The 115,343-nt window shown below is 34.0% G+C and carries 104 protein-coding genes and 1 pseudogene (1 of these 105 running past the window's edge); 55 read left to right on the forward strand and 50 right to left on the reverse strand.

What is annotated here, in order from left to right; translation table 11 throughout:
- Positions 1 to 128 precede the first annotated feature (128 nt).
- From L0669_RS23695 to L0669_RS04250, 6 genes are all read right to left on the reverse strand, one after another.
- Entirely contained in the window at positions 129 to 815 is a 687-nt protein-coding gene (locus L0669_RS23695; RefSeq protein WP_425250475.1) for a CPBP family intramembrane glutamic endopeptidase, read from the reverse strand.
- 32 nt (positions 816 to 847) lie between these two features.
- Positions 848 to 7,585, reverse strand: coding sequence for an RHS repeat-associated core domain-containing protein (locus L0669_RS04230; protein WP_263761556.1), 6,738 nt, complete (start codon positions 7,583 to 7,585; stop codon positions 848 to 850).
- An 8-nt stretch (positions 7,586 to 7,593) separates the two neighbouring features.
- Positions 7,594 to 8,058 carry a T9SS type A sorting domain-containing protein gene (locus L0669_RS04235; protein ID WP_263761558.1) on the reverse strand — a complete coding sequence of 155 codons (465 nt, stop codon included), beginning with the start codon at positions 8,056 to 8,058 and terminating at the stop codon, positions 7,594 to 7,596.
- A 136-nt stretch (positions 8,059 to 8,194) separates the two neighbouring features.
- A complete protein-coding gene (gene glmS, locus L0669_RS04240; protein WP_263761560.1) occupies positions 8,195 to 10,045 on the reverse strand; it encodes a glutamine--fructose-6-phosphate transaminase (isomerizing) in 1,851 nt (616 codons plus the stop codon).
- A 9-nt stretch (positions 10,046 to 10,054) separates the two neighbouring features.
- Positions 10,055 to 11,767, reverse strand: coding sequence for a BamH family beta-barrel-assembly machinery protein (gene bamH / locus L0669_RS04245; RefSeq protein WP_263761562.1), 1,713 nt, complete (start codon positions 11,765 to 11,767; stop codon positions 10,055 to 10,057).
- Positions 11,768 to 11,788: 21 nt separating this feature from the next.
- The gene (locus tag L0669_RS04250) at positions 11,789 to 12,595 is read right to left on the reverse strand and encodes a glycogen/starch synthase (protein ID WP_056248169.1); all 807 of its coding nucleotides are present in this window, start codon (positions 12,593 to 12,595) and stop codon (positions 11,789 to 11,791) included.
- Between the two features lie 78 nt (positions 12,596 to 12,673).
- On the opposite strand from L0669_RS04250, the gene panC reads away from it, so the two are divergent.
- The 4 genes and pseudogenes from panC to radA all read left to right on the forward strand — a co-directional run bounded on the left by panC (position 12,674) and on the right by radA (position 16,635).
- Positions 12,674 to 13,552: a pantoate--beta-alanine ligase gene (gene panC, locus L0669_RS04255; RefSeq protein WP_263761564.1), complete on the forward strand. Its 879-nt coding sequence runs from the start codon at positions 12,674 to 12,676 to the stop codon at positions 13,550 to 13,552.
- 14 nt (positions 13,553 to 13,566) lie between these two features.
- Positions 13,567 to 13,917: an aspartate 1-decarboxylase gene (gene panD, locus L0669_RS04260; protein ID WP_026727479.1), complete on the forward strand. Its 351-nt coding sequence runs from the start codon at positions 13,567 to 13,569 to the stop codon at positions 13,915 to 13,917.
- 202 nt (positions 13,918 to 14,119) lie between these two features.
- A pseudogene (locus tag L0669_RS23700) lies at positions 14,120 to 14,566 on the forward strand (alpha/beta hydrolase); the annotation flags it as partial.
- A 707-nt stretch (positions 14,567 to 15,273) separates the two neighbouring features.
- Positions 15,274 to 16,635, forward strand: coding sequence for a DNA repair protein RadA (radA, locus tag L0669_RS04270; protein WP_263761567.1), 1,362 nt, complete (start codon positions 15,274 to 15,276; stop codon positions 16,633 to 16,635).
- 89 nt (positions 16,636 to 16,724) lie between these two features.
- Here the strand turns inward: radA and L0669_RS04275 are convergent, their stop codons facing one another.
- Positions 16,725 to 17,201: a DUF6252 domain-containing protein gene (locus tag L0669_RS04275; protein WP_263761570.1), complete on the reverse strand. Its 477-nt coding sequence runs from the start codon at positions 17,199 to 17,201 to the stop codon at positions 16,725 to 16,727.
- Between the two features lie 256 nt (positions 17,202 to 17,457).
- On the opposite strand from L0669_RS04275, the gene L0669_RS04280 reads away from it, so the two are divergent.
- Positions 17,458 to 19,422: a transglycosylase domain-containing protein gene (locus L0669_RS04280; RefSeq protein WP_263761572.1), complete on the forward strand. Its 1,965-nt coding sequence runs from the start codon at positions 17,458 to 17,460 to the stop codon at positions 19,420 to 19,422.
- Between the two features lie 360 nt (positions 19,423 to 19,782).
- Here L0669_RS04280 and L0669_RS04285 read toward each other — a convergent pair whose 3' ends face one another.
- Together L0669_RS04285 and L0669_RS04290 are read right to left on the reverse strand one after the other, a co-directional pair.
- Positions 19,783 to 20,532: a LytR/AlgR family response regulator transcription factor gene (locus tag L0669_RS04285; protein ID WP_263761574.1), complete on the reverse strand. Its 750-nt coding sequence runs from the start codon at positions 20,530 to 20,532 to the stop codon at positions 19,783 to 19,785.
- Positions 20,529 to 22,349, reverse strand: coding sequence for a tetratricopeptide repeat-containing sensor histidine kinase (locus tag L0669_RS04290; protein WP_263761575.1), 1,821 nt, complete (start codon positions 22,347 to 22,349; stop codon positions 20,529 to 20,531). Before L0669_RS04290 ends, L0669_RS04285 begins: the two co-directional genes overlap by 4 nt.
- Before the next feature lie 202 nt (positions 22,350 to 22,551).
- On the opposite strand from L0669_RS04290, the gene L0669_RS04295 reads away from it, so the two are divergent.
- The 3 genes from L0669_RS04295 to L0669_RS04305 all read left to right on the forward strand — a co-directional run bounded on the left by L0669_RS04295 (position 22,552) and on the right by L0669_RS04305 (position 26,059).
- Positions 22,552 to 23,712, forward strand: coding sequence for a vWA domain-containing protein (locus tag L0669_RS04295; protein WP_263761577.1), 1,161 nt, complete (start codon positions 22,552 to 22,554; stop codon positions 23,710 to 23,712).
- A gap of 15 nt (positions 23,713 to 23,727) precedes the next feature.
- The gene (locus L0669_RS04300) at positions 23,728 to 24,351 is read left to right on the forward strand and encodes a murein L,D-transpeptidase catalytic domain family protein (protein ID WP_263761579.1); all 624 of its coding nucleotides are present in this window, start codon (positions 23,728 to 23,730) and stop codon (positions 24,349 to 24,351) included.
- A 67-nt stretch (positions 24,352 to 24,418) separates the two neighbouring features.
- Positions 24,419 to 26,059, forward strand: coding sequence for a DUF4139 domain-containing protein (locus L0669_RS04305; protein WP_263761582.1), 1,641 nt, complete (start codon positions 24,419 to 24,421; stop codon positions 26,057 to 26,059).
- Between the two features lie 136 nt (positions 26,060 to 26,195).
- Here L0669_RS04305 and L0669_RS04310 read toward each other — a convergent pair whose 3' ends face one another.
- The 3 genes from L0669_RS04310 to L0669_RS04320 all read right to left on the reverse strand — a co-directional run bounded on the left by L0669_RS04310 (position 26,196) and on the right by L0669_RS04320 (position 29,710).
- Positions 26,196 to 27,233, reverse strand: coding sequence for an NADP(H)-dependent aldo-keto reductase (locus L0669_RS04310; RefSeq protein ID WP_263761584.1), 1,038 nt, complete (start codon positions 27,231 to 27,233; stop codon positions 26,196 to 26,198).
- Positions 27,234 to 27,748: 515 nt separating this feature from the next.
- Complete coding sequence (locus tag L0669_RS04315) at positions 27,749 to 28,693, reverse strand: OmpA family protein (RefSeq protein WP_263761586.1); 945 nt, start codon at positions 28,691 to 28,693, stop codon at positions 27,749 to 27,751.
- Between the two features lie 255 nt (positions 28,694 to 28,948).
- A complete protein-coding gene (locus L0669_RS04320) occupies positions 28,949 to 29,710 on the reverse strand; it encodes an exodeoxyribonuclease III (protein WP_263761587.1) in 762 nt (253 codons plus the stop codon).
- Between the two features lie 118 nt (positions 29,711 to 29,828).
- On the opposite strand from L0669_RS04320, the gene L0669_RS04325 reads away from it, so the two are divergent.
- The gene (locus L0669_RS04325; protein WP_173969395.1) at positions 29,829 to 31,631 is read left to right on the forward strand and encodes a GNAT family N-acyltransferase; all 1,803 of its coding nucleotides are present in this window, start codon (positions 29,829 to 29,831) and stop codon (positions 31,629 to 31,631) included.
- Between the two features lie 62 nt (positions 31,632 to 31,693).
- Here L0669_RS04325 and L0669_RS04330 read toward each other — a convergent pair whose 3' ends face one another.
- From L0669_RS04330 to L0669_RS04345, 4 genes are all read right to left on the reverse strand, one after another.
- Positions 31,694 to 32,158, reverse strand: coding sequence for a DUF2752 domain-containing protein (locus L0669_RS04330; protein ID WP_263761589.1), 465 nt, complete (start codon positions 32,156 to 32,158; stop codon positions 31,694 to 31,696).
- Positions 32,133 to 32,516: a DUF4234 domain-containing protein gene (locus L0669_RS04335; protein WP_263761591.1), complete on the reverse strand. Its 384-nt coding sequence runs from the start codon at positions 32,514 to 32,516 to the stop codon at positions 32,133 to 32,135. The genes L0669_RS04330 and L0669_RS04335 overlap by 26 nt, the downstream gene beginning before the upstream one ends.
- A 182-nt stretch (positions 32,517 to 32,698) precedes the next feature.
- Positions 32,699 to 33,646, reverse strand: coding sequence for a 2-hydroxyacid dehydrogenase (locus L0669_RS04340; RefSeq protein ID WP_263761594.1), 948 nt, complete (start codon positions 33,644 to 33,646; stop codon positions 32,699 to 32,701).
- 109 nt (positions 33,647 to 33,755) lie between these two features.
- Positions 33,756 to 35,039 carry a hypothetical protein gene (locus tag L0669_RS04345; protein WP_263761596.1) on the reverse strand — a complete coding sequence of 428 codons (1,284 nt, stop codon included), beginning with the start codon at positions 35,037 to 35,039 and terminating at the stop codon, positions 33,756 to 33,758.
- Between the two features lie 473 nt (positions 35,040 to 35,512).
- Here L0669_RS04345 and nhaA point away from each other — a divergent pair, with 473 nt between their 5' ends.
- The 3 genes from nhaA to L0669_RS04360 are packed head-to-tail and all read left to right on the forward strand — an operon-like array spanning position 35,513 to position 37,651.
- Complete coding sequence (gene nhaA, locus L0669_RS04350) at positions 35,513 to 36,661, forward strand: Na+/H+ antiporter NhaA (protein WP_263761598.1); 1,149 nt, start codon at positions 35,513 to 35,515, stop codon at positions 36,659 to 36,661.
- Positions 36,658 to 37,200: a hypothetical protein gene (locus L0669_RS04355; protein WP_263761600.1), complete on the forward strand. Its 543-nt coding sequence runs from the start codon at positions 36,658 to 36,660 to the stop codon at positions 37,198 to 37,200. The genes nhaA and L0669_RS04355 overlap by 4 nt, the downstream gene beginning before the upstream one ends.
- Positions 37,201 to 37,246: 46 nt before the next feature.
- Positions 37,247 to 37,651: a c-type cytochrome gene (locus L0669_RS04360; protein WP_263761601.1), complete on the forward strand. Its 405-nt coding sequence runs from the start codon at positions 37,247 to 37,249 to the stop codon at positions 37,649 to 37,651.
- A gap of 180 nt (positions 37,652 to 37,831) precedes the next feature.
- Here the strand turns inward: L0669_RS04360 and proC are convergent, their stop codons facing one another.
- The 9 genes from proC to serS all read right to left on the reverse strand — a co-directional run bounded on the left by proC (position 37,832) and on the right by serS (position 46,211).
- Positions 37,832 to 38,608, reverse strand: a complete 777-nt coding sequence (gene proC / locus L0669_RS04365) for a pyrroline-5-carboxylate reductase (RefSeq protein WP_263761603.1) — start codon at positions 38,606 to 38,608, stop codon at positions 37,832 to 37,834.
- A gap of 100 nt (positions 38,609 to 38,708) precedes the next feature.
- The gene (mgtE, locus tag L0669_RS04370; protein ID WP_055094223.1) at positions 38,709 to 40,058 is read right to left on the reverse strand and encodes a magnesium transporter; all 1,350 of its coding nucleotides are present in this window, start codon (positions 40,056 to 40,058) and stop codon (positions 38,709 to 38,711) included.
- Entirely contained in the window at positions 40,042 to 40,827 is a 786-nt protein-coding gene (gene rsmA, locus L0669_RS04375) for a 16S rRNA (adenine(1518)-N(6)/adenine(1519)-N(6))-dimethyltransferase RsmA (RefSeq protein WP_083692330.1), read from the reverse strand. The genes mgtE and rsmA overlap by 17 nt, the downstream gene beginning before the upstream one ends.
- 63 nt (positions 40,828 to 40,890) lie before the next feature.
- Complete coding sequence (locus tag L0669_RS04380) at positions 40,891 to 41,367, reverse strand: nucleotidyl transferase AbiEii/AbiGii toxin family protein (RefSeq protein ID WP_263761605.1); 477 nt, start codon at positions 41,365 to 41,367, stop codon at positions 40,891 to 40,893.
- Between the two features lies 1 nt (position 41,368).
- The gene (locus L0669_RS04385) at positions 41,369 to 41,554 is read right to left on the reverse strand and encodes a hypothetical protein (protein ID WP_263761607.1); all 186 of its coding nucleotides are present in this window, start codon (positions 41,552 to 41,554) and stop codon (positions 41,369 to 41,371) included.
- Positions 41,555 to 41,598: 44 nt separating this feature from the next.
- On the reverse strand, positions 41,599 to 41,910 hold the full coding sequence (locus L0669_RS04390) for a DUF4286 family protein (protein WP_173969406.1): 312 nt from the start codon (positions 41,908 to 41,910) through the stop codon (positions 41,599 to 41,601).
- A gap of 145 nt (positions 41,911 to 42,055) precedes the next feature.
- On the reverse strand, positions 42,056 to 43,837 hold the full coding sequence (locus tag L0669_RS04395; protein ID WP_263761609.1) for a tetratricopeptide repeat protein: 1,782 nt from the start codon (positions 43,835 to 43,837) through the stop codon (positions 42,056 to 42,058).
- Positions 43,838 to 44,025: 188 nt separating this feature from the next.
- Complete coding sequence (gene lgt / locus L0669_RS04400) at positions 44,026 to 44,841, reverse strand: prolipoprotein diacylglyceryl transferase (RefSeq protein ID WP_263761611.1); 816 nt, start codon at positions 44,839 to 44,841, stop codon at positions 44,026 to 44,028.
- Positions 44,842 to 44,939: 98 nt separating this feature from the next.
- Positions 44,940 to 46,211, reverse strand: coding sequence for a serine--tRNA ligase (serS, locus tag L0669_RS04405; protein ID WP_173969409.1), 1,272 nt, complete (start codon positions 46,209 to 46,211; stop codon positions 44,940 to 44,942).
- Positions 46,212 to 46,424: 213 nt separating this feature from the next.
- Here serS and L0669_RS04410 point away from each other — a divergent pair, with 213 nt between their 5' ends.
- Positions 46,425 to 47,033 carry a DapH/DapD/GlmU-related protein gene (locus L0669_RS04410; protein WP_263761613.1) on the forward strand — a complete coding sequence of 203 codons (609 nt, stop codon included), beginning with the start codon at positions 46,425 to 46,427 and terminating at the stop codon, positions 47,031 to 47,033.
- Positions 47,034 to 47,212: 179 nt separating this feature from the next.
- Here the strand turns inward: L0669_RS04410 and L0669_RS04415 are convergent, their stop codons facing one another.
- The 3 genes from L0669_RS04415 to L0669_RS04425 all read right to left on the reverse strand — a co-directional run bounded on the left by L0669_RS04415 (position 47,213) and on the right by L0669_RS04425 (position 51,172).
- Positions 47,213 to 48,628, reverse strand: coding sequence for a tetratricopeptide repeat protein (locus tag L0669_RS04415; RefSeq protein WP_263761615.1), 1,416 nt, complete (start codon positions 48,626 to 48,628; stop codon positions 47,213 to 47,215).
- Between the two features lie 40 nt (positions 48,629 to 48,668).
- Positions 48,669 to 50,213: a patatin-like phospholipase family protein gene (locus tag L0669_RS04420; protein ID WP_263761617.1), complete on the reverse strand. Its 1,545-nt coding sequence runs from the start codon at positions 50,211 to 50,213 to the stop codon at positions 48,669 to 48,671.
- 416 nt (positions 50,214 to 50,629) lie between these two features.
- Positions 50,630 to 51,172: a DMP19 family protein gene (locus L0669_RS04425; protein WP_263761619.1), complete on the reverse strand. Its 543-nt coding sequence runs from the start codon at positions 51,170 to 51,172 to the stop codon at positions 50,630 to 50,632.
- Between the two features lie 246 nt (positions 51,173 to 51,418).
- On the opposite strand from L0669_RS04425, the gene L0669_RS04430 reads away from it, so the two are divergent.
- Positions 51,419 to 52,075: a hypothetical protein gene (locus tag L0669_RS04430; RefSeq protein WP_263761621.1), complete on the forward strand. Its 657-nt coding sequence runs from the start codon at positions 51,419 to 51,421 to the stop codon at positions 52,073 to 52,075.
- A 75-nt stretch (positions 52,076 to 52,150) separates the two neighbouring features.
- Positions 52,151 to 52,957, forward strand: a complete 807-nt coding sequence (locus tag L0669_RS04435) for a hypothetical protein (RefSeq protein ID WP_263761623.1) — start codon at positions 52,151 to 52,153, stop codon at positions 52,955 to 52,957.
- Between the two features lie 52 nt (positions 52,958 to 53,009).
- On the opposite strand, the gene L0669_RS04440 is transcribed toward L0669_RS04435, so the two are convergent.
- On the reverse strand, positions 53,010 to 53,351 hold the full coding sequence (locus tag L0669_RS04440; protein WP_263761625.1) for a hypothetical protein: 342 nt from the start codon (positions 53,349 to 53,351) through the stop codon (positions 53,010 to 53,012).
- Between the two features lie 173 nt (positions 53,352 to 53,524).
- Here L0669_RS04440 and L0669_RS04445 point away from each other — a divergent pair, with 173 nt between their 5' ends.
- From L0669_RS04445 to L0669_RS04465, 5 genes are all read left to right on the forward strand, one after another.
- Complete coding sequence (locus tag L0669_RS04445; RefSeq protein WP_263761627.1) at positions 53,525 to 53,926, forward strand: helix-turn-helix domain-containing protein; 402 nt, start codon at positions 53,525 to 53,527, stop codon at positions 53,924 to 53,926.
- A 78-nt stretch (positions 53,927 to 54,004) separates the two neighbouring features.
- Positions 54,005 to 54,766 (forward strand): MBL fold metallo-hydrolase, encoded by a 762-nt coding sequence (locus tag L0669_RS04450; RefSeq protein WP_263761629.1) that lies wholly within the window; start codon positions 54,005 to 54,007, stop codon positions 54,764 to 54,766.
- Positions 54,767 to 54,918: 152 nt separating this feature from the next.
- On the forward strand, positions 54,919 to 55,200 hold the full coding sequence (locus L0669_RS04455) for a hypothetical protein (protein WP_173969417.1): 282 nt from the start codon (positions 54,919 to 54,921) through the stop codon (positions 55,198 to 55,200).
- A gap of 21 nt (positions 55,201 to 55,221) precedes the next feature.
- Positions 55,222 to 55,653 carry a hypothetical protein gene (locus L0669_RS04460; protein WP_263761631.1) on the forward strand — a complete coding sequence of 144 codons (432 nt, stop codon included), beginning with the start codon at positions 55,222 to 55,224 and terminating at the stop codon, positions 55,651 to 55,653.
- Between the two features lie 78 nt (positions 55,654 to 55,731).
- Entirely contained in the window at positions 55,732 to 56,148 is a 417-nt protein-coding gene (locus tag L0669_RS04465) for a hypothetical protein (RefSeq protein ID WP_263761632.1), read from the forward strand.
- Between the two features lie 10 nt (positions 56,149 to 56,158).
- Here the strand turns inward: L0669_RS04465 and L0669_RS04470 are convergent, their stop codons facing one another.
- Positions 56,159 to 56,329, reverse strand: a complete 171-nt coding sequence (locus tag L0669_RS04470; protein ID WP_263761634.1) for a hypothetical protein — start codon at positions 56,327 to 56,329, stop codon at positions 56,159 to 56,161.
- Positions 56,330 to 56,426: 97 nt separating this feature from the next.
- Here L0669_RS04470 and L0669_RS04475 point away from each other — a divergent pair, with 97 nt between their 5' ends.
- The 3 genes from L0669_RS04475 to L0669_RS04485 all read left to right on the forward strand — a co-directional run bounded on the left by L0669_RS04475 (position 56,427) and on the right by L0669_RS04485 (position 58,524).
- Positions 56,427 to 56,978 (forward strand): DUF6438 domain-containing protein, encoded by a 552-nt coding sequence (locus L0669_RS04475; protein WP_263761636.1) that lies wholly within the window; start codon positions 56,427 to 56,429, stop codon positions 56,976 to 56,978.
- On the forward strand, positions 56,979 to 57,536 hold the full coding sequence (locus tag L0669_RS04480; RefSeq protein WP_263761638.1) for a YdeI/OmpD-associated family protein: 558 nt from the start codon (positions 56,979 to 56,981) through the stop codon (positions 57,534 to 57,536).
- 85 nt (positions 57,537 to 57,621) lie between these two features.
- Positions 57,622 to 58,524, forward strand: a complete 903-nt coding sequence (locus L0669_RS04485) for a PhzF family phenazine biosynthesis protein (protein WP_263761641.1) — start codon at positions 57,622 to 57,624, stop codon at positions 58,522 to 58,524.
- Positions 58,525 to 58,779: 255 nt separating this feature from the next.
- On the opposite strand, the gene L0669_RS04490 is transcribed toward L0669_RS04485, so the two are convergent.
- Positions 58,780 to 59,007 (reverse strand): CDGSH iron-sulfur domain-containing protein, encoded by a 228-nt coding sequence (locus tag L0669_RS04490; protein ID WP_263761643.1) that lies wholly within the window; start codon positions 59,005 to 59,007, stop codon positions 58,780 to 58,782.
- A 567-nt stretch (positions 59,008 to 59,574) separates the two neighbouring features.
- Here L0669_RS04490 and metG point away from each other — a divergent pair.
- From metG to L0669_RS04555, 12 genes are all read left to right on the forward strand, one after another.
- A complete protein-coding gene (gene metG / locus L0669_RS04495) occupies positions 59,575 to 61,632 on the forward strand; it encodes a methionine--tRNA ligase (protein ID WP_263761645.1) in 2,058 nt (685 codons plus the stop codon).
- A 249-nt stretch (positions 61,633 to 61,881) separates the two neighbouring features.
- Positions 61,882 to 62,157 (forward strand): hypothetical protein, encoded by a 276-nt coding sequence (locus L0669_RS04500; RefSeq protein ID WP_173969425.1) that lies wholly within the window; start codon positions 61,882 to 61,884, stop codon positions 62,155 to 62,157.
- Positions 62,158 to 62,333: 176 nt separating this feature from the next.
- Entirely contained in the window at positions 62,334 to 63,773 is a 1,440-nt protein-coding gene (locus L0669_RS04505; RefSeq protein ID WP_263761647.1) for a hypothetical protein, read from the forward strand.
- Positions 63,774 to 64,005: 232 nt separating this feature from the next.
- Positions 64,006 to 64,575, forward strand: coding sequence for an NfeD family protein (locus L0669_RS04510; protein ID WP_263761649.1), 570 nt, complete (start codon positions 64,006 to 64,008; stop codon positions 64,573 to 64,575).
- 11 nt (positions 64,576 to 64,586) lie between these two features.
- On the forward strand, positions 64,587 to 66,104 hold the full coding sequence (locus tag L0669_RS04515) for a flotillin family protein (protein ID WP_263761651.1): 1,518 nt from the start codon (positions 64,587 to 64,589) through the stop codon (positions 66,102 to 66,104).
- Between the two features lie 120 nt (positions 66,105 to 66,224).
- Complete coding sequence (locus L0669_RS04520; protein WP_263761653.1) at positions 66,225 to 67,112, forward strand: DMT family transporter; 888 nt, start codon at positions 66,225 to 66,227, stop codon at positions 67,110 to 67,112.
- Positions 67,113 to 67,704: 592 nt separating this feature from the next.
- Positions 67,705 to 68,412, forward strand: coding sequence for an HAD family hydrolase (locus L0669_RS04525; RefSeq protein WP_173969430.1), 708 nt, complete (start codon positions 67,705 to 67,707; stop codon positions 68,410 to 68,412).
- Positions 68,412 to 69,047 carry a chloramphenicol acetyltransferase gene (locus tag L0669_RS04530; protein WP_173969431.1) on the forward strand — a complete coding sequence of 212 codons (636 nt, stop codon included), beginning with the start codon at positions 68,412 to 68,414 and terminating at the stop codon, positions 69,045 to 69,047. The genes L0669_RS04525 and L0669_RS04530 overlap by 1 nt, the downstream gene beginning before the upstream one ends.
- 96 nt (positions 69,048 to 69,143) lie before the next feature.
- Positions 69,144 to 70,271 (forward strand): OmpA family protein, encoded by a 1,128-nt coding sequence (locus tag L0669_RS04535; RefSeq protein WP_263761655.1) that lies wholly within the window; start codon positions 69,144 to 69,146, stop codon positions 70,269 to 70,271.
- 230 nt (positions 70,272 to 70,501) lie between these two features.
- Positions 70,502 to 71,944, forward strand: coding sequence for a hypothetical protein (locus L0669_RS04540; RefSeq protein WP_263761656.1), 1,443 nt, complete (start codon positions 70,502 to 70,504; stop codon positions 71,942 to 71,944).
- Between the two features lie 94 nt (positions 71,945 to 72,038).
- Positions 72,039 to 72,557 (forward strand): ferritin, encoded by a 519-nt coding sequence (locus L0669_RS04545; RefSeq protein ID WP_173969434.1) that lies wholly within the window; start codon positions 72,039 to 72,041, stop codon positions 72,555 to 72,557.
- Positions 72,558 to 72,914: 357 nt separating this feature from the next.
- Positions 72,915 to 73,607, forward strand: a complete 693-nt coding sequence (locus L0669_RS04555) for a DUF2461 domain-containing protein (RefSeq protein WP_263761658.1) — start codon at positions 72,915 to 72,917, stop codon at positions 73,605 to 73,607.
- 70 nt (positions 73,608 to 73,677) lie between these two features.
- On the opposite strand, the gene L0669_RS04560 is transcribed toward L0669_RS04555, so the two are convergent.
- Positions 73,678 to 74,007 (reverse strand): single-stranded DNA-binding protein, encoded by a 330-nt coding sequence (locus L0669_RS04560; RefSeq protein WP_263761660.1) that lies wholly within the window; start codon positions 74,005 to 74,007, stop codon positions 73,678 to 73,680.
- Positions 74,008 to 74,186: 179 nt separating this feature from the next.
- Between L0669_RS04560 and L0669_RS04565 the strand changes: the two genes are divergently transcribed.
- From L0669_RS04565 to L0669_RS04580, 4 genes are read left to right on the forward strand one after another with little or no spacing between them, the layout of a single operon-like run.
- On the forward strand, positions 74,187 to 75,716 hold the full coding sequence (locus tag L0669_RS04565) for a carbon-nitrogen hydrolase family protein (RefSeq protein ID WP_263761662.1): 1,530 nt from the start codon (positions 74,187 to 74,189) through the stop codon (positions 75,714 to 75,716).
- Complete coding sequence (locus L0669_RS04570) at positions 75,713 to 76,060, forward strand: hypothetical protein (protein ID WP_065451907.1); 348 nt, start codon at positions 75,713 to 75,715, stop codon at positions 76,058 to 76,060. The genes L0669_RS04565 and L0669_RS04570 overlap by 4 nt, the downstream gene beginning before the upstream one ends.
- 6 nt (positions 76,061 to 76,066) lie before the next feature.
- The gene (locus L0669_RS04575) at positions 76,067 to 78,460 is read left to right on the forward strand and encodes a M28 family peptidase (RefSeq protein ID WP_263761664.1); all 2,394 of its coding nucleotides are present in this window, start codon (positions 76,067 to 76,069) and stop codon (positions 78,458 to 78,460) included.
- Positions 78,461 to 78,484: 24 nt separating this feature from the next.
- On the forward strand, positions 78,485 to 79,351 hold the full coding sequence (locus L0669_RS04580) for a tetratricopeptide repeat protein (protein ID WP_263761666.1): 867 nt from the start codon (positions 78,485 to 78,487) through the stop codon (positions 79,349 to 79,351).
- Positions 79,352 to 79,408: 57 nt separating this feature from the next.
- Here L0669_RS04580 and L0669_RS04585 read toward each other — a convergent pair whose 3' ends face one another.
- A complete protein-coding gene (locus tag L0669_RS04585; RefSeq protein ID WP_263761668.1) occupies positions 79,409 to 79,804 on the reverse strand; it encodes a rhodanese-like domain-containing protein in 396 nt (131 codons plus the stop codon).
- A 146-nt stretch (positions 79,805 to 79,950) separates the two neighbouring features.
- Between L0669_RS04585 and L0669_RS04590 the strand changes: the two genes are divergently transcribed.
- From L0669_RS04590 to L0669_RS04635, 10 genes are all read left to right on the forward strand, one after another.
- Complete coding sequence (locus tag L0669_RS04590; protein ID WP_263761670.1) at positions 79,951 to 80,853, forward strand: LysR family transcriptional regulator; 903 nt, start codon at positions 79,951 to 79,953, stop codon at positions 80,851 to 80,853.
- Positions 80,838 to 81,287 (forward strand): GNAT family N-acetyltransferase, encoded by a 450-nt coding sequence (locus L0669_RS04595; RefSeq protein WP_263761672.1) that lies wholly within the window; start codon positions 80,838 to 80,840, stop codon positions 81,285 to 81,287. The genes L0669_RS04590 and L0669_RS04595 overlap by 16 nt, the downstream gene beginning before the upstream one ends.
- Positions 81,288 to 81,399: 112 nt before the next feature.
- The gene (locus tag L0669_RS04600) at positions 81,400 to 82,245 is read left to right on the forward strand and encodes an NAD-dependent epimerase/dehydratase family protein (protein ID WP_263761674.1); all 846 of its coding nucleotides are present in this window, start codon (positions 81,400 to 81,402) and stop codon (positions 82,243 to 82,245) included.
- Positions 82,246 to 82,414: 169 nt separating this feature from the next.
- Positions 82,415 to 82,891 carry a methylated-DNA--[protein]-cysteine S-methyltransferase gene (locus tag L0669_RS04605; RefSeq protein WP_263761676.1) on the forward strand — a complete coding sequence of 159 codons (477 nt, stop codon included), beginning with the start codon at positions 82,415 to 82,417 and terminating at the stop codon, positions 82,889 to 82,891.
- Between the two features lie 130 nt (positions 82,892 to 83,021).
- Positions 83,022 to 83,735, forward strand: coding sequence for a 3'-5' exonuclease (locus L0669_RS04610; RefSeq protein ID WP_263761678.1), 714 nt, complete (start codon positions 83,022 to 83,024; stop codon positions 83,733 to 83,735).
- Positions 83,736 to 83,825: 90 nt separating this feature from the next.
- A complete protein-coding gene (locus L0669_RS04615; protein ID WP_263761680.1) occupies positions 83,826 to 84,899 on the forward strand; it encodes a winged helix DNA-binding domain-containing protein in 1,074 nt (357 codons plus the stop codon).
- Positions 84,900 to 85,434: 535 nt separating this feature from the next.
- On the forward strand, positions 85,435 to 86,874 hold the full coding sequence (locus tag L0669_RS04620; protein WP_173969447.1) for a nucleoside recognition domain-containing protein: 1,440 nt from the start codon (positions 85,435 to 85,437) through the stop codon (positions 86,872 to 86,874).
- Positions 86,875 to 87,105: 231 nt separating this feature from the next.
- Complete coding sequence (tnpA, locus tag L0669_RS04625; RefSeq protein WP_263761684.1) at positions 87,106 to 87,567, forward strand: IS200/IS605 family transposase; 462 nt, start codon at positions 87,106 to 87,108, stop codon at positions 87,565 to 87,567.
- Positions 87,568 to 87,725: 158 nt separating this feature from the next.
- The gene (locus tag L0669_RS04630; protein WP_263761685.1) at positions 87,726 to 88,454 is read left to right on the forward strand and encodes a hypothetical protein; all 729 of its coding nucleotides are present in this window, start codon (positions 87,726 to 87,728) and stop codon (positions 88,452 to 88,454) included.
- A 71-nt stretch (positions 88,455 to 88,525) separates the two neighbouring features.
- Positions 88,526 to 90,130 (forward strand): fumarate hydratase, encoded by a 1,605-nt coding sequence (locus L0669_RS04635; RefSeq protein WP_263761687.1) that lies wholly within the window; start codon positions 88,526 to 88,528, stop codon positions 90,128 to 90,130.
- 149 nt (positions 90,131 to 90,279) lie between these two features.
- On the opposite strand, the gene L0669_RS04640 is transcribed toward L0669_RS04635, so the two are convergent.
- The 3 genes from L0669_RS04640 to L0669_RS04650 all read right to left on the reverse strand — a co-directional run bounded on the left by L0669_RS04640 (position 90,280) and on the right by L0669_RS04650 (position 93,170).
- A complete protein-coding gene (locus L0669_RS04640) occupies positions 90,280 to 90,774 on the reverse strand; it encodes a PAS domain-containing protein (protein WP_173969451.1) in 495 nt (164 codons plus the stop codon).
- 98 nt (positions 90,775 to 90,872) lie between these two features.
- Positions 90,873 to 91,955: a DNA polymerase IV gene (gene dinB / locus L0669_RS04645; protein ID WP_263761689.1), complete on the reverse strand. Its 1,083-nt coding sequence runs from the start codon at positions 91,953 to 91,955 to the stop codon at positions 90,873 to 90,875.
- A 102-nt stretch (positions 91,956 to 92,057) separates the two neighbouring features.
- Positions 92,058 to 93,170: a hypothetical protein gene (locus L0669_RS04650; RefSeq protein WP_263761691.1), complete on the reverse strand. Its 1,113-nt coding sequence runs from the start codon at positions 93,168 to 93,170 to the stop codon at positions 92,058 to 92,060.
- A 185-nt stretch (positions 93,171 to 93,355) separates the two neighbouring features.
- On the opposite strand from L0669_RS04650, the gene L0669_RS04655 reads away from it, so the two are divergent.
- Complete coding sequence (locus L0669_RS04655) at positions 93,356 to 94,090, forward strand: metallophosphoesterase family protein (RefSeq protein ID WP_263761693.1); 735 nt, start codon at positions 93,356 to 93,358, stop codon at positions 94,088 to 94,090.
- Positions 94,091 to 94,138: 48 nt separating this feature from the next.
- On the forward strand, positions 94,139 to 94,660 hold the full coding sequence (locus L0669_RS04660) for a DUF6646 family protein (RefSeq protein WP_173969454.1): 522 nt from the start codon (positions 94,139 to 94,141) through the stop codon (positions 94,658 to 94,660).
- Between the two features lie 259 nt (positions 94,661 to 94,919).
- Here L0669_RS04660 and L0669_RS04665 read toward each other — a convergent pair whose 3' ends face one another.
- Positions 94,920 to 95,807, reverse strand: a complete 888-nt coding sequence (locus L0669_RS04665; RefSeq protein ID WP_263761695.1) for an SAM hydrolase/SAM-dependent halogenase family protein — start codon at positions 95,805 to 95,807, stop codon at positions 94,920 to 94,922.
- Positions 95,808 to 96,019: 212 nt separating this feature from the next.
- On the opposite strand from L0669_RS04665, the gene L0669_RS04670 reads away from it, so the two are divergent.
- The gene (locus L0669_RS04670; RefSeq protein ID WP_263761697.1) at positions 96,020 to 98,674 is read left to right on the forward strand and encodes a TonB-dependent receptor; all 2,655 of its coding nucleotides are present in this window, start codon (positions 96,020 to 96,022) and stop codon (positions 98,672 to 98,674) included.
- Positions 98,675 to 98,892: 218 nt separating this feature from the next.
- On the opposite strand, the gene L0669_RS04675 is transcribed toward L0669_RS04670, so the two are convergent.
- From L0669_RS04675 to L0669_RS04700, 6 genes are all read right to left on the reverse strand, one after another.
- Entirely contained in the window at positions 98,893 to 99,546 is a 654-nt protein-coding gene (locus L0669_RS04675; protein ID WP_078006684.1) for a CoA transferase subunit B, read from the reverse strand.
- 91 nt (positions 99,547 to 99,637) lie between these two features.
- On the reverse strand, positions 99,638 to 100,540 hold the full coding sequence (bla, locus tag L0669_RS04680) for a class A beta-lactamase, subclass A2 (protein WP_263761699.1): 903 nt from the start codon (positions 100,538 to 100,540) through the stop codon (positions 99,638 to 99,640).
- A 174-nt stretch (positions 100,541 to 100,714) separates the two neighbouring features.
- Positions 100,715 to 101,416 (reverse strand): CoA transferase subunit A, encoded by a 702-nt coding sequence (locus L0669_RS04685; protein ID WP_263761701.1) that lies wholly within the window; start codon positions 101,414 to 101,416, stop codon positions 100,715 to 100,717.
- A gap of 316 nt (positions 101,417 to 101,732) precedes the next feature.
- Complete coding sequence (locus tag L0669_RS04690) at positions 101,733 to 104,036, reverse strand: penicillin-binding protein 1A (RefSeq protein ID WP_263761703.1); 2,304 nt, start codon at positions 104,034 to 104,036, stop codon at positions 101,733 to 101,735.
- A gap of 12 nt (positions 104,037 to 104,048) precedes the next feature.
- Positions 104,049 to 104,528, reverse strand: coding sequence for a gliding motility lipoprotein GldH (locus L0669_RS04695; RefSeq protein ID WP_173968844.1), 480 nt, complete (start codon positions 104,526 to 104,528; stop codon positions 104,049 to 104,051).
- On the reverse strand, positions 104,512 to 105,867 hold the full coding sequence (locus tag L0669_RS04700) for a PSP1 domain-containing protein (protein ID WP_263761705.1): 1,356 nt from the start codon (positions 105,865 to 105,867) through the stop codon (positions 104,512 to 104,514). Before L0669_RS04700 ends, L0669_RS04695 begins: the two co-directional genes overlap by 17 nt.
- Before the next feature lie 311 nt (positions 105,868 to 106,178).
- Here L0669_RS04700 and L0669_RS04705 point away from each other — a divergent pair, with 311 nt between their 5' ends.
- The 3 genes from L0669_RS04705 to L0669_RS04715 all read left to right on the forward strand — a co-directional run bounded on the left by L0669_RS04705 (position 106,179) and on the right by L0669_RS04715 (position 108,785).
- Positions 106,179 to 106,880 carry a hypothetical protein gene (locus L0669_RS04705; protein WP_263761707.1) on the forward strand — a complete coding sequence of 234 codons (702 nt, stop codon included), beginning with the start codon at positions 106,179 to 106,181 and terminating at the stop codon, positions 106,878 to 106,880.
- A gap of 40 nt (positions 106,881 to 106,920) precedes the next feature.
- Positions 106,921 to 107,967, forward strand: coding sequence for an XAC2610-related protein (locus L0669_RS04710; protein WP_263761709.1), 1,047 nt, complete (start codon positions 106,921 to 106,923; stop codon positions 107,965 to 107,967).
- A 143-nt stretch (positions 107,968 to 108,110) separates the two neighbouring features.
- The gene (locus L0669_RS04715; protein WP_263761711.1) at positions 108,111 to 108,785 is read left to right on the forward strand and encodes a hypothetical protein; all 675 of its coding nucleotides are present in this window, start codon (positions 108,111 to 108,113) and stop codon (positions 108,783 to 108,785) included.
- Between the two features lie 95 nt (positions 108,786 to 108,880).
- On the opposite strand, the gene L0669_RS04720 is transcribed toward L0669_RS04715, so the two are convergent.
- The 7 genes from L0669_RS04720 to L0669_RS04750 all read right to left on the reverse strand — a co-directional run.
- Complete coding sequence (locus tag L0669_RS04720; RefSeq protein WP_263761713.1) at positions 108,881 to 109,111, reverse strand: ferredoxin; 231 nt, start codon at positions 109,109 to 109,111, stop codon at positions 108,881 to 108,883.
- On the reverse strand, positions 109,111 to 110,352 hold the full coding sequence (locus tag L0669_RS04725; protein WP_263761715.1) for a peptidase U32 family protein: 1,242 nt from the start codon (positions 110,350 to 110,352) through the stop codon (positions 109,111 to 109,113). The genes L0669_RS04720 and L0669_RS04725 overlap by 1 nt, the downstream gene beginning before the upstream one ends.
- Positions 110,353 to 110,799: 447 nt before the next feature.
- Positions 110,800 to 111,234, reverse strand: a complete 435-nt coding sequence (gene tnpA, locus L0669_RS04730) for an IS200/IS605 family transposase (protein WP_263761717.1) — start codon at positions 111,232 to 111,234, stop codon at positions 110,800 to 110,802.
- 26 nt (positions 111,235 to 111,260) lie between these two features.
- Positions 111,261 to 112,619 (reverse strand): oxygen-dependent tRNA uridine(34) hydroxylase TrhO, encoded by a 1,359-nt coding sequence (trhO, locus tag L0669_RS04735; protein WP_263761719.1) that lies wholly within the window; start codon positions 112,617 to 112,619, stop codon positions 111,261 to 111,263.
- 617 nt (positions 112,620 to 113,236) lie between these two features.
- On the reverse strand, positions 113,237 to 113,647 hold the full coding sequence (locus L0669_RS04740) for a BrxA/BrxB family bacilliredoxin (RefSeq protein ID WP_026982321.1): 411 nt from the start codon (positions 113,645 to 113,647) through the stop codon (positions 113,237 to 113,239).
- 237 nt (positions 113,648 to 113,884) lie between these two features.
- Entirely contained in the window at positions 113,885 to 115,063 is a 1,179-nt protein-coding gene (locus tag L0669_RS04745; RefSeq protein ID WP_263761721.1) for a lycopene cyclase family protein, read from the reverse strand.
- 18 nt (positions 115,064 to 115,081) lie between these two features.
- A protein-coding gene (locus L0669_RS04750; protein WP_263761723.1) for a thioredoxin family protein crosses the window boundary here: on the reverse strand, positions 115,082 to 115,343 show its 3' portion. It continues 203 nt past the right edge of the window; only the last 262 of its 465 coding nucleotides appear in the window; its start codon lies off the right edge, out of view; it ends in the stop codon at positions 115,082 to 115,084.

The following is a 115,343-nucleotide window of genomic DNA, read 5'->3' on the forward strand; positions in this document are numbered from 1 at the left end:
AACTGTTCCAAAAGCAATCATACCTAAACCTCTATACCTGAAAGAAAAATCATTTCCACATTAAAAATAAATCAAGTAAATTTTCAATAATTATTTTAAGCCAATTTTTCTTTTTTTTCAATTGTTCCTTACTTTCTTTCATTACAATATTGATTTAATTTATCATCATTTATTTTAACTAGAGCAAATACAACCAGAATAATTAAAACTGATAGAATTATAAAAAGTGATATTGATTTAGATAAATAACTAATCAAATTTGTAATTGACAAAAAATTATTTAAAACATGTAAAATAATAGTTAGGCAAATATTTCTTGTTTTTAAATATACCCAAGAGAGAAATATACTTAATAAAAACACATAGAGAAGTGATGAATTAGTAATGAAGTGGATCAAGGTAAAACCTACAGATAAAGTAAGAATTGAATTAGTTTCTGGTTTTGTTTTGACTAAACTGATTAATAAATATTTCCTAAAAATTAGCTCTTCCAATATTGGATATAGTACTAAAACTTTGACAATCTCAAATTTATTTAAATACGAAAATGTCAAAAAGTTATCATTTACAATTATAAACGATGTACATAAAAAATAAAGACTATAAAAACAAACAACAAACAGTAGATAGTAAATCAAATTAAAATTAACTTTTAAATTAATTAAAGAAACCGGTTCAGACTTAATAATTGAATAATAAAGTACTAAAAATAAATCAAAACTAATTATCAAAAAACCATTTAAACTATAATGGAAATCTAAATATGAAATAAATGCAAGTACAATAACTACCAAAAAAAAATAGATTCTTTTCATTATTTATTTTTAAAATTATTTTCACTAAAAGTTTACCTTTTAGCTTTATAATACACATCAAACCTACTAACTCCAGAATAAGGACTAAAACCATTAATCATCATTGGTTTTTGCTGGGGGCCTTGCGGTCTAAAGATATAATCTATCAACGCATTTTTAGCATTAGCCTCATCTATTGAAATTAATCCATTATTCTTTGTAGGAGTTTTAGCTAAGCCTCCATCACTTAATAACTGCCCCCCTCCCTTTAATAATGATTTTATACCAAAAACTGCAAGTTTTTTTATTCCCCACTTAGCACCACCCTCATATGCTTTATTAATATAGTTGGCATTTCCATTACTTTTATTTGTATTAATACTTAGCCCTTCAATTCCTTCAAATGAAACTATTCCATCATTATTTGTAAAAGGATGTGCATCTAACCATTGTTCAATTTCATCAATATTACCATGTCTATACTTATTAACGATGCTTTTTGCCTTTTCTCTATTTGGATTTTCGCCTTGTATCTCATGTGCTGCATGATTCAATCCTGAAACCACTAATCCCGTCAATGCTCCTTGCCAGAAATTTCCACCTGTTAATTGCGCACCGGCACCACCGGAAACAGTACCAAAAGCAATCATGCCTAATACATTTTTAGCACCTAATACGCCACTTAAACCCTGATGATTAAATGTTTCCGTAAAACTAACTCCTCCAAAACTATGCGTTTCTGGAGCACTTGAACCACCGCTCCATGCACTTGCAGCCACACTACTCAAAGCACCAGCTGCAAAACCACTCCAGAATTTCCCCCCAGATATGGCCGTCATTCCTCCTTGAAATGTACCGTGTGCCGCAGCACTAAAGGCAGCCTGCGAATAAAAATTAGTAAACAAGTTTCCTGCAGCAGTACCAATACCAAAAGTTACCGCTGAACTGGCTGCTCCAATAAATGTGGCTTTAATCAAACCTCCTACACTAAAAGGAACATCTGCTAATAATGCGGTTAACGTATAAGTGGTTGCAGCTATAATAGCACCAATTGCAATTGCGGTACCAATAACAAATTCTTCACCGCTAGGGTCTGTATACTTTAACGGATTATTTAATACATAACCATAACGATTATAGTTTTGCGTATTTGATGGATCCTGAATAAAATTATCAGGTTGTAAGAAGCGATGCAATTTAGGATCGTACAAACGACCATTCATATTAATAATCCCTACACTTTGCAAATGCTCATGACCTGTATAACCACGATCTAAAATCGTCAATAATCCCAGATCGGTTCCTGTTCCATTCTGTACTTTTAAAACCGCTCCCCAGGCATCAAATAATCTTTTCTCTACAATAGCACCTGCATTATCAGTAATAGCTAATATAGTGCCTTGATAATCTCTGTGTAAATATAAATAATTTTGCGTTACCCCATCGCTTTTCAGTACCAATGGAGCAGTATAGCCATCTCCCCCTATATAGGTAACAAACTCAATTGCTCCGCTACCTATATTTTCTTTAATCTCCATCGTACCATCACCAGAATAATGTTTACGAAGTGGACGAAGTAACTTATCTTCTTGTACACCTCCGTAAAACATTGTGCTGCGATCATTGCCATCATTATAACTAAAACTTAAATAATCAGTATAATTTCCGTCACGTCCGGGTTCCTTAATAGTTACAGGACTTTTAAAGGTATTATAGGTAATTTCTAATCCTAATCTAGGAGCAGAATTTTCACCACTTCCTCTATTTTGGTAATAACTTAATGCCTGCGGAGTTAACGTGATCGAATTATTTTGATATGTTTTGCCTGTTACTGTATAATTATAAGTACCAACATTGTTTTGAGTAATCTTCCCTTTTGCATCATAACTCTGTGTTTCCTGTTGCGCTTGTGCATTATTATATGTTAATAATCGATCTAATTCATCATAAGTAAAGTTCTCATTCCAACTGAATAAATTATTTGTTCTCGTTGTTAAATTTCCTCTTTTGGGCTCAAATCCTGTCGATAATGTTATGACATTTCCTGGATTTGCAACGGTTCTGTCCCATTTAAACACAGAAGCATAACCATATTGATCATATAAATTTGTGATAGCGATACCATTCCCTAAACTTGCATTGGTCAACTGCCCCCTTTCGTTCAACGAATTAGTTTGCCATAATACCTGCTGGCTAGTGTTATCGATAATTTGCCATGCAAAGCCATTTTGGTAGGTGTGTTTTAGTTCTTTTGAACTTGACTTACCACCAATAGCTGCCGTTGAAGTTTCTTTATCTAGACGACCAAACGTATCATAAGTTAGTTCTTTTGTAAAAGTAGCATAAGGTGTATTCTCTATGGTTTTGCTAATTCTTTTATAATTGTCGTATTCGAATGAGTTAGTAATTGAATTGCCTTCTAAAGTATTAACAAAAGAAGTACTGCTTATTAAATTGGTACTTGTATTGTAGACATAAGTTGTTTTACTTTTATCTTTGGTACCAACGATTGTTTTTTCTATCGTTTTGCCGGCAGCATCATATACATAAGACCTTGTTCCGTTTGGTGTAGTTTCGGTTTTTATTTGTCCAAAAGCATCATACGCATAGGTATAGGTTCCCGCACTTGGATCTGTCATAGAAATTTTATTACCCCAGCCATCTATAGCAATTGAAACTTTGTTGCCCTGGTAGTCTGATTCTTTTAATTGTCCGTTTGCGTAATATATAAAATTAACCGCTCCACCCGGATCTGTTGCTTGCGTTTTATTACCTAGCGCATCTACAGTTGCCGTAGTAATTTTGCCATCATCATCACTTTTAGTGGTAAGTCCGTTATATTCTAATTTTTGAATTTTACCCGTATGTGCTGTTATTGTTTTAGGGCGCATTAAATAATCGTATTCATAAACAGTCCATTGGCTTGGAGAGGTAAAATAAGGCTCACTTTCTTTGGTTTTTCGTCCTAAACCATCATAAACCACTTGTTTTGACACCATAGAACCGACCGTAAAACCTTTTGTGGTGGTTACAGTTGCTCTTCCTAAAACATCGTATCGTGTTGTTGTTTTAGCATCGGTATTATTAGTTGTGGTAGTAGTATAACCTCCATCTGACAATTTAGTATAAACTATTGCTGTTACTAATGGAGTCGAAGATGTATTTTGGATTGTAGTGTTAATTAATTTGCCCCAAGTATCATAAACATAATCACTAACTACTCCTAAATAATCTGTAGATTTTGTAATCTGCCCTAAAGTATTATAAACAAAATTCGTAACAAAGCCCTGATGATCTGTTTTCTTCACTACAAATCGTTTTGTAACATCATACTCATCATTTATAGTTCTTGGTACAGGAGGGGTTGGTGCTGCAGGAGCACTTACTGTTTTAGCCAGCAAGTTTCCCAATGAATCATAGGTCATTTCCTCTACTATTGGATACGTATTATGTCCTTTTTTTTCTTTCTTTGTTAAATTTGATCCTGTATATGTATATTTTTCTTCAGAAGTACGATTATCTCCTGTATAAACGGTAGTGGAAGAATTAATTTTTTTAGGTCTTCCTATATAATAAGAGCTCCCTACCCCTGTTGGATTACTATCATATTCTGTATCGATTGTGGTAGTTCCTTGCCAAGTTGCATCACTATATTGCTTTGATACGCTTCTTACCTGTAAACCATAATAGTTAGTGCTTTCAACTGTTCCGTCATATGTATAATTTGTTTCGTCTTTAACACCTGTTAGATGATCAATAATAGTTTGTTTCATTAATAAAACATTGTAGACACTACTGTTTGAATTCGATGCACCTCCGTCTTGAGAATTTATTGTGGGAGAAGCTATAAACTTATTGTTATTATTTGCACTGGCATAAAAACCAGGTTTTAAAATTATTTGTGATGCTTGATAATTAACTGCTACATCATCATTTATCTTTGATGAGGCTGTTATAGATCCACTTGCTTTATAAGTTTGTCCTATGCTAACAGGATCCTGAATTATAATATTATCCTTAATCGCACGGGATGAAACAGCATCACCACCTCCTTCTGTATATACCGAAAATTCATTTGTTTTTGTACTTAATAAATCTGAAGGAACACTATTGAATACTGTTGTGCCTTCGGTACTGCTCCATGTAATTTTGTTAGCACCTCTAAGAGCAATATCATTGTGTTGCGTGGTCCAGATCTTAGCATCTGAACTATTCAAATACCAGCTGCTTCTTGTAGTTCTTGTAAAACCTACTGTTCCGTAATTAAAGTTTGATACAAATCCTCTATATCTAAAATCCTGATATTTAGAAATCCCATTTATAGTGGCAGTAACTTTTGAAACCAAATAACTAGTAGGATTTCTGATAATTTCAATATTAGGATAAGTAACATTTGTGCCAGATGAGTAAAAGTCAGATGATGGATTACCTATTCCTCCATCACTAGCCTCCATTGGTTTGTATTCAATAACCTGCTTGATATTACCGCTGGATTCTGATACTTCAATTAATCTATTTTCGGCATCAACATTCTTGTTGAACTGATAATATTCGATTCTGTCATTATGCCCCCTGACTAGTACTAAATCTGTATTGGCACCATTGTATCTGTAATTAGAAACAATAGGAATTGCAAGAACCGGTGAACCAGCTCTGTAAGCACCTGAATTGTATACTTCATCAAAACCAGATTTTTCCGTTTTTCCAATATTATTACTAAATCCAGAAACTGCCCACCTTGAATCATGGTTATTAATTTTTCCATCTACTTTAAAATGTTCTCTCCAAACCCGAACTAAATCTGATTTACCATCACCATTAATATCCATGGCATAATAATTACTAAAGTGCTGTTGTGTTTTATAGTAATTGCCAGAATTCGGCCAGTACTCAACAATGTTATGACTTTCTTTTGTAAAAAACTCAGCCCCGATAGAAGCAGCATTACTATAATAAATATGCCATTTAATTGCATTTGGTTCTCCCTCTGAATCCGGAATCATGATATCCGTTTTACCATCTCCATTGTAATCTCCAAAAAGTATCTCTTTTGTAGATGAATACGCATCTATTATTCCTGATCCGATAATTTCTAGTTCAATCCAAGGCGAGACTGATAATTGTTTAAAACCTAAAACCTTATATGTTTTATTTCTATTAATAAGCAAAATATCTGATTTACCATCACCATTGAAATCAGCAACATATCTTGTAATATCTTGAATACTTAATTCAGGATTCGCAGCAGCTGGATTTGTTCTATTAATTAAATCTTCCGATATCCCTGTATTTAAAATTTTAACATAACTGTTTACATTTAAAGTATTAAAATCAATTATTGAGTAAACAATACCTCCATTCGAAATAACAGTTGGCATGCACGCACCACCCATATAATTTGTTGACCCTCTTTTTTCATCTATTGTTGAAATCATTAAAACTTCAGAGATACCATCACCATTAAAATCGCCTTCATAATATAGATTACTTGCTTTATTATATTTAGCAGTACTACAACCAGTGGAAGTTCCTGTATTATCAATTAAAATACTTTTAGTATAAGTTTGCGATACAACATTATTAATTAAATTATAAATTTTAAATGTCACATCTGCCATACTTGACTTCACCTCAACGATAGATCTAAATTGATTTATTTTATTGTTCAACAATGTTGTTGCGGAAAAAATTCGTCCTTTATTAATTGTAAAGGGTAAGTTAATAGGATCATTACTTACAGTCCCATTAAACAAATTTGTGAAAACCTGATTATTTGCAATAAAATCTAATCTTCCATCTCCATCAAAATCTCCTGCTAATTGTGCATCTTCAAATTCAAGATTATTTCTATATTCTTTCTCTGTTCGAACCTGTTGAATTGAAGTTGGCGCATAAGTAAAAACAACGGGATTAGATTCTTCATTCTGAGCATTTACTTCCTGAATACTTCTTACTCTTTCGTAACCTAAATCTGTATCTGTCTCATGAATAAGCTTATATTTCCTAAAAACACTATTGTTTGCATAAACCTCTATTTTCTTTAGTATTTGGCTGGCATAAACTGGAGCTCCTTTTAGAAAATCTCTTTCTATTCGTTTAGAATTTTCATAAATAAAACCAATCTTATTTTGAGTTGCAATTCCAGCTGTTATATTTCCACTGAATGTAATTGTATCTATATACAACTGATTGCTATTATTATAGGTAACTGTTTTATAATTATAATCTATAAAATTACCGTTGACATCTTCGTAATGAACAATATACCAAGAATTTAAAGATACTGAATTCTGCAAACTCCCTGAACCTTTAGATCCATACCAACTTCTTGATCCGTCAGGACTAGTTACAATAAAATAAACAGTTGTACCTTCTGTTTTTAATTCAATTCTTGTATTACTTTTATATTCCGTTTCATACGTTGACCCACTTGCCCAATAAGTTCCTGTTTTTATTAAAAGGCGCTGCCCATCTAATGCCAACTTATCATTATCATCAAAATCAACCCCATCCACAAAACCATCTATATCGCGTCTGGTAGCAATACGACTTATAGTTGAAATACTATTGATACTCCAGCCCTGTCCGGCTATCCCGCCTTTAATTCCACTACTATAAGTTAAATTAATTATTGGTGCTACGCTTTTAATACTTGGAGGAGTAGCAATAGGTAATGTATAAACAGCCGAACCAGAAGCTGAAATTTGTAATTCTCCCTTAGTATCTGTAAAATTCTGAGAAAAAATAAATTGAGATATTAAAATAAATGCAAAAAGGTAAAATTGTTTCATATAAAAACTTATTGTTTAATGATTTTAATAGTTTTTGGATCTCCACTACTACAATAGAGTATTACAACATAAACTCCTGTAGAATAATCCTGAAAAGGAATATTGTGACTGTCATTCCTTGCCATCAGCGGATAGGTTTTTAACAATTGTCCCGTTATAGAAAAAACCTGAATTGAACTAACATAATCATTGTCTTTTACTTCCCACTTTATATATAACTCCTCTTTTACAGGGTTTGGGTAATAGGAAATAACATCTTCTTTAGAAAATTTAAGTAAATCTTCCTCAGCCAAAGCTTCAATTTCTTTAACCTCTGTATTTTCTTTAACTTGTTTCGCAGAAGAAGAACATCCTGACAAACATAATTCTCTAATAATTTGATTACCTGCCTGATCATAATTAAAAATTAATTTTTGCTGGGCATTTACTGAAAAAGAAAATAGCAACAAAATAATAAGTAAATTTTTCTTCATAATGTTTTTTTATCCATTTCGTGCAAACATAACATTATAATTTAAATCTTACAAAATAATATGTTAATAAAAAATAAAGCACAAAAAAAGCGAGATATAAATCTCGCTTTTTTAACATATAAATATTTTAATCGAATTACTCTACAGTAACTGATTTTGCTAAGTTACGTGGCTGATCTACATTACAACCTCTCATTACAGCAATATAGTATGAAAGCAACTGTAAAGGTATTGTTGTAATTAACGGAGATAGCGCATCTGAAGTCTCAGGAATCTCAATAACATAATCAGCTAACTCACGAACCTGAGTATCTCCTTTAGTTACTACAGCGATAATTTTACCGCTTCTTGATTTAATTTCCTGAATGTTACTCACAATTTTATCGTAGTGACCTTGTTTTGGTGCAATTACAATAACCGGCATATGCTCATCAATTAAAGCAATAGGACCATGTTTCATCTCTGCAGCAGGATAACCTTCTGCATGAATATAAGAGATCTCTTTAAGCTTAAGAGCTCCTTCTAATGCAACCGGGAAATTATATCCACGACCTAAGTATAAACAGTTTGGCGCATCTTTAAAAGCTGCAGCAATCTCTTTTGCTCTGTCGTTCGTTTCTAATGCCTCAGCTACTTTTTCAGGGATTATCTCTAATTCTTGTAAGTAAGTATGGAAATCAGTATTTGATAAAGTTCCTTTAGCTTTACCTAATCGCAATGCGATCATAGTTAAAACTGTGATTTGAGTTGTAAAAGCTTTTGTTGAAGCTACTCCAATTTCAGGACCTGCGTGTGTATAAGCACCAGCATGACTTTCTCTTGAAATAGAAGATCCAACTACATTACAAACTCCAAAAACAAAGGCACCATTTTCTTTTGCTAATTTAATAGCCGCCATTGTATCTGCAGTTTCTCCAGATTGAGAAATTGCAATAACAACGTCGTTTTTGTTTATAATAGGATTTCTGTATCTAAATTCAGAAGCATATTCTACTTCAACAGGAATACGCGTAAATTCCTCAAAGATATATTCAGCGACTAAACCTGCATGCCACGAAGTACCACAAGCAACAATAATTATTCTGTCGGCATTAAGAAATTTTTCCAAATTATCTTCAACACCAGCCATTTGAACAATTCCTACATTCGCATGAAGTCTTCCTCTGTAAGTATCTTTTATAACACTTGGCTGCTCGTAGATTTCTTTAAGCATGAAATGATCATAACCCCCTTTTTCGATCTGCTCCAAATTCATTTGAAGTTCCTGAATATAAGGATCTACTAAAGAGTCATCTTTAATTTTTCTAACTTTAAGAGGCTTATGCAATCTAATGTTTGCCATTTCACCATCTTCAAGATAAATTGCATTCGAAGTATATTCGATAAAAGGCGAAGCATCAGAAGCAATAAAATATTCTCCTTCACCAACACCAATTGCCAAAGGACTACCTAATCTTGCTGCAACAATTTCGTTTGGATTTTTTTTATCAAAAACAGCAATCGCATAAGCTCCTACCACTTGATTTAAAGCAATCTGAACTGCTTTACCCAACTTAATTCCTTCTTTTTTCTGAACTTCTTCAATTAAATTAACTAAAACTTCAGTATCTGTATCAGACTTAAATGTATACCCTCTTTTGATTAATTCTTCTTTAAGTGGCGCATAATTCTCAATGATTCCATTATGAATAATTACCAACTCTCCTGAATTAGAAAGGTGAGGATGTGAGTTTACATCATTTGGCACACCATGTGTAGCCCAACGTGTATGCCCAATTCCTATAGTTCCGTTTGTAGTAAAATCATCTTTTGCCTTAGCTTCAAGATCTAAAACTTTACCTTTTGTTTTACAAACTTTTATACCTGTTTCAGCATCATATAGCATGACACCCGCACTATCATATCCTCTGTACTCGAGCCGCTTTAATCCTTTTATAACAATAGGATAGGCATCTCTATGACCGATATATCCAACAATTCCACACATATATATTTATTAATTTGGTTTCGTGTAGTAAATTTGCAGCTGAAGTCTTTTTGCATAGTTAGCATCTGTTGATGGAATATTTCCCCCAAACAATACCGTTCCTAACGGACTCATAATCGAAGCTCTTGGAACTTCAGAGAAATAGTCATTTGGATTTTTCTCCGGATCAATTAAAATTCTATTTTTTAATTTACCTGAAGTTATTGTATTTATATCTCCTGTAACTACCAAACCTAATTTCACATTTTTTACAGCTGCATCTTTTATTAAATTACGAACATGGCTCGTTAATCTAATTTTGTACGTTGTACCTCTCTTTGTAGTAGCATCTAAATTAATTATACCACTATACACCGTTTTATTATAAGTACCATCGGTAGACCCATCTGTAGCATAATCTACAATTGGTATATTATTTACCAAATCATACAAATAGATTCTTTTTGGCTCCCAAATTCCCGCCATTTTATCAGAATCAATAGAGAAAACCAGATTAGCCTCATTAGCCAGCCAGTTTTTATATTTTACATTATACCTGATTTCATCTAACTGATCTGAAACACCATTAGGCTTATTCTGTAAATTGCCCTGATCATCATAACTTATTAAATCGGTCTTACTAAACAATTCAATTACAGCAAGCGAACCCTGACCTCCTCTTAAATAAAGTCTTTCATCTCCTACAGTTTTATTAGGATTAGTTACTGCGGCAATATAACCAGGATTTTTAACATCATTATACAAATTTGCAGCAGCACCGCTTAGATTAATAATCAAGGTTTTATCCTCCATTGTATCTTCAGGATCTGTAGTTATAGCTGTTTTTGCTTTATACCTGATCGTGATTTTAGCATTATCATTTGCTTTGAAGAAATTCAACAAAGCCAAATTAGTCGGAAGGCTTCCCGATTTTTCTACTTTAAAGTACAAACCTCTAAAATACTCCTGAAAAATAGTCGGAGAAGAAAGTTTTGACGCCGGAGCGTTAAGAATTTTATCCTGGAAAAACTGTTTATTTAATTTCAAACGCATTTCCGGAGCAGTGTACGTATAAGTATATGTTTTTACAGTAGCATTAGCATCTACTACAGTTGAATCTTTTTTCTGTTGAAGATTACTAAAAAAGAATGCCTCATTTTGCCTCTTATCAGGATCATCATTCAATAGCTTAGGTGCCGTTTTTGGAACAAGATTTGCAAAAAAATCAGCATCCTGATCTGTATAATACAATTGAGCAAATTGAGAACCGCTATCAAAATACGAAGAACGCATTTGAACACCAGACTCATAAACACTCAGCTTAAGTTTACCATTTGCCTTATCTCCATATATAGAGTCTAATGCATAAAAACTTCCCCCTTTCGGATCCGCTCCAGTTGCATGACTAAAATAAGGAACACTTAAAACCACACTTTGTATTACAGGAGACTCACCAATAGTTGGTGCATTTGATTCTAAAGCAACCTGGCTAACAAAATTTGCCGTAGTGCTTCCAAAAACTCCGTTATCATAAATACCCAAACCATTAAGTGGCAATCCGTTTGACTGAACTGGAGTTACTTCCTGATTATACGCTACAACGGGATATTCTGTATGTTCAAGACCAAAATGGTCATCACCAATTAACCCCTCACCAATCGCATTAAAATCTTTATCGCAAGAATATAAAAGGACAACAGTTGCTACTAATAGAATTTTCTTAATAAAAGAAGTATTATACATGTTTAATAATAATGTTAAAATTTAAAGACCCATTGTTTTATAGAAATTTGTATACGCTTCAGCGAATGCATCTTTCGTGGCGAAAGGTAAAAAAGGTTTTCCTGAAGATTCTATAAATTTTGTTAAACTTGGGGATACGTTTTCAGATGCTATAATTACAGCATCAGAGTGTAATATACTAGCTTTTAAGACATTTTCATAATTAGGCGTTTCTAAATCAGAGATTGCCTCATGCGGCACACCATCAAATTTCACCTTATTAATCATTTCTAAATCCAGATTTTCATCAAAAGACTGACCGTAAACAGAAGTGACAATTTTGGTTTCAGAAAATAAAGCTTCATTTTTATAATAGTGCTTCATATAAATAGGTAGCATTGCTGCCAACCAACCGTGCACGTGAATGATATCCGGAACCCAATTTAGCTTTTTCACCGTTTCAACAACTCCTTTAGCAAAAAATATTGCTCTTTCGTCGTTATCCGGATACAAAACACCTTCTTCGTCAGCAAAGGTTGCTTTACGTTTAAAATATTCATCGTTGTCAATAAAATAAACCTGAATTCTCTCTTTTGGAATCGAAGCCACCTTGATAATCAATGGCATATCTAAGTCATTCACTACCAAATTCATTCCTGAAAGTCTAATAACTTCATGTAACTGGTGTCTTCTTTCGTTGATATTTCCATATCTTGGCATGAAAATTCTTATTTGACCTCCTTGATCGTTGATCATTTTTGGAACGTCATAAGACATTAAAGAAACCTCATTTTCAGCCAAATAAGGCACGACTTCAGATGATACATATAATATCCTCTTATCTTTCATAATAGTATTTTACTTAATTTTTGGTAATAAAAACGTTGCAAAATTACAAAAATTTATGCAGTTTATAACTAATATATTATGTTTGCACTAAATTTTAATAATACTGCCATGCATATTTTCTACGGTAAAGTAGCTTTGATAGCCTATTTAAAAACTATCAAAACCGCAAATTCAACCATCGGATTTGTACCAACAATGGGCGCTTTACACCAAGGTCATCTGGCGTTAATGCAAAGATCAATAAAAGAAAACGACGACACCGTTGTAAGTATTTTCGTTAACCCAACGCAATTTAACAATCCTGAAGATCTTGAAAAATATCCAAGAACACTTGAAGAAGACGTAAAAAAAATGCGAAATTTAAGTGACAAAATGATTCTTTATGCTCCATCTGTAGATGATATTTACGAAGGACACACCATATCGCAATCTTTTGACTTTGACGGATTAGAAAATCAAATGGAAGGCAAGTTCAGACCAGGACATTTTAATGGTGTTGGAACGATAGTAAAACGTTTGTTCGAAATTGTAACTCCAACCAATGCTTATTTTGGAGAAAAAGACTTTCAGCAATTGCAGATCGTTAAAAAAATGGTCGAAAAAACACATTTACCTGTAAATGTTGTGGGTTGTCCTATTTTCAGAGAAGACAATCAATTGGCGATGAGCTCAAGAAACGAGCGATTAACTCCTGAAGAAAGAAAAGAAGCTTCTATAATTTATAAAGTTCTGACCGAAGCCAGAGAAATATTTCAAACCGGTACTCCGGAAGAAACCATTCAATTTGTCGAAAATTCTTTCAGATACAATGAACGTTTTGAATTAGAATATTTCGTAATTGCTGACGAATCTACATTATTACCTATCGATCATAAAAGTAAAGACAAAAACTACCGTGCATTTATAGCGGTATTTGTTAATTCTATAAGGTTGATTGACACCATTTCATTAAATTAATTTACCTTTGCAGCATGCAAATTCAAGTTATAAAATCAAAAATTCATCGAGTTAAAGTAACCGGTGCCGATTTAAATTATATTGGCAGTATTACTATTGATGAAACCTTACTCGAGGCTTCAAACATTATTGAAGGTGAGAAAGTATCTATTGTAAATATCAATAATGGCGAACGCTTTGAAACTTACGCTATAAAGGGAGAGAAAAATTCAGGCGAAATTACCCTGAACGGACCTGCTGCCAGAAAAGTTCAAAAAGATGACATCATTATCATTATATCCTATGCAACCCTGGAATTTGAAGAGGCAAAAACCTTCAAACCATGGATCATTTTCCCTAATGAAAACGATAATTCGCTAACTTAAGCTTTCCTCTTACACCTTAATAATACCACTGTTTGTCAAAATTATTTTTGAACAAACAAGATTTCTTTTGCTTAAATTAAAAAGATTTAAGCCCGTAAGTTCATTGCTTTATTTTAAATTCCTACAGTAACAAAAAAGCAAATAAAGTATTATATTGCTACACTATTTCAATACTTTTTAATTCACTGAAATGCCCCAAATCATGAAAAAAGTTTACTTACTGCTTACCTTAATTTCTTTTTCTGTCTTTTCGCAGAAAACATTCGACAACATCAAATCTGCAAAACTTGGTGCAGAAAGAAGAATTACTATTGGACTTCCTGAATCGTACGAAGCCAATCCCGACAAAAAATATCCTGTTTTATACTTATTAGATGGCGATTATTTGTTTGATCCTTTTTCAGGAGCTTTAAGTTATGGTTCTTATTGGGGAGATCTACCTGAAGTTATTATCATTGGTGTTCATCAAAATAAAAATGACGAACGCGAAGACGATACAACTGTCGATCAAAGCACCGGACTTCCGTTTGAAAAAGGAGCTGACTTTTTTGAATTTATCGGAGCTGAATTAGTACCCTACATCGAAAAAAAATACCGTACATCGCCTTTTAGAATTATCGCAGGACATGATGTAACGGCAAGTTTTATTAATTTCTATTTGTATAAAGAAAAACCTCTTTTTAATGCGTACATTTCTTTCAGCCCTGAATTGGCCAATAAAATGGAAGTTAGAATACCAGAGAAACTTGCTAAACTAACAGAACCTTTATTTTATTATTTATCTGCAGCAGACGGAGACAATAAAAAAATTAAAGAGCCTATAGAAAAATTAGACAGTAATATTAAAATCGCAAATAATCCGTTAGTAAATTATAAATACGATTTGTTTAAAGGCACAACACATTATACGCAGGTTTTACACGCGATACCTAGTGCTTTATATCAAATATTTGAAGTTTACAGACCTATCAATTCTGCTGAATACAATAATAAGATTGCAATTCTTGAAACCGGTTATGCTGATTATCTGGAAAACAAATACAATGTAATGTCTAAAGTTCTGGGAGTTCAGATTCCGGTAAGAATGAGCGACTTTAAAGTTATCGAAACTTTAATTTTGAAGAAGAATGCTTATGATGAATTAGGCAAAATGGCCGAAATCGGAAATGTAAATTATCCGAAAGCCATGTTAGGAGAATACGAATTAGGATTAATGTATGAAAAAATGGGCGATCCTAAAAGAGCTTCAAAAAAATATCAAAATGCTTCGCAAATGGAGCCAATTGGCGATTTAAACAAAGATTTGATGTACGAGAAAATCGACCAAATGAAAACACTTGAAAAAACAGGAAAATAATGTCTAAAGTTAAAACTTCATTTTTTTGCCAGAACTGCGGCACCCAATATGCCAAATGGCAAGGACAATGCAATGCCTGCAAAGAATGGAATACTATTGCAGAAGAAATTATTCAAAAGCAGGAAAAAGTGGCCTGGAAAAGTGAACCAACACCAACTGGTAAAGCGCCACGTCCTTTAAAAATTAATGAAATTGATTCGACTCAGGAAATCCGAATGGACACTACTGATGGCGAATTGAACCGTGTTCTAGGTGGCGGAATTGTTCCGGGATCTCTAACACTTTTGGGTGGTGAACCGGGAATTGGAAAAAGTACACTTTTACTTCAAATCTCATTAAAATTACCTTATAAAACTTTATATGTTTCCGGTGAAGAAAGCCAGAAACAAATAAAAATGCGTGCCGAAAGAATCACGCCAGCCAGCGAGAATTGTTATATCCTTACGGAAACAAAAACGCAGAATATCTTTAAACAAATTGAAGCGATTCAGCCTGAAATTGTCATTATCGACTCAATTCAGACTTTACATACAGATTATATCGAATCAACAGCCGGAAGTATTTCTCAAATTAGAGAAACCACTGCGGAGTTGATCAAGTTTGCGAAAGAAACTAATATTCCGGTTATTTTAATTGGACATATTACGAAAGACGGAAACATCGCCGGACCAAAAATCCTGGAACATATGGTTGATACCGTTTTGCAGTTTGAAGGCGATCGAAATCACGTGTACCGAATTTTACGTTCACTAAAAAACCGTTTTGGTTCTACCGCTGAATTGGGAATTTATGAAATGTTAGGCAGCGGATTAAGAGAAGTTTCTAATCCGTCAGAAATATTGATTTCGCACAAAGACGAAGAAATGTCAGGAACTGCAATTGCCACAACCATGGAAGGCATGCGTCCGTTAATGATCGAAATACAATCATTGGTAAGTACCGCAGTTTACGGAACTCCGCAACGAAGCACAACGGGTTACAATGCCAAAAGATTAAATATGATTTTGGCTGTTTTAGAAAAAAGAGCCGGATTTCGTTTAGGCGCAAAAGATGTCTTTTTGAACATAACCGGAGGAATTTCTGTTGATGATCCCGCAATTGACCTTGCCGTTGTTGCCGCCATTTTATCATCAAACGAAGATATTCCGGTAACAAAAGGTTTCTGTTTTGCCGGTGAAGTTGGACTTTCTGGAGAAATTCGTCCTGTAAATCGTGTAGATCAGAGAATTCAGGAAGCTGAAAAATTAGGGTTTACGACTATTTTTGTGTCTAAATACAATAAAATTGCCTTAAAAAACACTGGAATCAAGATTGAGCTTGTTGCCAAAATTGAAGATGTGGCAGGTATTCTTTTTGGATAAAACCACACTATTATATTAAAAAAATCTCGCTCACGAACATCAATTTAACGAATGTACATGAGCGAGATTTTTGTATAAAGTAACTTCTACTATCTTAAAACTCTAAAACTTCCTTCTGTAACAGTAAATGTCTGTTCTCCAGAAGTTCCCGTAAAAGTAAATGTACCTTCAATTATTTTATCATCAACAGCGGTAATATTTATTTTTCCAGATTTAGCATTAGCATTCTTTATTGCAGGCATAAAACTAAAAGACGCCTGATAAGTAGTCTCCATATTCGATAAATCATACACGATGTCATGACTTCCTTTAGTAACATTCAAAGGCGTCCATAATGAGATTTTTTTGTACGTGTTATCAATTCCCGTACTTCCCATAATATTCATGTTTAACGAAGACATAACGCCAGGTTCAAAATTGTATACTGTCCCATTGTAGGTGAATTTGATAAATTCTTCCTGACTTTCCGGAGTTTCTTCATCATTAGAATTATCACTACTGCATGACGCTAACACCATTGCACAAATAGCAAAAGACAAGAACATAATTTTTTTAAAAATTTTCATTGGTTTGATTTTAGTATTATTTAATGAAGCAAATATATATTGTGTAAATTGTAAAACTTTACGGCTTCTCTCAATTTTGACACGAAACCATAAATTTCTTCTATTATTTAAAAAAGCAAAAAACACAATAACAACAAAATCAAATCTTTAGAACATTATAAAAAATTTATAAGTAAAATTTTATAAGCTGATAAATTTAAATTTAAATTTACACTAGATTTGAAAAGCGAAAAATTTCGAATACCATTCTCCATTTATGAAATTCCCAAAACAAAAAATATACAAAGCACTCTTAATACTTTTCATAGTATTAGTAGTGCTTTTTTTAGGCTTTTACTTTTTTCGTGATTCCCTTTTAAAACAAGCTATCGCGAAGGTAAAAACGAAAATGAACACAGAATATAACAGTACATTTTCTGTAAAATCGGCTACATTTGATGGTTTGTCGGGTATTAAACTAACCGATGTTATTCTTGTTCCTAAAAATGCCGACACACTTTGCCATATTCAAAAAATAGAAACCAGCATCAGCTTATCCAATTTATTAATTGGCGATGTACAAATTGGAACTTTAAAAGTCAATAATGGTTATATTCAATTGGTAAAAAAAGGAAATGTCCGCAATTTTGATGCTTTTTTAAAGAAAGACAAAGCCGATACGGATAAAAACGAAAAACGAAAATATGCCACTTTTGCCTATCGCATTATTTCAAAATTACTGAATCTTGTTCCGACAGATATGAAATTAGAAAATCTAAATTTCAGGATTGATGATAATGGTAAAAAAACGTCTGTCGCGGTCAATAAACTGGTTTTAGACAACAAACAACTCGAAACCAATCTTCATGTTCAGAGCAAAGATTTTGATCAGCGCTGGAACATAAAAGGATTTGCTGACCCAAGAAATAAAAAAGCCGATATTCGTTTCTTTAATTTAGATACCGGAGCCATTCGGGTACCGTATTTAGACGAACGTTATAATCTAAAGGCAAGTTTTGATTCGATTCGATTAAACGTTCAAAACATCGAAAAAGACGGTAGCGAATTGCATATTGACGGCTATACTTCTATCGCTAACTTAAAAATCAACCATCCAAAAATTGCGAGTAAAGATGTTATCATTAAAAATGCACGTTTTGATTATCGCTTTTTGTTAGGAGATGATTTTATTTCGATCGACAGCACTTCGACCATGCAGCTGAACAAGATAAAAGTGAAACCTTATATCTCCTACAGCACCGAAAAAGATACGATTTATACTTTGAAAGTAGATATCCCAAAAATGAAAGCGCAAGACTTTATCGTTTCATTGCCTGACGGATTGTTTACGCATTTTCAGGGAATGGAAGCCACGGGAAATTTCGATTATAAATTAGATTTCAAATTCAATAAAAACAAACCAAATACGCTGGTTTTTGACAGTAAACTAAATAAGGAAGATTTAAAAATCACCAAATACGGAGAAGCTGATCTGAACAAATTAAACGGTGAATTTGTCTATCGCGCCATTATTCAGAATGTATTGCAACGCCCGGTTTTGGTAGGAAACGCGAATCCTAATTATACGCCGTTAGATCAGATTTCGCCTTATTTACGCAAATGTGTTTTAACGACCGAAGATCCTTCGTTTTTCTCGCATCGCGGATTTATCAATGAAGCTTTCAAACAATCTATTTTAAAGAATATCAGAACCAAGAAATTCTCTCGCGGTGCCAGTACTATTAGCATGCAATTGATTAAGAATGTTTTCTTAACCAGAGAAAAAACGCTTTCGCGTAAGCTTGAAGAAATTCTATTGGTTTATATTTTGGAGAACAATCGAGTGGTAAGCAAAGAAAGAATGTTGGAGGTTTATTTCAATATTATAGAATGGGGACCAAATGTTTACGGAATTGGCGAAGCGAGTCATTTCTATTTCCAAAAAAGTCCATCGGCTTTAAATGTAGATGAATGTTTGTATCTGGCGACTATTATTCCGAAACCACGAAAATTCATGTATCAGTTTAATGATCAGGGAAATCTGAAAGACTTTGCAGTACAAAATCAAAAGTTTTTAAAGAATTTAATGTTTCGTCGTGGTCTTTTAATTCCTGAAGATACAATAGGCCAACAGCCGGTTTATATTTCCGGTAATGCACGTTCTTTAATCAGAATAAAAGCTCCGGATTCGACTGCGGTTAAAAATGATTCCTTATCAATGGAAGAGGAATTTGATTTATAATTCTAACTGAACCGCAAAGTTTCTATAGCCAATATTGTCATCCTGACGGAGGAAGGATCACACAAGATGCTCCGCAACGAAAACACAATCTTTGTCGAGTTTCGTGTGTGATCCTTCCTGCGTCAGGATGACATAAAATGAGAAGAAAATCTTTGTGGCTTAAAGTGTTCGTGGTAAAAAAAATGGCACGCGGATTTAACGGATTCACTTCGTGAAAGCTCGGATTAGCACGGTTTTTTTTATTTCATGCAGATTAGAACAGATTTACTTTTAGATTTTTATTAAAATTAATCTGCGCATATCTGTTTAAATCATTTTAAATCTGCGTTAAAAATAATTCAGGAAATTCGCGGCAAAACCTTATTTAAAATTCCTTAGAAATTCTTCTTTATAAGTAGGCGAAACTTCGATTTCGGCTCCGTCGTTTAGTGTTACGATTCCGCCTTTATTATACGATTTCACACAATTCATATTAATGATATGCGATTTATGAACCCGCATAAAAGGCAAAGGCAAAATCTCCGAGAAGTGTTTTAAAAATCGGCAAACCATTTTCTTATTTCCGTTATTGAGATACAAATCGGTGAAATTTCCATTTCCGCGCAAGCGAACAATTTCTTCCATTTTTACCACTTCAAAACCTTCCAGCGTTGGTAATATTACCTGTTGTTTTTCCGGTTTTGATTCATGAAAATTCTCAACTATAATTTTATTTCGGTTAAAGATTTCATGATTCATAATTTGATGCTGCACTTTGTTTACCGCAATTATCAATTCTTCGATACTAATGGGTTTTAGTAAATAATAGGCCGCACTTTGATTTAAAGCTTTTAGCGAATATTCAGAAAAAGCGGTTACAAATATGGTTTCAAACTGCAAATCTTTACACGCTTCGAGAACATCAAAAGCGTTTCCAAAAGGCATTTCGACATCCAGAAAAACCAATTGAGGCTGAATTTCATGCAATAACGGAACGGCTTCTTTTATATTCTGCGCCTCACCTACTACTTCAACCTGCGGACAATATTTACTCAAGTAGTTCTTGAGCACTTCTCGCGCCGCCAATTCGTCCTCGACAATTACACTTTTTATCTTCTGAAATGTCATCATATTTTATCAATTAACGGGAAAACAATCTGAACAATTGTTCCGGATTCCGGCAATCCTTTTTCTTTAATTTCAAAAGTAATATTCTTTTTATACAACTCGTTCAGTAGGCCAATTCGTTCGTTGGTATTATTAAGTCCACGCGATTCATGCACTTTCTGGTTGATTGTTTTCAGTTCCTGGCTTTTGGTTAAGCCAATTCCGTTATCATCGATAATTACTACAATTTTGTCTGCAATAAGTTTAAACTGAAGCTTTAAAAAACCTTTTTTATCAAGATAACGCAAACCGTGCCAAATGGCATTTTCTAAGTGTGGCTGAATAATCATATTGGGCACCAAAACACTTTCGGCATCAAAATGATCATCTACCGTAATTTCAAAATCGAATTTATCCTGAAAACGCAAATGCTCGAGATCAAGGTATTTTTTTAATTGTTCTACTTCTTTATCCAGTGAAATAAAATCTTTATTGGAGTTTTCCATCATATCCCGCATCAGGGTCGAATAAGATGTCAGGTATTTATTGGCTTCGAGTTCTTTATTTTCAGAAATAAACTGATTCACGCTATTCAGACTATTAAAGATAAAATGCGGATTCATCTCGCGTCGCAACGATTGCAAAGCGATCTCTTTATTCTTGGTTTTAATAGCGTACAAGGCTTTTACAATAAAACCGAATAAAAGCAAAAGCAGTAAAATTGATCCTAACAGAAAATAATTGAAGGTGTTTTTCTTTGTAATTAATTCATCTTTTAATGATTTTTCTTTTTCAAGCTGACGAATTTTTCCTTCTGTAACGTGAAATGTTTTTGCATTAATTAAAGTGGTATCTGACTGAATTAACTCATCAAAATTTTGAAAGAATTGCTCGTAAAGCGCCATACTTTCTTTTTCATTTCCATTCGATTTGTAATATTTTGCTAATGCTGATAAAGTATTTTTGGCTTCCGCCGAATTTCCTTTTTTAGACGCTAAATTATAAGCTTCTTTTAATGAAACTAAAGCTTTATTAGGTTCTTCTTTTTTAAAATAAAGTGTCGCCAGCGATTGCAATTGTTTAATTTGGGTATTAAAATCATTTTTGGTTACGGCTTCTGCCAATAGTTTTTCGTTGATGCCAATTGCTTTTTCAAACTGATTGTCTGAGGCGTAAACATTCGCAATTTCATTCTTAATCTTAATTATAGATTCCGGTTTGTCTTTCGCGTAAGCGAGTGCATTTTTATAACTTTCTATTGCAACACTTTTATCTTTTTGCTTTAATGAATTTTCTGCTTTCTGTACATAAGCTTCGGCAACTTCTTCGGCTTTATTTTCTTTTTTAAGCAATTCAATATTCGAGTCAACATATACGGCCTGAGACACCGGAGCCGCTTGCGTTTTTAATCGGTTAGCATCGTTTAAATTGATTTTTTCTTCCCTTACATCTTTTGAAATTGCTCCCGCTGCTTCATAATTTTTAATTGCAGAATTAAAGTTTTTCTGGTTTTCCTGCACTTTTGCAATGCTTCTGGTAACTCGGGTTTTATCCTCAACTCGTTTTAGTTTAGTGTAACTCGTGAGCGCTTTTTTAAAATATTCCTCGGCTTTTGCATTATCGCCTTTATTCAGAAATTCATTGGCCAACTGTTCGTAATTCTCGGCAATTTTACCTTCATCATTTTTATCCAAAGACTTTTCAAGACTTATTACCGCTTTGCTCATTTTCGAAACTGGCATTGCTTTCTTTTTGGGAATAGAATCCTGCGCCATCATTCCCATAGGAAACAACAGCAATAGCATTACATACAAAACAAAACCTAATCGTAAACTTTTCATATTTAAAAATCTTTTAAGGTTTAGCAACTAAGATTTTCAGCACCATAGAACCTTCAAAAAACAATAATGTAAAGTAAAGTATTTTATATTCTGTTTACAACTTGTTTCACCAAGTGAAAGTGCCCTTTCACCATTTGTCTAAAAAACGTGCTTTTTTAGTTTATAAGTTTGATCTGTAATCAACAATTAAAAACTCGAAATCATGAAATCAAATCTATTTATCTCAGCACTTTTGGCCGCTACAATTTCTTTGATGAGCTGCAATTCTTCGAATGCAAATTCTAAAAAGAATACCGAAATCGAAAAACCAATAGCAGCCGAAAATACCAAAATACAAGTGGCACTTTTACTAGACACATCAAGCAGCATGGATGGTTTGATCGATCAGGCAAAATCAAGACTCTGGAATATTGTAAATACGCTGACCACTTTAAAGTATGACGGAAAAACGCCGGATATCGAAATTGCTTTGTATGAATACGGAAACGACGGATTATCGAAACAATCAAATTATATCAGACAAATTGCACCGCTTTCGACAGATTTAGATCTGATTTCAGAAAAGCTTTTTTCTCTAAGCACGAATGGAGGCAATGAATATTGCGGAGCCGTAATTCAGGATGCCACAAAAAAACTGAAATGGGCGAAAGACAATACTAATATGAAGCTCATTTATATTGCCGGAAACGAAGAATTCAATCAAGGCGGCATTAACTATAAAGAAGCGATTAGCGATGCTCTAAAAAATGGTATTTATGTGAATACTATTTATTGCGGAGATAAAACCCAGGGCATAAATGAACTATGGAAAAGTGGCGCCGAGCATGGAAAGGGAAAATATTTTAATATCGATTCTAATGAATCTGTGCGATATATCGCTACGCCATATGATGCGGAAATTACAAAATGTAATGAAAAAATCAACAAAACATATATTAGTTATGGAGCCAAAGGTTCAGCAAAAAAAATGAATCAGGAAACACAGGACAAAAATGCTCAAAGAGTTTCTGCTTCTAATTATGCTGAGCGTGCGGTAAGTAAATCAAAAGCGGTTTATAAAAACGAAAGCTGGGATTTGGTCGACAAGGTAAAAGATGATAAAACGGCTATTTCTAAAATTAAAAAAGAAGAATTACCGGCAGAACTACAGAATAAATCTGAGGCTGAAATCAAAACAATTGTAGAGCAAAAAACCAAGGAAAGAGAAACTATCCAGAAAGAAATTGGCGAATTGGGTAAAAAACGTCAGCAATTTATTGATGCCGAAACTAAAAAAAACAAGAAACAAGATGATTTGGGCAATGCCATCAATACATCGATCGTAGGTTTTGCAAAAGTAAAGGGCTACACCGTTGAGAAATAAAACCAGTTCGTAAACATGAAAAAGAAACTATTCTTTTTGCTTTCGCTAGGGATAATCTGCCTGAGTTTTGCCTGCAGAAATAAAGACGAAAAGCTGGAAATCATTAAAAAATCGAAACCGGTGTACTCCTACGAAGAGAAACTAAAAAGTGAGATAACAGAGATCAGGAGTTTTTTGGGGAAGACTTCTAAATACAATTCTGATGTTGTTTTCTTATTAGATATGAAGATTGAATCTGGAAAAAACCGGTTTTTTATTTATGATTTAAAACAGAAAAAAGTACTCGATAAAGGTTTGGTTGGACACGGGTCAGGTTCTGAAACCGGAATTTACGGAAAGCTAAAATTTAGCAATGTAAAAAATTCAAATTGTAGTTCTTTGGGCAAATATGCTATTGGCGGTTCATATTCGGGAAGATTTGGCAAAGCTTATAAGTTATACGGTTTAGACCAAACAAACAGCAATGCTTTCGACCGAAATATCGTACTTCATAAATATGCAGATGTTCCGTTTGAAGAGCAGCTAAACCCAATTTGTAACAGTTTAGGATGCCCAATGGTCAATGAAAAGTTTTTTAAAGTCATAGAAAAGCAGATTGATAATTCTAAAAAGAAAATCATTCTGGTAATTTATTATTAAGTCAAACCAACCTTTATGCAATTTTTGTTATCTATACTTTTATAATAACACTTTAAATTATACTCTGATGATTAAAAAACAAGTAACATCACTATTATTATTGTTAGGCATTTTTGCCTTTGCGCAAAAACCAATTTTTACAACTGCAAAAGTAAAAGCGGCAACAGTATATTTTAATGCTGCCGAAATTTCCCAAACAGCAACTGCAAATTTACCCGCAGGAACGAGCGAAATTATAGTAAAAAATGTCGCAGTAAATCTAAATGAAAATTCAATACAAATAGGATCTCCATCTACAGTTACAGTTCTTTCGGTTCAGTTTACCAATAATTATATTTCAGAATATGACGCTGATACAAAATCTCCTGAATTAAAACGAGTTAGAGATAGTATTGTAATCGTACAAAAAGAAATCCAGAAAGTAAATAATACTATCAACTCTGAAAATAAAACAATACAGCTTTTAGATAAAAACCAGCAAATTTCAGGCGTAAATTCAGGTTTGAATGTAACTGAATTAATAAAAATGGTGGACTATTACAAAAACAAGCAAATCGAGATTGCCAATAACATTAATACTCTTTCAGAAAAACAACAAAAGCTGAATGATTTACTTTATAAATTGCAAAGCAAGCTTGAAATCAATACTAATAGGGAAGAAAAAACGTCATCAGGCAAATTAATTATTCAGGTTATGAATGATGTTGCAGGGATAGTTCCGTTGGATATTTCTTATTTAACAAATAATGCTTCCTGGACTCCTTTTTATGATTTACGCGCCGAAAATGTTACGTCTCCAATCAACATGATGTACAAAGCACAAGTTGTTCAAAATACCGGAATTGACTGGAAAAAAGTAAAACTTACTTTGTCAAGTGGTACGCCGAACCAAAATAACCAGGCACCAATGTTAAGTTCATGGTTTTTGAGAGATAATGCTATTCAAAATGGCTACGGAATGCAAAGAAATAAAATGAATCAGTTGCAAGGACGAGTTGCGGGAGTTACTGTACAAAACGACGATTTGAAGGAAGTTGTTGTAAGTGCGGCACCTGTAATGAAGAAATCATCTGTTTCAGATTATACAACTGTCGAAGAAAACCAATTGAATGTTTCGTTTGATATTGACATACCATATGATATTTTATCAAATGGAAAAATACATAGTGTTTCATTAAAAGAAATTAAATTGCCGGCATCTTATAAATATTATGCTGCGCCAAGAGTAGAAAATGAAGCATTCCTTTTAGCCGAAATAGCCGATTATAGCAAATACAATTTACTGCGAGGTGAAGCCAACATTATTTTTGAAGGAATGTACGTAGGGAAAACTTTTATCGAACCTAATCAAACGAGTGATACTTTGAATCTGAGTATGGGACGCGATAAAAAGGTTTCGATAAAACGCGAAAAAGTGGCTGATAAATCAGGAACCAAATTTTTATCTACTAAAAAAGAACAGACTTTTACTTTTGATATTACGGTAAGAAACAATAAAAAGGAAACGGTTGAATTGTTATTGAAGGATCAGTATCCGTTAAGTACCAATAAAGAAATTGAGGTAGAATTACTGCAAAGTGACGGTGCAAAAGTGAATGCTGAAACTGGAATACTAACCTGGCAATTGCAACTGAAACCAAATGAAAACAAGAAATTCAGAATTAGTTACAGAGTAAAATATCCTAAAGATCAGAATTTGAATCTTTAAAACACAAAATCCCGATGCATATAAATTGCATCGGGATTTTTTTATCTAACAAGCCTTCGACTTCGCTCAGGATGACATCAGGAAACCATTTATCTTTAACGATTGTCAGGCCGAGCGGAGTCGAAGCCTTTTTTATTTACGGCGCAGGATCTGGAATAATCGCCTGAACAGCTGCAATTTCTGTTAAAATTTCTTTTGATAAGAATACATCTACTGTGTCGATATTTTCTTTTAGTTGTTCCATTGTGGTTGCACCAATAATAGCACTTGTTAAAAACGGTTGTTGCAAAACAAATCCCATGGCAAGTTCTGTTAATGTCAGGCCATGTTTTTTAGCAATTTCCTGATATAATCTTGTGGCTTGCGTACATTGATCGCTATTGTAACGTGTATATTGCGGGAAAAGATTGATTCTCGCATTGGGATGTGCTTCTCCGGTTAAAAATTTACCCGTTAAAACTCCAAAAGCTAAAGGCGAATAGGCTAATAAACCGACATTTTCATATTTAGAAATTTCGGCAGAACCTACTTCAAAAAGGCGATTTAATAAATTATACGGATTTTGAACGGTTTTGATTCTTGGCAGGTTATGATATTTGCTTTCTTCCAGAAAACGCATCATTCCCCAGGCATTTTCGTTAGAAACACCAATGTGTTTTATTTTCCCTTCTTTGATTAATCCGTCAAAAGTTTCAAGGGTTTCTCTAAAATTATCTTCCCATTCAGCATCATGATCTTTAAAACCGCGTTGTCCGAAATAATTAGTTGGTCGTTCCGGCCAATGCATTTGGTACAAATCGATATAATCTGTCTGAAGACGTTTTAAGCTATTTTCTAAAGCGTATTTTATACTTTCCGGAGAGAAATCGACTTTCTCACGCATGTAAGTAAAATTAGGGTTCGGACCTGCAATTTTAGAGGCCAAAACTACTTTTTCGCGATTTCCGGTTTTTTTAAACCAGGTTCCTATAATTTTCTCGGTACTTCCGTAAGTGGCTTCGTTTGCGGGAACAGAATACATCTCTGCAGTGTCGAAAAAGTTAACTCCTCTTTCAAGTGCATAATCCATTTGTTGATGTCCTTCGGCTTCGGTATTTTGCTGCCCGAAAGTCATTGTTCCGAGATTTATTTTACTAACTTTTATGTCGGTGTTGGGTAGTGTCGTGTATTTCATTTTTTTTGAGTTGCTAAGTTTCTAAGGAACTAAGATTCTAAGTTTACAGCTTTTGAATTATAAAACTCAAAGATACGACGGGATTTTTCAAATGAAAATTGTACAAAAGTTAAAAAAATAATAAGACTTTATACAACTCCACGAGTAATACATCTCCACAATATAGATGTCACCCCGCTGGGGCTTTTCTAAAAAAAATATTATTTTCTATAAATATGTCGTCCCGCTGGGACTTATATTGAATTCAATTTAGATTTTAAAATCGTAATTAAATACCTAATATAGCTCCAGAGGAGCGATATATCTATAGCAACCATTAAAACCCGGCAATAAAGCTCCAGCGGAGCGGTATATTTATCTAACATACATGTCACCCCGCTGGAGCTTCTCTGAAAAAAATGGTTTTTATATAAATATGTCGTCCCGATGGGACTTAAATTCAATTTGGGTTTTTACGAAAAAGGCTCAAAGTAAAACTTTGAGCCTTTTGATAAAAAACTTAGTACCTTAGCAACTTAGTTTATACTATTCAACATTTCAGCGATTTCATCTAATCTTGGCGTTAGGATGATTTCGATTCTACGGTTTTTAGCTTTTCCTTCCGGAGTTGCATTGCTTGCAAGTGGAGAAAATTCGCTACGGCCTGCTGCTGTTAGTTTTTGTTTGTTGATTTTAGCGTTTTCGCTTAAAATATTTACAATTGCTGTTGCTCGTTTGGTCGATAAATCCCAGTTGTTTGCAATTGGTCCTGAACCTGCATACGGATCATCATCTGTGTGACCTTCGATAAGAACTGAAAGATCCGGATTGTCTCCTAATACTTTTCCTAATTCTACAACGGCTTTTCTACCTTCGGTTCCAACGGCCCAGCTTCCTGAGTTAAAAAGTAATTTGTTCTCCATAGAAACATAGACTTTTCCGTTCTTTTGTTCTACTGTAAGACCTTTACCTTCGAAACCGTTTAAGGCTTTAGATAAAGTTTCTTTTAGTTTTTTCATTGCCTCTTCTTTGGCTGCAATCATGGCTTCAAGTTCGTTTAATCGGCTTGCTGTTTTATCCAGGCTTGCTTGCTCTTCGGCTAGTTTTTTTGATTTTGCTTCTAATTGTGCTAACAATTCACGGTTTTTAGCCATGTTTTTCTCTAATGCATCGTTGCTGTTTTTCTCTAATGCATTGTATGAATCCTGCAAAACTTTGAATTTGTTTTGTGCAGCTGCAAGATCTGCTTTTTGTTTGGCAAGATCATCTTTTGTAGCACTAAGATCTTTTGTTAATTTATCGCGTTCTAATTCCAGTTCGTTTTTTGCTTTTTGTAAATCGGCATTTTGATCTGCGATTGAACGGTTTTCTTTTTTAAGATCTGAATATTTTGTTTCAAGATCGTTGTAAATTTTCTTGGATACACATGAAGTCATAGACATTGCTACAACTAGTAATCCGATGGAGGCCTTTTTAATCATATTACTTTTTGGTTTTTATTTTTGGGGCGCATTAATAATTCAGAATTTCTTGTTTAACAGTGAGTCCTAACCCTGATGGGAGCGGCATCCTTTTGTGGCGGGGTTCGCCACAAAAGATATAGTGGACAGCAGGAAATAGCTCCTTAAAATTAAAATTTCAACCCCGAAGCCTCGGGATAAAATCCAAATTCCAAAATAACTACATAATACTTGTACTAAAACCCGCTATTCTCTCAACAAGAACAATACCAAAGTTTACTCGATTTCGACTAAAACCGGGCAATGATCTGAATGTACGGCATCCGGAAGTATTACGGCGCGTTTTAATCGATGCTGCAAAGAGTCGCTTACCAAATTGTAATCGATACGCCAGCCTTTGTTGTTTCCTCTGGCTCCAGCGCGGTAACTCCACCATGAATAATGATGCGGATCTTTATTGAAATGACGGAAACTGTCGACAAAACCGGATTTCATAAATGCGTCAAGCCAGGCGCGTTCTGCGGGTAAAAATCCTGAAACAGTTTTGTTACGAACGGGATCGTGAATATCGATCGCTTCGTGGCAAATATTATAATCGCCACAAATGATTAAATTAGGTATTGTTAGCTTTAGCTCGTTAATATAGGTTTGAAAGTCATCCATAAACATAAATTTATGGTCTAAACGTTCGATATTTGTTCCTGACGGAAGGTATAAACTCATTACTGAACAATCGTCGAAATCGGCACGAAGGTTACGTCCTTCAAAATCCATGTGCTGAATTCCGGTTCCGTACACCACATTATTGGGTTTTATTTTAGATAAAATAGCCACTCCGCTATACCCTTTTTTGGTAGCGGGATAATAATATTGATATGGGTAACCTGCAGCAGTAATATCATTTACAGGAATTTGCTCTTCGGTGGCTTTTATTTCCTGAAGACAAATAACATCCGGATTTGCGTGTTGCAACCATTCGATAAAGCCTTTAGTTATTGCGGCACGTATTCCGTTTACATTATAAGAAATAATTTTCATTAGTGTTTTTTTTTGGATTTCAAATGTAATAAAAAAGTGGAAAGTTTATGTTGGAAACAACGAAAAGTAGACTTTTTTGTTATCTTTGTTCGCTGCTCTAATAAATTAAAAATAGTACATGGGTTTAGTTACCGCGAAAGAAGTTGCAAAGGCAATAAATGTTGAGAAGTACGGAGTTCTTGGTACTTTTTCAGGCTGGATTCTCATGAAGGTCCTTAAAATTTCTACCCTTAATAAAATTTACGATCATAATAAACATTTAGAAGACGTTGCGTTTTTGAACGGAGTATTGGATGAATTGCAAATTAAATTCGAAATTCCGGAAGAAGATTTAAAACGTTTGCCTAAAGATGGTGCTTATATTACCATTTCAAATCATCCGCTTGGAGGAATTGATGGTATTTTGCTATTGAAATTAATGCTCGAAAGAGAACCAAATTTCAAGATCATCGCTAACTTTTTATTACACCGAATTGTTCCGCTAAAAAAATACATCATGCCGGTGAATCCTTTTGAGAATCATAAGGATGCTAAATCGAGCGTGGTTGGAATTAAAGAAACTTTGCGTCATTTAAGTGACGGAAAACCGTTAGGAATTTTCCCTGCCGGGGAAGTTTCGACTTACAGAGACGGAAAATTAGTAGTAGATAAACCGTGGGAAGAAGGTGCTCTAAAATTGATCAGAAAGGCTAAAGTTCCGGTTGTACCTATTTATTTTCATGCTAAAAACAGTAGATTATTTTATTGGTTGTCTAAAATTGATGATACTTTAAGAACTGCAAAATTACCATCAGAATTGCTTACGCAAAAAGATCGTGTAATTAAGGTACGTATTGGTAAACCAATTTCTGTAAACGAGCAAAACGAAATTGAATCGTTTGAAGAATACTCTGAGTTTTTAAGAAAGAAGACGTATATGCTGGCAAATCCTTTTGAAAAGGACCATAAATTACTGGACACAGCAAGTTTAAAAATACCAAAAGCGCCTAAAAAAATCGTAACACCGGCAAGTGAATCAAAAATGATTGACGAAGTTAATGCGTTAAGAAACAGCGACTGTCGTTTATTGCAGAGTAAAAACTATGAGGTATTTTTTGCAAGAGCGAAATCTATACCGAATATCTTGCATGAAATTGGCCGTTTGCGTGAAATTACTTTTCGTGAAGTGGGTGAAGGAACCAATGAATCTATCGACTTAGACCAGTTTGATCAGTATTATCACCATATGTTTTTATGGGATGAGGATACTAAGAAAATTGCCGGTGCTTATCGTATGGGATTGGGTTCTGAAATTTACCCTAAATACGGAATTGAAGGTTTTTATTTGAATGATTTATTTAGATTCGAGCCTGAATTGCATGATATGATGCACAAATCGATCGAAATGGGTCGTGCGTTTATCATCAAAGAATATCAGCAAAAACCAATGCCTTTGTTCTTGTTGTGGAAAGGTATTATTCATACTACTTTGCGTTACCCTGAGCATAAGTATTTGTTGGGTGGAGTAAGTATTAGTAATCAATTCTCTGATTTCTCTAAATCATTGATGATCGAGTTCATGAAGTCGAATTACTACGATCCGTATATCGCGCAATACATTCACCCAAAGAAGGCATACAAGGTAAAACTGAAAGATGCTGATAAAGATTTTATCTTTGATGAGGCTGAATCTGACTTAAACAAATTTGATAAAATCATTGACGAATTAGAACCAGGAAATTTACGTTTGCCTGTTTTAATTAAAAAATACATCAAGCAAAATGCACGCGTTGTCGCTTTTAACGTCGATCCTTTGTTTAACAATGCCGTAGATGGTTTAATGTACATTAGAATCGCAGATATTCCTGAAAGCACTATGAAACCTGTTATCGAAGAGTTTCAAATAGAACTGGAACGTAAATTATCTGAAAAGGAAGATTAGACGTAAATCTTATATAAGATAAAAAAACTCATAAGCCTTAACTTATGAGTTTTTTTTATGTTTTAAAACCAAATCGATTGGTGTAATATATCATCAAAAGAATTATTTCTAACAAATAGAACTAATCGTATCAAATGATAAAAGGCGAGGAAATAAGCCATATTATAAGCCAATTTTCTATTGTATAAAAGTCCTGTAAAATATTCTTTTTTGGTTATAATTTCTGTAGTCAATATAATAATGGTCAACCAGCAAAATAAAATAACAAAAGGTCCTAAAATATGATAACTAACACTTTTATAAATATCTCCCTGATAGAAATACACCAGTGATTTTGTTATACCACAACCGGGACAAGGAAATCCTGTAACCATTTTGAAGGGACAAAACGACTGATCTGTCTCTAAATGGTCGTTGTGATTGTTAAGCATTAGTAAAAACGGAATTATCAGTGTAATTGCTGCACCGATAATTCCGTAAACTTTACGCTTTACTCTGCTATTATTTGTATAATCTGTTGATATCACCTTGTACAATCATTGCTGCTGCCATAGGAAAGAAAAGTCCTAACACAATTAATAAAGTAGATTGATCTTTTTGAAGTTCACCTGTTTTTTCGTAAACTTTTGGCAATGCTTCTTTTCCTGCTAAGTAGTAAAAATAAATATTTACCGGCATACAACACCCTGCAAAAATTGCAATTGGCTGAGAAATAACTTCTTTTTTAGCTACAGCATTAAAAACCTCTGCAACTTTAATATTCCAATAAATTAAATATAAACCACAAGTTAAAAAGCCGAAAACCAATACCATTATTGGATCTACTTTAAATACCGGAATTTGTTCATTAAAATCATTAGACGTTTCTTTAAAATTATTTTCCATTTTTATTATTAAAAATTAATTGGTTAATTCCTACTCTTCGGATTTTCGGCTACTCCTTATTTAGAAACAATATTATTAAAAATTAATATTAAAAACTAATAATCGCCTGGAAATTGTACAGAAAAAACTCGTTATAAAACTCTAAAAATAATACAAGCCGCCTGGGTTCATTTTTACTGCACTTACTTAGAGTACACTGCCTTTATTTTATCGACAATTACCTGCGCCAAACGTTCGTGGCTCTCAAAAGTCCAACCCGCGATATGAGGCGTAAGCAAAACGTTTTTAGCTTCTAAAAGATACTGAAAAGCTTCGGGTGTGTTTTTATCCTGAAACAAGGTTTCAAAAGATAATTTCTCATACTCTAAAACGTCCAGACCTGCTCCCAAAATCTTTTTTGACTTCATGGCTTCTACTAAATCTGCTGTAACGATATTTTTACCGCGCGAAGTATTTACAATCCAGAATGGCTTTGCAAATGCATTTATAAAACTCGTGTCAACCATTTTGTCCGTTTCAGGAGTCCACGGAAGATGCAAACTCAAAACATCAGCTTTTTGTTGCAATTCCTTTAATGAAACTTGTCTGGCATTTTCGTCACCAATATTCTCTAAGATATCATGAAAGATCACATCTACTTCAAAACCACGAAGTTTTTTGGCGAAAGCCTTTCCCATGTTTCCGTAACCAATAATCCCTACTGTTTTTCCGTCAAGTTCGTGACCGCGATTGCTTTCACGGTTCCAGTGTCCGGCTTTTATCTCGGCATCAGCCTGATTTAAATTATTGAATAAAGATAAAATCACTCCCAATGAATGTTCTGCAACAGCGTTGCGATTACCTTCCGGAGCAGCAATTAAATGTATTCCTTTTGTTTCGGCATATTCACAATCGATACTTTCTAAACCCGCGCCAACTCTGGCAATAAACTGTAAATTGACAGCTTTATCTAAAAAAGTTTTATCGATTTTAAAACGGCTTCGAATTACGATTCCGTTATAATCCTGAATTTTATTTTCGATTTCTTCCTTAGAAGATTTAAAATCGGCGTGGTTTTCAAAACCAGCTTCTTCTAGTTGTTGCCAAAGAATCGGGTTATTACTGTCGATATGCAGAATTTTTATGCTCATTGTAGTTGTTTTTTATTGGAACAAAAATACGGCTAATTCTTTATATTTTTCTTCCATTACTCATGGAACAAAAATGTAAATCACCAAATCATATTGAAATCTTTTTTTATTAGTCTAAAAGATAAGTAAAGGAATAAAACGCATATGGTGAATCGTATTTTATCACTCCAGTCGTTAGCTGACCATTTGATTCTGCCATTCTAAACTCAGTAAGAGCAGGATAACCCGGTGTTTGAAACTGACGAATTAAACGTCCTTCTTTATTGATCACGAAAATTGCCACGCTTTGTTTTTCATCTCCATCAGATTTTTCCGTTAAGTACAACCAAAACACAAAATCTCCATTGACGCGCTTAAATCCTTCTGCACTATTGATGTACGGGACTTCGTAATTATCCGGAAATACAAATTGTATTTGCCATAAAGCTGTATTATCTGAATTCGTTTTTTCGAATATGATTTTATTCGAAAACATTCCTTTTTGCTTAAAGTTATACGTTTCCTTTTTTACTTCGTCTTTATAAAATGTAACGGTCGACCATGTTTCTTCTTTTGCAGGTTCAGCAACAGATTCCTGAGTTTCTTTTTCAGAAGTTTCAGTTTCACTTTCCTCTTCATCACTTTCCTCAGGTGCCGATGGTCCGCGATAAACAGATTCATAAGGTTCTTTATCTGACTTGTCTGTAGTTACTTTTAAATCTGAGTTTACTGTAAATCTTTTATTTGTTGCATAATAGTAACCATCGGCACTGGTATTTTCTGTTCCTTCGATATACAAACCACCATCACTATTCAATTTTATTTTATCGATTTTGGTATCTGCGTACTGCTCAAAAACATTCACCTTTATAAGCTTAAGATTAGTGTCGAGTACTGCAACAAAGGGCATTTGCTCTATTTCAGACTTTCCAACCTGACCGTAAACAAAGATTTTACCTTTTAGATATTCAACATAAAAATTACCTGTTGATATATATGAAATGCCTTTTTCCTGAAAAGATTTTAGCAATATTGATTCCATTGATTTACTAACCGTTTCATAACCTGAATAGGTATTATTAAATTTTAGTTTATCGATATGATATTCTTTCAGGTTATAGCGCATTCTTCCTTCTCCGCTTTGTTCTTCAACGGACTGAGTTAAAGTTCTATCTTCTTTTTTGATAAATAATGTAAAACCGCCTTGATTGTCTGTTTCAACCTGCGTGGTAAAAAGATCATATTTTGTTCTATGTTTTAATGCCAGTTTTTGCTTTTTTACTTCTTTCCCTTCTTTATCAAGTATTAATACAAAAGCAGTATTATTACTTCGATTTTCATCACTTTCTTCGATCACGAAAAGCATATTTCCGTTGGCTAACGCATGAACGCCTTCAAGATATCCGGTTTTCATATCCCATTTATATTGCCATAATTCGGGCGAATTGTACTTTTTCGAAAAATGAATAACTGATTTAACTTTCAGTTTTTCATTGCCGGTTATCGGCTCATCTTTTTGATAGTTTTTGTCGATACTTACAGGAATGGGCTTTTTTTCAGAGATTTCTCCATCATTTTGAGTGTTTTCTTTTTTACAGGAAATTTGAATCAGAATAAAAAAAGTATTAAAGCGCGGGAAAGACCTATTTTATAGTTCATTAAGTTGGTTTTGGTTATTAAGAAGCACGAAAATACTATTATTTTTTAAGTTTTTTCTTAAATCAACAACGATTAAAAAGCTTGTAAAAAGCATCAAAATTTATTGTAAAGATGTTGTAAAGTCAAATAGAAACGCGCTGAATTTTTTATTGGTGAGATTTTTTTTAACTTTGAATAAATACAAATAGAGAAAATTTCTCTTTTTTAAATCTTCAGAAACCCTCCACAATGAAACTAACCAAGACTTTTAAAGCCTTTTTTGAAAACGAAAAATCAGGAGGGTTACTCTTACTATTTGTTACGATTATATCACTATACCTTGCAAATTCTTCTTTTCAAGTACCTTATATTGCCTTTTGGGAAAAAGATTTAGGCGGACATTCGATCACGCACTGGATCAATGACGGACTAATGACCATTTTCTTTTTATTGATTGGTCTGGAATTAGAACGCGAAATATACCATGGCGAACTATCGAGCATAAAAAATGCTTCGTTGCCAATTATGGCTGCATTTGGCGGAATGTTGGTTCCTGCCGCTATTTTCCTGGCTTTGAATTTTGGAACTGCAACGCAAAACGGAGCAGGAATTCCTATGGCGACTGATATCGCGTTTGCCATTGGAATCTTATCTCTTTTAGGAAAAAAAGTTCCGGCATCTTTAAAAGTATTTTTAACAGCTTTAGCCGTTATTGATGATTTGGGCGCTATTATCGTTATTGCAATATTTTACACCACCTCGATAGCATTTGTAAATCTTGCCATTGCTTTAGGAATATGGGGCTTCTTGTTTATTTTGAATCGAATGAAAGTTCAAAACCTGATTCCTTATTTAATTGGAGGAGTTGTCATGTGGTATTTTATGCTTAATTCAGGGGTTCATGCTACCATTACGGGTGTTATTCTGGCATTTGTAATTCCGTTTGGAGATGGCGGAGAAAAATCATCTTCATATAAACTGCAGCACTTTTTACACAAACCTGTTGCTTTTGTAATTTTACCACTATTTGCTATTGCAAATACCTGTATAGCAATCGAGTCTGATTGGCATCAGGGATTAAATCATCCTAATACATACGGTATTATTTTAGGTTTAGTGATAGGAAAACCATTGGGGATTTTGCTTTTTTCTTCGATTGGAGTTACTGCCGGATTGTGTGCTTTGCCTAAAAGTTTAAAATGGGCGCATATTCTAGGCGCAGGAATGCTAGGCGGAATAGGTTTTACAATGTCTATCTTCATCACACTTTTAGCTTTTAAAGATCCTGAAGTTATTGTATTTTCTAAAATTGCCATTTTGATTGCGTCAGTACTTTCCGGAATCTTTGGTTTTGTTTATTTAAAATTTATTCTGACACAAAACAAAAGCTCAAAATGATGAATTATATCGCTAAACTTACGGTTATATTGGTCGCAATTTTGCTCATTTCATCTTGCAAAAAATCAGAAGCTGTTGTTGAGAAAAATAATTCTGAAACAAAAACTCTTAATAAAACCAGCGCGGATAGTGAATCTATTGAAGGACTATACGAAACACAAGCGGAACCGGACAACAGTAACGAGTGTGTGATGTCTATCGAAATTATCAAAGAAAAAAAAGGTTATTCTTATTTTCTTAAAACAAAACTTCGTCAACTAAAAGGCATCGCCAATATGACCACCAACGAATCCGGAGAAAAAATTCTTGTTTTAGAAGGTATTGAATGGGATGAATACGAAGGTGATATTAGTCGTGAAGAAGACAATGATTCTATCGCTGACTCTGAATCCAATTCTCAACAGCCAGATATTCCGGTAGGAATTGGTGCCAGTTATACTAAAGACACACTTACGATTCAGAATTATGGAAATGCTATGAATTCGTATACAAAGCTTTCAGAATGTGGGAGGAAATATATACAGCTTATTAAGAAATAAATTCCAATCTTTTGAAATTCCAAATTCCAACTGAATCCTTTGGCAAATGAAGAGAATCCGTCATATTTTATTTTTTTTTATATCATTAATTATTCTGCTTGTTGGAATCATATTTTATCAAATAAAAACATACGCATCACCCGCCTATTCAATTTGCGCAATTCCAGTGCCTGCATTTTGCGGAAATCCTGATTCAACAGAAAATGAAACAAAGGGAAAAGAGATTTTTAATTCAAATTGTGCAGCGTGTCATAAAAAAAACGCAAGATCTACCGGACCTGCATTGTATCAAGTTGATTCATTAGTAATGAAAAAATGGTTAACAAATAAAAGAAACAAGATTGACAGTACTAAAATTGAACAATTTGGAATTGATTATCATAGAATTAAATTTTCCAAAGTTTTAAATAAAAAAGATATAGGCGATTTAATTGAATATTGTCATAATTAATAAACTCCAATTATTCCACAACTAGATTTCTTTCAATTTTTGACGAGTTTCTGGTGTGACTTCTCCTCCGTCGAAGTGACAAACTAAATCAATAACACTTTTAAACAAAAAATCCCAAACCCCAACAAGTTGGAATTTGGAATTTTATCCCGAAGCTTCGGGATTGTATTTTATTAAATCTTATCCCTTGATTTGTTTCAAAGAAGTTTTGATTCCTTTTATTAAAGAAGAACTGAAGCCATTGTGTTCCATTTCGTTCAAACCAACGATTGTACAGCCCTGAGGCGTCGTTACACGATCGATTAATTGTTCCGGATGCACTTTCTCCTCTAATAACATTTTAGCCGCTCCTTTTACAGTTTGTGCCGCGATGGCTAATGCAGTTTGAGAATCAAAACCTATTTCGATTCCGGCTTGCATCGAAGCGCGAATATATCTTAAAGCATAAGCTGTTCCGCAAGCTCCAAGAACTGTTGCTGCATCCATTAACTTTTCGTCGATTACAGGTGCTGTTCCTAAATCCTGAAACAAGTCAACAATTGGCAATGCTTTTTCTCTGTCCTTTTCAGGGAAAGAAATACAGGTTGCCGATTCGCCAAACTGCGCTGCGATATTAGGCATAATACGCACTACCGGAAAAGTACCGTTTGTTTTTTCCTGAAGCACATCCAAAGATAAACCACTCACTGCCGAAGCAATAGTTTTTCCCGGAATTGCTGATAAAATTTCGGCTAAAACAGTATCAACCTGATAAGGCTTTATGGTTAAAATTACCACATCGGCCTCTTGAATATTATGTTTATTATCTGATGAAACCGTGATTCCGTACTCTGTCAAATATTGAATACTTGCGATATTTCTTCTGGTAACGGTAACCTGGTTATTTTTTGAGAATTTAGCAATTCCCAAGGCTATAGAAACCCCAAGATTTCCCCCTCCTATGATATGTACTTTCATTGCTTATTTATTGGCTGGTTAATAGCGAATTTTTCAGCCACAAATTACACAGATTTTACAGATCTTAAATCACTGCATTCTATTAATTTGTTGCAAAAACTTAGAAACCAAGAATCAATTTGGCTACTCCAAAGTAGAGCATAATTCCAAATACATCATTGGTTGTGGTAATAAACGGACCAGTTGCAATTGCGGGGTCAATTTTATTTTTATGTAAAAACAGCGGTACCAAAGTTCCTAATGTCGCAGCAAATAAGATTACTACAATCATCGAAATAGAAATCGCGATTCCCACTAAATATTGTTGGTACATTACAGAATGATACGCCAATAAAAGCAACGAAATAATGGTTCCTGAAATCATCGAAACGCTTATCTCTTTACTAAAATAACCTCTGCTAAATTCTTTTAATGTTCCGTTTGCCAAACCCTGCACCACAATTGCCGATGCCTGAACTCCAATATTTCCTGCAGTTGCAGAAAGTAACGGAACGAAAATAATTAAGGTTGAATATTTTTGAAAGGTTGCTTCGTTTCCTTTTAGAACAAATGATGCTACAATTTCGATTACCATTCCTATTAAAAGCCACGGCAAACGTGCTTTTGTAAGTTCAAGAACACTATCGTTTGATTCTACGTCTTGCGTAATACCCGCTGCTAATTGGTAATCCTTATCTGCTTCGTCCTTGATTACGTCTACTATATCATCGATGGTAATTCTTCCTACCAATCGTCCTAATTCATCTACCACCGGAATGGCCTCTAAATCGTATTTTTGCATGATACGTGCTACCTCAACATCTTCGGTATCTACGTTTACAAAGTTTAATTTTCGAATATAAATATCAGAGATCTGTGTTTTGGTTGATGTGGTTAGTAAATCTTTTAATGACAATCTTCCTTTAAGGCGATTTTCATCATCAACTACATAAATAGAATGTACTCTGGAAACGTTTTCTGCCTGAATACGCATTTCTTTCACACAAGTTAATACATTCCAGTTTTCGTTGACTTTCACCAACTCTTTCCCCATCAAACCACCGGCAGAATTTTCATCGTAACGCAACAAATCGACAATGTCTTTTGCGTGTTCAACGTCATTAAGTTCTGAGATTACCTCCGCTTTTATTTCTTGCGAAAGTTCACCAATAATATCCGCCGCGTCATTGGTTTCAAGCTCATCAAGCTCTTCTGCAATTTCTTTAGGCGAAAGTCGGCTTAAGATATTTTCACGTAAGTCATCCTCCAGTTCCAGAAGAATTTCTGCCGTTTTATCACTATCTAAAACCTTAAAAATATAAGTTGCCTCGTCGAAATCCAGCTCATCCAGGATTTCGGCGATATCAGCGTGGTGCAGGTCATTAAGTAAAACTTCAAGTTCTTTGTCGTTTTTGCTAACGATATGTTCCTCTAACTGGTGGATTAATTCTTTGCTAACTTTGAACTCCATCGGCTTCTATTTTTTGAGTCAGAACAATAAATTCGTCTACGCTAAGCTGCTCAGGACGTTTATCAAAGATAGTGTCTAATCGCAATTCATCAGATAAATTTAATGTTTTCAAACTGTTACGTAATGTTTTTCGTCTTTGCTGAAAAGCCGTTTTTACTACTGTAAAAAACAACCTTTCTCCGCACGGAAGGCTATAATCTTCCTTTCGGGTCATTTTCATCACACCCGACTTGACCTTGGGCGGAGGAATAAAGACGTTTTCATCTACGGTAAACAGATACTCTGTATCATAGAAAGCCTGAGCCAGTACGGATAAGATTCCGTATGCTTTTGAGCCTTTTTTCTCGCATATTCTTTCAGCAACTTCTTTTTGAAACATCCCCGAAAATTCCGGAATCTGATGTTTGAATTCTAAAGTCCTGAAAACAATTTGCGTCGAAATATTATAAGGGAAATTTCCAATAATAGCGAATTGTTTATTTTCGTAAACCTCGTTTATATTGTATTTCAGGAAATCCTGAGAGATAATTTTATCTTTTAGTTTTGGATAATTTTCACCCAAATACACCACAGATTCACCATCGATCTCGATCACGTGCGTGTTAATTGGTTTGTCAAGCAAATACTTAGTCAACACACCCATCCCCGGTCCTATCTCTAAAACCTCATCGTATCCTTTTAAACTTAAAGTATCTGCAATTGCTTTTGCGATGCTTTCGTCTTTCAGGAAATGTTGTCCTAAATGTTTTTTAGCTTTTACTTTTTCCATTTTTTTTAGATTCTTAGATCCTTAGACCTCTTAGATTGTTAGATTTTCAAAATATCGAATAATCTATTTCTTATTTATTTCTCGAAGCTGTTGAACATCCAATAAATCTTTTGCTCTATTTGCTTTAATTTTACTTGTAATCAAATCTTCTAAAGACAAAACATTCCACTTTAAAAATGTTTTATCATTAACTGTGGTTTCCTCACTATCTCTATAAGCTTCATCAAAACTTTTATTTACTGAAAACTTGGTAATTAATTCTAAATCCAAATCTACAGGAGAAAATTTGATTGATATATTTTGTTGTTCTTGCTTTACGTTTTCAGGAAAATCATCAATTTCATGCCCCATTTCATTAAAAACCATCACTAGCTTTTTAAAATTTCCCTCTGTTGTTTCTATCCAAAAATCAACATCAGCTGAATGTCTTTGATATCCATGAAAATTAACAGCTCCTCCGCCAACCATTAACATCCGAACTTTATATTTGTTCGCTAAAGCTATAAACTGATCAATATTCTGATCCCACAATTTTGACATCTTATTTTGTTTTTATTACAATTATAAAATTGTCTTTGTTTTTATCCACTTTATTCTTCACGGGAAACCTGCTCATTCTTTCGCTTAAGCGTAAAAAACTATAAAATCTTTCCGTTTTAGACAACTTCAAAAAATCTTCTTGTTGTTGCTTATTACTTTCTTCTTTAGTTTGAAATCGAATTTCCATAATTTCTTTTTTTAGATTCTTAGATTTCCAGACTAAAAGTCTCTTTAATGATCTGAAATTAATTCTAACTCTGTTCTGAAAGAAAGCAATTTATCAGCAAATAACGCCAAAGCTTCCTGATGAAATTTTGGTTCATCTTCGATATAATATCTTTCTAAAGTTTCTTTGCTATCCGTAACATACTGAACAGAATAAGTGATACCTCCCATTTCTTCTTCAATCATAACTCTTACGATTCTTGCCGAAGAAAATTTTTGCGTTGCCAGAATTTCCGGTATGTGTTTTTCCTGCATCCACTTTAGCCATTGGTCTTTAACGCTTTCGTGTATATTGGTAGTAACGTTGTAAATAATCATTTTTTTTCTAAGGTTCTGAGATGCTGAGATTCTAAGGTTCTGAGTTTTATTTACCAGACTCTTAAAAGCAAATCATCGTATTATTAATTCTTTGTTTATTTGTTAATTCGGTTAAACGGTTAAACAAATAACCAGTTAAACCAAACTACAAATTTTTATCTCCTCTTAACTCGCGGTATTTTTTTCTTGCATCAACAAAGTAAATACTATCCTGATGGTTAAAAATTACCTTTTCATATAAAGGTTTTGCCTTTTCTGTATCTTTCAATTCGTCGTTGTAAATTTCTGCCGAAAAAAACAGCGCTTCATCTACATAAATTCCGTCGCCATGATTGTCAATGATCTGTTGATATTGGCTTAAAGCCGAATTAAAATCTTTTTGACTTTCATATATTTTACCTAAACGCAACAATGTTACAGCTTCTATTTCCTGCCCTTTAAAGGTCTTTAGAATGCTTTGAAACTGGGCAATTGCTTCCGGTTTCTTATTCTGATAAATCAAAAAGTCTCCTTTTGCAAATTGCTTTAATGCCGTTTGTGTCGAATCAGCAACCGTATTATCGTTGATCAACAAAAAATATTCAAGAGCATCATTGGCGATCAATTGTGTGTTGGCCGCTTTCAACTCTTTAAACTGTTTTAAAGCCCATTCGAAATCGCCTTTGTAATAACTTGTTTTCGCTGCTTTTAAACTTGCTTCGTGCGCCATGACATCATTCTTTAAATCCAATTGAATTTGCGAATAATAAATCAACGCCTGATTGAACTTTTCTTCTAAAAGCAAGATGTCTGCCAACTCCATCTTTGCATCTGCTTTTTGATAATCGTTCAAATTTAATTCTAACGCTTTTTTTATAATTGTCTTAGCCTCTTCAGTCTTTTTAAGATTAAAAGCCAGGAAATGCGCCTGAATAATTTGCAAAGATAAGGTAAAAGGAGCTATTTCATAGGTTGTAAGCAATTGTTGTAACTCTGCACTAATAATTGGATAATCTTTTTCCTGTGCTCTATCGATTTTAATTTGCATTAAATACGAATTCGTCTGTACTAATAAATCTAAATCTTTGGTATTTAGCAATATAAAATTCAGGATTTCCTCAGCCGTTTCAGTATCATCTTCATTTAAGGCAAACTGACTTAAATTGACAATACTCGAAAGTGATTCCGGTTCGCGTTTGTAAATGGCTTTTTCCTGAATAAAGGCTTTCCCAAATTCTTTTTGCTGTACATAAAACCAACTTAGATAATGATTCCAGAAAACGTCCTGATCTTTTTGAGTTCTTAAGATCAAAGCTTTTCGCATAGCATCTTTAAAAGCCGTATTATCCGTTTCACCGTTCATGAAACGCGATAATTGCGTTTGAATTAAATTGGCATTTTGCGGATTTTTATACGATTCTGTCAGTAAAAGTTCGATCATCTGATCTGTTTTACCTAACTGCCCGTACAACATCCCGATCTGGAAATTGAAATTATAATTGGGCTGAATCTGCATTGCGGCCTGATAGGATTTTAATGCATATTCGAGCAATACTTTTTTCTCGAAAGAATTCGCAATTCCGTACACATCATTCGGACTTGTTTTGATTTTTTCGATGGCCTGCTCGTAGTAATCTTTGGCTTTAGCCTCGTTTTTCTGTAATTGAAAATTATATCCCAATTCTACTAGAAAAACACCTTGTTTGTATCGGTTATAACGTTCCTGAATGATTTTTTGTGCCAGATCAAATTGCTGCAATTGCTGATAACAATCTACCGTTCTTAAAAAATACTGAGTATTGGATGGTGAAGCTTTTAAAAGCTCTTCGTAACTAATTTTAGCTTTCTCGAAATCACCTTTATCGTAGTAATATTGCGCCAATTGCTCATTTTGTGCAAATGCAAAACCAGACCATAATAAAACGATATAAATAAAGATGTTTTTCATATTTCAGTCTTTTTTCAGTATTCAGTCTTTTTCAGTCGCAGTTTTCAGTCTCAGTTATTAGTTTTCAGTTCCGGTTTTCAGTATTCAGTCTCTCGCAATAGCTATCAGGATCAGCCTAAGTAATCATCGTAATTCACTGTAAACTGTCACTGCGACTGAATACTGCGACTAAAAACTGCGACTGTAAACTATACTTTCTTAGATTTCCAGATTATCAAAGCTACGCCAATTAATATAAACGGAATACTAAGTATTTGTCCCATATTAATGATCATATTATTCTCGAAGCTTTCCTGATTTTCTTTAAAAAATTCGATTATAAATCGGGCTACAAACATTAAAGTTAGGAAATATCCAAAAATTAATCCGTCTGATTTTCTAATATTCTTTGATTTATAAAGATAAAGAACAATTCCGAAAATCAATAAATAAGCAAATGCTTCATACAATTGCGTTGGATGCCTTGGGATCATATCGTCTCTTTCGAAAACAACACCCCAATTTCCGTTTGTTGGTTTTCCGTAGATTTCAGAATTCATAAAATTTCCAAACCTGATAAAAGCTCCTGTAACCGGAACTCCAATCGCCATTTTATCTAAAATCCATAAGAATTTAACCTTGTATTTTCGGCAGTATAAGATCATTGCGATCAAAACCCCAATTGATCCTCCGTGACTTGCTAAACCCTGATAACCTACAAATTTGTAAACTCCCGCTACTTTCTGAATGGGTAAAAGAATCTCTATTGGGTGTTGCAAAAAATAAGCTGGTTCATAAAAAAAACAATGTCCTAATCTTGCGCCTAAAATGGTCCCAACGATTACATATACCAGTAAACTATCGAGATTATCCAGCGAAAGATGTTCTTTTTTGTAAATATTTCTTACGATGTAATACCCCAGTAAAAGCCCGCAAGCAAAAAGAGCTCCATAATATTTTAAAGGAAAACTATCTGTTATCATGAAAATAACCGGATCTACATTCCAATTTAAAATTCCGTTCATCTTGCTTTATTTTTTTGTTCAAGTTCCTAGCTAAAATTAAGAAACCTAACAGATTTTAAAAACCTGTTAGGTTGACTATAAGAACTATAAAAGTTATTTTAATTTATAATATCAAATCCGCAGTAAGGACGTAAAACTTCCGGAATTACGATTCCTTCCGGAGTTTGGTAATTTTCTAATATTCCTGCCAAAACTCTTGGCAAAGCCAATGAACTTCCGTTAAGCGTGTGTGCCAATTGGTTTTTTCCGTCTTTGTCTTTGAAACGCAATTTCAAGCGATTTGCCTGAAAAGTCTCGAAGTTAGAAACTGAACTAATCTCTAACCAACGATCCTGCGCTGTAGAAAACACTTCAAAATCGTACGTCAAAGCCGATGTGAAACCCATATCGCCACCACATAAACGTAAAACACGGTAAGGCAATTTCAATTCTTTCAAAATATCTTTTACGTGTTCTACCATTCCGTCAAGTGCTTCATAAGACTTATCAGGATGTTCAACACGCACGATTTCTACTTTATCAAATTGGTGCAAACGGTTTAATCCGCGTACGTGTGCTCCGTAAGAACCTGCTTCACGACGGAAACATGGCGTATATGCCGTATATAAAACCGGTAATTCAGCTTCAGTTAAAAGAACATCGCGGAATAAATTCGTAACAGGAACCTCAGCCGTTGGAATCAAATATAAATCATCAATTGTTGAATGATACATTTGTCCTTCTTTGTCCGGTAATTGTCCTGTTCCGTAACCTGAAGCTTCATTTACCAAATGCGGCACCTGAACTTCGTTATATCCTGCAGCAGTATTTTTATCTAAAAAGTAATTGATCAAAGCACGTTGCAAACGAGCTCCTTTTCCTTTATAAACCGGAAATCCTGCACCGGCAATTTTCACACCCAATTCAAAATCGATGATATCATATTTTTTTACCAATTCCCAGTGAGGTTGTGCACCTTCGTGAAGAACCGGAATATCACCTTCTTCAAAAACATTCAAATTGTCATCCGGAGTTTTTCCTTCAGGAACAATATCAGCCGGAAGATTTGGTAATGTATATAATTTATCAGTCAATTCGGCTGCCAAAGCATCTGCTTTTTCACCTAGTTCTTTACTTTTTTCTTTTAATGAAACCGTTTTTTCTTTTAAGATTGCCGCTTTAGACTTCTCTCCCGCTTTCATTAATTCTCCAATATCTTTGGACAATTTATTAGATTCAGATAAAGTGTTGTCTAATTCTACTTGTGTAGCACGACGGTTTTCGTCTAATTGCACGACTTCTTCAACAACGCTTTTAGCATCGATATTTCGTTTTGCTAAAGCCTTGATTACTTTCTCTTGATTTTCTCTAATAAATGCGATTTGTAACATAGCTTGATTTTTATAACTATTGTATTTTTTTTATAATGGAAGCAAATTTAAGGAAATGTTTTATAAGATCACGACAAAGTTGATTCTAAAGTTATTTCGCGGGGTATTACGAAGAGATACACGAAGAATACTCAGAGATTTTAAATATTTCTTCATGAAACTTCACATCTTCGAAAATAAAAAATCAGTAAATTGCCATTAAAAATTATCTTTATGCTTATTGACCATTTTATCGAAGATTTCTCTAAGACTTTCAGCGATCTTTCTACTTCAGAACCATGGAATATTACGAATGACCTTAAAAACACAATCGAAAAAATGATCCTCAATCTGGGTGACGATTACATCATTCAGGACAATATCGCTATTCATAAATCGGCCACGATCGAAAATAATGTTACGATAAAAAAACCGGCCATTATTGGCGAGAACTGCTACATTGGGGCAAATGCTTATTTTAGAGAAGGTGTTTATTTAGATCAATCGGTAAAAATTGGTCCGGGTTGCGAAATAAAAAACAGCATTATTTGTTCAGGCACGGCGATTGCCCATTTTAATTATATCGGAAATAGTATCATTGGCAGAAACATCAATTTTGAAGCAGGTTCGATTGCTGCAAATCATTATAACGAAAGAGCGAATAAAAAAATATCTGTGCTTTATGATAACAAGATTATCGAAACAAACTCGGATAAATTTGGTTCTTTGGTTGGAGATAATTCCAGAGTTGGAGCCAATGCCGTATTGTCGCCGGGAACTATACTGGTTAAAAATTCTATTGTAAAAAGATTAGAATTAGTTGAACAAGTGGTTCCGGAATAGTGATATTCCACAGAGATCCAAGGAGATTTGGCAAAGATATTTCAGAATAGAATTAAACCCCAGCGGGGTGAAATTCTTGGCGTATTAATATATCGCTCCGATGGAGCTTGAAGAAAAAACCAATACAATTTTCTATAAATATTTCGCTCCTCTGGAGCTATATTAATTATTAATCCCCTCTATTCTTTTATCACTCTAAAAATTTCTGTTGAATTTCCTCCAACAACTTTTAGTAAATAAAAACCAGATGCTAATGTCGAAACATCGATTTTTCCATCGGTGCTTTTTCCTTTTAAAACCGAAACCGATTCGAAACTAAAAACCTCATAATCAAAATTAAGATCAAAGTTCTCAACCGAAGCAATTGTAGAAACAGGATTTGGGGAAATTACAGGCTTTTTAATATCTGGAATTTGAGGCTTAGTATTATTACAAGCACTTTCTATCAACGATGGCAAATCTGTTTCATCATAAACTAGAGAATATTTCAGTTCGTTAGCGCTACGGAACAACTCACATGCCTTTTTATATTTGTGCTGATCAAGATAAATGATTCCGAGATTTTTCATCGCATACGAATTATTTTTATCCACTTTCAATGCGTCTTTCAAATCTGTAATTCCTTTATCTGATTCGCCTAATTTATGATAAAGCAAACCTCTGGTCGTTTTTAGATTTCTGCCCACGTAAAATGCATTACGTTCTGTGATGCCTTTTTCATATTTAAAAGCAATCATAATATTATCCATTGCTTTTTGATATTCGCCGGTATCACTATACAATCGTGCAAGCGCCCATCTCGCATCGGCCATTTCCGGTTTTTGAGTTACAATTTTTTCTAAATAATAACTTGCCAAATCATACGCTTTTCGGTCTTGCAAAAGAGCCGCAAAATTGTATAAAATATGCAGATCGTCAGGCGCATTTTTTATGGCTTTAAAATAATAATTAAAAGCAAAACTATCCATATCGAGCGAGGCATAAATACTCGCCAGTCTGTCGTAAAGTTTGCCTCTGAATACATCTTTCTTTTCTGCCAAAGAATCTGAGAGCGCTTTGTTTTTAGGATCTTTATCTATCGAATATTCTACTTTTTTTAAATCTTCAAGTGCTAAAGTGGTATTTCCTAAACTAATACTCAAAACCCCACGATTGTACAAATCATTCACTTTGACCGGATTGTAATTAGTTCTTGTATTAATATCCGTCAATAACTGAAGTGCTTTTTTTACCGATTCTTCCCTGTCTTTACCAAACGGTAATTTATGATCGGTCCTGCTTACTAATTTTCCGTGCGAATAATTCAAGGTAACCAATTTTTCACGTTGCTTATTGTACTGATAAGAATCGCCATTTTTTAAACCTTTATCATAATAAAAAATCTCATTGAGTTTTCCGTTAGGATAAAAAGTTTTAGTACTGTCCGGTTTTTGATCTGGCCCGTACCAAATTTCTACAGAAACTGTATGATCATTATAAAAATAGCGGGAAACATCTTCCTTCTTTTCATCGTTTTTTTCCTGAGCGCATAACAAAACGGGCAAAAACAATAAAGCAAAAAATATCTTTTTATAACTAAAAATTGATTGAGTCAAAGTGGTAAGGATTAAATACGAATTCAAATTTCGTGTAAAATTAATTATGTTCTACCAATAATTCTTTCAATTCATTGGTTTTTAAATACGCCGCAAAACGTCCGGAAAGCAATAGAACTTCTCTTTCTTCGGGCGTAATTCTTAGTTTGGTTTCAACGTGCGAGGCATATTCGTATAACATTAAAACCTGTCGTGGCGACAAATCTTTGAACTTCTCTTTATTTAATGTTGCCACGATAACTTCGCCATCTTTATCTTTTGTAAACGAATCTTCGCCAAACTTCGAGATTAGATCTAGTTTAAAACTACCATACAACTTTACCCAACTACTCGATTCATCGTTCGTGTTTTTCAATTCGGTTACCAATTCTTCGTAATTCTCATCCTTGTTCATCTTGATCAAATAATCCCGAATAGTGGTAAAACCAATAATCTGATAATTCGAAACCGGTATTTTATAACGTTCAAACGTGTTTTCTATATCTTTATCAAAAGTCATATATCTTGTTTGAACCGTATATAAAGAAGCCGTTTCGAACAACGAAATCAGTCTTATTTTCGCATCGTTGATATAAGGCGTTTTCTTTCCTTGTCCCAGACAATCAATAAAAAGCGCTTTCTTGTTTTTATCATTCACCTTTGTGTCGTTATGAAGTAATTCGACCAAAGTTTTATAGCCCATATTGTCCGAAGCGCCGCCATCGACGATACACAATATTTTCTCCTGATTTTTTACGCCAAATTTCACTTTAGGTAAAACGCCCGGAAAAGCCGAACTCGCCGTTATAGCATACGTAAGTGGGAAATTATAACCATCGTTAACCTCATTTTCGTTTAAGGCAATCGAAGCTTTATTGGGGGCCAAAGACGAATTGAGATTTAGACCTCTAATAATATGTGGCATAAACGGAATGCGTTCGCCATTATTAAAGGCCGTTCCGTTGGCCACAAACATGGGCAAAGACGGAGTTGCGGTACTATTTTTTGGAACAAAAAAATCCGACAATAACATTTGAGTTCCAAACTTATTCGTGTTATCGGGATTTAGCGCGTCGTATTGCAAAATATCCGAATCTATTCGCTGCGTCATCGATATTTTATCGCCTTTTTCGTTTCGGCTATTGTTTAAAAGAGAAAGAATATTAGCCGATTTATCGACATAATCCTTATAAGCATCGGCTTTAGAAAAGTAGAATTCGTTGAAGGAGCAATTATCATAAAACAATTTATTTTTAAGAATCGTTAAATAATAGCCTGCCGAAAAGCAACCGCCGGAAACCGTTGAGAAATAGTCGATTTCGTTCAAAAAATTACGCTGCGAATTATCTTCCTGAATTTCTTCTAAACCCAAAAGCACGCCCATACTAAAAAATTGCGCTCTCGAACCTCCGCCCGAAATTCCAATTCCCAACGCAATATTAGGATTCTGAAACTTCGTATCCCGCTCCTGAACCGACTTATAATCGTCTAATGCAACCGCTGGAATCGAACTATAATTAATTTCCGAAAAAAGGTTTATTTTATTCTGAGAATATCCTATCTGAAGAAAAAGAAAAAGCAATATCTGGCAGTATTTATATCTCATTTTTGGGCTTTTATAATCGCTAAATCACTCAGGGCTAAATTAATAAAGTTATTTCACAAACAAATACCAACACTTCACAAAGATTCCCTAAGTTTTCTTTAAAAAAATTTGAAATTAATCGCGTAATCCCGACCGCCATCGGAAGCAGAGTTCTTCTTCAAATTGTCAGGTTGAGCAAAGTCGAAGCCACTTTTTTTTAGCCACAGATTAGAATGATTAAAATGATTTTTTAAAATCAGCTTAAATTTGGGTGAACAAAATAATCCACTAGAATTTATTGATCGCCCAAAGACGCAGAGTCGAAAAGAAAATAAAACTTCGCGTCTCTGCGTCTTTGCGCGAAAATTCGAGACATTCAATCAAAAACCTTAGCGCTCTTTGCGGTTAAAAAATCTCTGCAATTAAACACATAAAAATTAAGCCCTCTTTATCTCATGCCCCACATATTCCTCTAAAGCAGCAAACATATCATCTACCGAAAGCACTTCGAAATCAGGATGATTTTTCAGGAAATCAGCATTTAGCGTCACCAGATTTTCTTCCAATTCAAAAAAAGTATCATTGTTTAGCAAATCACGAGTTGGGTTTACGCCTTCCAGTTTTCCGCTTACAAATTTATTCAGCTTTACGCTGCTCATCAATTTCACCTTTTTACTTTGTTGCTGAAACAATTCAAGATGTTTTTCGGCACCAATCAAAGCCAAACCTTCTTCGATAAGTTCGTTCAGTTCCTTATTCCAACCCGATTTATACACAAATTGACCAAAATTACCTTCGGCATATTGCGAATAGTAATAATCAAGATAATAACTCATCAAAGCATCTTCATGAATAAATTCGTCATCGACACCTTCCTCACGCATTAAATTAATCACCGAAATATTAGAGTGAATCACATCCTGAAGATTTTCACTATTCATTGCCGTTTCAGAAACTATTATTCTACCAAATTCCTCCATTTTGTTTTTGTTTTGAGATTGTCCTGCAAATTTCGGCGAAATAATAATAGGATTCAGAATAAATTTTTGGGCGTTCCCTCCGGTCGGGCTATTCGCTGCAAGTCCTCGCACTTCCTTCGTCAGGCTGTGGGCTTTTCGCTGCTATCCCTAACGCAATCTGGTATTCAAAAGAAGATTTTATTTTACGAGATTATTTTGAAGGAAAAAAGACTATTTTAGCAAGGAAAAAATGAAATTATAACAAAAATGAAACTACTAAAAACTCAAAAAAATTCGCTATTTGATATAATTCAAGAAATTGATTTTTTCTCTCATAATCAATTTGAATTTATTGAAAATGAATCAGAGGGAACATACAATACACGCATACAATATAATCCCGATAAAAGTTTTTTTTTCTCCTTTACTGATAGTAAATCTATCAACGTTTTATATGTTAATTATTCACCAGGAGAAGAACAAATTATTGACAGTAGCTCCCAAATTACTTGGAATGAAGCTTTAAATCATTTTCTAAATTGGTTGGTTTTTCTAAATAGAGAAGTGACTGCTCCAAACTTATGGGAAAAATTTAAAACCGAAATTTCAGATATTAAATTTCTAAATAATTTTAATAATGAAAAATTTTCTTTCTCCGAGTTTACCGAAATATCGCAAAAAATAGAATCTTTAAAGAATAGCCTTTCCACAATTCCATTAATATTAAATCAACAAAATGAAATAATATTGAGATTAGACCATCTAAGCGAAACTGCAAAAGATTTAGGCAAATTTGATTGGATAAATCTCTTTGTAGGAACAATTATTAGCGTAGTAATTCAATTAAATGTTACTCCCGAAAATGCAAATGCACTTTGGGAATTAATAAAAAGAATTTTCAATAATTACTTTCTACCAAAATAATAAATTAACCAACTTTATTAATATAGAATAAATAAGTCCACTAATAAATAATAATCTTACTTACAACTTCAAAAAATGGCTAAAGAAAAAATTGATATATCAATGCAATTTGTAATTTTCACTACTACAATAGCTATATGGATTTATTTATATGACAAAATTGTAGAATTAACTACAAATCAGCCTACCAATGATTCATTATTAATTCTTAGTGTCTGTCATTATTTATCATTTATATGTATATTTTTAAGTTTTATAATTTTAACTAATAAAACATTTAACTTAAAAAAATCTAATTATTTTGATCATACTAAATTCAATGACTTCTCTATTCTTTCTCATAAAATTCTATTCTCATTATGGGCACCAATGTTTGTTTTTAGTTTGATATCAATTCTTTCAGTTAATTTTTCTGGAAATATTATTTTTAAATATCAATCACCTCTAGTCTTACTTTTCTCTTTAATTATTACCGGTTTATTTTTTAAGATTATACTTGGAATCCAATACATAAAAATAATCCAAAACATAAATATCAAATCACTCTGGATTTTCTTATCACTAGTTTCATTTTATTTTCTCTATGTTTCAACTCTTGTTCTTCATTCATCAAGTATAGATTTTAAAACTGACAAAGAATTTTATCAAGACAATGACATTGTAAAACTACAAATTAAGCCAAGAGGTTACATCTTTTTACCCCGAATTGAAAAAGTAGCATATAATATTAATTATGAAAATTTTAAAAAAGATTCCGATCATACTTATTCACTAAACTTAAAAAAACATCCAAATAATGGATGGTCAATAATTGAAATTGTTTATGAATCACAAATCTTTAATATTATAAAAAAGGATTATCATGATCTCAACAGAAACTAAAATATTTCATAACATTAGAGATATCACGAATTTAAAATCAATCACAAAAAATTCATTCATCAACACCCTGAAAATCTCCAACAAGTATTTCATTAATTTCACTTAACATTTCAAATTCATCCAAAGGAAACATCTTGAGTACGGTTTCTAAAATGAGACTTACATTAATAGATGAATTTTTGTCTGTTTCTGAGATTCTATACATATCGTTTTCCAGCGCCAAAATGCATAATTTTAGCATGTTGGTAATAACACAACCCAATTCATAATAATCTAATAACTCAATTTGAGCGGTGTAAAACTTTGTTTTATCTTTAGACGGGTTTAAAGTGGTACAATATCGGGCAGTTAATTTTCTAAGATTTTCAAGGCTTTTAATTTTATTTGGCTCCATGACAATTTGCTTTTTCGGCTTTAATTATGAGAAAAATAGTACTTTTACTTAATAAATAGCAAGAAAGAAATAGATTATATTGTTACGAACTATTACCGATGGTATTTTACAAATACTGTCTTGTATTTTACCAAAACAAGAAAAATTAAAAGAATTTTAAATATCTTTGAACTATGAGCACAGCGATAAAACCAAAACATATTGGCAGAAATATTAGCCGAATCAGAGAGCTTCGAGGCATGAAACAAGAAGCACTTGCTTTTGCAATTGGCATAAGCCAGCAAACTATTTCTAATATTGAAGGAAGCGAAAGTATTGATGAAGAAAAATTAAATGCAATTGCTGAAGTTTTAGGCGTTTCTGCCGAAGCAATTAAAAACTATAGTGACGAAACAGTACTTAATGTTATAAATAATACTTTTACCAATACTAGTCACGATAGTTCAACAATCAACTCAATTAGCATTCAACCTACTTTTAATCCACTTGATAAAGTAGTTGAACTTTTTGAAAGGTTAGTTCAATCCGAAAAGGAAAAAGTAGAATATTTAGAAAAATTACTAAAGGGCAAATAGCCTTTATATAAATTACAAAACATAAAAAGAGACTCGTGAGTCTCTTTTTAGTTTTAAATCAATCAAAAACAAATCATCATGCCTCAAATTCATCACCTCAACTGTGTAAAAATTGTTTCACCCGTAAACGACAATGTATGCGGACATTGTTTATTGATTCAGGAAAACGACAAACTTATTTTAATCGATACCGGAATTGGACTTTTAGACATTCAAAAACCGCAGGAAAGAATTGGTCAACAACTTATAGATATGGTGGGTTATCATTTCGATGAAAATCAAACCGCAATCAGACAAATAGAAAAACTAGGGCTAGATCCTAAAAACGTAACCGATTGTATTATTTCGCATCTTGATAATGATCATATTGGCGGTTTGGCAGATTTTCCAAACGCAACTGTTCATGTTGGACTTGAAGAATGTGACGCCTATATTTCAGGAAATCCAAGGTATTTAAAAACACCATTATTACACCAGCCAACAATAAAAACCTACGAAAAATTAGATTTAAACTGGTTTGGATTCGAAGCCAGAAAAGTTGATATAGATATCGAAACTGAAATTTTTCTAATTCCGCTTTTCGGACACACTTTAGGACATTGCGGCATTGCTTTAAAAACAGAAAAAGGATGGATATTCTATATCGCAGATGCCTATTATATGCGAATAGAACTTACTGACAGCGATCATCCTGTAAATCAACTGGCCAAGATGAGAGCCGAAGACAATGATTTAAGATTAGAAACCTTAGATAAAATTAGAACTTTAATCAACGATCATCCGGAAATCGAAGTTTTTGGATATCATGATATCGAAGAATTCAACTTTTACAAGAATTAAAAAAAGCAAAATTTCGTAAAAAAATTCAAGATTTTAACGCAACCATTTTCGAGAAGGTTCATCTGTTAACAAAGAGAATGCTTTATCCTATCGCAAAAACATTAAAATGCGAGAAAAAAGTAATTCTCTACTAACGTAAAAACCTTTAGTTTATGGATGACCTGCCAAAAAACCTTACCCTATTTTACGTCTCCGGCATATTTTCTCTTATAGTAGGAATAATTTATGCCATAATGCTCATCGACGGAAATTCTGCGCCAGACGGATTAATGGGAATTTATATTTTGTTTTGTTTGCTTCCGGTTATTATTCTCGTAATAATTGATCGCTTTTTGGTTTCAAAATTCGGCAATCAAAAAGTAAATATTGTAGAGTTCTCTTTTCTGGGATTTATTATACTTTTATGGATTGTAAAAATGATTCTGAATTTATAATTATAATCTAAACGTAGTAGTATGGAAATTTTAAATACGGCAATAAAATTCGCATTATTAATCGCTTTAATTATCTCTCCTGTACTACTATTTAATAAGCTACGTAAGCAAAAATTTAGATATTTCTTTGTGTACTATTTAATTTCGGCCGGGCTTATTACCTTCTTTCTCATTCTGATTCTTGCGTGGTGGTCACATTTTTCAACTGAACTTCTTCTTTCGCATTATGGATATTCTTCTGGTGATTTGAATGAAACAGATAGAATGAAAAATGTTGCCATTGAAAATTTAGATACGGTAAAAAAACTACGAATAAGCAAAATGGGAATTGGCTGGCCACTTAAGGCTTTTATGTTTTATCCGTTTTATTTTCCTTATCTTATTTTGGTGTATTTGGGTATGTATTTTTACAAGAAAAAATCAAATCAAAAAGTAAGCTTACAAAAAGTCTAAATTGAATTTTTAATCCGATTAATGAAAAAAAGCAGTGAATGTTCAGAATTTGAGACAACATTTTCATCTCTACAAAAAATGGGTGAAAGATTCCCAAACGCAAAAAACACTTTCGAATTATTAAAAGAATTAAATCAGGAAACTACAAATTTGCAATGTGATCTTTTAATTTCTGAAATCCATAAAATTCAATATCATTCGAATACAAATAGTTATTTTCTGTTCTATTTCCCGATAGTGAGTCATGCTTTATACCACAAACCTGAATACGAAAAAGACCTTTTAAAGTATTTGATACAACCCAACTTTGCCAACGGAATAACCGAAACGAATTTAATGATCGCGATGATTCACGGAGCAATGAAATTTAAACTTGACGAAGATGTGTTTTATTTAACTAAAGAAAGTCAGTTTTGGGTTGTAAATGAACTTCCTAAACTAGAAAAGGAAATTCAGCGAGAAATAGACATTTGCTGGAAAGAACTTGAAGATTAGAACATTCGATTTACACAGCGCCGGATTCGTCGCTATTTTTCTTTTCGTTCATTTTTGCCACTAAAGCTTTGAGACGTAATGCACGTTCTCGCTTTTCTTCCTGAAGTTTGGCCTTTTTCTTATTGAGCAATTTGGTATGCAAAGCCTTGTTTTTGGTATTTTTTTCAGGTCCTTTTGCCATGATTTATTTTTCTTTCATTACGTTTACAAAGATAAAGAACTAATTGTAAAGACAAACGATTAGAAATCCAGATTGATAAAACCAACAAAACTTGGCTATGAAAATAAAAATCTTACTTATTTCATTTGTTTTATTACTTTCCTTAAGCTGCAAAAAAGAAGAAGCAGAAGTAAAATTTAAATATTTTGATTTTTCTTATAGTAATACTTTCGAAACATGTTTTTCAGTAAAATTCACTCCAAACGACAGCGTTTATATTCGAGAACACTGGAACGCACATGATGTTTGGGACAGCACAAATATTCCAAAAGGAAAAACAAATTATATTGCTTTAATAAGTCAAAAAGATAAAAATAAGCTGATTGATTTAATATCTAAAACACAATTAAAAAAATATAATTCCGAATATGTTGAGAATTATTCTGATGGAAGTTATTACACTATTTACATAGACAAAGATTCAATCAAAAAATCAATTGCAATACATAGTTACAAAGATGATGTTCCAAAAGATTTAGATTCTTTAGCTAATTGGATTTATAACTGGAAAAAGAAAGTGAAATTAATTGAAAGCAATAAAAAGCTAACTTTTTTTAGTTCAAAATATATTCTTCCACCGCCTCCACCTCCATTAAAAACTGATAAATAAATGAATCCAACTTTCTTCCCAACCCAAGAAAAATTCAGAGCATGGTTAGAAAAGCATTACCAGAAAGAAACCGAACTTTTAGTAGGTTTCTATAAAGTGAATAGCAAAAAACCATCGATGTCCTGGTCAGAATCTGTCGATCAGGCGCTTTGTTTTGGTTGGATAGATGGCGTTCGAAGATCTATAGACGACGAAAGTTATTCGATACGATTTACTCCAAGAAAAAAATCCAGTATTTGGAGCGCGATCAACATTAAAAAAATCGAAGCGCTCACAAAGGCCGGATTGATGAAAGAAGCCGGAATAAAAGCTTTCGAATTCAGGTCTGAAGAAAGATCTAAAATTTACTCGCATGAAAATGAAGCGTATATTCTGGATCCTGAACTCGAAAAGCAATTTAAAGCTAATAAAATAGCCTGGGAATATTTCAATAATCAGGCACCATCGTACAAAAAGGTAATAATTCATGTAATTATGAGCGCAAAACAAGAAAAAACCAGAATTGCAAGATTAGAAAAAGCAATAAAGTTTAGTGCCGAAGGAAAACGAATGCTGTAAAAGAAAAACGAATCTTTGTAACTGAGATCAAAAGACAAATGGTAACTTTATTCTATCGAAAAATTTCATCTAATAAACTATAATAATGAAAGATAGAACCGCATTAGAATACTATGTTTTAGATGTATTCTCTAATAAAAGTTACAAAGGAAATCCGTTGTCTGTTGTTTTTACAGATGGAAATCTCGAATTAGAAACGTATCATAATATCGCAAAGGAATTTGGTTATTCTGAAACTTCATTTGTTTATTATTCTACGATACAAAAAGCGCTCAATGTTCGTTCTTTTACGCCAACTGGTTTTGAGGTTGATGGCGCAGGACACAATTTATTAGGAGCAGTTTGTGCGGCATTGTATCAAAAGATGCCCATATTCGATGAGCAAAACGAAACGAATCGTTTTGTAATCATGAAAGATAATCCAATACCACTAACCACAAGTTTTGATCCTGTTACTGAATATCCTGTGGTACAAATGCATCAAAAACCGGCTGTTGTTTTGCAGGAAGTTCCGGCTTCGACCATCGCAAAAGCACTTGGTTTGGCCATTGATGACTTAACGGTTGGAGAACTTTTGCCTACAATTGTCAAAACCGAAGTTGCGCATTTGATGGTTCCTATAAAAAACAGACGATTCTTGCACGATTGTATTCCTGACAACAAACGCTTAGTCGAAATCTCGAAAGAATACGGATTTGAAGGGTTTTATTGTTTTACCATTTTTAACGAAAAACACGAGAATATAGTCGAAGCCAGATTCTTTAATCCGTTAATTGGTATAGATGAAGATGCCGCTACCGGAACCGCCGCCGGACCTTTAATTGGCTTTTTGACAAAAAACAAATACACAAAACCCAATACCGAATATAAAATTCTGCAAGGCGTAAAACTAAGTCAGCCTTCGTTGATTGAAGTGATGAGCAGAGATAATGACATTTTGGTTGGCGGTTCTGCTGTTATTACTATGAGGGGCGAGCTTTATATATAATGCTAATCAAGAGCTAAAATGTGCCATTAGGCACTAAATGTTGGTAGAAAAACGGGAATAGGAATAAAGCGTGCCGTAGGTATGCAATAGTTATTGTTTTGTTGCGTACCTACGGCACGCCAACGTATCGCGAACTAATTTCCTACCCATATTTAGTGCCTAAGGGCACAAATTATAGATCTTTAATATTGGGTATTATATCTAACTAAAAAAAGCTGCATGATGCAGCTTTTATATTGTAACCAGAAAATTTTCTTAGTTGGTTTTGATTGGTGGTAAATCGAATGCGATAGAATCGTGTTCGAAGTTGTTACGGTGTCCTCCATCGCAAAAAGGTTTGTTTGCAGATAATCCGCAACGGCAAAGTCCTAATGCAGCTCTTCCTTGTAATCCGTAAACTGTTCCTTCCGGATCCATGATTTCGAAATCTCCTTCAATCTTGATAGATCCGTTTTTATTGATGATTAATTTTGTCTTGCTCATAACTTGTTTTTGTTTTTTTTCAGGGCAAAGATTGCAAAATATTTTTTGAAGATTTCAGGCGAAGGGCTAGTTTAAACTGGTTCTATTTTATGGATTGAAATAATCTCGCAAAGTCGCAGAGACGCAAAGTTTTTGTACTGTGATTATTATACACAAACTTGTCAGACTGAGCGAAGTCGAAGTCCCGCAAAGTGATTTAGCATATGTGGCTTCGACTTCGCTCAGCCTGACAATCGAAAAAACATTCTTATGAAAACGAATGCCCTAGCCCCGATAGAAGTGGAAATCCTTTTACTTTTTTCTTTAAAAAGTAAAAGATTGGAACGGATAGCGGGATTAGCTCCTGAAAAAACTACTAAGAGAAATCAAAGCTTTGTCGAGTTTCTAGTGTGGTTGCTTCGTTCCTCGCAATGACAAACAATGAGAAAAAACTTTGCGACTCTGCGCCTTTGCGAGATTAATTCACATTCTTTAAAACAAAAACTCGGCGCTTTTTCTCTGCGAAACTCCGCGAAATAACAAAATCTCAATTCTATTGCTTATTTTTGCACTCAATAAAATTGAGTTATGATACAGAATCCAAAGAGATATACTATTACGGCGGCATTGCCTTACACCAACGGACCTATACATATTGGGCATTTGGCGGGGGTTTACGTGCCTGCAGATATTTATTCGAGATATTTACGTTTGCAAGGAAAAGACGTTGCGTTTATTTGCGGAAGTGATGAACACGGGGTTGCAATTTCGATGAAAGCCAAAAAAGAAGGAATTACACCACAAGAAGTTATTGATAAATATGACGGAATTATTAGAAAATCATTTGCTGATTTCGGGATTTCGTTTGATAATTATTCTAGAACTTCGGCTAAAATTCATCATGACACTGCTCAGGAATTCTTTAGAACATTGTATGATAATGGCGATTTTATTGAAGAAGTAACGGAGCAATTATACGATGCAAAAGCAAATCAGTTTTTGGCTGATCGTTTTGTAGTGGGAACTTGCCCAAAATGTGGTAATGACGGAGCTTATGGCGATCAATGCGAAAATTGCGGATCGACTCTAAATGCTACGGATTTAATAAACCCAAAATCGACAATTACGGGAGAAACTCCGGTTTTGAAAGCAACAAAGCACTGGTTTTTACCGCTTGACCGATATACTGAATTCCTGACGGAATGGGTTCTTATTGGACATAAAAGCGACTGGAAACCTAATGTTTACGGACAAGTTAAATCTTGGGTTGATGGCGGACTTGAACCTCGTGCGGTAACGCGTGACCTTGATTGGGGAATTGATGTTCCGGTTGAAGGTGCTGAAGGAAAAAAATTATATGTTTGGTTTGATGCGCCTATTGGGTACATTTCATCAACAAAAGAATGGGCTTTACGCGAAGGAAAAGATTGGGAACCATACTGGAAAGATGAAGACACGAAGTTGGTTCACTTTATTGGGAAAGACAATATTGTTTTTCACTGTATTATTTTCCCGGCGATGCTTAAAGCCGAAGGAAGCTATATTTTGCCGGACAATGTTCCTGCAAATGAGTTTTTGAATTTGGAAGGAAACAAACTTTCGACTTCTAAAAACTGGGCGGTTTGGTTGCACGAATATTTAGAAGAATTTCCGGAGAAACAAGATGTTTTGCGTTATGCATTAACATCAAACGCTCCAGAAACTAAGGATAATGATTTTACCTGGAAAGATTTCCAAGCGAGAAATAACAACGAATTGGTTGCGATTTTCGGGAATTTTATTAATCGTGTTGTGGTTTTAACCAACAAATATTACGACGGATTTATCCCAACTCCGAATGAATTATCTGAAGTTGACGAAAATACTTTGGCAGAATTAAAAGCGTATCCGGCCGTGATTTCAAGTTCGGTTGAGCGTTACAGATTCCGTGAAGCTTTGGGCGAATTGATGAATGTTGCTCGTTTAGGAAATAAATATCTTGCCGATGAAGAGCCTTGGAAAGTGATGAAAGACAATCCGGAGCGTGTAAAAACTCAAATGTATGTGGCGTTGCAAATTGCTGCTGCATTGAGCATTTTGGCAGAACCGTTCTTGCCTTTTACTGCAGCTAAGTTATCAAGAATCCTGAAAAATGAAGGTAAACTGAATTGGAATGATGTTACTGAAAATTCAGAATTGATTCCATCAGGGCACCAAATTGGTGAAGCTGAATTATTATTCGCAAAAATCGAAGACGAAGAAATACAAAAACAAATAGATAAATTGGAAGCTACAAAAACTGCTAATCTTGCGGAAAGTAAACAACCAGAACCTCAAAAAGAATTGATTCAATATGAGGATTTCGCTAAAATGGATTTACGCGTAGGAACTATTATTGAAGCTGAAAAAATGCCAAAAGCAAACAAACTTCTGGTTCTTAAAATCGATACCGGAATTGACGTTCGCACGATTGTTTCTGGAATTGCCGAAAGCTTTTCGCCAGAAGAAATCATTGGAAAACGTGTTACGGTCTTGGCAAATTTAGCGCCAAGAGCTTTACGCGGAGTTGAAAGTCAAGGTATGATCTTAATGACAACAAATGCCGAAGGAAAATTGGTTTTTGTAAACCCGGATACTGATGCACCAAACGGTGAAACGATAAACTAACTTTTTTTGTAAAAGGTTAGATGCGAAATGTTAAAACATGAGAAATTTCTCATTTTTTTTCTTTTTACCTGAATTTATAGTTGTACGTTTGTCGCGACTAAATATTTCAAACTTTAAATAAAAACTTATTAAAAGTTAACATAAGCGAACCCTCGCCATGGTGATGGAACAGGAAACTGTCCTAAATCTATTCTTTGAATATTTAGTCACACCTAAAGCGAGGGTTTCGTGCGTTTAAAATTTTCGATTATGACTAAAGAAAATGAAAAAACATCAGAACAAGCTGTAATGACAGCAATGGCAAAATTCCTTTCAGAACTTTGGTATGAAGAGGACTTTAGAGATCAACCAGAACATTTGTCTGAAATTTTCGAGACCATTCTCTTAAACGAAATGGGTGACGATCAGGATCTTCGAATTAAAATGGTGACTTCTATCAGAACTAGTAAATTGTTGGCCAACGCTCTTGGTTCTTTTACAGACAAGGAAATTAACAATGCCTGCAAAAAAATCATGAATGCGTAATACCACACAAAAACAAGTTTAATCTAAATTTTATAATTATTGAAAAGCGTGAATTTGTTAATCACTTAATAGATTCTCGCTTTTCCTTTTAAAAGAAAATTCGGAAACATTTTATTTACTATTCTTTTACTTTCAAAAAAAAACAAGATATTCGTCAAAAAAAATCAGACTAAATAATGATCAAAAAATTATTCTTTGCCTCGCTATTTTTAAATAGTTTACTTTCTTTTTCGCAAGATATTGTAAGTTCTACTTCTGTTGAATTAAAAAAGAATCGTGACATTTTTCAGGTTGTAAATACTGAAAAAAAGGATGTTACTTTATTTGTTAGTGACAAAATAAAAGTAAAAGCCATTCATCTTAACGAAAACATGCAAATTGTTGATAGTATTTCTACCGAAAGACCAAATACTAAGACTTATGATAATATGATTGGTTATAATATCAGCAATAACAATACTAGATTATTCTGGTCGTCTGATAATTATCAGGACATTTATACGCAATTGTTTGATTTTAATACGCGCAAAGTAGAAACAAAACAATATTCTCTCGTATTAAAAGAAGAGAAAATTCTACAAAAATTCAGCGAAAATGAGAATTTCTATATTTTAACTTTTATCAGGAAAAGCAATAATTTGAAACTTCATATTTTTGACAAAGACGGAAACTATAATGCAAAAACAATTTCGCTGGAAGGATTTCACTTTGTAAAACGCACTTATGCAAAAACAGATTTAGATGGAGTATTAAGTGAAAATTTACTTCCTTTTGAACTTCCATATACATTAAAGTATATCACTCCTGAAAACCCAACTTCATTAACCGATGGAGCCAAAAAGAGAAAATGTTACTTTAATAAAAACCAAATTATAATAACTCTGGATACTAATGTTGACTTTACTCAGGTTTTTACTATTGATCTAAACACGTTTACTGCTACAGAAAAAATGATAAAACAACGTTTTATACCAGGAGATCGTATATCTTTAAATTCTAACTCTTTCTATTTTGAGAATAAACTGTATCAGATAAAAACTTCATCAGATCTTTTATATTTTACCATAAAAGATTTGGATGACAATATCTTAAAAGAACATTTTGCTAATATTACCAAACCAATCGAATTCAAGAATTCCGAAATATATCAGGAAGGTGGAGATTTCTTTGGAGGAAAAAGAACCTTAGAAACCTCAGCGCAGTTTATTAGAAAAGTAAACAATTTAAATACTGGTCTTTCTTGCTATCATATTGGCGAAAATACTCTAATTACTTTTGGAGGTGTTTCTTCAACTCAGCAATCAGGCGGACAAGCGGCTTTAGGACAATTTGGCTTCATTGGAGCTTTGATTTCAGCAGCAGTATACAATCCAACAATGGAAAACTTCAACTCCTATACTAATAGAAAAGTCGTGAAGATTGAAGGTTTATTTGACAAAGAGGGAAATAATATAAAAGGCGAATTACAACCTTTGGCATTTGATAAAATCAGAACGTTTTTTGACAAAAACACCGATGTTTCATCACAAACCTTATTTAAGATTAGTAATTTTTATTATTTGGGTTATTATGACAATAAAACCAAAGAATATATCATTAGAAAATTTGCTGATTAAAATTTTAAATTCCCGAGTTATCCCAATGGAAGCTCGGGATTTTTTTATCGAATATAAAGCAAAGATTACAATTCTCTACTCAACAACACAATTCCCCTTTTTATGATAGTCATAAACTGGCACGACTCTTTATTTATTTAGACACTACCAGAACATCAATTTTAATTCAAATTAGTTTTCTTTCATAAAAAGTAAGATATTAGCGCCTAAAGTTATTCGAAAAATCGAAATTATGGAGCTATTAGATAGTTTACCCACGTTACTTAAATCTTTTTGGTATATCGCTATTCCAACAAGTATCATTTTTATTATTCAAACCATTATTACCTTTTCAGGGCTTGATGTCGCTGATGGTTTCGACACTGATTTTCATGGTGATATGCACGACGGAGGTTCAGACTTTCAGCTTTTTTCATTACGAAATCTGATCAATTTTTTGTTAGGATTTAGCTGGACAGGAATTTCTTTCTATTCCACAATTGGCGATCAGCCCATATTGCTTATCGTTGCTTCCTTTATCGTTGGGGTTTTGTTTGTGGTTTTATTTTTTCTGGTCATCAAACAAGTACAAAAACTAGCCGAAGACAATTCTTTTAAAATCACCAATACTTTAAATAAAACTGCCGAAGTTTATTTGACCATTCCTGAAAACAAAAAGGGAAAAGGCAAAATTATGATTAGTGTAAACGGTGCATTTCACGAATTGGAAGCCATGACCGAAAATGAAAGAATCCCTTCAGGAGCAGTAGTTAAGGTAATAAAAATAGAAAATAATAATATTTTAATAGTAGAATCCATTTAACATAACCAAGCATGAATCCAATTATTTTAATTGCAGTTGCGGCAATCGTTTTATTCGTAACAATTTCGGCATTAATATCAAGGTACAAACGTTGTCCTTCTGATAAAATCTTAGTCATTTACGGGCGTACCGGTGGCACATCAGCAAAATGTGTGCACGGAGGTGGTGCTTTTATCTGGCCGGTAATTCAGGATTATGCTTTTTTAGATTTAAAACCGCTTTCGATCGAGGCTAACTTAACAAATGCATTAAGTAGACAAAACATTAGAGTCGATGTTCCGTGTCGATTTACAATCGCTATTTCTACAGAATCAGACAGCATGAATACGGCGGCTGAAAGACTTTTAGGTTTATCATCAGAACAAATTCAGGAACTTGCAAAAGATATTCTATTCGGACAATTGCGTTTGGTAATTGCTACGATGACTATCGAAGAAATCAATTCTGACCGTGATAAATTTTTGGATAATATTTCGAAAAATGTTGACAGCGAATTAAAGAAAATTGGTTTAAAACTAATCAACGTAAACGTTACCGATATTAAAGACGAGTCTGGATATATCGAAGCTTTAGGAAAAGAAGCTGCTGCGAAAGCAATCAACGAAGCAAAAATTAGCGTTGCTGAACAGGAAAAAATTGGGGAAACCGGTAAAGCTCTTGCCGATAGAGAAAAAGATACTCAAATTGCTGAAACGCACAGAGACCGAGACGTAAAAATCGCTATTACTCAAAAAGACAGAGAAATTAGTATTGCAACTGCCTCTAAAGATGAAACAATTGGAAAAGCAGAAGCTGCAAGAGATACAAGGGTAAAAACTTCTGAGGCAAATGCCATTGCTATTCAGGGAGAAAATGAGGCGAAGATTGCGATTGCAAATTCTGAAGCTTTACGTAGAGAAAAAGAAGCAGAATCGTTGCGTATAGCAATAACAGCAGAGAAAGTACAACAAGCAAAAGCATTAGAAGAATCGTATGTTGCTGAGCAAAAAGCCGAGTTAGCCCGTTCTGAAAGAGAACGTTCTACGCAAATTGCCAACATTGTAATTCCTGCCGAAATTGCGAAACAAAGAGCCATTATCGAAGCTCAGGCTGCTGCCGAAACCATAAGAGAAAATGCTAAAGGAGAAGCTGATGCGATTTTTGCAAAAATGGAAGCAGAAGCAAAAGGTCTTCTTGAAATATTAACAAAACAAGCCGAAGGTTACAAAGAAGTTGTGGCTGCGGCTGGTGGCGACCCAAGTAAAGCTTTCCAATTATTATTATTAGAAAAACTTCCTGAATTGGTTAAAACTCAGGTTGAAGCTGTTAAAAACATCAAAATTGATAAAATTACAGTTTGGGATTCTGGTAATGGTCAGGGCGATAACGGGAATTCATCAACAGCAAACTTTGTTTCAGGAATGATGAAAACAGTTCCCCCATTGAATGATTTATTCAATATGGCCGGTCTTAATTTACCGTCTTACTTAAAAGGAGAAGATGCTCCGGAAGTTCCTCCAACAATTGAAGTAGTAGAAAAAGAAGAATAACAATCTGCTTATTTTGTATATTATATAAATTGCGTGAACTTTGCTTCACGCAATTTTGCTTTAAAAAAGAATTAAAATACACTTACAAGATTTACCTCAGTAAGTTCGAAACGCATTAAAATGAAAATTACCAAACCAAGATTAGCCTTAATCTGCGGAATACTTTGTATTTCGATTTTCCCAATATTGGTTAAACTCAAACTGACGTCAGGATTGATCTCGGCTTTTTATCGCATGGCTATTGCTCTGGCTCTACTTTTGCCTTATGTGCTTATTACCGGAAACTTCAAACTTCCAAAGACTAAATACATCTTGTTAGCGGCTCTTTGTGGTCTTTTATTTGCTTCTGATGTAACGGTTTGGAATATTGCTATTCAGGATTCAAGCGCCACTCAGGCTTCTTTACTAACCAATCTTTCTCCGGTTTGGGTAGGGATTGGTTCTTTTTTCTTTTTGAAATCAAAACCAACCACTAATTTCTGGATTGGAACAGTAGTTTCCTTATTCGGGATGATCACTTTAGTTGGTTTTAGCTTTTTTCTGGAGTTGAATTTTAATCAGGCTTTTTTGTTTGCCGTTTTATCGGGAATTCTATATTCAATTTATCTTTTGGTGAGTAAAAATGTACTTTCTCATGTTGATGTTTTATCGTTTATGACTATCAATCTGATCGCCTCAAGTATTTATTTAGGAATTCTTTGCTACGCATTAGACGAACCCTTTACCGGATTCTCAGATACGGGTTGGTTTGTATTAGTTCTTCAGGCGGTAATGTGTCAGTTGTGTGCCTGGCTTTCGATTAGTTATGCCACACAACATATGCGCGCTACCAGAGTTTCGTTAAGTTTATTGAGTCAGGCAGTAATTACATCGATATTAGCTTGGTTGTTTTTAGAAGAACAAATAACTTTACAAATGGTTTTTGGCGGAATCATTTTGCTATTCGGAATCAGAATTACGTTTTATGATAAGACAATCTCTTTGAAGAAACTGTTTAGTAAGGGATAAGGTTGAGAAATGGCACGCGGATGATGCGGGTTTAAACGGATTAACGCAGATTTATTTTTAATTTGTTGCGGCAAAGTTCTCTCGCAGATTGAGCAGATTTTTTTTAAATCATTGTAATCTTTTAATCTGTCGCAAAAAAATTAGTGCTAATTCGTGAAATTCGTGGCGAAAAAGCTTCACGTAGATTAGGCAGATTGAGCAGATTATTTTTAAAATCATTGTAATCCTTTAATCTGTGGCAAAAAAAATTAGTGCCAATTCGTGAAATTCGTGGCGGAAAGCTCCACGTAGATTAGGCAGATTGAGCAGATTATTTTTAAATCATTGTAATCCTTTAATCTGTGGCAAAAAAAATTAGTGCTAATTCGTGAAATTCGTGATGGAAAGGTTCTCTCGCAGATTGGGCAGATTGAGCAGATTTTTTTAAAATCATTATAATCATTTAATCTGTGGTAAAAAAATTAGTGCCAATTCGTGAAATTCGTGGCGAAAAAAGCTCCACGCAGATTAAGAGGATTTTTTTAAATCACTGTAATCCTTTAATCTGTGGCAAAAAAACCTGAAACAAAACAAACTTGAAACAAAAAAACACATGTTACATAAAAACAAAATACCCAATTTAAAAGTAATCGCATTTGATGCCGATGATACTTTGTTTGTCAACGAACCTTACTTTGAAGAAACCGAACATAAATTTTGCGCTTTGATGGAAGATTATCTTTCGCATCAGGGAATTTCGCAGGAATTATTTAAAATCGAAATTGCCAATTTACCTTTATACGGTTACGGAATTAAAGGTTATATACTTTCTATGATTGAAGCTGCGATGAACATTTCGAACAATACAATTCCGATTGAGGCCATCGCAAAAATCATTCAGTACGGAAAAGAATTACTTGAAAAACCAATCGAACTTCTGGATGGAGTCGAAGAAACTTTACAAGCTTTACACGGAAAATACAAATTGGTTGTTGCTACAAAAGGCGATCTAAAAGACCAGCACAGCAAATTACATCGTTCTGGTTTAGGTCATTATTTTCATCATATAGAAGTAATGTCAGACAAACAAGAAATTGATTATGAAAAACTATTAGGCCGTTTAGACATTCAGGCGCACGAATTTCTAATGATCGGAAATTCATTAAAATCTGATGTTTTACCGGTTTTAGGTCTTGGAGGCTATGCCGTTCATATTCCGTTTCATACCACTTGGGAACACGAAAAAATTAGTCATAAAGTAGAACACGAACATTTTAGTTCGTTCGAAAAAATTACTGAAGTACTTCAGAACTTATCATAATGAAAACACTATTAGATTTAGAAAACTGGAACAGAAAGGAACATTTCCAGCATTTCAGACAAATGGAAGAGCCTTTTTTTGGCGCAACTGTAGAAATTGATTGTACCAAAGCCTATCAAACTGCCAAAAGCCTTAAAGCTTCTTTCTTCATTTATTATTTACACAAAACATTGGTTGCCGTAAACTCAATCGAGAATTTTAAATATCGAATTGCCGATGACCAGATTTACATTAACGATCGGGTTGATGCATCAGCAACAATTGGGCGTGAAGACGGTACTTTCGGTTTTTCATTAATCGAATATAATCCGGACTTTAAAATATTCGAACAAAATGCTTTAGCAGAAATCGAGCGCATTCAAAACACAACCGGATTATTTACAAGATCATTTGATGATGATAATCTGATACATTTCTCTGCAATTCCGTGGTTGAATTTTACTTCACTTTCGCATGCACGCAGTTACACGTTTCCAGATAGTTGTCCTAAAATTTCCTTTGGAAAAATGATCACTTCAGAAACCGGAAAAAGAACTATTGCCATGTCAGTTCACGTTCATCATGCTTTGATGGATGGTTTGCATATGGGCCAATTTGTTGACTGTTTTCAGGGGTTAATGAATAATGACAAGTAATATTTAACCTTATTCTGTTGTTATAAAAACTTATATTGGAAAGTAATTCTTACAATAAATTGTTTGTTTGGGGAAAATTTAAAATCTCAAATAATAATGAAAAAAATTGTAATTATTCTAGCGTTTTCGCTAGGTTTCACTAGCCTACACGCACAAACTGAAAATACCTCAAATGACTATAATAAATGGTCGATTGAATTAGCTGGTGGTTTCAACAAACCGCAACGTCCAATGTCTGACAATTATTACACTGCAAGAGTTAGCCCTTTTACTGCTGATTTAGGTGTAAGATATATGATGAACAACAAGTTTGGTTTGAAAGCTGATTTCGGATACAACAGTTTCACAGATCATGGTAATTCTAATACTTTTGACTCTAAATATTACAGAGTTGATTTACAAGGGGTAGCAAACTTAGGAAGAATCATGAATTTTGAAACATGGACTAACACTATCGGTTTATTAGGTCATGCCGGTATTGGTGTTGCTCAATTAGAAAACGATGATTTACATGTAAAAGACAGAATGGGTAACTTCATTGCAGGTTTTACAGGTCAAATTAGATTATCAAACCGTTTGGCTTTAACAGGTGATGTTACTACTATCGTTAATGCTTTTCAAGACAATACTTTTGACGGAGCTGGTCTTACAAACTCAAGAGGACTTTCTGGACTTGTGTTTAACGGAACTGTTGGTGTAACTGTTTATTTAGGTAAAAACACTAAACATGCTGACTGGACTGTACTTTCTGAAAATGTTGATCTTACAGCTTATGACAACAAACTTGCTGAACTTGAAGCTCAGATAAAAAACATTCCGTCAAAACAAGTTATCGTAGAAAAACCTGTTACCAACACCGTTGTTGAAAACAAAGATGTTATGAAAGAAATGATAAACGATAAATATTACAGCGTTTATTTTGATTTCAACAAATCAACTCCAATCGAAAACTCTACTGCTGCAATTGATGTTGTTTTAACTTATTTAAGAAAAAACCCATCAGCATCTTTAGATATCATTGGTTATGCTGATCAAGTAGGAAGATCTGAGTACAATGAAAAATTATCAAATACAAGAGCAACTAACGTTAAAACTATATTTGAAAAAGCTGGAATCGCATCTTCAAGATTAAATGTTGTTGCCGCTGGTGCTGACACATCAATCCAAAAAGATTCTGAAGAAGCAAGAAGATTGGCAAGAAGAGTTACTTTTAAAGTAAAATAATCTTTAACCACATAAAAAATCAAGTCCTAAAGAAAATATTCTTTAGGACTTTTTTTATACCTTTAAGCAAGATATCATGCAAATATTATTGGTAAAAATTGGCTTCTGTAAACAAATACAAATTGCGGCAAAATACTAAACCTTAAGCTGAACTATTTTTCATGAATTAAGCATTGTGATCTACAAAATAAAGAGATAAATTTGGAATGATTATTGTCGCTAAAAAACACATGAAAAAACTATTATTCTTCTTTCTGATACTCTACAAATCTTCACTATTAGGACAAACGGTATTGAACTCTTACCCATTAAACCTGAAAAAATATGATGAGAGCAATCAGATTTTAAATGTTGAAAATTCAATTACGCATGATGTTTTTGTTTTTGCAACAAATACAGAAAACATTACGATATTAAAATACAACACTGCTTTATTCTTAAAAGATGAATTCAGCATTCCGCGTACAGATCTTCAGGACAAATCAATAGTGGGATATAGCTTTAGTGAAGACGGAAATCCTACTTTGTATTGGGGAACAGAAGACCTGAAAACCATTTACGTAATCAAATATTACTTAGAAGGAAAAACGTATAAAGTTTTACGCTTTAATTTTCCTGTCTCCAGTCAAAGCATAATAACAACATTTCAGCAAAACAATTTATTTTATATTCTTTCTCAAGATGCTTCTCAACCTGCATTAGGAGTTTATGCTTTTAAAAACGGAATAGTTGAAGAAAAAATCTATGACTTTTCGCCGTTTACTTTCCAAAACAGAAAGACTCAATTCTTAACTTTCAATCAGGTTTTGCGAGAAAATCCAATTGAGAAAATAGAATCAGACGAATACAGTACTTTGTCTAAGGCTTCAAAAAAGACCAAAGCATATATGTTAGACAACCATATTATTCTAACATTAGATTATAATCCTAATAAAACACAGGTTTTTGATCTTAATCTTGAAAATCATGATCTAACCGAAAAGATTTTTCCTCAATCTGCAACGCAGGATCAAAGAAAATTAAGCAATTCCTTTTTTTACAAAGATAAAATCTATCAAATCAACACCACTCAGGATGAACTTTTGTTTGATGTAAAAGATTTTAATTCAGGTGAAACATTAAAAAGCTTTAAAGTGTCTAAAAATGATACGATCCGTTTTAAAAGTTCGCCATTGCTAATACAGAGAGACAATGAGAAACCGAAAGAAGTAAAAAAAACGAGTAAATTTCTACAACGTCTTTCTTACCTGGACGTAGGTTTATCTGTTTTTAAAAACAATCAAAACATTCTGGTTACTTTAGGAGGAAATCCGCGAATGGAACAAATGTATTATGCCATTAATGATCAGATGTACAGCTTTAATTACACACAAACTTTTCATTCAGAAAGTGTTTTCTTCGAAACTACTTTAAACAATCAATACGATTTTACACTAATACAGCAGCAACCGCTTGCCATGGATAATATTAACTATTTTCTGGATCAAAATAAAAAAGCAACCTTGCCTAATGTATTAAAATTTAAAGATTTCTATATTTTAGGCTATTACGACATTACAGCCAAACAATATATTATGCGTAGATTTACGGATGGATTTATTCCTAATGAACCCACAAATCCTATAATTGACAAGGCAACCTTTTCGAAATCTTTTCCGTTTGATAAACCTTAAATTATTGAAAATTAACGTAAATGTCATGTGTTTCAGGGTTTCAAAAAAACAGGAATCGATTATTTTTTTCTAACTTTACAAAAAAGTCATCATTATGTTATCGAAAAATATTGAAGCAGCTTTAAACAAGCAAATTCGCATAGAGGCAGAATCTTCGCAAACTTACCTTTCTATGGCTTGTTGGGCTGAAGTACACGGATTAGAGGGAATTGCACAGTTTATGTATACCCAATCAGATGAAGAGCGTACACATATGCTTAAATTAGTTAAGTATATCAACGAACGCGGAGGTCACGCTCAGATTACCGATCTTAAAGCGCCAAAAACATCATATTCTACTTTTAAAGAAATGTTTGAAGCTCTTTATGACCATGAAATTTTTGTTTCAGAATCTATCAATGAATTGGTACACATTACTTTTTCAGAAAAAGATTATGCAACACATAATTTCTTACAATGGTATGTAGCAGAACAAATCGAGGAAGAAGCAACAGCTAAATCTATCTTAGATAAAATCAACTTAATTGGAGATGACAAAGGCGGACTTTACTTGTTCGACCGTGATATTCAGCAATTAACGGTTACAAGTTCTATCGCTATTAATCCTAAATAAAAAAAGTTAAAGTTTATTTAGAACGCTTAAAAATAACTATTTTCTTTTATATTTGCTTCTGTTTTTAAATACGGAGGAAAATTGGGCAAGAAAGAAAAAGATAAGGACAAGAAAAAGGATAAGAAGAAAAAGAAAAACGCAGCTATCCTTGACAAGATTAAAAAGTTGGAAAACTGCAAATCCTCTTGTTGTGAGAAATACAAAAAAAGCGAAAAAAAGCGCTGCTCACGATGTCCTATGTTTGATTTATTCAAAAAAACTGCCTAACAAAATACATACAAAACCCACCCAATTTGGTGGGTTTTTAGTTTTAAAGTATCATTTGCTTTTGATTTTAATAATACTCCATATTCAATTATGAAACACGACATTATAATACCCAAATCAAGTCTTGATTTTTTGACCCAACTTAAAGAAAACAATAACAAGCCATGGTTTGAAGAAAATAAGCCCCAATACTTAAAAGAACTCAGTCATATCGAAAACTTTGCAGGCGCTTTGCTGGAGGAATTATCTAAAACGGATGTTTTAGAAACCTCTTCAGGCAAAAAAAGTGTCTACAGAATTTATCGCGATATTCGTTTTTCTAAAGACAAAACTCCTTTTAAAACTTTTTGGGGAGGCAGTTATACACGAGCCACAAGCGCAAGACGTGGTGGATATTATTTTCATCTTGAAAAAGGAAATAGTTTTTTTGCCGGTGGTTTTTGGGGACCAAATGCCGCAGACATGAAACGCATCAGAAGCGAATTTGCGCACGATGCTCAACCGATGAAGAAAATATTGCAATCGAAAACCTTTGCAAAAACTTTTGGCACTTTACAGGGTGAACAACTTAAAACAGCACCAAAAGGTTACGATATAAATCACGAAGCAATAGATTTGCTTCGCTACAAACAGTTTCTGATTATTAAACGTTTTACAGATGACGAAGTATTAAGTCCGCTTTTTCTAGAACAGGCTTTAGAAACCTGCAAAAACATGCGACCATTTTTTGACTATATGAGCGAAATACTTTCAACTGATATTAATGGTGCTTCGGTTTTATAATTACAATATAAAAATTTTAAACCCGACAGGTTTTAAAAACCTGTCGGGTTATATCAAATTTGGCTAAACGTTATCTGCTAAGCAACAAAATTTCGTTTACAATAACTTCGGTTACAAATCTTTTCTCACCGTTTTTGTCATAACTTCTATGGGTTAGTTTTCCCTGAATCGCGACTTCTTTACCTTTTACCACATACTTTTCGATAATTTCGGCCGTTTTACCCCAGGCTGTTACACGATGCCATTCTGTTTGTTCGACTTTTTCGCCTTTATCATTGGTGTATTTATCGTGTGTAGCAATCGTTAAATAGGCCAATTTTCTTCCATTGTCTAAAGTTCTAACTTCCGGATCACCTCCTGCGTTACCAATTAATTGTACTCTGTTTTTCATTGCATTCATGGCGTGTAATATTTAAAATGTTCGTATATAAAGAATTCGTTTATCAAATTCAACATGGCAAAGATGCGGCGACTTCAAAAAAATAATCGGTTATCAACTAATTACATTCGGTTGTAACTATTTGTAAACGTTTGTAAATGGAAATATTTTTCCGTATATTTAACACAAATCATACTACAATGCAAACAAAAATCAATAAAGTCGAATTACGAAATTTAGAATTCGACGACTATCAGCAGCTAAAAAATTCGATGGTAGAATCGTATCCAGAAATGGCGAATTCATACTGGCGATCTAACGATATCAAAAAATTACTCTCAATATTTCCTGAAGGCCAACTTGTTATACTTGTTGACGGTATAGTTGTAGGATCAGCATTATCCCTAATTGTCGATGAGAAATTGGTAGACAAAAGACACAATTACAAACAAATCATTGGCGACTATACGTTCTCCACTCATAATCCTGATGGAGAAATTTTGTACGGTATAGACGTTTTTATCCACCCTAATTATCGCGGTTTACGTTTAGGCCGCCGTTTATATGATGCGCGTAAAGAACTTTGCGAGCAATTAAACTTAAAAGCCATTGTTTTTGCAGGAAGAATTCCAAACTATTCTCAACATGCAAAAAAGATGACCCCAAAAGTGTACATCGATAAAGTAAAACATAAAGAATTACATGATCCGGTACTTTCGTTTCAGTTGAGTAATGATTTTCACGTTCTAAGAATTATCAAAAACTACTTGGAAGGCGACGAAGAATCTAAAGAATTTGCTGTTCTTTTAGAATGGAATAATGTTTATTACGATGAAAGTCCAAAACTAATCAATCTTGAAAAAAGCGTTATTCGTTTAGGATTGGTACAATGGCAAATGCGTCAGTTGAATAATCTGGAAGAGTTTTTCGAACAATCAGAATTTTTTATCGACGTAGTTTCTGGTTACGGAGCTGATTTTGCTTTGTTTCCGGAACTTTTTATTGCGCCTTTAATGGCCGATTACAATCATTTATCTGAAGCTGAAGCCATTCGAGAACTTGCCCGATATTCTGATCCCATCAGAAAACGCTTTCAGGAATTCGCCATTTCTTATAACATAAATATTATTACCGGAAGCATGCCGCTTTTAGATAATGGAAATTTATACAATGTGGGGTTTTTATGCAAAAGAGACGGTACATCAGAAATGTATACCAAAATTCACGTGACACCAAACGAAGTGCAGCATTGGGGAATGAAGGGCGGATCGCATTTTAAAACTTTTGATACAGATTGTGGTAAAATTGGAATCCTGATTTGTTACGATGTTGAGTTTCCGGAACTTTCGAGAATTCTGGCCAACGAAGGAATGAATATACTATTTGTTCCGTTTTTAACCGATACTCAAAATGCTTACACTCGTGTAAAACATTGTTCGCAGGCGCGTGCCATCGAAAATGAGTGTTATGTAGCCATAGCAGGTTGCGTTGGAAATTTACCAAAAGTCAACAATATGGACATTCAATATGCGCAGGCATCTGTGTTTACACCGTCGGATTTTGCTTTTCCTAGTAATGGTATAAAGGCCGAAGCGACTCCAAATACTGAGATGACACTGATGGTTGACGTCGATTTGAACCTACTTAAAGAGCTCCACGAACACGGAAGTGTAAGGATTTTAAAAGATCGCCGTACCGATTTATATGAAATTAAAAAGATTGAGTCATGAAAACATGTCTTGAATGTTCTGAAAAAATTGTAGGCCGCGAAGACAAAAAATTCTGTTCAGACAGCTGTAGAAATGCCTACAACAACAAAATAAACAAAGACAGTACTAATTTCATGCGTAATGTAAACAACAAATTACGAAAAAATTACCGTATTTTGTGTGAGTTAAATACTGATGGAAAATCTAAAGCAACGAGAGATAAAATGATCAATAAAGGTTTTGATTTCGAATTCTTTACCAATATCTTGCAGACCAAAACAGGAAATACCTACTATTTCCTGTATGACCAGGGATATCGATCTCTGGACAATGATTATTTTATGCTTGTTAAAAAAGAAATATAGTACGTAATGAAGAAAAACCCCACCTCAATTCTGGCCATCGTCTGCATTTTAGCAATTCTTGGCATCATATACGCCTCAATGATGCCGCAATGGATTTCGAAAGATGAAGAAGCTCTTGCTGACTTTTCTACCGAAAGAGCGCTAAACCAAGTCGAAATTATTGCGCAAAAACCACATTACGTTGGTTCGACCAATCATGAACTGGTTGCCAATTATCTTAAACTTGAACTCAATCGAATTGGACTAGAAACCTCAATTCAGGAAGGTTTTACACTAAACGACAAAGGATTATTAGTAAAATCTAAAAATATTCTGGCCCGAATAAAAGGAACTGATAACTCAAAAGCTCTTTTACTTTTATCACATTACGACAGCGCACCACATTCATTTTCTAAAGGTGCCAGCGATGATGCCTCTGGAGTAGCCACAATATTAGAAGGAATTCGCGCTTTTTTATACGCCAAACAGCCACATAAAAATGATATTATTATTCTTTTTTCTGATGCCGAAGAATTAGGTTTAAACGGAGCTGCTCTTTTTGTCAACAAACATCCATGGGCAAAAGATGTTGGTCTTGTTATCAATTTTGAAGCAAGAGGTTCTTCCGGACCAAGTTATATGTTGATGGAAACCAACAAAGGAAATCAGGCTCTTGTAAAAGAATTTGCAAATGCAAAAGCCCAATATCCGGTTTCAAATTCTTTGATGTACAGCATTTATAAAATGCTCCCTAACGATACTGATTTAACTGTTTTTAGAGAGCAGGGAAATATTCAGGGTTTCAATTTTGCCTTTATCGACGGACATTACAACTATCATACACAACAAGACGATGTTCAGCATTTAAGCAAAACCACGCTAAAACATCAGGGAACTTACTTAATGCCTTTATTAAAGTATTTTTCGAATGTTAATCTTAATGAAACCAATTCTGCAGAAGATGATGTTTATTTTAGTGTTCCGTTCTCTTTCATAAGTTATCCGTTTACATGGGTTTTCCCAATGACAATCATTGCTTTAGGATTACTTATTATTTTTATTTTTATAGGAAAAGCCAAGCGCGTTATTACTTTTAGAGAAATTTTCAGAGGATTTGTTCCGCTTTTAGGGGCTATCACTATCTCAGGTTTAGTTACTTTTTTAGGATGGAAAATTCTACTTCAAATTTATCCGCAATATTCAGATTTACTTAACGGATTTACTTATAATGGCCACGCATACATTGGCGCTTTTGTAACACTAAGTATCGCCATTTCTTTTGCTTTCTATCACCATTTTTCAGAAGCAAAAATCACAATGAATCATTTTGTAGCGCCTCTGTTACTTTGGATTATTATTAATGCCTTTTTAGCCAATAGCTTAACAGGCGCAGGTTTCCTTATTATTCCGGTTTATTTTGGAATTCTGCTATTCGGTATTTTTGTTATTACCCAACATTATAGTTTAGGAGTAAATTTATTATTCAGTATTCCTGCACTGGCCATTATTGCGCCTTTTATCGTCATGTTTCCTGTTGGTTTAGGTTTAAAGATTCTTTTTGGAAGCGCAATTTTAACTGTCTTACTTTTCGGATTGTTACTTCCTGTATTTGGAGATTTCTATAAAAAAGGCGCCTGGACCATGTTCTTTTTTGCCGTTTCGATCGGATTCTTCATTTATGCCGGTTACCATTCAGGTTACAAACAGGGTGAAGCCAAATCAAACAGTCTGTTATACGTTTATAATGCTAATACGAACTCGGCCGTATGGACTACTTACGATGTAAATTTAGACGAATGGACTAAGACATATTTGGGAGAAAAAAATCAAAAAGCCGTTGGTTTAAATTCTTTGCCACTAGCCAGCAAATACAATTCAGCTTTTACTTATAACGCCATTGCTCCTGTTGTTGATGTTCCAAAACCAACAATTGCATTTTTAAAAGATAGCGTTGTAGGCAATAATAGATATTTAAAAATCAAAATTACACCCAATAGAAAAGTCAATCGTTACGATATTTATGCTAATCCAAAAATGACCTTTTTTAATTTTAAAGCCAATGGTGTTGCAACTTCAGGCGAAAAGGGAAATCGTCTTGAAAGAGATGGCGGAAAAATATTATGCTATTATGTTGTAGGCAATGAACCGCTTGTCATGGATTTCTATATTAATAAATCATCGGTTTTTGATATGGATTTAATTGAAAGTTCTTTCGATTTGATGACTAATCCGTTGTTTCAGATAAAACCCCGAAGCGACTGGATGATGCCAACGCCTTTTGTTTTAAATGATGCTGTTTTAATTCAGCAAAAAATAAAAAAATATACAGCGCCCGTAGCTCCTCTTGCACCTGCCACAGCTGTAAAAGACAGCACTGTTATTGCAAAAGACAGTTTAAAACCAGTTGTAAAACCAGAATAAATTCATTTTTCGAACCTAACCATCATGAAGAAAACATTTCTGCTTTTTGTTATTTTAAGTTTTTTTAATGCTAATAGTCAAACTTTAGAAGAAAAAATAGCTGCAAAAGCTTGTTCGTGCCTTGAAAAAAGCAAAGAAATAAACGAAGAGATCTACAGAAATTGTTTGACCAATTCGATGGCAGAAGTAGTTTTGAAAGACAAAGATGCAAAAGTAAGAGAAGGAATTAATACTGTTGAAGGAATCAAAAGTTTGCTTCAAAAATCTGATGAGACGATTGCCAAAACCTGCTCTAAATTTTTACCAAAAGCAGCTGAAGACAAAGCGGATATTTATTATAGTGATTCTAAAAACAAAGATGCCCAAAACTCTTATACAGTCGCCAAAGATTTTATGCTGGCTAAAAATTATAAATTAGCGATCGAAGGTTTGCAATTGGCATTAAAACAAGATCCTAATTTTGTTCTGGCACTTGATGATATTGCCGTTTGCTACAGACAATTGGAGGATTACGATAATGCGATCAAATATTATAAAAAATCACTGGATATTTATCCGGAGGGCGAATATGCCTTAATGAATATTGGAGTGGTTTATTCGCTAAAATCAGATTATAAAACGGCTATAGAATACTACGAAAAGCTTATAAAATACCAACCCAACGATGCCGAAGGATATTTTGGAGCAGGAAAAAACTACTTGCAAATCAACAATGACGAAAAAGCATTGAATGATATTTTTATAGCACACAGAATTTACAGCGCAGATAAATCAGAATATACCAAAGATACCGAAATGCTTATGGGTGCCATTTATCAAAAAATGGTCAAAGAAAACAAAGAAGACATCTTCAAAAAAATCGCGGCAGAAAACAATATTGCCATCGAATAGTGCTGATATAAATTATAAAAAAGGGCAAACTTTACGTCTAAAGTTTGCCCTTTTTCTTTAACAGGCGCATTCAATTTTTAAACCTGCTTTTACGCCGTTTGTGCCTTCGGTGGCATATCCGTCAAACTTCCACCACTCAATTCCGCCAATTAATTCTTTTACTTTAAAACCTAATTTAGCCATATTCAAAGCGCCTCTTGTTGAGGCATTACAACCAATTCCGTCGCAATACGTCACATACAAAACCTCTTTGTCTAAATGTTTGGTACTTTCTAGCGTCATTTCGCGATGCGGGATATTAATCGCGGTTGGGATATGTTCAGCTTCAAAGCCAAATGCTTTTCTCGCATCAATTACAATTACCTTTTCTCCATTATTCAATGCATCAAATAAATCTGAAGGATCCATTTCGAAAGCGAGTTTATTTTCATAGTGTTTAATTTGTGCTTCCATTATTCTAGTTTTTAAGGTTTTGTTTTTTCAAAAGTAACTCAACATCATATCCTATAAAAACGAAAAGAATTCATCAACTTGATTACTTTTTTTCATAGAAAACGCATTCTAAAATTTTGTTCCTTTGTATTCTAATTCCCAAAAAAATGGAAATCCGTCATTTACGCTTAATAAAAGCAATTGTTGAAGAAGGAAGCATTACTAAAGCCATTGATAAATTGCATTTGACGCAATCGGCCCTGAGTCACCAACTTAAAGAAGCCGAATATCAATTGGGAACTCCTGTTTTTTTGAGAACCAATAAAAAACTGGTTTTAACCAAAGCCGGGGAGAAAATCTACGAATTGGCCAATGAAATTCTGGACAAACTTTCGCAAACCGAATCTCAAATTAAACAAATGGTATACGGAGAACATGGTGAAATCAGAATTAGTACCGAATGTTTTTCGAGTTATCACTGGTTGCCGCCGGTTCTAAAGCAATTTCATCTTTTATATCCTAATGTCGAATTGAAAATTGTAACCGAAGCAACTCATATTCCGTTACAAAAATTATTAGAAAACACCATTGATATCGCGATTATTAGCGATCAGATCAAAGACAATAACATCAAATATATCGAGCTTTTTCAGGACGAAATGGTGATGGTCATTTCTGAAAACCATGCCTGGGCGAATAAAAAATACGTTGACGCGGAGGATTTCATCGATGAACATTTGCTGATTCATTCCCTTCCGATGGAAACGGTTACCGTTCATCAATTTCTTTTGGCTCCAGCCAAAGTAGCTCCAAAAAAAATCACTCCTCTCCCATTGACAGAAGCGTCGTTAGAAATGGTTAAAGCCGATATGGGCGTCATGTCGATGGCAAAATGGGCCTTGTTACCACATTTAAAAAACAATCCAATTAGAGCGATTAAAATTGGTAAAAACGGTTTAAAAAGAAAACACTTTATTGCCATTCGCGAAAATGAGCAATATCCTGATTACTTTTATCATTTTATCACCTTTTTACAAAACGAAATCAACCTGCAATGGAATATTCAATAAGAAAATGCGAAGTATCAGACTTGCCAAAACTGGTCATTTTATGTCAAAAACATGCCGAATATGAAAAAGCCGATTATTCTCCGGAAGGAAAAGAAGAAGGATTGAAAAAAGTATTGTTTGGCGAGCATCCAAAATTAAACTGTTTTGTCGTTGCAACCGATAATGATATTGTGGGATATGTATCTTATACTTTTGATTTTTCGACCTGGAGCGCGGGTGATTTCCTGTATATGGATTGTCTTTATCTGGAAGAAAATGCAAGAAACTTTGGAATTGGCGAAGTCTTAATCAACAAACTAAAAGAAATTGCAAAAGAGAAAAACTGTGTTAACATGCAATGGCGAACGCCTCAGTTTAACGAAAGAGCAATAAAATTTTATCATAGAATTGGCGCAAAAGGAAAAGACAAAATCTGCTTCTTTTTAGATCTATAATACAAAGTGCGCAAAATTTAATCTCGTAAAGGCGCGAAGTCGCAAAGAAAAAGACATAGTTTTAAATCTTTGTAACTCTGAACCTCTACCTTTGAACCTTCAAAAACAAAAAATGACTCAAATAAGCATATTAGGTTGCGGATGGCTAGGTTTTCCTTTAGCGAAAAAGCTAATCGAAAAAGGACATTCGGTAAACGGATCAACGACTTCTGAAAATAAACTTCCCATTTTAGAAAATACTGGAATAAACCCTTTTATTGTCATCCTGAGCGAAGTCGAAGGAGCGCTTGAAAGCGAAAGTGTTTCAGAAAGTATCACTGATTTTTTAGCGAAATCTGAAATCTTAATTATTGACATTCCGCCTAAATTGAGAGGAAGCAATGCTGATTCTTCGGACTCTTCCAGAAAAATCTTTGTAGAAAAAATAGAAAATTTAATTCCGTTTATTGAAAAATCAGCGGTAAAGAATGTTCTTTTTGTGAGTTCAACAGCAGTTTATGGCAATGAAAACGGAGTTGTTAACGAAGAGACAAATGCAAATCCGGAAACTGAAAGTGGCAAACAATTACTTTTGGCGGAAGCTCTTTTACAAAAAAATCAAAACTTCGAAACTATAACTGTACGTTTTGGCGGATTAATTGGCGAAGATCGTCATCCGGTTAAGTTTTTAGCAGGAAAAGAAAACCTCGAAAATCCGGATGCACCAGTAAACTTAATTCATCAAAATGATTGTATTGGTATTATCGAAGAAATCATCAAACAATCAAAATGGAATGAGGTTTATAATGCTGTAGCACCTTTTCATCCAAGTAGGGAGGAATATTATACACAGCAAGCAAAGAATCATAATTTAGTTTTACCAATGTTTAGCACTGAAAAATCGAATATTAAAAAGGTGATTTCAAGTGAAAAAATCACAAATAGTTTGAGTTACCAATTTAGGTTAGAAAATTATTAAAATGTTTAAACCATATAAGTTATATAAGTTCATTTAAATAACGGCTTGATAAACTTTGCGATATCAAACTTAAATTTACTTCTATAACTTATATGGTTTAAAAAACTTTGCGAACTTTGCGAAACCTTTACTCCCAACAACTATGGGGATTGCCATTAAATCAAAATCTATGGAAACAGTCTATATCAATTCGCCTTTAGGAATCACCAAAATTGTTGGAGATGAAGATGGTGTTGCTGTAATTTCTGTTTCAGATGTTGGTACAAACGAAGTTTCTCAGGAAATTCCAGCCGTTTTACAAGAAGCCGTTTCGCAATTAGAAGAGTATTTCAACAAAAAAAGAATTGATTTTACTTTTAAACTAAACCCAAAAGGAACTGAATTTCAGCAAAAAGTTTGGAAATCCTTATTAGAAATTCCATACGGAAAAACGATAAGTTATATGGACCAAACCAAAAAGCTGGGAGATGTAAAAGCGATTCGCGCTGTGGCATCGGCAAATGGTAAAAATCCGCTTTGGATTGTCGTTCCCTGCCATCGTGTTATTGGTACCAATGGTTCTTTAACCGGATACGCTGGCGGTTTATCACGCAAAAAATGGCTAATCGAACACGAAAATCCAACTACACAACAAAGTTTATTCTAAAACACAAATTCCACAGATTTTCACTAATTAAAATTATAGCTTTATATTTACAAAAGAGTAAATTCCGGGTAATCATTTTCACTTCAATTAATTGATGACAATTAGTGTAATCCGCGTTAAAATATAAATCATGATTGAAAAAGTAAACCTCAATAACATTTTATTCCTGGATATAGAAACTGTTCCGGAAGAGGAGAATTTTAATTCCCTTGATGCCGAAATGCAATCGCTTTGGGATCATAAAACACAATATCAAAGAAAAGACGAATATACGCCGGAAGAATTTTATGATCGCGCCGGAATTTGGGCCGAGTTCGGGAAGATTGTCTGCATTTCTGTTGGTTATTTTACCATCAAAGGAGATATTCGAAATTTTAGAGTGACTTCGTTTTTTGGTGAAGAGAAAAAAATCCTAAAAGACTTTAATAATCTAATTAACAATCATTTTCATCAGCCGCAACATCTTTTGTGCGGACATAACGCCAAAGAATTTGATATTCCGTTTATTGCCCGACGTATGATTATCAACCAGATTGCGATTCCGGATAAACTGAATTTGTTTGGGAAAAAACCTTGGGAAATTCCACATTTAGATACTTTAGAATTATGGAAGTTTGGTGATTACAAACACTTTACTTCTTTAAAATTATTGACTAAAATCCTGGGAGTTCCTTCTCCAAAAGGCGATATCGACGGAAGTCAGGTTGGTCATGTATTTTATGTAGAGAAAGATATTGACCGAATTGTAACCTATTGTGAAAAAGATACGATTGCCGTGGCTCAGATTTTCCTGCGTTTACGTCGTGAAGATTTATTGATTGATGATGAGATTATTCATGTATAGCTTTTCTAGGCACTAAGCTACTCAGTTGCTAAGATACTAAGGTATTTTTCATGAACTTATATAACTTATAGGGTTTAAATATTTTAAAGAATGACTCATCAGGAAATATCACATTATCGTCTTGTTTCGCATAAACTCTATGAAACAAGTTCAAATTCTCCGGAAGAAATTGTACAACATCTTGGTGCCATGCAGGCTCAGGATTATGCAATGGCAAAATGGGCAATTGGTTCGCGTTGTGATGCTACTGAAGCAGCTATCGAAGAACTTATAAATTCGGCAAAAATTATCCGAACCCATATTTTGCGCCCGACCTGGCATTTTGTTTCGGCAGAAGATATTTACTGGATGTTGGAACTTTCTGCACCACAAGTGAAAAGATTTACTGCTTCGGCAGCTAAGAAATATGGTTATGATCCTAAAAAATTAGATCAAACCAATACTGAGATCGAAAAAATGTTAAGCGGAAATAATCATTTGACCCGCGATGAAATCATGCAGGAACTTAACATAAAGAAAACTTCGAGCGAAGATTTTTTGAGTGCTGCCATAATGATGAATGCAGAATTGGACGGTTTGGTTTGTAATGGTAAAATGAAAGGCAAACAAATCACCTATTCTTTACTCGAAGAAAGGGTTTCTAAACCACAAACTAAATTCTCAAAAGAAGAAGCTCTTACTAAATTAGCGCTGCGATATTTTGAAAGTCATGGCCCTGCAACACTTCTGGATTTTTCCTGGTGGTCTGGTTTTCCGCCAACTACCTGCAAATTGGCAATTAACGCAATTGAGTTGCAACTGGGTTCTGCAGAAATTGAGAGCCAAATTTACTGGTTTAAAAAAGATATTACTGATGAAATCAACTTCCGCGAAAGCGTACATTTTCTTCCCGCATTTGATGAGATTTTAATTTCGTATAAAACCAGAGAAGCTTCGATTTTATTAGAAAACCAACCTAAGACTTTCACCAATAATGGTATTTTTAAACCTATTATTCTCGAAAATTCAAAAGTTATTGGAACATGGAAAAGAACCATCAAAAAAGATCACGCTAAAATAGAAACGCATTTTTTTAATGATTTCGAAAGCTCAAAAAAAGAGATTCTGTTTGAAGGAATTAAAGCTTTTGAAAATTATCTAAAGACCAAAATTGTGATCGAATGAGATTTTTAATATTTTTAAAAAATCAAAAACCACTAAATGCATAAAAAAATTATTTCTTTTATTTTTTCATTACTCGGAATTGTTTCGTTATTCCTCCCATATAATAAAGCTGTTACTATTGGTTGTGGTGAAAACTTCAGCTCAACAGACTATTATTACAATAACTTTATAGAAATCATTCCTTATTTATTCCGTACATCATTTAGTTTTAACAATTTGATAGAAACTTTACTTGCTCTTTTAGTATGTTTTTCGCTCACTTTTTCTTCAATTCTATTTTTATTGAATAAAATTATTATCTCTATTTTTCTTATTATTCTAACATTGCTATTGATGTCTTTCGCTTTTTACAATTTATATGATATTTTAAGCTTTGGATATTATGTAATCTTTTTTCAACAAATAGCTCTTTTGTTTTATATCATGTATTCAAAAAACAAAATAAAACTAAATCAATTTTGTCTTAAATCATGAAATTGACTTTTGTAATTCTCATTGCAATTGATTTATTACATTTACAAAAAAAATTAGCATTATGGTATTAAGTAGATTTTGGTTAGTGATTTTTATTTCCTCAATTGTCTTTATTGTGGTCAGTTTATTTACTGCCAACACTTATACTATCGATTCTGTAATAAACGGAAAGAAAGACGATCCTATTCTGGTGTCTGAAAAATACATTCATGAGCTTCCGGCTTTCATTAAGGACAGTATTCAAAAAGCGCCGGATCAGACCATGATTATCAATCACGATACTCTGAATGCTGATACTACTTATGTTTTTAAAAATAAAACAGTAAAAATCTTCAGCGGTTTACAAAAATCTGACGGTTTATTGCCTACCTGCAAGAGTACTTTGGTCGATTTGATCTTGCCGCTTATTGCTTATCTGGCTTTTTTCTGCGGATTGATGGAACTTTTAATTATTTCCGGAGCTTCAGGAAAATTAGCAAAAGTTTTAAGCCCGGTATTCGTAAAGGTTTTCCCGAGTATTCCTAAAAATCACCCTTCTATATCGTACATGACGTTAAACTTTGCCGCGAATTTTCTGGGATTAGATTCGGCTGCAACTCCTTTTGGTCTTAAAGCCATGGAGAGTTTGCAGGAAATAAATCCGGACAAAGACAAAGCGAGCGATGCCCAAATTATGTTTATGTGTCTTCATGCTTCGGGTTTAACTTTGATTGCAACATCAATTATAGGATATCGTGCTGCGGCTAATGCCACTAATCCTGCTGATGTTATGTTGCCATGTATCATTACATCGTTCATTGGTACTATTGCAGCCTTTTTGATTGTAGGAGTTAAACAAAAAATCAATTTTAAAAGTGCTTCTCTTGTTATTGTATTAATGGGATTAATCGCCGCAATTGTTGGTTTACTGATGTATGTAAATCATTTAGATTTAATTGGAAAAAACTACTTTACCTCTAACCTTTCGGGATTAATATTAATTGCCATAATTGCCTTTACATTGATTTTTTCATTCAAACATGAAAAGAAATTTACAGAAGCTAATACTACTGTTTTTGAAACCTTTGTAGTGGGTGCAAATAATGGAGTTAAAACCGGAGTTACTATTTTTCCTTATGTATTAGGAATGTTAGTGGCTATTTCATTATTCAGAAACAGCGGTTTATTCGAAATTATTAGTGATGCGATTGCATTTGTTTTTTCGAATATGGGAGTAAGTAAAGAAATTACAAATGCCTTGCCAGTTGCCATGCTTCGCCCTTTTAGTTCTGCAGGATCTCGTGGTTTTTTAATTGATTCTATGAATACTTTTGGTGCCGATTCTTTGACAGCAAGATTAAGTAGCATTTTTCAGTGCAGCGCCGAAAGTACTTTTTATGTAATTGCAGTTTATTTTGGTTCTGTTAATATCAAAAATACCCGATATGCCCTGGGTACAATGCTTTTGGTAGATCTTATTTGTGTGATTACGGCAATTTTTGTGGCAACGTGGTTTTTTTAAATCTTTATATAATTTAAACCGGATTTTTTCTAAACTGGACTGAAGTCCAGCCCTACAATATAGGGCGAGCCGATGGCTCTTTTTAGAGTTCCTCAGGAATGGATTATTTTTGTAGGGCTGTCCTGAAACATCAGGATTAATCTGGTTTAAATATGAATGGACAAATTTAATTATTTGTAAGAATATTTTGTATTATTGTAGCGGATTTTAATCGTTGTAAATAAATATAAAATGTCAAATACATATCATCAAGTTTATATTCAGGCCGTTTTTGCAGTAAAATACAGAGAAGCAGTTATAACTAATGAATGCAAATCAAAAATATTAAGTGTAATTGGAAATTTAATAAATGAAACAGGTTGCAAAACCCTAATTGTAAATGGAACAGAAGATCATGTCCATTGTCTTTTAACACTTAAACCAACAATTTCAATTTCGGAATTAATGAAAGTTGTAAAAGGAAAATCATCAAAATTTATAAATGATCATCAATTAACAAAACATAAATTCGAATGGCAAGAAGGTTATGGTGTTTTCTCTTATAGTAAATCCCACATTGATGCTGTTTATAAATACATTGCCAATCAAGAAGAGCATCACAAAAAACAAAATTTCAAAGATGAATATATATCATTCTTAAATAAATTTAATGTCGAATTTGATGAAAAATATATTTTTGAAAATTTAATATAATTATATTTAAACCCGGATTTATTTAAACCGAATTAAAATCCGGCCCTACAATATGATTCGAGCCAATGGCTCTTTATTTAAAGTTCCGAAGGAACGATTTATATTGTAGGGCTGGACTTCAGTCCAGTTGAACAAAAAAACAATAATACCACACATTAATGAAACCACAATTCCTTTTCATCCTATGTCTTTTGATTGGTTGCCAAAAACCAAAACCTGCAAATCAAATAATAGATAAACTTCCTGAAACTAAAACGGAGGCAGTTGAGGCAAAAGATAATTTCCTGAAAACAGATACTATTTCTATTGCTAATTACGGAGAAACATCAAAAGACAATTATATTCTGGCGTATCTTTTAGAGCAAAAAGCAGATAAAGACAGTATCGTAACGGCAAAATACCAACTTGACTTTTATCAGAATAAAAATAAAACTACGACTTCAAAAATTACCATTAAAGGAGTTGACAAAGGATCTGAATGGTCTGCTATCTACGGATTAGGGACAGAAAGTGCTAAAAGTTCGCCTTTTATTCAAGTTAGTTTTGGATATCCGGCTTGCGGTTACAATCAAAGTCATTATTTGTATCATTTAAAAAACAACGATATACAACTGGTTTATGATTGGTACACCATGTCTGATAGTGGCTGGGGAAGTTGGGTCGAATTCGAAAATCCTTCGGCGAAAGCCAATCCTGAATCATTCTATTGCAAGACCGTTTCTTTTGAACCTGATGATAACGACGAAAACATGGGAATCGCTAAACATTCGGATTCGATTGTTTTTCGCTTAAGCGGAAATCAGTGGAAAAAGCAATTACTTTCGGCAAAAGACAAGGTTTATTTCGAGAAAAAAATGAGTTTTGATGACTTTCACAAACCACAATAAACACCTTAAAACATCCCTTATTCAAATTCTTTCTTAGGTAAATAATTTCTAACTTTGTAAAAAACAAAGCAATGATTGATTTTATATACCAAGACCCTTATCCTATTTTAAAGGATGATACACAGTACCGCAAAATTACGTCTGATTTTGTGAAAGTAGAACAATTTGGAGAACGTGAAGTTTTGACCGTTGACCCAAAAGGTTTAGAATTATTGGCTGAAGAAGCCTTAACAGATGTTTCGTTCATGCTTAGAACGACGCATTTACAAAAATTGCGTAAGATTCTTGACGACCCTGAAGCGACAGACAATGACCGTTTTGTGGCTTACAATTTACTACAAAATGCTTCGGTTGCTGCCGAAGGTCAGTTACCAAGCTGCCAGGATACCGGAACTGCGATTGTAATGGCCAAAAAAGGAGAAAGCATCTTTACTGGTGTTGATGATGCTGAATGGCTGAGCAGAGGAATTTTCAACACGTACCAAAAACGTAATTTACGTTATTCGCAAATTGTTCCGATTTCGATGTTTGAAGAAAAAAACTCAGGTTCGAATCTTCCGGCACAAATTGATATTTATGCTAAAAAAGGAGCTTCGTACGAGTTTTTATTTATGGCAAAAGGTGGAGGATCTGCTAACAAGACTTATTTATACCAACAAACAAAATCATTATTGAATGAAAAATCGATGGATGCTTTTGTTCGTGCAAAAATAAAAGATTTAGGAACTTCGGCTTGTCCGCCGTATCACCTGGCTTTAGTAATTGGAGGAACTTCTGCGGAAGCGAATTTAAGTGCTGTTAAAAAAGCATCAGCTGGATATTACGACAATCTTCCTACTTCAGGAAATATGGCTGGTCAGGCTTTCCGTGATATTGAATGGGAAGCTAAAGTGCAGCAAATTTGTCAGGAAAGCGAAATTGGCGCTCAGTTTGGCGGTAAATATTTCACGCACGATGTTCGTGTAATTCGCTTGCCTCGTCACGCGGCTTCTTGTCCGGTTGGATTAGGGGTTTCTTGTTCTGCTGACAGAAACATTAAAGGAAAAATTAATAAAGACGGAATTTTCGTTGAGCAATTAGAGGTTAATCCTAAACAATTTTTACCGGAAACAGCTCCTCATTTAGAAGCTCCTGTTGAAATTGACTTAGATCAGCCAATGGCAGATATTTTGGCTAAATTATCTCAATATCCTATCAAAACCCGTTTAAAACTAAACGGAACTGTGATTGTTGCCCGTGATATTGCTCACGCAAAAATCAAAGAATTACTGGAAGCGGGTAAACCAATGCCGGAATACTTTAAAAATCACCCAGTGTATTATGCAGGCCCTGCTAAAACTCCGGAAGGAATGGCTTCAGGAAGTTTTGGACCAACAACGGCAGGACGTATGGATGTTTATGTTGATGAATTCCAGAAACATGGCGGAAGTATGATCATGTTAGCAAAAGGAAACCGTACCAAACAAGTAACAGATGCGTGTAACAAATACGGCGGATTCTACTTAGGCTCTATTGGTGGTCCGGCTGCAATTTTAGCACAAGATAATATCTTAAAAGTTGAAGTGGTTGATTTTGAAGAATTAGGAATGGAAGCGGTTCGTAAAATCACAGTTAAAGATTTCCCTGCTTTTATTATTACTGATGATAAAGGAAATGATTTCTTTGAGAATTTATAAATTTTTAGTGGCTAAGGTACTAAGGTGTTGAGTTACTAAGATTTTTTCATACAAAAACCGCCTATTTTGGGCGGTTTTATTATTTATTAACTTTGCGAACATTGCGTAATTCTTTGCGAACTTTGCGGTTAAATTCTTTAAATTCCTTCTTAAGCTACTTCTTTCTCAAAGGCTATAAAATGCGTTAATTGCCCTTTTAGGTTAAAAACCGGCGCTCCGTTAATTTTACACTTATAGGTTCTGCCGTCTTTTCTATAGTTTTCGATTGTTTTTTCAAAAGGAACCTGCAGTTTAATTGCTTCCCTGATTTCTTTTAGAACAGTTTTAGAAGTTTCGGGTCCCTGAAACATTTTAGGCGTTTTTCCCAACACTTCTTCTTCTTTATATCCCGTCATTCGTTTGATTCCGTTTGAAGCGAAAACAATCTTTAAATCAAGATCTGTTACGACTACAACTTCGTCTTTTAGGCGTTGTTCTATTTGTAGATTTTCTTCATTCCAGGTAAATTGATTCGAAATTTTACTGACTTTTTTCAAATCAGAGAAAATAGCTTTCAGCTCATTCAAATATTCATAATGAAAATCCCATGCCAGGATAGGAACAGAATTACGATGCGAACCTTCATCAAAATTGTCTCTTTTCATTTTAAATAATTTATGGATAAAATCTTCTCACTCAAAGATAGAACGAAAATTCATCATAAAATAAATTTATTTTCTATTTAACGATTGTTTAATATCAGTCAGAACGTAAATTTTAATTGTACAACTACTGCTTTTTTTTCTTCGGTATTTAAATTATTCAGGGAAATTCCGAGCAATCGTACTGAATCTTTCATTTTTTCCTGATACAATAACTCTTCTACCGTTTCGAGAATCAGACTTTTATCTGAAATAAAATAGGGCAAAGTTTTACTCCGGGTTTGCTGGGTAAAATCGCTGTATTTTATTTTAAGGGTAACTGTTTTACCTGAAATGTTATATTTTTTTAATCGTCTTTCTAATGAAATCGCAATTTTATCCAGTTGCTCAAGCATAAAAATCTCAGAGGTTAGATTGACATCAAACGTGTTTTCTGCCGCAACGGATTTGGTGATGCGGTGCGATTTTACTTCGCTATTATGAATACCACGAACTACATTGTAATAAAAAGCACCTGACTTTCCGAAATGTTTTTCCAGAAATTCTACCGATTTGCTTTTCAGGTCCGTTCCGGTAAAAATTCCCAATTGGTACATTTTCTCCGTAGTCACTTTTCCAACGCCATAAAACTTTCTGATGGGCAATTCTTCCAGAAAAGCTTCGACTTCATCAGGATTTACCGTTTTTTGTCCGTTAGGTTTATTGACATCGCTGGCAATTTTAGCTACAAATTTATTGATCGAAATTCCTGCGGAAGCCGAAATCCCTACTTCATTAAAAATTCTCAATCTGATTTCCTGAGCCAATAAACTCGCACTTGGATTTCCTTTTTTATTCTGGGTTACATCCAGATACGCTTCATCGAGCGAAAGCGGCTCAACCAAATCTGTATAATCATGAAAAATGGCGTGAATTTTACTTGAAATCTCCTTGTATCGATCGAATCTTGGGCGTACAAAAATAATTTCGGGACAATATTTCTTGGCCAAAACACCACTTATGGCACTTCGCACACCAAATTTACGGGCTTCGTAACTGGCTGCCGAAACTACTCCTCTATTCTCTGATCCACCAACGGCAACAGGTTTTCCGCGCAAAGCAGGATTATCCATCTGCTCTACCGAAGCATAAAAAGCATCCATATCAATATGGATAATTTTTCGATATGTTGGCATCTCTGACATTATGCAAATTTAAACAGGAAAGCGTGAAAATGAGATGCAAAAAATCATAAAAAAAGCTGCAATTAAAAAATTGCAGCTTCTAAACTTATCAAATGATGTTAACTATTTAAAGTCTACACGAATTTTTATCGGTTCGCTTAAATATGCGCCTGTTCTGATTTGAACCGTACCTTCAAAAAACGTACGGGGATAATCATTGCCATAGTAGAAATCCTCTTCACTAGTCTTTCCATGAAACGGGAAATTAATTTCTGTGCCTTCAGCATTCATATATTTAAAAGTAGGATCTTTATCGTAAGTGCTTAATTCTATTTCTCCAGTTCCGTAATTATTGGTAAAAACCAAATAAGAACTTACTTGATACGTTTTAAATATTGAACCCGGAAGTAAATCTAAATCTACTTTATATCTAAAATTACTTCCTTTCAGCGTCATTATTTCTTTTCCTTTAAAAGTATTTTTATTAATAGAAGCAACTATTGGCAGTTTTTCCTCTTGCACTAATATATCCTTTTCGAAATAAGCACTAGTAAAGTTACTGTATCTAACCGACAAATAATAGTTTCCTTCAGGAACTCCTACAGGAACAGTAAATTCAATTTTTTTTGTTTCAGTGTTTACAGAATAGTCTATATTATACTCCTTAAAGGTGGTTACATTTTCTAATTTAATTCCTGAAATACCAGTTGTCACAAGATCACTTTGAATAGTGTTTTTTATCTTTTGAAAATAAATATAGTCCCATGTAGGTTCTTGTTCATTTGAACTCCAGCCTCCTATTATATTATAAGGCGAAGCAGATGGATATTGGATTTTATTAAAAGTTTTGCTTCTTACTATAAAATGATCCGTATAGAGTTGGTCCGTAGTTTTATTTTTAATCACTAACGTATAAACACCTTCATTTTTAGGAGCTGCTTTAAATACAATTCTTTGTATTTCATTATCTGCGTAACCATTTCCCGTCTTTTTTGCACTACTAAGTACTACAGGCAAAACATTTCCCGTATCATCGGTAAGTTTAAGATCCCAGTTATTCAGGTTCTCATCAAAATTTATTGCCAGGAAAGTAATATCACCACTATTAACAGAAGGCAACACAACATCTTTCTCAAATTCTAAAAACTCGAATTGTTTAGATTTGGCATCATCATCACCCGAACAGGATAACATAAATAACGACATAATAAATAATAAAGTAATTTTCGATTTCATAAGCCTATTTTTTTAATATAATTTGCAGCAAATATAATTCATTAAATATCCTTTCTAAGAAATATTTAAATCTAAAAATTACTTTAAAAACAAAACTACTTTTTCATTTTTTAAAGATTCTCAACTTAATGCTCACAAACAAATCATTTTCTTTATTTTTGTCTTTCTACACGAAATAATAAAAAATGCGAACATTTGTTATAGGCGACATACACGGCGGACTACTCGCGCTTGAGCAAGTGATTAAAAAAGCCCAGGTAACTACAAAAGATACTCTTATATTTTTAGGCGATTATGTTGATGGATGGAGCCAGTCGGCTGAAGTTATCGATTATCTTATTGACCTGAAAAGCAAACAAAACTGCATTTGCATTAGAGGAAATCATGATCAGCTTGCCTTAGACTGGCTTGAAAACCGACATGAAGATTTTGATGAAGAAATGTGGTATAAACATGGCGGACGTGCTACTGTAGAAGGATACGCGAAACTTTCTGAAGAGAAAAAGAGAACTCATATCGCTTTTCTGGAATCGTTGCAGGATTATTATCTTGATGATGAAAACCGACTTTTTGTTCATGCCGGTTTTACGAACCTGAGTGGTGTGACATGGGAATATTTTTCAAAATTATTTTACTGGGACAGAACGCTTTGGGAATCTGCACTTGCTTTAGATCCAAATCTAAAACCAGATGATTTATATTATCCAAAACGTTTTACCATCTACAAAGAAATATACATTGGCCATACTCCCGTTACCCGAATTGGGAAAACTGTTCCGGTAAATAAAGCCTGCGTTTGGAATGTTGATACCGGCGCTGCGTTTAAAGGTCCGTTGACGATTTTGGACGTGGATACCAAGGAATTCTGGCAAAGCGATCCGTTAAATGAATTGTATTCTGACGAAAAAGGTAGGAATTAGTTCATAAAAAACTATTTTTGCATTTTAAAATAATTAATATTTAAGTTTATGAAAAAGGTTATTACACTTTTGTTTTTAGTATCATTTGGATTTACACAAGCTCAACAGGCTTTTAAAGGAAAAGGAGATGTTAAAGTTAACGTTGGTGCTAACATACAAGATGGTGGTTCAGGAATTCAGGGATCTGTTGATTTTGGTTTAGGAGAAAATTTCTCTTTTGGTTTTGTAGCTAACTATTTATTAGGCGTAGATAATTTTAATGGTTTTTATAATAGTAGTGCTTATAATGATTACAAACCTGATTTTGGCGATCGTTTTGATGCTAAAGCAAGAATTAGCGCTAATTTAAGCAGCGTTATTGGTGTTGATCAATTAGATGTTTATCCAGGTTTAAGTTTAGGATTACATAATTTTGGTGGTCACGTTGGTGGACGTTATTTCTTTACTGACGGTTTTGGTGTTTTCACAGAACTTGGTTTCCCAATTGCAAAATATGGCAGCAACAATGGTGTATTTGATCATTTAAACAATCAGTTTACTTTTAGTTTAGGAGCTTCTTTTAATTTATAAGAAACCACTTAACCGCAAAGCACGCGGAGTTTTACGCAAAGTTCGCAATGTATTTCTCGCAAAGTCGCAGAGACGCAAAGCTTTTTAAATAATAAAAACCGCCTGATTGGGCGGTTTTTTTGTTCTAATGAATTCAAGTGTCATCCTGAGCGAAGTCGAAGACTTGCCAATTGTAACGGGGCTTCGACTTCGCTCAGCCTGACAAAACAAAAAAACCACTCAAATGAGCGGTTTTTATTTTATATGAAATATCCATGAATTATTTGCTTAACAAAATACTCCAGTCAGCTCCGCTGTAAATTTTATGTTTTGCTGAGAAACTTCCCTGGTTAACGGCCAATGAAAAGTTTAAAAGGCTGTTAAAATAACAAACATCAGTACCTACTTGAACTTCTCCAAAAGTATGTACCAGTTTCAATTTTCCCTCGTATGCTTTTTTAGTTCCGTTAAAGATTTGGATTTTAACGAAATCACCCGCTTTTAAATCCAGATTAGCGAAAGTTTTCTTGTCGATATTCGTCCAAACATTTCCGTATTGGATATCCAAAATCGGAATTCCGCCTTTGATGATTCCTTTTTCGAAAACCGGTTTTTGGTAATCGATCTTTACTACTTCGTTTGGTAATTTTGGTCCAACTTCTTCAAAAGTAATAGTTTTAGATGCTAAACGAGCTCCTGTAAAGGCGTAAACATCACGACCGTGGAAAGTATACGATTCGTTTGAGTTTTGACGACGGTTTTTTACTTCATCAATTTCACGAATTTCCTGAATACCTAATTGTTCTGCAATTAAAGTTAAAGTTCCGTTATCCGGAGTTACAAAATAATGACCAGATTTAGTCAACAAAACTACAGAATGTCTAGCTGTACCTACTCCCGGATCACAAACAGATACAAATACAGTTCCTGCAGGATAATATTGAGCTGTTTGCGACAAACGATATGCTGCTTCCCAAATATTAAATGCCGGGATTTCATGAGTTACATCAAATATTTTAATATCGGTCGAAACTCCCATTGCAACCCCTTTCATAGCAGATACTGCTCCATCTTTCAAACCAAAATCTGATTGAAAAACTAATACATTATTTTGTGCGAAACCATTAAAAGTAATAGCACACAAAAAAAGTAATAAACGTAATTTCATTTTTTCTCTTTTTAAATTTTCAGCAAAGATATTTCATTAAACTTAAAAATTGCCCCTAACATCTTAGAAATAATATCATTTTATAAATCGATTTTGATTATTTACAATTACATTTGCATTTTATTCATTATCCTATGTAAATAGTAGACAAATAACTTTTCTATTGGATCTTTTTGAATAATTACTAAATCAAATACAAAACTAAATTATCAATGAGAAAAAAATTAAAAATTGTCATAACAGCAATTCTTACTTTATCCAGTACTTTATTTTTTGCGCAAAGTCACGAGATAAAGGGAACGGTTACGAATGAAAACGGGAATCCTTTAGAATTTGCTACAATCTTAATCAAAGGAACTCACATTAATGCTACGAGTGATGCTTTAGGAAAGTTTACCATTAATGCTTCTGCAAATAATCCAACGCTTATTGTTTCGTTATTTGGCTATCAAACCAAAGAAATTGTTGCAAAAGATCACGTCATCGAAGTACAACTGGCTTTAGAAAACAATAGTCTTGACGAAATTGTAGTCGTAGGAAGTAGAAATCCAAACAAAAGTAAATTGGAAACAGCAGTTCCGGTTGATGTTGTAAATCTCGCCAAAATCAGAAATACAACTCCACAAACTACTACAAACGATATCCTTACGTATTTAATTCCGTCATTCAATTCAAACCGTCAATCTTCTGCAGATGGTACAGAGCATATCGATCCGGCTTCTTTAAGAGGTTTAGGTCCTGATCAGGTTTTGGTTTTGATTAACGGAAAAAGAAGACATACGACATCATTAGTAAATTATCAAAATACAGTTGGAAACGGTTCTGTTGGTACAGATTTAAGTGCAATTCCTGCTTCGGCCATTAAAAGAATTGAGGTTTTACGCGATGGTGCAGCGGCTCAATACGGTTCTGATGCGATTGCGGGTGTTATCAATTTGGTTTTAAAGGATAATGCAGGTTTAGAAGTTAATGCCACTTATGGTTCGACCTCAAGAAATGATGGCCAAACTACAAATGTGAACTTAAACTACGGTACAAAAATTGGCAACAAAGGTGGTTTTATCAACCTTTCGGCTGAATTTAATGATCGCCAGAAAACAAATCGTTCACAAAATAATAACCTGATCATTTTCGATCAATCGGCTGAGGGTAATTTCTTTGCTTATGATTTTGCGAATGATCCAGCACAATCACGTCAGATTGATGATAATTTATTAGCTCAAAATGGTTTAACACGTGATGATTTTAATTTTCAGATTGGAGATGCAAAAATCCAGAATATTCAGGGATTCTTTAATGCATCGATTCCGTTAAATGATCAAATTGAGTTTTATGCAAACGGCGGTGTGAGTCACAGAGAAGGTACAGGTTATGGTTTCAGACGTTTGCCAAGTGAGACTGAAAATGTTGTAGCGTCGATTTTCCCTTTCGGATTTCAACCTGAATTGAATTCTGTAGTAACAGATCTTTCTTCTTCAGTTGGTTTTAAATTTAAATTTGGAGAATGGAAATTGGACGTAAGTAACACGATTGGTGAAAACAAATTTGTGTATGATGTATCGAATACAAACAACGTTTCGCTGGGAGATAACGGACAAACTGACTTTAAAGCCGGAAACCACTCTTTCTTGCAAAATACTGTAAATGCTGATATCTCGAGATTATACAAAGATATTTTTCATGGTTTGAATGTTGCTTTTGGAGGTGAATATCGTTTTGAAAAATACAAAATAGTTCCGGGTGAAGAGAACTCTTACATCAATGGCGGAGCACAATCGTTTCCTGGATTTTCTCCTTTGAATGAAGTAAACGAAAACAGAAACAGCGTTGGTGTTTATGCTGATGTTGAAGCTGATGTTACTGAAAAATTATTGATTGGAGTTGCAGGTCGTTACGAAGATTATACTGATTTTGGAAATACGATTAACGGAAAATTATCTGCGAGATACAAAATCTTAGACAATTTATTTGTTCGTGGAGCAATTAGTTCTGGTTTCAGAGCGCCATCATTGCACCAACAGTACTTCAATAATATTGCAACTGATGCTGTTGACGGGCAAATCCTGAATTCGGGTATTTTTAGGAATGACAGTCAGGTAGCGAAAGAATTGGGAATTCCGAAATTAAAAGAAGAAACTTCGAGAAACTACAGTTTTGGAATTGTTTATTCTCCAACAAAAAAACTACACATTACAGCTGATTATTACCACATTAGAATTGACAATAGAATCATTCTTACAGGAAATTTAGGAAATGACGCTGAAGGAAATCCTGTTCCGGCACTTCGCGATTTGTTTGCTCAATACGGCGCACAAACGGGGCGTTTCTTTACCAATGCTATTAATACTACTACAAACGGAGTTGATGTTGTGATTGATTATGATATGAATGTTGGTCCGGGAAAAATGAATCTTTCGTTATTGTACAATTACAACGACAATAAAGTTGATGATCAGTTGAATAACATTCCGCCTTTATTTGCGGGTCAGGAAGATGTATACTACGGGCCTCAGGAAAGAAGTCTTATCGAAACAAATACACCGAAACACAAAGGTACTTTTGCCATTAATTACAGTTTAACAAAATGGAATTTCTTATTGAGAAATACTTATTTTGGGCAAGTGATTCGTGATGGTTTCCCTTTTGGAGGCATCCAGAAACATAACGGAAAAGTAGTTACAGATATGACGGTTGCTTATAAACTGACTCCAAAAATTCAGATTGCTTTGGGAGCGAACAACTTATTTGATATTTTCCCGGACAGACAAATTTACGAGAACAGTTATTATGGGGTATTTAAATATGCTCCTGTTCAAATGGGAACTACCGGAGCTTATTACTTTGGCCGTATGAGTTTTACACTGTAAACTATTTAACCGAAAAGTTCGCAAGGTTTATATACTGCATGATTTAATCTTGCAAAGACGCTAAGTCGCAAAGTTTTTATAAAAATAAAACCGCTCAATTGAGCGGTTTTATTTTTATAGTTAAAGATTAAGCAAATTATCTTTGCGACTCTGCGCCTTTGCGAGAATAAAAACCTTGCGAGCTTTGCGTAAATCTTAGCGAACTTCGCGTTTAAAATCTAAATTGCCATTTCAGGAATTTCTCCTTCAATAATTAAATCCGCTTCAGTCGAAGCGATGATGTGCTCGACAGAAACACCTGGCGCGCGTTCTAAGAGCTTAAAACCTTTTTCTGTCACTTCGAGAACTGCTAACTCAGTTACGACCTTTTTAACGCATCCTACGCCGGTTAATGGCAAAGTACATTTTTTTAATATTTTAGATTCTCCTGCTTTATTCACGTGCATCATGGCCACGATGATATTTTCGGCGGAAGCCACCAAATCCATCGCGCCTCCCATTCCTTTTACCATTTTGCCCGGAATTTTCCAATTGGCAATATCTCCGTTTTCAGAAACTTCCATAGCGCCCAAAATCGTTAAATCTACTTTTTGGCTGCGAATCATTCCAAAACTAAAAGCGGAATCAAAGAAACTCGCTCCCGGAAGCGTGGTAATGGTTTGTTTTCCTGCGTTGATAATATCGGCATCTTCTTCTCCGGCAAAAGGAAAAGGTCCCATGCCCAGAACGCCATTTTCACTCTGAAACTCAACTGCAATGTCTTCACGCACATAATTCGCAACCAAAGTCGGAATTCCGATTCCTAAGTTCACAAAATACCTGTCTTTTACTTCTTTTGCAATTCGTTTTGCAATATCTTCTTTTGTTAACATATCTTCAATGTGTCAATTTGGAAATTAGATAATTAGACAATGCATTACTTTGCGCAATCAATATCAATTATCTAATTATCACATTTTCTAATTATCTAATTTGTTCTGTTTTCTTTACAAAATAATCCCAGGTTGCTTTTGTAATATCTGCAATTATTTTTTCTGTATCTTCTTGTTTCTCTGTGATGTTTTTTAAATAAACGGACAGAATAAAGTGTTTCCCGTTTGGAAGTTTTACAATTCCAATATCGTTCATTGCTACTCTCAAATTATCATCATTGGTTCCTGAAATTCCTGTTCTGTGTGCTAGTTCCGTATTTTCAGGAAGTCCGGCTTTCATCCAAGTTAGGCCTCTTGATGTTTCAACCATTATTTGATACAAATACTTTGTGGTGTTTTCTTTAAGAATTTCTCCTTTAAAAAACTTTTCAAGCAAGGCTGTTGTTGCCAACGGAGTGGTTGTATTTACATAAAGATTGTTCCAGGTTCTCATCTGGTTTTCGTTTACTTTAATTACGAAATCTTTAATTCCTTGTTGATTGATAAACTTCTGTATCGCTTTTGTTCCTCCAACCAAATCAATAAGTATATCGCAACCATTATTATCACTATGCGAAACGGTATATCTTAATAATTTATCTAAAGTTAGATTCACATTCCCATCCGGAAAATCTTCCCTCATTGGGCTCCAGGTATTTTCGTGTAAATCTTTCTTTTTAATAAAAACTTCCTGTGTTAATGAAAGTTTCCCTTCGTCCACTTGGTTTAAAACTGCCAAAGCAATATGAAATTTAAAAACACTCATCATTGGCGCTTTCAGGTTTCCGTTGATACTTAAAGTGTCTTTATCTTCAATACCTTTTATCGAAATTCCGATTGTTGCGTTTTTAGACGAAATGATCTTATTTAATTCTTGTCGCAGTTCATTTTTTGATTGCCCAAAAGCCGAAAACGACAGTAATGAAAAAAGGATTATATTAAAAAGCTTTGTCATAAATTTAATGTGCGTATTTAAATGAGTCAATTAGAAAATTTGATAATTAGATAATTTTTTACTTAAAGTAATTAATGATAATATTTTAATTTTCAGACCATTAAATAAATTAAAGCAACTTTATTGCAATAATATTTTTAATTATCTAATTGACAAATTATCTCCATTATCTAATTAAGCTTTCTGTCTCACAGTTCTTTGTTCAATACGCTTTTCAAATTTTTCTCCCTGAAAGATGCGCTGGACCATTATTCCCGGAATATGAATTTGATTAGGGTCTAAAGTACCAACTGGAACTAATTCTTCTACTTCGGCAATGGTAATTTTTGCGGCTCCCGCCATACACGCATTAAAGTTTCTGGCTGTTCCTTTAAAAATGAGATTTCCGGCTTCATCTCCTTTCCATGCTTTTACAATTGCGAAATCAGCCTTGAAAGCTTGTTCCATAATATGCATTTTTCCGTTGAACTCGCGCACTTCTTTTCCTTCGGCAACTTCGGTTCCGTAACCTGCAGGCGTAAAGAAAGCTGGAATTCCGGCTTGAGCGGCACGACAACGTTCTGCTAAGGTTCCTTGTGGCGTTAATTCCACTTCAAGTTCACCTGAAAGCATCTGACGTTCGAATTCAGCGTTTTCTCCCACATAAGACGAAATCATTTTTTTGATTTGTTTTTTCTGCAAAAGCAATCCCAAACCAAAATCATCTACTCCGGCATTGTTCGAGATACAAGTTAAATCTGAAATAGATGTATTTACTAAGGCTGCAATCGTATTTTCGGGAATTCCGCATAAGCCAAAACCACCAAACATAATGGTCATTCCGCTTTCGATTCCTTGTGTAGCATCCTGAACGTTATTTACTTTTTTTGTAATCATAACAAAAGGGTCTTTATTACTGTATATTTTTGATAAAAATAAGATTTTTAGATTAAATTATAACGATTTCGTAAAAAATAAATCCAGTTTTTAACCGCAAAGTTCACAAAGACAAAACCGCAAGGTGCGCAAAGTTATTTTATAAAATGCAAACTGAGCGAACCTTGCGTAAACCTTTGCGTTCTTTGAGGTTAAATCTATACTCGCAATTTCTATTTTTAAAATCATCAAAATTTAATCCCAAAAAAAATCCTTTTGCTTTCTTCTAAATTAATAGAAGATCACAAAAGGATTTTTATATTATAAAGAACTTTAACTACAGTTCGAATTCGTCTGTATTTTGTTCTGTTGCTGTTGTATCTTTTACTTTTGGAGCGCTATAGCAATCTACTTTTATCGAAAGATTTGCTGGTCGCTCAAACTCTGATTTCGAAACCTGAAGTCCAGGATCTGCATAACAAAGTTTCATGAAATAACCCCAAATTGGTAAAGCAGCTGTAGCACCTTGTCCGTAAGTTAAGCTTTTAAAACGTGCCGAACGATCTTCGCAACCAACCCAAACTCCTGTTACTAAGTTTGGCACCATTCCCATAAACCAACCATCAGACTGGTTTTGTGTTGTTCCGGTTTTACCCGCAATGGCGTTTTTGAACATGTACGGATATCCTGTCCATCGATTATCTCCACTTCCTCCGCCTTGCGTACGTAAACGTGCACCAGAACCGGTTTCAGTAACTCCCTGAAGTAATTTTATTACTGCAAAGGCAATATCTTTATTTAAAACGTCATGAGATTCCGGAATTGGCTCGTAAATAACCTCTCCGCTTTTATTCTCAATACGGCTTAAAAATTGTGGTTTTACATATACTCCCTGATTGGCAAATGTACCATAAGCAGCAACCATATCTTCAACTGTAATATCTACTGCTCCTAAAGCGATCGAAGGCTGTGCTGGAATCTCAGTTTTAACTCCTAATTTGTGTGTTAATTCAACAACAGCTTCAGGTCCTACACGATCTATCAATTTAGCCGAAATGGTATTAATAGAGTTCGCCAAACCTTGTTTTAAAGTTACCATTCCGCGGTATCTGTTGTCTGAGTTTCTTGGTTCCCAGTCGGCAGTCACGTTATGACGCCCTTTGTGAATCATAAACGGTCCGTCAAGAATAGAATCGCAAGGAGACATGTTCAATTGTTCAATAGCAGTTGCGTAAACGAATGGCTTAAATGTAGAACCTACTTGTCTTGCTCCCTGCCCTACGTGATCGTACTGAAAATATTTGTAATTGATTCCACCAACCCACGCTTTGATATTTCCGGTTTGAGGCTCCATCGCCATTAAACCAGATTGTAAAAAGTGTTTGAAATAACGAATAGAATCAAGCGGTGTCATTACGGTATCACGTTCTCCTTTCCAGGTAAACACACGCATTTTTGTTTTTACTTTGAATGAAGCAATAATATCGTCTTCGCTCTTATCCATATCTTTCATGATCGCCCAACGAGTAGAATTTTTCATCGCCTGCATCATAAGTTTATCAGTTTCAGCCTGAGTAATATTTACAAATGGTGCATTTTTATTGGTTTTTTGCTCGATAAAAAATTGTTGCTGAAGGTTTTTCATGTGTTCAGAAACTGCTTCTTCGGCATGTAACTGCATTCTTGAATCGATAGTAGTATAAATTTTCAGACCGTCTTTGTAGATATCATAATCCGATCCGTCTGGTTTTTTATTTTCTGCAACCCATTTTTTCATGTAATCACGAAGATATTCTCTGAAATAAGTAGCAGTTCCTTCACGGTGACTTTCTAATTTGAATTTTAAAGCGATCGGTAAAGCTTGTAATCTTAATTTTTCTGCAGTCGTAATCATTTTTGCTTTTTCCATTTGAGAAAGCACTACGTTACGACGATTTTTTACTCCTTCAGGATTACGAACCGGATTGTATAAACCAGAGTTTTTGAACATTCCAACTAAAATAGCCGACTCGTCCATCGTTAAGTCTTTAGGATCTTTTGAAAAGTAGGTTTGTGCTGCAGAACTTACTCCAACAGAATAATTTCCAAAATCATAAACGTTGCAATACATGGCCAAAATTTCGTTTTTGGTATATTGACGTTCCAGACGAATGGCAATAATCCACTCTTTTATTTTTTGTACAATCCTGAACGGAAGAAATTTAGATCCTTCTCCGTGAAATAACTGTTTGGCTAATTGTTGTGTTAATGTACTCGCTCCACCATTGGTACCTAAACTAAAAACAGCTCTTAAAGTTCCACGTCCGTCAATCCCTGAATGTTCGTAAAAACGGGCATCTTCAGTCGCTACCAAAGCTTCGACTAAACTTTTTGGTAAATCTGAATATTTAAGTTGTGATCTGTTGGTTTTAAAATATTTACCAATCACAACTCCATCAGATGAAATAATTTCTGTTGCCAGATTAGAATCCGGATTTTCTAAATCTTCAAATGAAGGCATTGATCCGAATAATCCCCATGAGGCAAATAAAAAGAAGGCTAAAATACCCAATAAGGTATAAGCAAAAACTCGCCAGAATTTCTTTTTATAGTAGTTAATATCCTTATTACTATTAGGTTGATTGTTTTTCTTGATGGCCATATAACTATTTTTCTAATCTTTTTGTTCTATTCTAAAACCTACGTCTGTAATACCTTCTAAAGCCTGAACTCCAGGGATTTTTCCTGATTCTCTAACAGCTTGTTTGATGTGTACTTTATATTTTCCTTTAAACTTTACATCTTCTTTATAATAAAGTTTACTTTCTTTTATATCAGTAAAACCGTTTCCTAACAAGGTTCCGTCCGGCTTTGCCATTTCATATTCTAAAGTATCTACTTTAGTGAAACCGCTTGGTGTTTCTATAGCGACAATCAAAAACAAATTTTTGAAAGGATAATTATTGTTGTCCCTTAAATTTATAAATAAATTGTACTTTTTGGTTGAATCTAAAACTGGCAGATCAAAGGTTACAATACTGTCTTTGTTCCAGGCACTTCCAACAGATTTGTACTCATCGAATACTCTTTTTTTATCACACGAAAAGAAAAGTATCCCTACCAAAAGAAGAATCGCACTATTTTTTATTCTCATTTTTAGTAATAATTATAGGTTTTCTAGGTTCAGCCGGTTTATTCTCATTCGTATTGTTCGAATTGTTCGGTTTATTCGGCTTGTTATTATTATTCGGTTTATTTCCTTTGTTTGGATTATTTCCTTTATTCTGATTTCCTCCAGCAGGTTTGTTTTGATTTGAAGCTGCCTGAGGTTTGTTTGGAGTCGCCACAATCGCTGCTTCGGCATTTGGTTTGCGTTTGCGATTTGGTTTTTTCTTTCTTTTTGGCTGATCAAAACGTGTTAAACTTTCCTGACCCATTGCATTATTAAAGTCTTTTTCAGGTTCTGAAACTACTTCGATCGCAAAATCTTCAAGAGATGAAACTTTATTTTTCTGTTTGTTCTCGGCAATAATTTCTTTTACCTGATCAATTTTTAAAACATGCCAGTTAGCAAAATTATTGGTGTATGCAAACCACATTAATCCTTTAAAAATATCTTGTTTCTGACAGATTGCATCTCCTTTTTCAGTCACTAATTTAGTGTCATAATCCGGAAAATCTTTTAATGCATCCATGTAAGTATCCAGCTCGTAGTTCAGGCAACACTTTAATTTTCCGCATTGTCCTGCCAATTTTTGAGGATTCAGCGAAAGCTGTTGGTAACGTGCTGCTGATGTATTTACACTTCTAAAATCTGTTAACCAGGTAGAGCAGCAAAGTTCTCTTCCGCAAGATCCAATTCCGCCCAAACGAGCCGCTTCCTGACGGAAACCAACTTGTTTCATTTCGACTCTGGTACTGAATTCTTTAGCAAAATCCTTGATTAAAAGTCTAAAATCGACTCTGTCATTTGCCGTGTAATAAAAAGTTGCTTTAGATCCGTCTCCCTGAAATTCGATATCAGAAATTTTCATCTCTAATTTATGCTGAATTGCCAATTCACGCGCACGAACCTTCATAGGTTCCTCACGATCACGTGCTACAGACCAGATATCAATATCTTTTTGAGAAGCTTTTCGGTAAATTTTAGGTACTTCGTTGCTTTCAGGATTTACACCTTTTTTCTTCATTTGAATTTTAACCAATTCTCCTGTCAAAGTAACAATTCCAATATCGTGTCCCGGTGATGCAACAGTTGCTACAATATCACCTATGCTTAATGTTAATTTTTCTGAATTTCTAAAGAATTCTTTACGTCCGTTTTTAAAACGAACCTCAACACAATCAAAAATAGCCTCTCCATTAGACGGACTCATGTTCGCGAGCCAGTCAAAAACCGTCAATTTATTGCAGCTATCGGTGCCGCAAGTCCCATTATTTTTACAACCCTTTGGTGCGCCACCATCTGAGGTTGAACAACTTGTACATGCCATAATTATATATGTAGTGTTGCATAAAAGCAACTTAAGTTCATAAACGTTTGATCGGTAAAGATAGTATTTTTTTTAGTTTGCTTTTTATGCATTAATACTAATGCTTCGTTAAATACAAAAGCGTGCAATCTTTAAGGCAAAATAAGATTTTTTTATAACAGTATTAGACTGAATTTCTCAAACACAAAAAATCTTTTTACTTACTATTCTCTTTAGACTTTCCTCTAATAGCACATTTTAGTTATTTTCTTTATAAAACTAAAAAATTACCTACAGAATACTATATTTACATTTAGTAAATACACGATTAGATGAAGTTTTTTTCTATACTTTTTTTCTTAATTTTTAATTTTTCTTTTGCACAAACAGAAAATGATTCTGTTCAGCATCTCGTTTTTAAAGTCCAATTTCCTCCTGCTTCATTAAGCGTCGAGGATATTGATTTTACTAAAGAAAAGCCTGAATGCGAATTTGAATTAAAAGGAAAAATTCCGCTAAAATATTCGTTTCGTTTACAAAACGATTCTATTGTATCGCTTTATCAATTAAAAAATAAAGAATTTACATTTCAGGAGAATATGAATTATCAGCCATTTTTTTGGCTTTTTGATAATGACCTTCTTTTTTCAAATTTTAAAATTGTTGACTTCGACAATGATGGCGATGAAGACCTCTTGTGTTGGGTGGCTTCCAATATAAATAGCAATGAATGGACAATCATTTTTATTAACGATCAAAAACAACAAAAGCTTGTAAGACTCTTCAATACTGTTGATGGTACTGATATTTGGAATAAACCTGAATTTGACAAAGAAACCAACACTATTAATACTGAACTTTATGGCAGCGGTTTTGGAGTTTCTGAAGAAAGTAGCTATTATTTAAAAGTTGATCTTACTGTTACACCGATAAAAAAGCACTTCCAGAATCGAACACAAAAATACACTCTTGATTATGAATATGTGGGAAAAAACAACAAATGGAAATTAAAGTCCAAAACCAAATCAAACTAATAAATAAACATACGCCAAATAATCCCACAAACATCTGAACATGAAATCAAAAATTTGCTTTATACTTTTTCTTTTTGCTGAAATATATACCGTACAAGCACAAAAAGCTTTCACAATTAATGATTTCATGAAAGGTTATACGTTATATTTTGCCCAACAAACAGTAAAATCAGAAATAAAAGAATATTACAGGCTTACAGAAAATGAAAATAAAAAAATAGTATTAGAATATGGTTCGAAAGAACTTTCCAAACTTCAAATAAGTAAAACAGCAAAAACAACAGCATTCAAAAGCCTTAAAGACATAAACATCCGTGTGCTGGGTGATGTGAATTTTGATGGCAGATCTGACGTCATTATTTTTGGAACAGCAATTAATGATGACGAAGGCTGTTATACACCGCAACCAAACGTATATATTTTTATTAATACACCAAATGGTTATATTCCTAGTGCAAGCATAAGCGATGTTTATTATAATGCTTTTTGTGTACGTGGTGGCTCATTTGATATTGATGCTAAAAACAAAAGACTTATTACCTGGAGCAGTGGCGGAGCTGCACTTCATGCCGGAGCGTACTACAGCGTTTCTGGCACCGAAGTAAAACTCCTTTCAGACTTTGAAGAAGATGGTTTTACACAAACGCCTTTTTATAAAATAACCGGAAATAAATGGGAAAACAACAAATATGTTCCCTTTACTTCTTTATCTGTTTATGAGCCTAATCTGGATACATTACTTGTTTTTGATACTAAAAATGGCAAAGGCCGAATATTATTATTTAAAGCAAATAACGTTTTGTATTATGCATTTCGACAAAACGACGAATATAAATTTGTGTCTTTTGCGCATCCTTCCACTCCTGAAAAAGCAAATAAGGCCATATTCAAATTCAGAAAACAAAATTCAGGCAATGAATTGGAGTTTAATAGCGGAAACATAAAATATACCTTGTACGAAACATCAACTTCTATTGGCATTAAAATAAATGTAAACGGAAAAATATCTGATTGGCAAGGTGTCGGTAAAAAAGGGACTTTATCTTCATTATCAAATGCTAAGTTTGTAAATCTTGTTAGAGAATAATGCTTTGATATAACAGAAAAAACACTACTACAAACAGAACAAAAAAAAACTTAATATACAAATTCACAGTAGTTAAAGATGAACTGATTCTAATTAGCATAACATTTATACTACAGCCCTTAGGGCATTTAAACCAACAAAAAATGGATAAGCAACAAAAAGAAAACGAAATTTGGGGACAATGGATAACTATTGACAATTACCGAAATTATCCTGCATTAGTAAATACGTTAGCTGACTTTGCCGGTGATAATATTTTGGGATTCGTTTACATTGACCATGTATTAGGAACAACATTAGAGGTTGTAAAGCTATTCAACAATATTAATGGCAAAATAAAATTTACTGACTCACCTCTTGAAAAAGAAATTAGAGTTATTATAAGATACGCTCAATTTTCACAAACTCTTTTTCAAGTTATTCATGACCGTTTCCTGGGAGATTTTGAATTCACCAAACCATCTTACATCGAAAGTTACAACAGAAATGATTTAATTGAATTTAGAAATAATGAAGCTTTTGATATTTATAGGGCAGAAGGATTTCCTGATGATGTACAAATAATATTGTTTGCAAATGCAGATGATGATGATAAATTTGAACCAGAGCTTGTCTGGGGTCGTGTTGAAAAATATAGTAATACAGACAAGCTAGGACTTTATAATTTATTAGTGCAGCCACATCAAAATCTTGGAGTAAACAAAAATGAAAGATTGTCCTTTAAACTAATGAACGTCGATGATAAAATAAGGATTGTCAGTATTGCTACTCTGGTCGAAACAAAAAAAGCAAGCAAACCATGGTGGAAAATATGGTAATTCACAAAAGTTTATAAATGCAATCATACTTTGGTGTAACAATACATAAATAAAAAAAGCTGCAAATTGCAGCTTTTTTTATTTATGTATTATTCTTAAGTCTCCTTAACCGTTATAATCTTCACTGGACAAGCTTTTGCTGCCAGCTCAAAATTTTCAACAATGGCATGATTATTAGATTTTAAAGTAAAAAATCCTTTTGCATCTTTCGAATGAATCAATACCGATTTCCCGTCTTTTTTAGACATTTGAAAATGTACAGGATCCATTTCGACGCAGTAATTACAACCAATGCATTTATCTCTTTGTAGTGTTACAATAACCATTATGCCTCAACGATTTTATATAATTTGTCCGACATTCTAATTCTAAACGGAAGTTTGAAAGTACAATCATCGCCTTTCGTAGCCTTTTGAGAAACCAAATCATTTACCAGCATTTCGTTGATAATCATTTCCTGTGCTCCTGTACTTGGTCCTGTAACTAAAATTCTGTCACCAATTTTAATATCGTAAGCTTCAATCTTAAATTGCCCTACTTCTGCTTTCGGGAAATAATGTGTTCCCTTTCCAACGTATACCTTCTTTTGTGTTGCCGCTGATCCCGGTATATCGCTCCATTCTCCTAATTCCTGACCTAAATAATATCCTGACCAAAAACCACGATTGTAAACCGTGTTTAAGGCTTCCATCCAAACAGCAACTTTTTCTTTCGAGAATGTTTTGTCATAATACCCATCAATTGCTTCACGATAGGTTTTAATAACCGTTGCTACATATTCCGGCGCACGACCACGACCTTCTATTTTTAGAACCTGAATTCCGGAATCAATTACCTGATCTAAGAAATCTAGCGTACATAAATCTTTAGGCGACATTAGATATTCATTATCAACTTCTATCTCAAAACCAGTTTCCTGATCGATAACCGTATATTTTTTTCGGCAATTTTGCTTGCAAGCACCACGATTTGCAGATGAATTATGCGAATGCAAGCTCAAATAACATTTTCCCGAAACTGCCATACACAAAGCACCGTGACCAAAAATCTCAATTTCGACTAAATTTCCGTTTGGACCTTTTATCTGCTCTTTTTCTATTTGATCTGTGATACTTTTTACCTGGCGTAAGCTTAACTCTCGGCTTAAAACCATAGTATCAGCAAACAAACTATAGAATTTTATGGTTTCGATATTGGTTACATTCAATTGTGTTGAAATATGAACTTCCATACCAAGTGTTCTTGCCATTGCAATTACGGCCTGATCAGATGCTATTACAGCTGTTATATTGGCTTCTTTGGCTTTGTTCAATAATGTTCTCACAACGGACAAGTCATGATCGTAAATAATCGTGTTTAAAGTCAAATAGCTTCGTACGTTTTTAGCTTCGCAACGAGTCGCAATTTCCTTTAAATCATCTATAGTGAAATTCACCGTTGAGCGCGCGCGCATGTTAAGTTGTTCTACGCCAAAATAGATCGAATCTGCGCCATTATCGAGCGCTGCCTGAAGTGACTCAAAGCTCCCGGCAGGAGCCATAAGTTCAATTTTGTTATTAAGTGTCATTTTTATTTGTATTGTTTCCTAATGATTGAAATCATTAGTGGTGTTATTGTTGTTGTTGTTGTGGATTTTCTTTGTGCTCCTGTGGTTGAAATCACAGGCTATGTTTTTCCTTTGCGTATGTTTCTTCAATATAACACGTGGTTTTAAACACGGGGAATGTATCGTTGAACATATCTTATATCTTGTATTCTCGTTGTCGATTTTCTTTGTGTTCCTGTGGTTGAAACCACAGGCTATGTCTTTTTCTTTGCGCATGTTTTATCAATATAGCCTGTGGTTTCAACCACAGGAAACGTATCGCTGAACATTTTTACGGCTTGCATTCTCGTTGTCGATTTTCTTTGCGTTCCTGCGGTTGAAACCGCAGGCTATGTTTATGCATTGTTCATGTTTTTCCAATAAACCTGTGGTTTTCAACCACAGGGAACGCAACGTTGAGTTTAGCAATCATTTATTTCCCAATCCATGTAATTTTACAAAATCATCAAATTCATCTTGACCATTCTTCTTAAGATGATGGTGCTTTTGATTTTTGATATAATTGAAAACAATATCAAGCTGAGATTCACTAACAGAAAAAGCGGCAAAGCCCCTTTGCCAGGCAAATTTTTCAAGGATAAATTCTCCTTCATTCATAAAATGAGAAGAACTTCCTTTTATTTGCTTTACAATATCTGAGATAGTTTTTTGTGGATTTTGTAAAAACAGAACATGTACATGATCCGGCATTCCATTAATGATTCTAACAGGGCATCCAAGGTCAGTTAAATCTTGACAGATGAAATCATAGAGTTTTTTCTCAATTGAATAATCAATTAATTCCTGACGGTTTTTGGTTGCCCAAATTACATGAATCCATAATTTGGTAAAAGATTGTGACATAAATAAATTAGCATAAAAATTTTATGCTAATTTACAATTTTATACAATTTATCTGACAAACGAATACGGAAAGGTACTTCAAAAGTAACTCTATCTCCAACTTTAGCAGTAGTGGCTTCTGCTTCGTTAACGATCATTTTTTTCAGAATTAATTCCTGATTTCCTGTAGTAGGTCCCGAAATTAAGATTTTATCACCGCTGTTTAATTCGTGGTTTTCAATTGTAAAAAGACCAACTTGTGCTTTTACATAATAATGTTCCGCTTTACCAAGAAGTACTTTTTTTACTTTTATTTTTTGACGAATATCTAAGGGCTTTTCGGCTGTAGCCAAAGAAGTATTAGGTAATTCACCAGAATGTTTGAATTTTAAACTATCTGATTTTCCTTTTCTAAAGACTTTGTTTCCAACTTGTTTTCCTGTTCTTAAACGAACCTGATCACCAAGAGGCATATGGATAATGTCCAGACATTCTGTAGAACAACAATTTTCCATTGCAGCTTTACATTCATCACACTGAATAAACAATAAATGACATCCGTCGTTTTCGCAATTAGTATGATTGTCGCAAGGTTTTCCGCATTGGTGACATTGAGAGATAATATCTTCGGTAATTCTTTCGCCAAGACGATTATCAAATACAAAGTTTTTACCAATGAATTTGCTTTCCAGACCTTCTGCCTCAATTTGTTTGGCGTAGTTAATAATTCCGCCTTCTAACTGATAAACATTTTTAAAGCCCTGGTGTTTAAAGTACGCACTCGCTTTTTCGCAACGAATTCCTCCGGTACAATACATTACCAGATTTTTATCTTCTTTATGGTTTTGAAGCTGATCGTTGATTATTGGCAAACTCTCTCTAAAAGTTTCAACATCGGGAGTAATTGCGCCTTTAAAATGTCCTACTTCACTTTCGTAGTGATTTCTAAAATCTACTACAATCGTGTTTGGATCGTCTAAAATTTCGTTGAATTCTTTGGCTTTCAAGTGAACGCCAATATTAGTTACATCAAAAGTCTCATCATTCAAACCGTCGGCAACGATTTTATCACGGACTTTAATAGTTAATTTTAAAAATGAATGATCATCATGTTCAACTGCTTCATTCAAACGAATGCCTTTCATAAAATCATATACTTCCAGAGTTGCTCTAAAAGTTTCCAAATTTTCTTCGGGAATACTCATTTGAGCATTTATTCCTTCAGTGGCAACGTAAATTCGGCCTAAAGCATCGAGCTTATTCCAGGCTACAAATAAATCATCGCGAAATTTTTTGGGATCTTGAATTTTGGCATACGCATAGAAAGACAACGTTAGTCGTTGTTTACCGGCATCATCGATCATGATGGCTCTTTCTTCTGCGCTTAAAGTGTTATACAGTTGCATGCTATAAACAGTTTTTAAGTTTAGAAATTATTTTTTTTGAGCGGCAAAGGTAGAGAAAAAGGTTCTAAGATGCAAAGACTCTAAGTTCTTAAGTCTTTCGTTAAACTCTAAGATAAGATTAAACATCTTATATCGCTTGATTTTTAGCCCAGATGGTAGCAGCATCCTTTTGTGCCGGGGTTCGGCACAAAAGATATAGCGGACAGCTGGATTAGCTTCAAATAAAAAAACTACCTAAATAGAAAGTCTTTATATAAACTATAACCTTTACTAACATTCAAAGGTTCCTCAAATTTTCTAATATTAAGTTTTATCGGTAGAAAAACAGCAATCATCCGAGTTTGCGTTCCAGAGGAACGTTTGAGATTAGATTATGAAAAAAAATGATGTGGTCAAACGTTCCTACGGAACGTAAAAAAACAATAACAATACAATTTTCTACCAATGAGATGTTCCTACGGAACAGGGAAATATATAAAAGCTTAAAGATTTCCGAATATGCTTAAACAACAAAAAGCACTATTTTCATAGTGCTTTTTGTTTTAATTCTTATGTAGTGCTGTCGCTTTGCGTCTAAAATCTTAGAGCCTTAGCAACTCAGAACCTTAGTCCCTTAATTAGCAAAACTCGTTAAACGCATCTTGCAAGTTCTCAGCGATTAATTCAGCTGGACGACCTTCGATGTGGTGACGCTCTAACATGTGAACCAATTCTCCGTTTTTGAACAAAGCCATAGATGGCGATGATGGAGGAAAAGGAAACATATGTTGTCTTGCAGCATCTACAGCTTCTTTGTCAACACCTGCAAAAACAGTAATTAAGTGATCTGGTTTTTTAGCGCCTTCTAAACTCATTTTTGCTCCCGGACGTGCGTTTCTTGCAGCACAACCACAAACAGAGTTTACAACAACTAAAGTGGTACCTTCAGCTTTGATAGCATTATCTACAGCATCAGCACTATGTAAATCTTGAAAACCTGCAGCAGTCAATTCAGCTTGCATTGGTTTTACCATTTCTTCTGGATACATATCTCTTTATTTTTAAATTTTACTTTTGATCTGCAAAGTTACAAAGTTTACTCGCAACTAGTTAATTTCAGGTATAAAGTTTTGTTATAGTTCGATTGATATTTTACTGTTTTAGAAATTGCCCACAGATTTGGCGGATTTAGGCTGATAAAGACAGATTTTCATTTGAATTTTCTACTAATAAAAGCCAAAAATCGATTTACTATAATTTACAGAATTTGCGTGAAATAAACTTTTTTACTTGAATATTACTCTAAACAACGCCATAATAAATGGCATTTTAGGGCATTTTAAAATTACTTTAAGATCCTCAATCAAACTGGTTTCTTCATCCAGAAATTTAAAGATCAAAGCTGGATTTCCTTTTTTAAACATTGAAGAAAAAATAGCACTTCCTAATTCGTTATGGCGATAGAGTATATCTAAAAGCAATAAATCATAAAACCAAAATCTACTTTTTTTATGAAAGGAAGACATTTTGATCGATTGCGAAGTTTCCGGAGAATGATTACCAAGAAACGTAACCAATTCAGATGATTTTTTATCAGAATTTCTAAAGGTATAACCTGTACTTGCTTTAGTCCATCCGCCCGCGGTTCCTATATTTAAAACTCTTTTGGTGTTTTTCTTCCAAAAAGGAAAACACGTCATTGGAATACTTCCCTGCTCTTTTTCTATAATTTTATATTGATCAGCACCTAAATTCTTTAAGTAGATTTGAATTTCATTTTCGTATTCTTCTTTCTGAAGAAGATTTTCAGAAAACAAGGTATATTCGACTAAAGCTTCGGTTTTAGAAGTTGGCAGAACATACATAAAACGCGTATTCCCTTTTTGTTCTACCGAAAAATCCATGAAAGTGGCTTGTTCCGGATTGAAAACCTCAGCTTCTGTTTTCACCGACCAACCTATAAAATGTTGTTGTAAAACAGGATATTTGGTTTGACTTTCGGCGAAAGCCTTCGTATAAATACTATTGAATAAATAATCGCAGGTAAATCTACTTTCTTCTGTACCCACAAAAACATGGGTTTCGAGTTCGTTAATATCGGTTACTTTTTCGTTTAGAAAAGTAATATTTGAATGTTTTGAAATTTCTTCAAAAACAAAATTGTAAAAATCTAAACCTCGAATTTGATTGTAATGATAAGGCTTCAGGTCTAAATCACGTTTGAAATTTTCATTGGCAAACAAAGCCGAATTCCATTTTTTAGAAACAACCGATTTCCATAACGTTTCTTCTTTTGCCCAAAAACACCAGGTTCTGTCATTCGTTTTTTTCGAATCCTGATCTAATAATAAAATTGATTTATCGTTGAATTTTCCAGACAAGACCATTTTATAAACGGTCATCAAAGCAGATAAACCCGCTCCGGTAAAGATATAATTGAAATGCTGGATTTGCGAAGAATTCATTTTCAAAAATAGGCAATTTTATTCTTTTAGTTTTTCTAAAAGCAGTTTAAAATCTTTTGGACTGAGATAACTGTTGTATTGCAAAATGATTTCTTTCTTCTCATTCAGAACACACAAAACCGGATATACGATCTGGTTGTTCATCGTTCCTAATTGCAAAGCCAGTTCATGAACTCCTACATTATTCCCTGAAGGCTGGTATTTAAAGGTTTGTTTATTGAATGTTATGTCTCGTTTTTCTTCGGCATTAAAATCAATAAAGTAGAAATCTGAATTTAGT

The organism is Flavobacterium bizetiae, from assembly GCF_024271895.1.
In the GTDB taxonomy this organism is placed as follows: domain Bacteria; phylum Bacteroidota; class Bacteroidia; order Flavobacteriales; family Flavobacteriaceae; genus Flavobacterium; species Flavobacterium bizetiae.

What these genes read in the sequence shown, in the direction of transcription:
- L0669_RS04740 (WP_026982321.1), bottom strand. Translation starts at nt 113,647, where the DNA reads ATGTATCCAGAAGAAATGGTAAAACCAATGCAAGCTGAATTGACTGCT.
- L0669_RS04340 (WP_263761594.1), bottom strand. Translation starts at nt 33,646, where the DNA reads ATGAGCATAAAAATTCTGCATATCGACAGTAATAACCCGATTCTTTGG.
- L0669_RS04595 (WP_263761672.1), top strand. Translation starts at nt 80,838, where the DNA reads ATGGAATATTCAATAAGAAAATGCGAAGTATCAGACTTGCCAAAACTG.
- bamH (WP_263761562.1), bottom strand. Translation starts at nt 11,767, where the DNA reads ATGTATAATACTTCTTTTATTAAGAAAATTCTATTAGTAGCAACTGTT.
- L0669_RS04325 (WP_173969395.1), top strand. Translation starts at nt 29,829, where the DNA reads ATGGGTTTAGTTACCGCGAAAGAAGTTGCAAAGGCAATAAATGTTGAG.
- metG (WP_263761645.1), top strand. Translation starts at nt 59,575, where the DNA reads ATGATACAGAATCCAAAGAGATATACTATTACGGCGGCATTGCCTTAC.
- L0669_RS04580 (WP_263761666.1), top strand. Translation starts at nt 78,485, where the DNA reads ATGAAGAAAACATTTCTGCTTTTTGTTATTTTAAGTTTTTTTAATGCT.
- nhaA (WP_263761598.1), top strand. Translation starts at nt 35,513, where the DNA reads ATGAAACTAACCAAGACTTTTAAAGCCTTTTTTGAAAACGAAAAATCA.
- L0669_RS04480 (WP_263761638.1), top strand. Translation starts at nt 56,979, where the DNA reads ATGAATCCAACTTTCTTCCCAACCCAAGAAAAATTCAGAGCATGGTTA.
- L0669_RS04665 (WP_263761695.1), bottom strand. Translation starts at nt 95,807, where the DNA reads ATGAAATTACGTTTATTACTTTTTTTGTGTGCTATTACTTTTAATGGT.
- L0669_RS04235 (WP_263761558.1), bottom strand. Translation starts at nt 8,058, where the DNA reads ATGAAGAAAAATTTACTTATTATTTTGTTGCTATTTTCTTTTTCAGTA.
- L0669_RS04510 (WP_263761649.1), top strand. Translation starts at nt 64,006, where the DNA reads ATGGAGCTATTAGATAGTTTACCCACGTTACTTAAATCTTTTTGGTAT.
- L0669_RS04565 (WP_263761662.1), top strand. Translation starts at nt 74,187, where the DNA reads ATGCAAACAAAAATCAATAAAGTCGAATTACGAAATTTAGAATTCGAC.
- L0669_RS04585 (WP_263761668.1), bottom strand. Translation starts at nt 79,804, where the DNA reads ATGGAAGCACAAATTAAACACTATGAAAATAAACTCGCTTTCGAAATG.
- L0669_RS04570 (WP_065451907.1), top strand. Translation starts at nt 75,713, where the DNA reads ATGAAAACATGTCTTGAATGTTCTGAAAAAATTGTAGGCCGCGAAGAC.
- L0669_RS04395 (WP_263761609.1), bottom strand. Translation starts at nt 43,837, where the DNA reads ATGAAAAACATCTTTATTTATATCGTTTTATTATGGTCTGGTTTTGCA.
- L0669_RS04425 (WP_263761619.1), bottom strand. Translation starts at nt 51,172, where the DNA reads ATGGAGGAATTTGGTAGAATAATAGTTTCTGAAACGGCAATGAATAGT.
- lgt (WP_263761611.1), bottom strand. Translation starts at nt 44,841, where the DNA reads ATGAACGGAATTTTAAATTGGAATGTAGATCCGGTTATTTTCATGATA.
- panD (WP_026727479.1), top strand. Translation starts at nt 13,567, where the DNA reads ATGCAAATTCAAGTTATAAAATCAAAAATTCATCGAGTTAAAGTAACC.
- L0669_RS04250 (WP_056248169.1), bottom strand. Translation starts at nt 12,595, where the DNA reads ATGAAAGATAAGAGGATATTATATGTATCATCTGAAGTCGTGCCTTAT.
- L0669_RS04455 (WP_173969417.1), top strand. Translation starts at nt 54,919, where the DNA reads ATGGATGACCTGCCAAAAAACCTTACCCTATTTTACGTCTCCGGCATA.
- L0669_RS04315 (WP_263761586.1), bottom strand. Translation starts at nt 28,693, where the DNA reads ATGATTAAAAAGGCCTCCATCGGATTACTAGTTGTAGCAATGTCTATG.
- L0669_RS04380 (WP_263761605.1), bottom strand. Translation starts at nt 41,367, where the DNA reads ATGTCAAAATTGTGGGATCAGAATATTGATCAGTTTATAGCTTTAGCG.
- L0669_RS04320 (WP_263761587.1), bottom strand. Translation starts at nt 29,710, where the DNA reads ATGAAAATTATTTCTTATAATGTAAACGGAATACGTGCCGCAATAACT.
- L0669_RS04430 (WP_263761621.1), top strand. Translation starts at nt 51,419, where the DNA reads ATGAAACTACTAAAAACTCAAAAAAATTCGCTATTTGATATAATTCAA.
- L0669_RS04335 (WP_263761591.1), bottom strand. Translation starts at nt 32,516, where the DNA reads ATGGAAAATAATTTTAAAGAAACGTCTAATGATTTTAATGAACAAATT.
- L0669_RS04385 (WP_263761607.1), bottom strand. Translation starts at nt 41,554, where the DNA reads ATGGAAATTCGATTTCAAACTAAAGAAGAAAGTAATAAGCAACAACAA.
- L0669_RS04720 (WP_263761713.1), bottom strand. Translation starts at nt 109,111, where the DNA reads ATGGTTATTGTAACACTACAAAGAGATAAATGCATTGGTTGTAATTAC.
- L0669_RS04470 (WP_263761634.1), bottom strand. Translation starts at nt 56,329, where the DNA reads ATGGCAAAAGGACCTGAAAAAAATACCAAAAACAAGGCTTTGCATACC.
- L0669_RS04360 (WP_263761601.1), top strand. Translation starts at nt 37,247, where the DNA reads ATGAAGAGAATCCGTCATATTTTATTTTTTTTTATATCATTAATTATT.
- L0669_RS04390 (WP_173969406.1), bottom strand. Translation starts at nt 41,910, where the DNA reads ATGATTATTTACAACGTTACTACCAATATACACGAAAGCGTTAAAGAC.
- L0669_RS04745 (WP_263761721.1), bottom strand. Translation starts at nt 115,063, where the DNA reads ATGAATTCTTCGCAAATCCAGCATTTCAATTATATCTTTACCGGAGCG.
- L0669_RS04725 (WP_263761715.1), bottom strand. Translation starts at nt 110,352, where the DNA reads ATGACACTTAATAACAAAATTGAACTTATGGCTCCTGCCGGGAGCTTT.
- L0669_RS04280 (WP_263761572.1), top strand. Translation starts at nt 17,458, where the DNA reads ATGAAATTCCCAAAACAAAAAATATACAAAGCACTCTTAATACTTTTC.
- L0669_RS04435 (WP_263761623.1), top strand. Translation starts at nt 52,151, where the DNA reads ATGGCTAAAGAAAAAATTGATATATCAATGCAATTTGTAATTTTCACT.
- L0669_RS04475 (WP_263761636.1), top strand. Translation starts at nt 56,427, where the DNA reads ATGAAAATAAAAATCTTACTTATTTCATTTGTTTTATTACTTTCCTTA.
- L0669_RS04305 (WP_263761582.1), top strand. Translation starts at nt 24,419, where the DNA reads ATGATTAAAAAACAAGTAACATCACTATTATTATTGTTAGGCATTTTT.
- L0669_RS04445 (WP_263761627.1), top strand. Translation starts at nt 53,525, where the DNA reads ATGAGCACAGCGATAAAACCAAAACATATTGGCAGAAATATTAGCCGA.
- L0669_RS04660 (WP_173969454.1), top strand. Translation starts at nt 94,139, where the DNA reads ATGAAAAAGGTTATTACACTTTTGTTTTTAGTATCATTTGGATTTACA.
- tnpA (WP_263761717.1), bottom strand. Translation starts at nt 111,234, where the DNA reads ATGTCACAATCTTTTACCAAATTATGGATTCATGTAATTTGGGCAACC.
- rsmA (WP_083692330.1), bottom strand. Translation starts at nt 40,827, where the DNA reads ATGGAAAAAGTAAAAGCTAAAAAACATTTAGGACAACATTTCCTGAAA.
- L0669_RS04465 (WP_263761632.1), top strand. Translation starts at nt 55,732, where the DNA reads ATGGGTGAAAGATTCCCAAACGCAAAAAACACTTTCGAATTATTAAAA.
- L0669_RS04630 (WP_263761685.1), top strand. Translation starts at nt 87,726, where the DNA reads ATGAAACCACAATTCCTTTTCATCCTATGTCTTTTGATTGGTTGCCAA.
- tnpA (WP_263761684.1), top strand. Translation starts at nt 87,106, where the DNA reads ATGTCAAATACATATCATCAAGTTTATATTCAGGCCGTTTTTGCAGTA.
- panC (WP_263761564.1), top strand. Translation starts at nt 12,674, where the DNA reads ATGTTTGCACTAAATTTTAATAATACTGCCATGCATATTTTCTACGGT.
- L0669_RS04500 (WP_173969425.1), top strand. Translation starts at nt 61,882, where the DNA reads ATGACTAAAGAAAATGAAAAAACATCAGAACAAGCTGTAATGACAGCA.
- L0669_RS04525 (WP_173969430.1), top strand. Translation starts at nt 67,705, where the DNA reads ATGTTACATAAAAACAAAATACCCAATTTAAAAGTAATCGCATTTGAT.
- L0669_RS04230 (WP_263761556.1), bottom strand. Translation starts at nt 7,585, where the DNA reads ATGAAACAATTTTACCTTTTTGCATTTATTTTAATATCTCAATTTATT.
- L0669_RS04355 (WP_263761600.1), top strand. Translation starts at nt 36,658, where the DNA reads ATGATGAATTATATCGCTAAACTTACGGTTATATTGGTCGCAATTTTG.
- L0669_RS04610 (WP_263761678.1), top strand. Translation starts at nt 83,022, where the DNA reads ATGATTGAAAAAGTAAACCTCAATAACATTTTATTCCTGGATATAGAA.
- L0669_RS04300 (WP_263761579.1), top strand. Translation starts at nt 23,728, where the DNA reads ATGAAAAAGAAACTATTCTTTTTGCTTTCGCTAGGGATAATCTGCCTG.
- L0669_RS04705 (WP_263761707.1), top strand. Translation starts at nt 106,179, where the DNA reads ATGAAGTTTTTTTCTATACTTTTTTTCTTAATTTTTAATTTTTCTTTT.
- L0669_RS04715 (WP_263761711.1), top strand. Translation starts at nt 108,111, where the DNA reads ATGGATAAGCAACAAAAAGAAAACGAAATTTGGGGACAATGGATAACT.
- L0669_RS04540 (WP_263761656.1), top strand. Translation starts at nt 70,502, where the DNA reads ATGAAAAAACTATTATTCTTCTTTCTGATACTCTACAAATCTTCACTA.
- proC (WP_263761603.1), bottom strand. Translation starts at nt 38,608, where the DNA reads ATGAAAGTACATATCATAGGAGGGGGAAATCTTGGGGTTTCTATAGCC.
- dinB (WP_263761689.1), bottom strand. Translation starts at nt 91,955, where the DNA reads ATGTCAGAGATGCCAACATATCGAAAAATTATCCATATTGATATGGAT.
- L0669_RS04460 (WP_263761631.1), top strand. Translation starts at nt 55,222, where the DNA reads ATGGAAATTTTAAATACGGCAATAAAATTCGCATTATTAATCGCTTTA.
- L0669_RS04490 (WP_263761643.1), bottom strand. Translation starts at nt 59,007, where the DNA reads ATGAGCAAGACAAAATTAATCATCAATAAAAACGGATCTATCAAGATT.
- L0669_RS04420 (WP_263761617.1), bottom strand. Translation starts at nt 50,213, where the DNA reads ATGAGATATAAATACTGCCAGATATTGCTTTTTCTTTTTCTTCAGATA.
- L0669_RS04535 (WP_263761655.1), top strand. Translation starts at nt 69,144, where the DNA reads ATGAAAAAAATTGTAATTATTCTAGCGTTTTCGCTAGGTTTCACTAGC.
- L0669_RS04635 (WP_263761687.1), top strand. Translation starts at nt 88,526, where the DNA reads ATGATTGATTTTATATACCAAGACCCTTATCCTATTTTAAAGGATGAT.
- L0669_RS04520 (WP_263761653.1), top strand. Translation starts at nt 66,225, where the DNA reads ATGAAAATTACCAAACCAAGATTAGCCTTAATCTGCGGAATACTTTGT.
- L0669_RS04650 (WP_263761691.1), bottom strand. Translation starts at nt 93,170, where the DNA reads ATGAAATCGAAAATTACTTTATTATTTATTATGTCGTTATTTATGTTA.
- L0669_RS04575 (WP_263761664.1), top strand. Translation starts at nt 76,067, where the DNA reads ATGAAGAAAAACCCCACCTCAATTCTGGCCATCGTCTGCATTTTAGCA.
- L0669_RS23695 (WP_425250475.1), bottom strand. Translation starts at nt 815, where the DNA reads ATGAAAAGAATCTATTTTTTTTTGGTAGTTATTGTACTTGCATTTATT.
- radA (WP_263761567.1), top strand. Translation starts at nt 15,274, where the DNA reads ATGTCTAAAGTTAAAACTTCATTTTTTTGCCAGAACTGCGGCACCCAA.
- L0669_RS04545 (WP_173969434.1), top strand. Translation starts at nt 72,039, where the DNA reads ATGTTATCGAAAAATATTGAAGCAGCTTTAAACAAGCAAATTCGCATA.
- L0669_RS04450 (WP_263761629.1), top strand. Translation starts at nt 54,005, where the DNA reads ATGCCTCAAATTCATCACCTCAACTGTGTAAAAATTGTTTCACCCGTA.
- L0669_RS04675 (WP_078006684.1), bottom strand. Translation starts at nt 99,546, where the DNA reads ATGTTAACAAAAGAAGATATTGCAAAACGAATTGCAAAAGAAGTAAAA.
- L0669_RS04710 (WP_263761709.1), top strand. Translation starts at nt 106,921, where the DNA reads ATGAAATCAAAAATTTGCTTTATACTTTTTCTTTTTGCTGAAATATAT.
- L0669_RS04555 (WP_263761658.1), top strand. Translation starts at nt 72,915, where the DNA reads ATGAAACACGACATTATAATACCCAAATCAAGTCTTGATTTTTTGACC.
- bla (WP_263761699.1), bottom strand. Translation starts at nt 100,540, where the DNA reads ATGACAAAGCTTTTTAATATAATCCTTTTTTCATTACTGTCGTTTTCG.
- L0669_RS04655 (WP_263761693.1), top strand. Translation starts at nt 93,356, where the DNA reads ATGCGAACATTTGTTATAGGCGACATACACGGCGGACTACTCGCGCTT.
- L0669_RS04530 (WP_173969431.1), top strand. Translation starts at nt 68,412, where the DNA reads ATGAAAACACTATTAGATTTAGAAAACTGGAACAGAAAGGAACATTTC.
- L0669_RS04685 (WP_263761701.1), bottom strand. Translation starts at nt 101,416, where the DNA reads ATGATTACAAAAAAAGTAAATAACGTTCAGGATGCTACACAAGGAATC.
- L0669_RS04275 (WP_263761570.1), bottom strand. Translation starts at nt 17,201, where the DNA reads ATGAAAATTTTTAAAAAAATTATGTTCTTGTCTTTTGCTATTTGTGCA.
- glmS (WP_263761560.1), bottom strand. Translation starts at nt 10,045, where the DNA reads ATGTGTGGAATTGTTGGATATATCGGTCATAGAGATGCCTATCCTATT.
- L0669_RS04310 (WP_263761584.1), bottom strand. Translation starts at nt 27,233, where the DNA reads ATGAAATACACGACACTACCCAACACCGACATAAAAGTTAGTAAAATA.
- L0669_RS04670 (WP_263761697.1), top strand. Translation starts at nt 96,020, where the DNA reads ATGAGAAAAAAATTAAAAATTGTCATAACAGCAATTCTTACTTTATCC.
- serS (WP_173969409.1), bottom strand. Translation starts at nt 46,211, where the DNA reads ATGTTACAAATCGCATTTATTAGAGAAAATCAAGAGAAAGTAATCAAG.
- L0669_RS04485 (WP_263761641.1), top strand. Translation starts at nt 57,622, where the DNA reads ATGAAAGATAGAACCGCATTAGAATACTATGTTTTAGATGTATTCTCT.
- L0669_RS04345 (WP_263761596.1), bottom strand. Translation starts at nt 35,039, where the DNA reads ATGAAAACCGGATATCTTGAAGGCGTTCATGCGTTAGCCAACGGAAAT.
- L0669_RS04295 (WP_263761577.1), top strand. Translation starts at nt 22,552, where the DNA reads ATGAAATCAAATCTATTTATCTCAGCACTTTTGGCCGCTACAATTTCT.
- L0669_RS04515 (WP_263761651.1), top strand. Translation starts at nt 64,587, where the DNA reads ATGAATCCAATTATTTTAATTGCAGTTGCGGCAATCGTTTTATTCGTA.
- mgtE (WP_055094223.1), bottom strand. Translation starts at nt 40,058, where the DNA reads ATGGAGTTCAAAGTTAGCAAAGAATTAATCCACCAGTTAGAGGAACAT.
- L0669_RS04290 (WP_263761575.1), bottom strand. Translation starts at nt 22,349, where the DNA reads ATGAAAAGTTTACGATTAGGTTTTGTTTTGTATGTAATGCTATTGCTG.
- L0669_RS04620 (WP_173969447.1), top strand. Translation starts at nt 85,435, where the DNA reads ATGGTATTAAGTAGATTTTGGTTAGTGATTTTTATTTCCTCAATTGTC.
- trhO (WP_263761719.1), bottom strand. Translation starts at nt 112,619, where the DNA reads ATGCAACTGTATAACACTTTAAGCGCAGAAGAAAGAGCCATCATGATC.
- L0669_RS04615 (WP_263761680.1), top strand. Translation starts at nt 83,826, where the DNA reads ATGACTCATCAGGAAATATCACATTATCGTCTTGTTTCGCATAAACTC.
- L0669_RS04440 (WP_263761625.1), bottom strand. Translation starts at nt 53,351, where the DNA reads ATGGAGCCAAATAAAATTAAAAGCCTTGAAAATCTTAGAAAATTAACT.
- L0669_RS04605 (WP_263761676.1), top strand. Translation starts at nt 82,415, where the DNA reads ATGGAAACAGTCTATATCAATTCGCCTTTAGGAATCACCAAAATTGTT.
- L0669_RS04695 (WP_173968844.1), bottom strand. Translation starts at nt 104,528, where the DNA reads ATGAGAATAAAAAATAGTGCGATTCTTCTTTTGGTAGGGATACTTTTC.
- L0669_RS04560 (WP_263761660.1), bottom strand. Translation starts at nt 74,007, where the DNA reads ATGAATGCAATGAAAAACAGAGTACAATTAATTGGTAACGCAGGAGGT.
- L0669_RS04590 (WP_263761670.1), top strand. Translation starts at nt 79,951, where the DNA reads ATGGAAATCCGTCATTTACGCTTAATAAAAGCAATTGTTGAAGAAGGA.
- L0669_RS04505 (WP_263761647.1), top strand. Translation starts at nt 62,334, where the DNA reads ATGATCAAAAAATTATTCTTTGCCTCGCTATTTTTAAATAGTTTACTT.
- L0669_RS04640 (WP_173969451.1), bottom strand. Translation starts at nt 90,774, where the DNA reads ATGAAAAGAGACAATTTTGATGAAGGTTCGCATCGTAATTCTGTTCCT.
- L0669_RS04285 (WP_263761574.1), bottom strand. Translation starts at nt 20,532, where the DNA reads ATGATGACATTTCAGAAGATAAAAAGTGTAATTGTCGAGGACGAATTG.
- L0669_RS04410 (WP_263761613.1), top strand. Translation starts at nt 46,425, where the DNA reads ATGCTTATTGACCATTTTATCGAAGATTTCTCTAAGACTTTCAGCGAT.
- L0669_RS04690 (WP_263761703.1), bottom strand. Translation starts at nt 104,036, where the DNA reads ATGGCCATCAAGAAAAACAATCAACCTAATAGTAATAAGGATATTAAC.
- L0669_RS04700 (WP_263761705.1), bottom strand. Translation starts at nt 105,867, where the DNA reads ATGGCATGTACAAGTTGTTCAACCTCAGATGGTGGCGCACCAAAGGGT.
- L0669_RS04600 (WP_263761674.1), top strand. Translation starts at nt 81,400, where the DNA reads ATGACTCAAATAAGCATATTAGGTTGCGGATGGCTAGGTTTTCCTTTA.